Source organism: Saccharibacillus sacchari DSM 19268 (assembly GCF_000585395.1).
In the GTDB taxonomy this organism is placed as follows: Bacteria; Bacillota; Bacilli; order Paenibacillales; family Paenibacillaceae; genus Saccharibacillus; species Saccharibacillus sacchari.
The window spans coordinates 115,343-230,685 of record NZ_KK073875.1; the positions used below are offsets into that span (position 1 = coordinate 115,343).

A 115,343-nucleotide genomic window follows, 5' to 3' on the forward strand; every position below is an offset into this window, starting at 1 on the left:
ACGTTCGGCATTTGTACGTAACCGTCAGCGTTCGCATCCGGGTGAGTCGGATTATAAACCAGCTTGAAAGGCTCCTGATCTTCCTTGATTCCCGTAACTTTGACCCCGCTGGCCGAGCTTTTCCCGCCCATTGCCGCATTTAGCGTCTGCGCGAAAGGAGTTTGGTTATTTTCGGCGAGAACGGCAACTTTCCGGCGGTAAGGTTGAACTTGACCGTCAACGACTTGCGCTCGCGTCGTATCCGCATTCGCGATGTTTGACGAGATAATATCCATGCGCAAGCGCTGCGCGGTAAGCGCGGAAGCACTGACGTCAAATCCGTTACTGATTCTCATAGTTAAGCATTGCCTCCCATCGCGGTGCGCATCATTTTAATTTGATGATTGACTTCTTCAATGTAGGTGTTGTAGCGCAGCTGATTTTCGGCCAGGCTCGTCATCTCGGTATCGACGTCCACGTTATTCTTGTTGTTATTCATGGCAGTGCTGTCGTCGCTGGTAACTTTTGCAGTAGGAATGGAACCGGCCGAACCGATGGCAATATGACGGGAATTGGTAATTCGTCCCTTAATCGAACTTACACCGTTCATCTCCGACTGAAGCAGGCTCTCGAAGGATACTTCGGAACGCTTGAAGTAAGGCGTATCCGCATTGGCGATGTTGTTGGAAATGACTTGCTGTCTCGTATTCGATGCATCGATTGCGCTACGCAGACGATTAAAGCCGGTATCGTTCAAAATATTCATCGATTCCACTCCTTTAGTTAATAAGCCTTGTGCATTTTATAAATTATACAAAATTAAATTCGACTAAACTATTGTTTTTTTGCAGTTCTTCCGAGAATTTGGTCGAAGCCTTTTTGGCTCCGCGAATCGGGAATACACCCATGCCCGCATTCCTTATAATGTCTACTCTAAGTTTCTTCGAGTTGGTCCTATAAAACAATAAGAAAAAAGCCCTATCTTTCCATAGTTGAAAGACAGGGCTTTTTCTTATTTTGATCGCTAGCTTACAAGTATCAATACGATGTGAAAATTGAATAGGCTTTCACGAGGAACTGCTGTAAACGATTCAAGAAGATTCCTCATTTTTCCCAAATGAACAAAAAAGTCGGTGTTACAGAATGTACTGGCTCAGATCTCGATCTTTTGCAATGTCGTCCAGCTTCTCCCGCACATATTCCGGCGTAATCATCATTTGTTCCAAATTCAATTCCGGCGCTTCGAAAGAAAGATCTTCCAAAAGCTTTTCCAAAATCGTATGCAAGCGACGTGCACCGATGTTTTCCGTATTCTGGTTTACGGAAGCCGCGATACTTGCAATCTCATGGATTGCCTCTTTGGAAAATCCGATTTCGATGTTTTCCGTTTTGAGCAGATCCGTATACTGTTTGGTCAACGCGTTCTGCGGCTCAGTCAAAATGGCGATAAAGTCTTCCAGCGTCAAACTTTCCAATTCGACCCGAATCGGGAACCGTCCTTGCAATTCAGGAATCAAATCGGAAGGCTTGGATACGTGAAAAGCTCCTGCTGCCATAAACAGGATGTAATCCGTTTTTACAGGACCGTACTTGGTCACAATTGTGGAACCTTCAACAATAGGAAGGATATCCCGCTGCACGCCTTCCCTGGACACGTCAGGACCGTGTCCGCGACCGCTGCCGGCGACCTTATCGATCTCATCGATGAAAATGATACCGGCCTGCTCGGCACGACGTACGGCCTCCTGATTAACGTCATCCATGTCGATCAGCTTCGAGGCTTCTTCTTGCGTCAGTGCTTTACGAGCTTCGCGAATAGGCAATTTGCGACGTTTCGTACGCTTCGGCATGAAGTTGCCCAACATCTCCTGAATGTTCATGCCCATCTGGTCGTTTCCTTGACCGGCCAGCATATCGAACATATTCGGCATGGCGTCTTCGACGTCGATCTCGATGATATCATCTTCCAGCTTGCCTGACAACAGGTTGAAGCGAACCTGACGTCGACGCTCGCTGAGCGAGCCTTCTTCATAACGCGTTTTTTCCGGCTCTGGCTCCGGCGTAGTCTTCGACTGGCCGCCGAACAGCATTTCAAACGGATTCCGCTGCGCGGAAGAAGATTTCGCGGCCGGCACCAAAATTTCAACGATGCGTTCGTTTGCCATTTCTTCCGCCCGATCCTTAACCTTCTCCGTACGCTCCGCTTTCACCATGCGAATCGATGTTTCGACCAAATCGCGCACCATCGACTCGACATCGCGTCCCACATAACCGACTTCCGTAAACTTGGTGGCCTCGACTTTGATAAAAGGCGCTCCGACAAGCTTTGCCAAACGACGTGCAATCTCCGTTTTACCGACGCCCGTAGGTCCGATCATCAAAATATTTTTCGGAGCTACTTCATCACGTGTTTCTTCGGGCAGCAAGCTACGACGATAACGATTGCGCAGAGCAACGGCAACCGAACGCTTTGCCTTTTTCTGTCCGACGATATACTTGTCCAGTTCCGCTACGATTTCCCGCGGTGTCAGGGCTTCGTTTTTCATGCATGTACCCTCCACTTCTAGGGCGCGCACCCAAACGCATCGACTCTACTCGTTTAAGTACCGCCGTAATTGGCATTAAAGTTCTTCGACGATAATGTTGTCGTTCGTGTACACGCAAATCTCGGCCGCAATCTTCAGTGACGCTTGCGCAATCTCTTTTGCATCCATCTCCGCATGACGCTTCAACGCGCGAGCGGCCGACAATGCAAAGTTGCCGCCCGAACCGATCGCGATAATATCGTCGTCCGGTTCGATGATTTCTCCGTTTCCCGAAATCAACAGCATGCCGTCTTTGTCCATCACGATCATCAAAGCTTCGAGTTTTCGCAGCATTTGATCCGTGCGCCATTCCTTGACCAATTCAACGGCCGCGCGCTGCAAATTCCCCTGATGCTCCTCCAGTTTGGCTTCAAACTTCTCGAACAACGTAATCGCATCACCTACTGAACCCGCGAACCCGGCAAGAATCTGCCCGCGATACAATCTGCGCACTTTCTTGGCATGTTGTTTCATGATGACATTTTGTCCCATCGTAACCTGGCCGTCGCCAGCTATAGCCGCCTTGCCGTTTTTGCGCACCGCGCAAATGGTCGTCGCGTGAAACGAAATCTCCATCGTGATCCTCCTATTCGGGCTGTACAATTAATTGCGAACAGCGTTCAACGAATGTTCTTCCGTGAAGGCCGCCAGCTTATCGAGTGCTCGCATAGCCAAAGCTTCATTTTTTTCTTTTTTGTTGCGGATTTTCTTCTCGGGCTTCGGCAACAGACCAAAGTTTGCGTTCATCGGTTGGAAATGCTCCGGGTCGGCTTCCGTGATATAACGGGCCATGCCTCCGAGCGTCGTTTCTTCCGGGAATACGATCGGTTCGCGTCCCAAAGCTTGATGCGCCGCGTTGATACCGGCAATCAGGCCGGAAGCCGCCGATTCCACATACCCTTCAACGCCGGTCATCTGACCCGCAAAAAATAGGTTCGGACGGGCTTTGCACTGGTAGGTCGGCTCAAGCAACCGCGGCGAATTGATAAATGTATTGCGGTGCATGACGCCGTAGCGAACGATGTCCACATTCTCAAGTCCCGGAATCATTTGGAATACGCGCTTTTGCTCGCCCCACTTCAAGTGCGTTTGGAAGCCGACCAGATTGTACAGCGTTCCGGCTGCGTTATCCTGACGAAGCTGAACGACAGCGAAAGGAATTTTGCCCGTGCGCGGATCAGGCAACCCGACAGGCTTCATCGGTCCGAATAATGCCGTTTGGCGTCCGCGCTGCATCATCACTTCGATCGGCATGCAGCCTTCGAAGTAGATTTCTTTCTCGAATTCTTTAAGTTCCGCTTTTTCGGCCGTGATCAATGCTTCGTAGAAACGATCGAATTCTTCTTCGGTCATCGGGCAGTTCAGGTAAGCCGCTTCGCCTTTATCGTAACGGGAAGCCAGATACACTTTGTCCATATCGATCGAATCTTTTTCGATGATCGGAGCCGCCGCATCATAGAAGTAGAAATACTCTTCGCCCATAAAGCTTTTGATTTGCGCGGAAAGTGCCGGAGAAGTCAAAGGTCCCGTTGCAATGACCGTGATGCCGTCCTCCGGGATCTCCGTCACTTCTTCTTCGCGAACGTCCACCAGCGGATGCTCTTTAAGAGCCTGGGTAATGCCGCCGGAGAAAAGGTCGCGGTCAACGGCCAAAGCGCCGCCTGCCGGGACCGCGCTCGCATCCGCTTTACCGATGACCAGCGAATCCAGTCTGCGCATTTCCTCTTTCAACACGCCTACCGCGCCCGTAAATCCGTTGGCGCGCAGCGAGTTGCTGCATACCAATTCCGCAAAATAAGACGTATGGTGCGCCGGCGTTTTCACTTTGGGACGCATCTCGTAAAGCGTGACCGGAACGCCGCGGCTGGCAATTTGCCAAGCCGCTTCGCTTCCCGCCAACCCTGCGCCGATTACCGTTACCCGCTGCGTGTTCGAACTTTCATTGTTGCTCACTTCATGTTCCCCCTATTGCTTTATCCTTCAGCTGTATCTTCGTTGTCTTCCAACACTTCCGTATGATCGCATGACGTACATTGCAACTTCGTTCCCTGTTTGCTGCGCTTCTCGATCATCAGCGAAGAGCAGACCGGGCAAGGCTTGGCGGACGGGCGGTCCCACGATACAAAATCGCATTCCGGATACTGATCGCAGCCGTAGAAGACGCGTCCTTTTTTGCTGCGGCGTTCGACCACATGCCCTTCCTTGCATTTCGGGCAAGTGACGCCGATATTTTTGACGATCGGACGAGTATTCCGGCAATCCGGGAAGCCCGAACAGGCCAGGAATTTGCCGAAGCGTCCCATTTTATAAACCATAGGCTTGCCGCATTTATCGCAAACCTCGTCCGAAACTTCGTCCTGAATTTCGATTTCTTTCATTTCTTCTTCCGCAAACTCAAGCCGTTTCTCGAAGGTTCCGTAGAACTCCTGAAGCACGCGTACCCACTGCTCGTCGCCTTCTTCCACATGGTCAAGATTTGCTTCCATCTGGGCGGTAAACTCGGCATTCAGAATCTCGGGGAAAAACTCTTCCATTTGCTCGTTGATTAGCTCGCCAAGCTCCGTCGGAACGAACTTTTTCTCTTCAATCGCGACATAGCCGCGTTTTTGAATGGTTTCGAGCGTTGGCGCATACGTACTCGGGCGTCCGATTCCGAGCTCTTCCAGCGTCTTAACCAGTCGGGCTTCCGTATAACGGGGCGGCGGCTGCGTGAAGTGCTGCTTCGGCTCGATCTCTTTGCGTTCGAGATGATCGCCTTTGGCAAGTGCCGGGAGGAACTTGTCTTCTTCCACGCTTCCGTCGTCATTGCCTTCCACATAAACTTTCATAAAACCTTGGAAACGCACTTTCGAGCCGACGGCGCGGAACGTCGCATCGCCTGCGGCAATATCGACCGATAGCGTATCCAGCACGGCAGAAGACATCTGGCTGGCGACAAAGCGTTCCCAAACCAGTTTGTACAAACGGAATTGATCGCGGCTCATGAACGTTTTGACGGATTCCGGATCACGGGCGATCGAAGTCGGACGAACCGCTTCGTGCGCGTCCTGGGCGCCTGCCGATTTTTTCGAATATTGGCGCGGCGTTTCGGGAGCGAATTCTTCGCCGTAGCGTTCACCGATAAAAGCTTTCGCTTCTTCCTGCGCGCTGCCTGCGATCCGCGTGGAATCGGTACGCATATACGTAATCAGACCGACAGTGCCTTCTTTGCCGAGATCGATGCCTTCATAAAGCTGCTGAGCGACCGACATCGTTTTGGCCGCTCTGAAGTTCAGCTTGCGCGCGGCCTCCTGTTGCAGTGAGCTTGTCGTAAACGGAGGGGACGGATGACGCTGGCGTTCTTTCTCTTTCACTTCGCCTACGACAAAATCCTTTCCTTCGAAGGCGGCCAGTACTTCTTTGACATCCTGCTCGCTGTGAAGTTCCTTTTTGGCACCGTTCAACTGATGGAATTTCGCTTCGAAGTCGTTGCCTTTAACCGCAAGGCGAGCCGTAATGCTCCAATACTCTTCCGGAACAAACTCGGAGATTTCGTTTTCCCGATCAATGATGAGCTTAACCGCAACCGATTGTACGCGTCCGGCAGACAATCCTTTTTTGACTTTTTTCCAAAGCAGCGGGCTGATCTTGTAACCGACCAGACGGTCGAGGATACGGCGTGCCTGTTGCGCGTTAACCAGATCCATATTGATCGGACGCGGCGTCTTGAATGCATCCTTCACGGCCTGCTTCGTAATCTCGTTAAATACGACGCGGCAATCCTGAACGTTATCGATGTCGAGCGCATGCGCCAAATGCCATGCAATTGCTTCTCCTTCGCGATCCGGGTCGGCTGCGAGATAGACTTTTTTGACTTTTTTGCTGGCATCCTTAAGTTCTTTCAGGATAGAGCCTTTTCCGCGGATGGTAATGTATTTCGGATTGAATTCGTTTTCCACATCAACACCGATCTGGCTTTTCGGCAGATCCCGAATATGCCCCATTGATGCTTTGACGATAAATTTGCTGCCTAAGTATTTGCCGATCGTTTTAGCCTTTGCAGGCGATTCCACGATGACGAGCGAATCCGCCATAGGTTCGTCCTCCTCTCAAGTTATGCAAGCGCGGCTTTCCGAGCCCCCTGCCCTGAACCGCGCCTATTCTTCAATTGCTTCCATAGAATATAAATAAAGGTAGTAGGTATAAGGATGAGGTCAGCGGACCGGTTCCCCGATCCATGCATATACGGCTCCGGAGAGCGATTTCACCTGACTTTTTATGACTAACGATAGCAGAACGGAATGTAAAAGTCCAAAATCCCAAGATGTTTTCCGTTGAAGCTCATCGATACTCGCATCCCCTTGCTCCAATATAACGTATATCTTCCGCTCCTCTTTTGTCAATTTTTCATGTACCTCTTTTTTTGCGGCTCTTGGCGTAGACGGAACGAACAGATGCGTATACTCCTCCAAAATGTCGTTAGCGTCGGCACAGGGTTTTGCTCCGTTTTTAATCAATTGCAAAGTTCCCAAGCTCTTCGGCGAGGTTACGGGACCCGGCACGGCGAAGACGTCCCGGCCGCAATCGAGCGCATAATCGCCCGTAATCAGCGAACCGCTTTTTTCCGCGGCTTCGACAATCAATACCCCTCTCGACAACCCGGCAATGATCCGGTTGCGCAGCGGGAACAGTCCCGGCGAAGGACGCGTGCCCGGAGGGGATTCGGATACGATCAGCCCTTGCTCCGCAATCTCCCGGTGCAAATGATTATGTTCGGGCGGATAGGCGACATCGACGCCCGCACCCAGCACCGCAATTGTTGCGCCGCCCCGGCGAAGTGCTTCGCGGTGGCTGTAACCGTCGATGCCCCGAGCCATTCCGCTGACGAGGCAAACTCCGTTTTCCGCCAATGCCCCTGCTATCCGTTCGCAAACGACCCGTCCGTAAGCGGTCGGCGATCTTGTCCCGACAATCGCAATACTAAAATCCTTTAGCAATTCCCGACGTCCGATCGTGTAGAGCATCCAGGGCGGCTTGGCGGATTCCTTCATTAAAGTAGGATATGCCTCGTCGAAGTAAGACATCGGTTCGATCCCGCGCTGCCGTAATCGTCCAAGACGTTCACGAGCTTCTTCAAGTCTAATATTCCCCGCTGCTTTCGCCAGCTTGACTTGCGCACCCAGTGCCAACCAGGTCTGCTCAGGAATCCGAAAAAGTTCGTCAAAAGGAATCCCTTTATGCCAAACGATTCTCATCAATGTATGGATACTCTGCCAACCGATTCCTGTCGTCTCATGCAAGGCCATAATCCATAGCGCTTCCGGCGACCATTCGTGTTTCATGACTACTTCACCTCTCCTGCTTCCAGTTACTGCCCGAAAAACGCAAAAAGCAGCCCTTCCTCCCCATGGGGAAAGAAAGGCTGCCTGCCTTGGTTCCGTTCAGTTCTAAATTAAACTTTCACCTTGCCATTGTGCCAGAAAAACGCCAACGAATCAACCGGCTGTAAACGTTTCAAGCACGCCTCGTTCTTCAAGTACGGCTACGAGAGTCGCACCCATTTCGGCCGGAGTCGGAGCGACGCGAATCCCGCACTCCTCCAGCTTGGCGATTTTCTCCGCAGCCGTACCTTTGCCGCCCGAAATGATGGCACCCGCGTGCCCCATCCGTTTCCCCGGAGGAGCCGTAGCACCGCCGATGAAGCCGACGACGGGTTTGGTCATGTTGGCTTTGATCCATTCGGCGGCTTCTTCCTCTGCCGTGCCGCCGATCTCGCCGATCATCACCACCGCTTGCGTGCCTTCGTCTTCATTAAAGAGCTTCAGGATATCGATGAATTCCGAACCCTTAACCGGGTCGCCGCCGATCCCGACCGCCGTAGATTGACCGATGCCGCGCGTGGTCAATTGGTGCACGGCTTCATAAGTAAGCGTTCCGCTGCGAGAAACGACGCCTACTTTGCCCGCTTTATGGATATACCCCGGCATGATGCCGATTTTGCACGCTTCCGGCGTAATGACGCCCGGGCAGTTCGGTCCGATCAGCACCGTCTTTTTGCCTTCGAGATAACGCTTGACCTTGACCATGTCCAGCACCGGAATGCCTTCGGTAATACAGATCACAAGTTCAAGTTCGGCGTCGATCGCTTCCATGATGGAATCCGCGGCAAATGCAGGCGGTACATAGATTACGCTAGCCGTCGCACCTGTTTCTTTAACTGCGTCATTTACAGTGTTGAACACCGGAAGCTTCACGGAGCTGCCGTTTTCAAGCGTGATTTCAACGTTAGTGCCGCCTTTGCCCGGGGTTACGCCGCCAACCATCTGCGTGCCGTATTCCAAAGCGCCCTTGGTATGGAAAAGCCCCGTCTCGCCCGTAATCCCCTGCGTAATGACTTTCGTATTTTTATCCACCAGAATGCTCATGCCAGTCCACATCCTCCGTTTAAAGTCAGTTTGTGAAATCTAGTAGCTTGTCAGCGTTAAAATTCCGACAAGGCACTGCTGCGTTGATTCCGTCGACTATACCAGCTCCACGATTCGTTTCGCGCCATCGGCCATCGAGTCTGCCGACACGATATTAAGTCCCGATTCGTTCAGAATCTTTTTGCCGAGGTCGACGTTCGTGCCTTCGAGACGTACAACGAGTGGTTTTTCCAGCTTGATTTGCTTGGCCGCTTCAACCACACCGTCCGCGATTACATCACAACGCATGATCCCACCGAAGATGTTGATAAAGATCCCTTTGACTTCCGGGTCGGACAAAATGATCTTGAAGGCTTCAGTTACTTTCTCCTTCGTCGCACCGCCCCCTACGTCCAGGAAGTTGGCGGGTTCGCCGCCGTAGTATTTGATGATATCCATCGTTGCCATCGCCAAACCCGCACCGTTGACCATGCAACCGATGTTGCCGTCAAGAGCGATGTAGCTCAGGTCGAATTTGGATGCGGCGATTTCCTTCTCGTCCTCTTCATCGAGGTCGCGAAGCGCCAAAATATCTTTATGACGGAATAACGAGTTCGAATCAAAGTTCAGCTTGGCATCGAGCGCAATGACATCGCCGTCGCCTGTGACGACTAGCGGATTAATCTCCGCGATCGAGCAGTCCTTATCCACGAACGCTTCATACAGGGCCAACATGAACTTAGCAGCTTTGTTGACCAGCTCTTTCGGAATATTAATCGCGTACGCCAGACGACGAGCCTGGAACGGCTGAAGTCCTACGGCCGGGTCGACCACTTCGCGGAAAATCTTTTCGGGCGTTGCGGCCGCAACTTCCTCGATTTCCGTTCCGCCTTCTTCAGAAGCCATCAGCACGACGCTGCCGGTTCCCCGGTCCACAACGACGCCTACATAATATTCCTTCTTGATATCGCAGCCTTCTTCAATCAGAAGCCGCTTGATTTCTTTGCCTTCCGGGCCTGTCTGGTGGGTAACGAGCACTTTGCCGATCAATTCTTCGGCATAAGTACGTACTTCATCCAGGCTTTTGGCCACTTTGACCCCTCCGGCCTTACCGCGTCCGCCCGCGTGGATCTGCGCTTTTACGACGACGATCGGAGTTCCGAGTTCGCGGGCTGCGTCTACGGCTTCCGCCGCGCTGAACGCTACCTTGCCGCGAGGCACGGTTACTCCGTACTGCTGCAAAACTTCTTTGCCTTGATATTCATGGATATTCATTCGTGAATCCTCCTATCAAATTGGCTCGCACCAGGCGGGTTGCCAGGCAGAAAAGTACAACCTCAACCATTATAGCACGACTGGCAAACAAAATTGAAACGCTTTCTTAAAATTCGAACTATTCCGCTTTTTTCGACATTTTTCAAACGGGCGCAAAGCATGCAGGATACAGAGTTCATGTATTTCCGACAAAAAAACCGAAAGCCTCGAAGGCTTTCGGTTTTCGGAAATTTAGGGCGTGTCTTCAAGTATGCGTTGCTTATTTGCCCGAAGAAGAAACGTTCACGTCATGCGCTCGCGCCAGCAAATTTTGGAATCTGCCGAGCAGTTCCACAAATTCCGGCACGTCCATACGCAGATCACGCGCCATGCATTCCGGAATATGCGCGGCCTGATCTTGCAACGCGCGGCCTTTTTTCGTCAGCGAAATAAAAACTTTGCGCTCGTCCTCGGTTGAACGGTTACGTTCCACAAGCCCTGCGGCTTCCAATCTTTTGAGCAGCGGCGTCAGCGTCCCCGAATCCAGGAACAATTCTTCGCCAAGCTCCTTCACCGTCCGTTCATCCTGCTCCCATAATACGATCAACACGAGATACTGCGAGTAGGTCACGCCCAATTGTTCCAAATAGGGCTGGTACATCTTCGTGATCTCGCGCGAGCTGGCATAAATCGAGAAGCACAGCATATTGTCCAACTGAAGCTGCGGATATTCATTGACTTTGCCCATTCTGCGCACTCCTCCCGTTAACTACTGGTTTTTTTCCGAAAATCGCTTACAAACATAATCGCATTAAATTTGATTGTTGTAAATACGTTTGGGTCGAATTCATGAAAAAACTTGCATACGGCATATCTTGACTTTCAAAACGTTGCGCTTAGAATAAAACTATGCGTTATTAAACGATTCGGAAAAAGAGGAAGCACCCTTTTTCGGTCTGGCGGATTGTCCGCTATTTCAGAAAATGAGGTGTGTTTTGTTATGTACGGAAAAAGTTATAGCGCTTGCTTGTACGGCGTCGACGGCGTCATTGTAGAAGTTGAAGTCGATATTACGAACGGGCTGCCGCAGACGACGATCATCGGATTGCCGGACTCCGCGATTCGCGAATCGACGGACCGGGTCAAGGCGGCGCTCAAAAATTGCGGCTTTCGGTTTCCGAGTCGACGCGTCACCATCAATCTGGCTCCTGCGGATTTGCGCAAGGAAGGCTCTTCGCTTGATTTGGCGATTGCGCTCGGCATTTTACTGACGGATGAACAGCTTGCTTTGCCGGCAGGCAGTCGATTGATCGCGGTCGGCGAGCTGTCGCTTGACGGCTCCTTGCGTCCGGTGCCGGGCGTATTGGCTATGGCCGATTGCGCGCGCAGACAAGGGTTCGACGCGATCGTGACTGCTTCTGCCAATGCGGACGAAGCTTCATTGGTAAACGGGTTGACGGTCTATTCGCTGCCTCATTTGCGTATGCTGGTACCGGAATCGCAACGCGAAGAGTTATCTGCCGGAAAAGAAAAACGGTACGAATTTGACGCCGACGGCCTTCGTTACGCGCACATCGCGTCCGAAGAATCAAGTATCTTCCCGGCAACGCATGACGACTATGCCGATGTGCTGGGTCAGGAGCATGCCAAGCGGGCACTGACGATCGCCGCGGCCGGTATGCATAATATCTTGCTTTCGGGACCTCCGGGCACCGGAAAAACGATGTTGATCAAACGCCTGCCCGGTATCATGACCGATCTTTCCGAGAACGAAGCGCTTGAAGCCACCAAAATTCTTAGTGCCGCCGGGCGGCTGAATCATATTAGGCACGGCCTTGTGCGGCGTCGTCCGTTTCGTGCGCCGCATCATACGATTTCTCCCTCGGGACTGGCAGGCGGAGGTTCGATCCCGCGACCCGGCGAGGTGAGTCTGGCCCACAGAGGCATATTATTTCTGGATGAACTGCCGGAATTTTCGCGCGGCGCGCTGGAAGTACTGCGACAGCCGCTTGAAGACCGAACGGTAACGATCAGTCGCGCACGGGCCGCTTTCACTTTTCCCGCACACTTCATGCTGGCCTGCTCCATGAACCCCTGCCCTTGCGGCGGCGGTCTCGATGAGAACGGTCAATCCGCCTGTTCCTGTTCGCCGTCGACGATCCTGCGTTACCGCAGCCGGATTTCAGGTCCGTTGCTCGACCGCATCGATATGCAGGTCGAGGTTCCTCAGCCGCCGCCTAGCGATCTCATCCGTCCAGGCTCCTCTTCCGTCGAACTTCGTGAACGAGTTTTGTTCGCTTCTGAGCGCCAAAAAACGCGCTATCGTTCGTTAAACGTGGAGTGCAACAGTCAATTAAGCGGAGCCTTGCTGCGCAAACATGCGAATCCGGGCCGTGAGGCACAAGTTTTACTCGATACCGCCATTAGCGCATTAGGGCTGAGCATGCGCTCGCGCGATCGCATCTTGAAGCTGGCTCTAACGATTGCCGACTTGGAAGATTCGAATGAAATTCGTACCGAGCATATTGCGGAGGCGCTTCAATATCGGCAGATGGATCGGAGAATGCGGGAATAGACCAATAGAAATAAAAAGGAGTTGTCCTGTGATAAGGACAACTCCTTTTTATGCGGCGATCGGCAATCCGCAGTCTGTCAAAACGCGTCTTCAATATGCTTCAATGATCGAATCTCCAAATCACGCCCCAACATAACCGCAACGGCATCGAAACGAATCGGCCGATCCGAGATTCCAAAGCGATGCAGATAAACTTCAGCGGTTCGTCTGACTTGTTGGATTTTGCGTGCGTCGATCGACTCGGCCGGCATTCCGTAGCCTAGCCCGCTCCGACTCCGCACTTCAACAAACAACAAAATCTCTCCCTGCTCCGCAATCATATCCAGTTCGCCGGAGCGGCAGCTCCAGTTGCGCTCGATAATACGCCAGCCTTGCTGTTGCAAATAGGAAGCCGCCGCTTCTTCGGCCGCTTTACCTTTGTCTTTGCGCGTGGGAGATACGATCTTCTTATGTATAGCCGAGCCGTCCACGGTTGTGGACGGCTTTGTTTTTGACGATTCGCTCATAGTCCTTTTCGCCTCCCGGCTTCGCGATCGCTGCGATATACGAACGAAAGCAACTCGGCGACAAGCCCGTACAACTCGGCAGGGATTTGTTGATCCAGATCCAACTTGGACAACACTTCGACCAAGGCTGCATCTTCTTGAATCGGAACCCCCGCTTCTTGGGCCCGTGCTAGAATGGATTCCGCGATACTGCCGCTGCCTTTTGCCACAACGACCGGAGCGGACATCTGCTCCGGCGCGTATTTGAGTGCGACTGCGCGTTTGCGGGCCGTCTCTTCGGATTTGGTTTCTTTCATATTTTCACGTCCACTCCCCGATACGCAGGCGGAGCATACGATAGCGACGTTCCGGACTCTCCGTTGCTTTCCATGCTGCGCTCAGGCAAAGCATCCGTGCGCAGAGCCAACAACTGGTAACCCGCCGCTTCAAATGCCGAAGCGATTTGAGGTTGCCCCGCTTCCAGCAGAGGCCGTGCCCAGTCTTCGTCATTGCGGAAATTAAGGCTGACTTTACGGTCCGCCACTTGGACGTCGATCAACGTACGCCCTAACGACTTCATATCCAAATCGAACCATAGACGGCAGTTGGACGCGTCAAGCTCTCCTTTGGGTCCTCGACGAGATTCGATCTGTACAGATGCCGTCTGATTACCATCCGGGCCTACGAACGGGAGAAACATCGTGACTTGGGCAAAAGGCGCCGTACGATCGGTGTTCAGCAGCAGCTGTTGTCCCGTCATTTGCTGGACCGCTTGCTGTGCCGCATCCTTTAGGCCAGCAGGCAGCGAATCGGAAGCAGACAACTGCAACAAGAGAGATTTCAGCGTCTCGCGTACTTCTGCGACGGACTGCTGCGCGGCAGGCGTTTGGGCAGCCGCTCGGTTATCCGCAGTCGCGGCACCATCCGTACGCATCGCCTCACCTTGTACCGCGCGCAGCGCCTGATCGGCGGCATTTCGGACAGCAGCGGAGTCTTCGGGGCGAACCTCTGCGTTTGTCGCGGCTGCAGCAGCCGCGGAAGCCGCATTGGCTGCTGCTCCTTGCTGGGTCTGCGCCGCTGAAGTCTGCGCAAGCTGCGCTGCCGTTTGAGCGGCAGCCGGAGACGGAGAAGCAGGTGGTGCAGACTGCGGTAATGGAGTACTGTTTGCTGCCGCTTGCGTCGGTATAGAAGTCGGCGTATTTAACAATGTGGAACGCGCAGTCTGCTGTTCGTGCTCGGCACCCAACATTTTAAGCAGACGCCCCACCCATGGTCCGGCATCCGCCGCGTCTGCCTGCGCAGTGGTTTGACCATTCCGGGCGGCTGCCGCATTTGCGTTCTCCGTGCTGCCTGCAGCAGCCGTGCGCAGTTCGCCGAGCAGCGTCTGTATTTTACGCAGCAAAGCGGCATCCGTTTGCGGCAATTCCGATGCTCCGGCATTCCGACCAGTTGCCTCTGCCTGTGCAGCAGTTGAGCCTTGTCCTTGCAAGGCCTGCTGCGCGGTGTTCCCCGTTGGAGTTTGATTCACGCCTGTGGCAGCGGAAGTCGTGCGCTCCGCCGCTTTAGCTGCACCTGTCGTTTGCGCGGCCTCCGGTGCAGCGGAATCTCCAGCAGCCGAAGTCGCGCCCGCAGCCGCTTGGGTAGCGTTACGAATCTGCGCCGGGTTCCCGTCTTCCGGCGATGTCGCATTCGTCGTCAAGCCCGCAGCCGCAGCAGAAATAGGGTTTGCATTGCCGGTTGCCGCATTACCCGAGACATTTTGCCCGTTAGTCGGCAAAGCCCCGGCAGTTCCGGTAGCGGCCTGTCCCGAAGCGGCTCCCAACTGCGGAGCACTTAATCCGCGACCCGGCAAAGCTGTTCCTTCACCCGCTCCTTCGCCCAACTGCGCCAGTGCCGCGGCAACCTGCTGTCCAAGATTTTGCAATACGGCGGAAGCCGGAGCGCCGAATACGGCCTGCTGCATTCCCGATACGCTCTGAGGCGTAATCGGCAGTCCTCTTTGCTGTAAAATCCCGATCGAACGCACCCATTGCTGAGCATCGACAGAAGCCGGCTTCTGCGCAAGCATATTGCGTACTTCAGCAGCATTTTCCTTGGTCATCGGAATTTCTGCCTGCTGCATCATGCGAACCATCTCGCGGTTTTGCTTATTATCCGGCATTCCCAGTTGTTTCAATGTATCTTCCATCGATTGCGCACCCGCGGCTGCACCCGGAGGGGCCGCAACAGGCTTCATCACGATCGAGCCGTCTTCGGCGGCAGGCTGAACTTCCATAAAAGCCGTTTGTCCGGCCTGCAAAGGCGTCTCCAGCTTCGCATTAACCTTTACGCCCTGGATCTGAACAACCGCCTCCTTGCCGTCTTCCGATACCGATTGGACTACGCCTCTAACCACTTGCCCGGCACGCAGATCCACTTGCTTGGCTTCACCCGGCTTGGCATCTCCGATCATACTTTTAAACAACGAACCGATGTTCATCTCGCTCACCTCTCTAACTGCTGCTTTGTAGTCGGATTTCTCCCTTATGACTGATATATCGGAAAAAACGCCTCTTATAATAAGAAGCGTTTATGCTCGTTTGCAAAAGTCCGATCAGCGCAGCTGCTCATACTCCGCCTTCATTTTAACCAAAAAACTATGACGGTGCAGATCGCTGATCCCCAGCTCCAAAATTTTCTCGCGGTGCACGGCCGTTCCGTAGCCTTTATGTACCGCAATGCCATACCCCGGGTAATCCTGTTCCCATTCGCCTGCGCAAAGCCGATCCCGCGTGACCTTCGCGATGATCGAAGCGGCTCCGATACTCTGGCTGAGCGAGTCCCCTTTGATAATCGCCCGCTGCGGAAGATCCGCTTGAATGCTCTCCGCATCCACCAACAGCGCATCCGGCTGCTGCGTCAAGGCTTCTACAGCCATCTTCATGGCCAAACGAGACGCCTGCTTAATATTGATCTGATCAATGGTCTTCGGGTCGACACGCCCCACGCCAACGGCAACCGCTTCGCGCAAGATGATCTCATAAAGTTCATCCCGCTTTTTCTCCGATAATTTCTTCGAATCATCGATTCCCTCAATTTTAAGCCCGGTAGGCAAAATGACCGCCGCAGCCACGACATCGCCAAACATACAACCGCGACCGACTTCGTCCACCCCTGCAATATGTTCAAAACCTTCCGCCCACAGTTCTTTTTCTAAAAGCAGACGATCGACTTCAATCTTGATCTTTTTGGGCTTACTGGGTGCCTTCGTCGTTTCTTCACTCTTTTTGGCTCTTGGCATAATGTTTTCCTCCGTTCCCGTTATGCAAAAAGGATCGCCGAACTGCTCGGCGATCCAATCCCGCGCTGCCTGCACGGCTCATGTTTCCTGTATCCAATGCTTAGAAAGGCTCTTCCAAAGAGAAGCGGCCCAATTTGCCCGAACGAAGATCGCGCAAGAATAATACCGATGCCTTGGTCAGATCGACCCGGCCGCCGCTCATGATACAGCCGCGTTTACGTCCGATTTCTTCCATAATGTGTACAATTTCGTCCGGATCGTCAAAAACGGTCGGACGTTCGCCAAGCGCGTAACGCTCGGACAAGCGGTCCCAATAATGCTCCGCGCAATACTTGATCGCAAAGAACGTCACTTCCTCCACGTTCAGTACGTCTTCTTTAATCGCTCCGGTCACTGCGAGCTTCATACCCACGTTTTGGTCATCGAACTTCGGCCACAAAATCCCCGGCGTATCGAGAAGTTCCATTTCCTTGCCGATTTTGATCCACTGTTGGCCTTTCGTTACGCCTGGACGATCTCCCGTCTCCGCGATGCTTTTGCCGGCCAGTTTGTTGATCAAGGTCGACTTGCCCACGTTCGGGATACCGACGATCAGTCCACGAATCGCACGAGGATTCATGCCTTTCGCAATCTGACGATCGATCTTTTCCTTGAGCAGCTGTTTCGCATACACCGAGATGTCTTTGACGCCGCGACCTCCGGGCGTATCCGTCTCGATGGCCAAGTGGCCTTCCTCGCGGAAGTATTCGATCCATCTTTTCGTAACTTCGGGATCAGCCAAGTCGGACTTGTTCAACAAAATCAGCCTGGGCTTGTCCTTGAGAATGTCTCCGATCATCGGGTTGCGGCTGGACAGCGGCAAGCGGGCGTCAAGCAATTCGATCGCAAGATCGATCAAACCCAGCTTCGCTTCGATCTGTCTCCGTGCACGAGTCATGTGACCGGGGAACCATTGAATGGTCATAACGGTATTTCACCTCTCCTAACGGCCGGAAAACGGAACGGATTCCGGCACGGTCATGCTAATGATTGACGATATGCATTTCGCTGAACGGCCAGAAGACCAGGTCGGCCCGGCCGGTAATGTCGCTGTAAGGGACGTAACCGATCATTCGGCTGTCTTTGCTATTTGGACGATTGTCGCCCATCACGAATACGTGACCTTCAGGCACGGTGCCGTCAGGGAATGTCGCATTCGGGAAATTCGTATTGTTGTTATACGTCTCGCCGTTGGCGTGCGCCTGATCAAGAACACCCTGGATGTACGGTTCTTCGATCACTTCACCGTTGACCGTAACCTCGTCGCCTTCGACCTTAACGGTATCGCCCGGCAAAGCAATAACACGTTTGATAAACTCTTTGTTATCTTCGGAAGGAACTTTGAATACGATAACCTCGTCTTTTTTCGGAGCACGGATGTCGTACAAAATCTTGTTGACGATGACGCGTTCGCCATCATGGAAATTCGGTTGCATCGAGGAACCATCAACCATATAAGGCGCGAACAGCAGCCAGCGGATGACAAACACCAACACTAATGCAATGGCGATGGCTTTTACCCATTCGAGCGTCTCGCTTTTCACTTTGTTTTTCGGATTGTTAGGCGCTTCTTCCGCTGCAGGGCGGTTTACGTTTTCTTCCATGGATAGCCCTCTCCTTACGCTTGATATCCAAACATCAGCATTTTGCAAAACCGCACATCCGTGCCTTGAAAAGGTACTGGATCCAGCCGGTTTTGAGAAATGCTCATATTTTACGGGGCTAATACGTCCCTTTTTACCTATGAATCGCTTTTGAGAATAAAACGAAAGGAGCTTGTTTCCAAGCTCCCCATTTTTCGTTCGCTTAGACTTCCGCGAGGGAAGATTAACGACGAATTTCTTTAATTCTTGCTGCTTTACCGCGCAGTTCGCGCAGGTAGTACAGTTTCGCACGACGCACTTTACCGTGGCGCACGACTTCGATTTTGTCGAGTTTTGGCGAGTTGATCGGGAACGTTCTTTCAACGCCTACGCCGTAAGAGATCTTACGAACGGTGAAAGTTTCAGCGATACCGCCGCCTTTACGTTTGATGACTACGCCTTCGAACAACTGGATACGCTCGCGAGTTCCCTCGATAACCTTAACGTGCACTTTCAAAGTGTCGCCAGGACGGAAGCTCGGGATATCTTTGCGAAGTTGTTCTTGAGTCAGAGCTTGAATCAGATTCATAATTTGTTTCCTCCTTCCACTCATGCGTTCGTACGTCTTCTTCGGAAAATAATTCCGCCTCATCATTCGCAGAGGACCGCAAGATTACACAACGGATTGATTTTATCATGAAGTCATGTAAAAAGGCAATACGTTATCTAAAAATAAATCAAAAGAAAAAGTCTTACCATTTCGAAGAACCCGAAGAGCGGCCTCCGCCCCCTCCTTTGCCCCACGAAGAAGACCCGCCGGACCGTCCCCCGCCGCCCCAGCTGGAGCCGCCGGATGAACGTCCTCCTCCGGGACGGCTTCCGCCGCCAGGCCCGCCGAATCCGCCTCCGAAGCCTCCGCCTCCGCGGTTGTTATTGTTGGCCCGTTGAACGGCACGCCGATAATCGCGCTCCATCTCTTCAAGCACCTGACGCCCGAAAGCGGCTTGCGCCAGTGCATCTTCGAAGCGTCCTGCCGCAATCAGACGGCGTGCTTCGGTTTCGAACCCGCCGTAACGGCCTGCATAAGAATTCGTGCGCAGGTAACGTCGATACGTCTGCTCACGCCCCGTAAAGTCGCCGCTTAGCTGCTCCAACTGCCGCATTGCCTGATCGCGGCGTTCCTGCAAATCCCGTATATGCTGCGCAAAATCGGAAGCATTCCGTTCGTACGCCGCCAGCAGCGGTTCTGCGCGAAGCAAATCGATCGGCTCGCTTTTCAACGCTCCGGCCACAGTCTCTCCTTCGCTTTCTGCCGCTTGAAGCGCCCGGTCGTACTCCGGCATATGCACGCCCATGGCCCGGTAAGTCGATCCGGCTTGACGGAAAATGCTGCGAGCCCCTTCGAAACGCTGCTGCGAAGCGCGCTGCTGCGCATCCAGCTCGTCCGCATATCCCAAAGCTTCGCGCATCCGTTCGCGCGACCGGGCTGCCAGCTCGTCCACGCGATCGCTTTTTTCCCGGGCGGCTTTGTAATACTGCACTTGCGGATTGAGAGCCGAACGAATCTCCGGCAGCAAACGGCGAATTTCCTCTTCCGCCCGATCGATTTCCTCGCGACGTCCCCGCTGGGTGCCTAAATGAGACTCGGCGTAACGACCTCTCAACTCATTTAACTCCTGCTCGTAACGAGGCGCAAACCCTTCGATTTCACGCAGCAGGCTTTGCGCGTCCTCGAGCGACTCGGCCGACGTGCTTCGACTCTCCAAACGACGTTTCACGATGTCCTTTGCCTCCGCAATATGGGAAGCGATTCGTTCGGCCGATTGCTTGGCTGCCGGAACATCTCCTGCCTGAATCAACTCGTTCAAGCGCTGCGTCTCCGCTCCCGCTTCGCTAAGAACGCGGAATGGATCTTCCTCGGTCAGCAGTAGCCCTTCACGCTCCGTGACGGGGCGCAGCTCCCGTTCCGTCTGAACGATCTTTCCGGGCCATTGCGCGGCCTCCGAAGCCAAACTGCTCAGCGATTCCACATAGCCCGAGATTTCATTGAGACGCGACAACGACTGTTCAGCCGGCGCAGATGCCTGCATCACATCGAATTCATCCAAACTGTCTGCTTTCGCGAGCAGCGCCGCCGCCTCATCCAGTTCCCTTTGCAGAGTCGTCAAGGGATACCCGGTATCCGCCTTCAGTTTTTCCAGCGCTTCCCGCGTTTCCCGCTCCACTTCTTTGCCTTCCTTGACTCTGCGGCGAACTTCAGCGAAGCTGGCGGATACTTGCTCGAAGCGTTCGTTCAAAGCCGTCACCCGATTTTCCCAACCCTGAACCTCGCCGGTTAACGTATCCAGTTCTTTTCTTTGGGCGCGCGAGGCAAAGGTTCCCGGACGGAATGCGGCAAGGCGCGTAGACAGCGACTCCGCGCTCTGATGCAGCTCTACCGCTTCGCGGCTGATTCCCTCCGCTTCTTTTAACGTCTCTCCCTGAACAAAGCCCATTTCTACTTCGCGGAAAAGTTCGGATACCATAATGCCGTCCACCACGGCAGATGTCGCCTTCTGCCGATCGCGAAGCTCTCCTGCACGCTTTTTCACCTTGGAGCCCGACTGGAACATGCTGAACAGCACGTAAGCACCGATGCCAAGCACGGCGAGCGCCAGAATCGCATACAGCCAAGTCCCTCCGGCCAACAGTCCCCCCGGACCGCCGGAGCCCGAGGAAGCGCCTCCCGCACCGTTGACGTACTCGCCGACGGCCAAAGCGCCCGCTGCCGGTCCGTCGTCTTGCGCCGCGGGAACGAACGCACGGTCGATAATACGTTGAGCGTTGCCCAAAGCGGAATTTTTCAACTCTAAATAAACCAAGTTCGGGTCCGTCACGATCAAGAGCAGCAGCTCATTCGACCCCAATCCCCAGGCATCGTAGGTCTGTGCGGACAAACGCGCTGCTTCACTCTCGCTCATCCCGCTCTCCGTCAGCACGTAGACCGTATATTTTCCGCCGGACAGCTCGTTTTCCAATTGCCTGATCTGACTGTCCGTAAACAACCCTGCTTCATCCGTGACGATGCCGCTTCGCTGCGGGCTTGAAGCGGATACCGACAAGATCGGCGTCAACATCAACAATAAGACCGCCAATACGGGCAGTACCTTTCTCCAATCGATTCTGCGCATCCTTTAATCCTCCTGTTTCCTTAACCTAATGTCATTTAATCATCCAGCTCCATCTACTTTCCAGTTTACCATCTTCGGCCAAAAAACGATAAGAACATCTGCAATCTCTATCTTCTTGCACGATTCGATGCTTGGTGAAGCGATGATTCCAAAGCAAATACCCCTACGATGATCCGTCTTTTTGGACGATTCCGTAGGGGGTATATTCATTTATCTTCATCTAGAACTTTTAAAAGTAGGCGATCTGCTACTCGTGCAGAGCTGACTCTTCCCGCTTCAATTCTTCGAGCCACTTCAACTCTTGTTTGGTCAGCGTTATTCGCTCCAGAAGCTCCGGACGGCGCTGAAGCGTACGGCGAAGCGACTCCCTTCTACGCCAAGCTTCGATGTTCGCATGATGGCCCGACAACAGAATATCCGGCACTTTCATCCCCCGAAACTCCGTTGGACGGGTATAGTGAGGATACTCCAGCAGTCCTGTACTGAACGAATCCGTCACGGCGCTATTTTCATTGCCCAACACGCCCGGAAGCAAACGAACGGTACTGTCGATCATCACCATGGCAGGCAGCTCGCCGCCGGTCAATACATAATCGCCGATCGAGATCTCGTCGGTTACCAGACCGTCGCGAATCCGTTCATCATAACCTTCATAATGTCCGCAGATGAAGATCAGATGGTCCTCTTTGGCAAACTCCTCCGCTTTTTTCTGCGTGAACGTCTCGCCTTGCGGACACAGCAAAACGATGCGCGGACGCGAAAGTGATTCGTTTGCAGGAAGTTCGGCCGCGACAATCCCGCCTTCGATCTCGCGTTTGCGCAGCAGGTCCTCTACAGCGGCAAAAATCGGTTCCGGCTTGAGCACCATGCCTCCCCCTCCGCCGTACGGCGTATCGTCAACCTGCCCGTGTTTGCTGGTCGAGTACTGACGAAAGTTTACGGCAGACAACTCCACGATGCCTTTATCCCTTGCTTTTCCCAAAATACTCGTACCGAATACGCCATCGAACATTTCCGGAAATAAAGTGAGCACATCAATCCGCATCCGTGCACTCATTAGTCCAGCAGTCCTTCCATAACCTCGATACGTACTTTTTTCTCTGCAACATTTACTTCTTTCACAACCGATTCGATAAACGGAATCAGCAGCTCCTTGCCGCCTTTACGCTTCACGACCCAGACATCGTTGGCACCCGGCGTCAGGATATCGGTAATGATTCCTAGTTCTTCGCCTTCTTCGCTTAGTACGGTGCAACCGATGATTTCGTGGAAGTAGTAAGCGTTATCCTCTGCTGCTACGGCTTCTTCTTTCGGCACCTTAATTTCCCAGCCTTTATACTTCTCGACCTGATTGATGTTGTCGTAGCCTTCCAGCTTCACGATATAAACGGTCTTTTGCTCGCGCGCGGAAACGACTTTGACTTTCAAAGCTTTGCCGTCCTCCGGCGAGATCAGCAGCAATTCTTTCCCTTGCGCAAAACGAAGCTCGGGAAAATCGGTAAACGGAAAAACTTTCAGCTCGCCGCGTACTCCATGGGTGTTTGCTACTTTACCTACACTTAGGAAATCCTGTTGAGTATTTGAATTTGTCATTTGTATTCGATCCTTTCGATTCTAGTAACTTGTCAGCGCTAAAGGTGCTATTTCTTCATCTATAGATATACGATAACAGTCTTGATAATGTACGAAAAGGGGCTAGGAAGATAACCTCCTAACCCCTTTTCGTATATCTTTAAGACCGGAAAGCCAAGCTTTCCCTTTTAAGACTGGATATCCACGGTAACCCGCTTGTCCAGTTTGACTGCTGCCGACGTTACGACCGTACGCAGCGCCTTGGCGATACGTCCCTGCTTTCCGATGATCTTACCGATATCATCCGGATGCACAGAGAGCTCGTAAACTACCAAGGACTCTTTCTCTATCGTACGGACCTTAACGTCTTCCGGGTGATCGACCAGAGCTTTTGCGATAACCGCTACTAACTGTTCCATGTCAACCCCTCCGAGTCACTGTCTTATTTTTGCAGTTTGGATTCATGGAATTTCTTCATGATTCCGGCTTTGCTCAGCAGGTTGCGAACAGTATCGGACGCTTGCGCGCCTGTTTGCAGCCAAGCCAAAGCTTTTTCTTCGTTAATGCTCACTACTTGCGGTTCAGCGACCGGATTGTAGTAACCAATTTCTTCGATGAAGCGTCCATCACGCGGGGAACGGGAGTCCGATACCACGATACGATAGAAAGGTGCTTTATGCGCACCCATGCGCTTAAGACGAATACGAGTTGCCAAGAAAATCACCTCCTTCAAGAAATAAACGGCTTCGAAAAACCGCGGCGGCTGTTCAGCCTATATAATGCTCCTTTTCCGTTTAACGGAACGGGAACCTCATGCCTTTGCTCATTTTTTGCATTTGCTTCATCGCTTTGTTTTTGCCGCCCTTCGGATCCATCATGCCCGAAAGCTGCTTCATCATCTTTTTCATCTCGTCGAACTGCTTGATCAAACGGTTGACTTCGGCCAGCGACGTACCGCTGCCTGTCGCGATCCGCTTGCGACGACTGTAATTGATGATGTCCGGCGACTGCTTCTCCGCACTCGTCATGGAATGCACGATTGCTTCGATTCGACCGACCTGTTTGTCATCGACCTTCAGGTCACTCTTTTGCTTCATTTTGTTCATGCCCGGGATCATATCCATGATCTGATCAAGCGGTCCAAGTTGCTTGACCTGCTCCATCTGCTCCAGAAAATCGTCGAAAGTGAATTCCGCGTTGCGCATTTTGCGCTCCATTTCCTTCGCCTTCTTCTCGTCGATGCCGGACTGCGCTTTCTCGATCAGCGACAGCATGTCACCCATGCCGAGAATCCGCGAAGCCATGCGTTCCGGGTGGAACGGCTCCAGCGCGTCCAATTTCTCGCCAAGTGAGATAAACTTGATCGGACAGCCTGTTACCGCCTTGACGGATAACGCAGCACCGCCGCGAGTATCGCCGTCAAGCTTGGTCAGCACCACGCCGGTCAACGACAACTGCTCGTTGAAGCTCGCCGCAACGTTTACCGCGTCCTGACCTGTCATCGCATCGACGACCAGCAGCACTTCATCCGGCTTGGTTTCCGTATGAATCTGCTTCAATTCTTCCATCAACTGTTCGTCGATGTGCAGTCGGCCGGCGGTGTCGATGATCACGTAATCGTGACCCTTATCCTTGGCTTCTTGCAAGCCTTGGCGGGCAATCTCTACCGGACTCACTTGATCGCCAAGCGAGAAGACCGGCACGCTCAGTTGCTCGCCAAGCACTTGAAGCTGCTTGATCGCCGCCGGACGATAAATATCGCCTGCGACGAGCAACGGACGGCTTCCTTGCTTTTGAAGCATTTTCGCCAACTTGCCGGTTGTAGTTGTTTTACCCGCACCTTGCAAGCCCGCCATCATAATCACGGTCGGCGGCCGATTGTTTTTATTGAGCTTCGACTGCGTACCGCCCATCAGCTCCGTTAATTCTTTATTTACGATGTCGATGATCACCATGCCCGGCGTGAAGCTCTCCGTCACTTCTTTTCCAAGTGCCTTTTCCTTCACCTTAGCGATGAAGTCTTTGACAACTTTAAAGTTGACGTCGGCTTCCAACAGGGCCAGTCGCACTTCGCGCATCGCGTCGTTAACGTCGTCCTCGGAAATCTTTCCTTTACCGCGAAGCTTGCCGAAGACGTTCTGCAATCTCGTTGTTAATCCTTCGAATGCCATATGTTCACCCCGCTTCCGTATCTATTCTCTCTATTATATACCGAAAGCCGATCCATTATCGAATTCGTAAAACGGCGTAACCGCTACTCCAGAGCCTGAAGCTTTTGCGCAATAATTTCGAGTTGGCTTCGCACTTGCTCCGGCAACTTTTCGTCATTAGCCAAGGTCCCCAGTTCGCGAATCTCCTGCATGCGACGATCATGTCGCTGCAACAGTTCGAGCTTCGCTTCATAATTCTCCAGCGTCTGCTCGGCACGCTTGATATGTTCATACACCGCCTGGCGGCTGATTTCGAATTCCGCGGCAATCTCGCCCAGCGAGAAATCATCGTGGAAGTAATACTTGAGGAAAGTTTGCTGTTTCTCTGTCAGCAACTGCTCGTAAAAAGCGAACAGCAGGTTGATTCGATTCGTCTTCTCCAGACGATTTTCTTGACTCATCCGGAACACTCCTCTCGTCAAGGGAAAACACTTTACACACCAATCAACGTTCCCTATCATACCGAAAAGAAAAGAAGATGTCAAGCGCTTTTGCTTAACATCTTCTTTCATGAATCAAAATTTGTTTTCCTCCTGATCCAGCCTGTTATTTCACGGTAATAATGACTCGTTGGTAGTGCTTCAGATTATGCGTTCCATCGTCCGTGACCTCTGCAATTATGTGAATAGTATCCCCGGATTTAGCATCGGTCGGAACACGGAACTTAACCGTATCGGTATCCGCGCCGCGCATCCCGATCGTATTGCGATGTTCACCCTCCGCTTTCTCGCGATGCAAGCCAAGCTGCAAGTCGCCGGCCATCTCTTTGACCGCTTCTAACGGCTCGACCGGAGAATCGTTGTACGTATCGGCTTCATGGTAACGCCACCACCGATAAGTCAATTTGTCGCCATCCGGATCGCTGCCGACGGCATGCAGAATCAGGTATTGGCCCGGAGAAGCACTAATATCCAGTCCTTCTTTGACGCTCAGTACGGGATTATGGTTCGCCTGCGAATAATCCGTTGCGACCGCCCAATCCGCTCTTGCCGCAAAATCGCTCTGAATATCGTCAAACCAGCGCATCAACGTAAACTCGGCTTCATAACGTTGCGTGTATACATCATAGTCAAGCACATTGTTGCGATACAGCTGGTCGCCCGCTTTACCGAAACGCCCTCCCCAACCTCCGTAGCTCGGATCTTCCATGCTGCGCAGTCCGTTATCGATCAGATAGAAGAAAGATGGCGAATCGCCTTCGGAAATGAAATCATATCGATCGTACTGAGGGTTTGCAGCCAGATATTCCTCGCTCCCGCGCTGTTCTTCCGCCAACTCGCCGTCGATCATTTTCCCATCGCCCATCAGCGCGTACAGCTCAAGCAGCGGGCCGTGGTCTTTTTGGATATTTTCGAGATTCCACATGCCGTGAAGTTTGTCGTTCACCGCTTCAGTATGATACTTCCAAGCGTAAGCGAAGTGCCAGAAGTTAAATTGATCGTTGACGATGCGAATATTCGGCCAACTCTTGGCAATATAGTCGTTATAACTGTCATCCTGATCCAAAATGATGTAGAGGACGAGTTTGTCGTTGATTTTCTTTTGGATGTCTGCCCATTCCGCCGTGCCTTTGTATTGTTCTTCAATAGACTTCAGTGCACGTGCCGTAGTATTCGTACCGCCCCATGTCTGTACATACAGGTCGCGCGAATCATTGTCCAGGAAAAGTTCTTTCAGGAATTCGGAACCTTCCGTAACCTGTTCCATCTCGCCTTTGTCCGTGATATTGCCGATTTTGGTTACGCTGCGCACATACTCCGGCGTCGGATATCCGTTCGCCTGCTTGATCAGATTCGGATACGCCTGCTCGTAAGCATTGATCATATCCGTCAGCCATTTTGTTCCCGTCCAGCGGTAAGGCTCAATGTTTTTGGCCGGATCGCCTGAATAATGATAGACCGAGCTGGTTAGTACAATCCCCGCCAAGTCCATCTCGTTCGAATATAAAAGAAAACGCAGCATGGAGTTCATATCATCCACTTCGCCGTCGTTTGTGATGACCGTTCTGGCTTGACTTTGTTTCAATTGAGTTTGCTGCTGCGGCGTGAGCGTCTTTAGCCCCGCCGAAGTTACTCCTGCATCTGCCGCAAATGCTTGCACGCAGCCACCGGCTACCAGCATTGCACTCAGATTCAACGCTAACAATGTTTTTACCCATTTCCCTCTGTTCATTACGTCAGCACCCTCTCTGATTGATCTTTCGACCGCTCGGAATCGCATTTTCTCGTAAGGGCCCTTTACGAAAAAAACCTGATTACCGCCGCATCCCCCAAAAGGGCACGCGGTAGCAATCAGGTTTTGCCTGCACGACCAGTCACAATCCTAATACTCAGCATAGCGCAGAGACGGATATTTGTAAACGGTAACAATTCTAAGGCGTGCACACGGTGGATGTTTGTGCGTGGGGCTGCGGGGGAATTCGTTTCGGTCGCGTGTTGTTTTTGAGAAATTTTATTATAGGTTATAAGGTGATTTCTCAAAACAAAGGCGAGCGCTTCACAGCATATGCTCCCGAAGTGCCTTTTCTTCGAAAAGCCTGTACTACACGAACTCCCCCTCCGCCCAGCCACCATTTGCAAATGGGAGGAAGGTAAAAAAAAGAAGCCGGGGAATTGTCCCGGCTTCTGAACTTGCAAAGAAGTCTAGCGTAACTGGAAGAAAGAAGGCGGAGAGAGAAATTCAGTGAAGGAATGGAATGTTCGCCTTTGAAATCGGGAAAATACAAATAAAATTTTCAATCCATTTTCCCGATTTCAACACGCGACCTGAAGCATTTCGAAGAAATGCACTTCGGAAGCCTATGCTGGCAATTTCTCTCGCAGTCTTCTGTCTTCCCGCGTACACGTAACTTTTTAGAGAATTAAGCTTCAAGGCAGCAAATACATCAGGATGCAGAAGAAATGAAGGATGCTGCCTGCAAGGACGAACAGATGCCAGACGGCGTGATGGTGAGGGAAACCTCGCCAGACGTAGAAGATCGTTCCTACGGTGTACATGAGGCCGCCCGCGACGAGCAGGTGGATGCCTTCGGCCGGGATGGCTTGAGTCAGCGCGCCCCACGCGAGTACGATCAGCCAGCCCATCAGGATATAGAATAGAGTCGACATGAACAGAAACTTTTTGACGAAAAAGGCTTTGAACGCGACGCCTCCGATTGCGATCGCCCAGACGATTCCGAACAAGGTCCAGCCGAGCGGTCCGCGGATCGCCGTCAGCATGAACGGCGTGTACGTGCCTGCAATATACAAATAAATCGAGGAATGGTCCATGAACTCGAAGAAATCTTTCACTTTGCCTTCCCTGAAGCTGTGCACCAACGTTGAACTCATATATAGAAGAAGCATCGTTACGCCGTACACGGTGAAGCTGACGACATGCCAGGCATTTCCTTTCAAGCTGGCAAAAACGATCAGCAGCACAAGTGCAGCAACGCTCAGTGCGGCTCCGATTCCGTGCGTGACCGCGTTGGCAACCTCTTCCCGACGGGAATACGTATGCGTGTTAGCCATATGGCCATCCCTCTCTTTCTTCATTCAGATCTGTTTTCCAATTGTTTCTGCAAAACCTGTCCGTTTTCACAACAATTGATTTCATTATAAACGTTCGGACGGCGCTTTACCAATTACAAACGTCATCTTTTCAGGAGGAATTTCGGACATTTTTTTGTTTACATAAAAAAAACAGGCAAACTGCGCGATCGGAATAAAGCTCCGCCGTCAGGTCGCCTGTCTTGCTGCATAGGCCGCGTTCGAAATCAGGTTCGCGCGGCCCGTATCAGGATTATCTTTTTTTATTGCTCGGACGAATCAGATTCGCCTTCTTCGCCCTCAATCAGTTCCTCCTCGATCAGACCAGCGAACAAGGCATGTACGAACTGCTCCGAATCGAATTCTTGCAGGTCTTCCATTTTCTCGCCCAAACCGACCAGTTTAACGGGAATGTTCAGCTCTTGGCGGATCGCCACGACGATACCGCCTTTAGCCGTACCGTCGAGCTTGGTCAGCACGAGGCCGGTTACGCCGCTTTTCTCGCCGAATAGTTTGGCTTGGCTGAGCGCGTTCTGTCCGGTCGTCGCATCCAGCACCATCAATACTTCGTGCGGCGCGCCCGGAATTTCACGCTGGATAACCCGGAAGATTTTGTTCAGCTCGTCCATCAGATTACTCTTATTTTGCAGACGGCCTGCCGTATCGCAGATCAGGATATCCGCATTGCGCTGCTTGGCAGCCTGTACCGCATCGTACATCACGGCTGCCGGGTCGGAACCCGGGCTTTGCTTGATGACTTCGACGCCTGTCCGCGTGCCCCATACTTCGAGCTGCTCAATCGCGCCCGCACGGAACGTATCGCCTGCGGCAAGCAGTACCTTTTTGCCTTCGCTTTTAAACTTGTGCGCCAACTTGCCGATCGTTGTCGTCTTGCCTACGCCGTTGACGCCAACGAACAAGATAACCGTCGGTCCTTCCTGGCTCATATTAAGCGAGTTGTCCTGTTCGCCGCGCAGCAATTCAACCAGCTTCTCGGACAGAACCGGACGCAGTTCGCTGGCATCGCTCAAGCGGCGCTTTTTCACTTCCGCACGCAGTTCGTCGATCAATCCCATTACGGTATTGACGCCGACGTCCGCACCGATCAGAATCTCTTCCAACTCTTCGTAAAACTCTTCGTCGATCTTGCGTCTGCGAACCATAAGGTTGGATACGTGCTCGACGAAGCCTTTGCGCGTTTTTTCCAGACCGTCTTTAAACTGCTTGGTCACCGCGTCCGTTTTGCCTGCGATGCTTTCTTTTAATTTACGAAAAAAACTCATGCTTCCCGTCCTCCAATCGTATATGAAACGTCAGGCAATCCCGACTTCCTCATCTTCCAAACGCACGGATACCAGTTTGGATACGCCGCCTTCTTCCATGGTCACGCCATACAGGACGTCGGCTTCTTCCATCGTGCCTTTGCGGTGCGTTACAACGATAAACTGTGTCTGCTCTGCAAATTCCCGCAAATATTGGGCGAAGCGCACCACGTTGGCCTCATCCAGCGCCGCTTCCACTTCGTCGAGCACGCAGAACGGAACAGGCTTCACGTGCAGAATCGCGAACAACAAAGCCATTGCCGTCAATGCGCGTTCGCCGCCGGAGAGCAGTTGCAGATTTTGCAGCTTTTTACCCGGAGGCTGGGCCACGATATCGATTCCGGTCTCCAGCAGGTTTTCCGGATCGATCAGTACCAGATCTGCGCGTCCGCCGCCGAACAGCTTGGAAAAGACCGTGCCAAACTGTCTGCGAATCGCATCAAACGTCGTTTTGAAGCGCTTGGACATCTCCTCGTCCATCTCGCGGATGACCAGATACAGCTTGGCCTTCGCTTCCATCAGATCATTTTTCTGCTCGTCCAGGAAGGTGTAACGCTCGCTGACGCGATCGTATTCTTCGATGGCGCCCAGATTCACTTCGCCGAGCAAGGTAATCTTGCGTTTGATTTCGCGAACATCAAGACGCGCCGATTCCGGATCTTCCGGCAACTCGTAACGCTGCCTCGCCAATTCGTAGCCGATTCCATATTCCTCGGTGAGCTTTTGCAGCGTATTCTCCAACTCCACGTCCAGACGGGTCGCCTGGATTTCGGTATGCCGGATATTTTCCTCGGCCGCCTTCAACTCGCTGCGCTGCTTGTGCGTCTCGCCTTCGCGTTCTTCCAGCTTGCGCTGGCGTTCCGCACGTTCGCCTCGCTTTTCCTCGAGACGTTCCTGCGTCACGCTTTTCAGGTCCTTGGCTTCTTGAAGTTCGCGCACGTGATTTTCCGCGTCCTTCCGGTTCGCCGCCAATTCCGCTTCCGCTCCGCGCAGCATCTTCCGTCGGTCGGCTAGTTGGTTGGACACCGTTCCCGTTTCTTCACCCAGACGACTTAAGCGCTCTTCAAGCGAAGCCGTCTCCTGAACAAGACGGCTTTCGCGCACGCGAAGTTCAGTCAGATGGTCCTGAAGCTCCTCTTTGGCGGATTCGCTTGCTTTGCGCGCAAATTCGGCTGCTCCGATAGCTTGTCTTGTCGCGGCTTCTTCCGCTTCCAGCTCTTTAAGCTTTTCTTCCGCTTTTTTCCGACTTTCTCCGGCACTTTCCAGCTCTTCGTGATAACCCGAGCGTTCTTCGCCGTGCAGCGCGAATTGCTCGTTGACATGACGCAGGCCGTGTTCCGTCTGTTTCAATTCGCCGTCCAGCTGCTGTTGCTGCGCACGCAAGGAATCGCCGCGCTCGCGAAGCTCCGTCAAACGCTGCTCGCTGGCAACGGCCAGTTCGCCATTTTCACGTTCTTCGCGCGAAAGACGCGCAATCTCGCGTTCGCTTTCCTTGATCTCTCGCTCCAACTGTTCCAAAGCGCGCTTGCGCCCCAGCAAACTGCCGCCGCGTCGATTCTGGCTGCCGCCGGTCATCGAACCGCCGGCATTGACCACGTCGCCCTCCAGCGTCACCACGCGGTAGCGATAGTTCAAACGCGAAGCGATACCGTTCGCATCTTCCAACGTTTCGGCAACGACCAGGCCGCCGAGCAGGCTCCCTACGATATCGGCATAACGCGCGTCGGCTTCCACCAGTTCGGCGCCGATCCCGACAAAGCCTTGCGCACCGGATGCGGCACGTTTGTCGCTCTCGGACATATGCCGAGGCCGAATCACGTCCAAGGGCAGGAAGGTCGCGCGACCGAGCTGCCGCTGTTTCAGATAGCCGATCGCCTTGCGCGATACGGCTTCATTTTCCATGACAACATGTTGAAGCGAAGCACCCAGCGCCGTTTCGATCGCCGTCTCTACCTTTTGCGGCACCGTGATTAATTCCGCGACCGCGCCGTGCACGCCTTCGAGTTGGTGATTTCTTGATGCCTTCAATACTTCTTTGACGCCGACCATAAAGCCTTCGAAGTCTTCCTGCATTTCTTGCATCGTATCGCGTCTGGAAACGAGCGCTTCGCGCTTTTGTTCCCACTTCCGGGCCGAAGCCGAGCTGTCGGACGCCGTTTTTTGCAGCGTATGCAGCTTCTCGCTTTCTTCGATATACGAGCGGCGCAGTGCAGTAATATCCTCGGAAGCCTGATCCAATGCAGCTTTACGCTCCGCATGCTCCTGTTCAAGGCGTTTCTTCTCGGCTTCCCAACGTCCGGATTCTTCGTCCACGCGGTTCATTCGCCGCATGACGCCTTCCTTTTGCTGATCGGCATATCGGATTTCGTTGCGAGTCTGCGCCATTTTGTTCATCAGCTCAAGCAGTTCGCCTTTTAGCGTCTCTTCTTGTTCATGGCTGATGCCTTCCGTCACCCCCGTCAACTTGGCTTGTTCAGCCGACAGTTCGGTCTGCAAATGGGTCAGTTCCAATCGCGCCGCATCCAGCTTGTTTTGGACAAACAAGCTTTCCTGCTTGCGCTGATCGAAACGTTCGCCTTCATTCTCGATCGCTTCTTTCAACTGCTCGCGCGATTGCTCCAGATTGCGGCGGCGCTCTTCCAGCAGTTGAGCGTAGCCCTCCGACTTTTCGGACAGTTCGCTGTAACGAAGCAGACGTCCCTGAAGCTCTTCGATTTCATTCTCTACCGCCCGAAGGGCCTGACGGTCGCTTTCAAGCGTCCGATCATGCTCGTCTACAATAGCGGCTAGCCGTTCACGCTGCCGTTCAAGCGCCGCCAGCTTTTCCGACGCAGCTGTCCAAGCCTCGTGAATCTCGCCGATTTGGTACACGAACAAAGAAATTTCCTTGTCTTTCAGTTCTTCCTTCAATTCCTTATAACGACGCGCTTTCTCGGCTTGCGCTTTCAGCGGGCCGATCTGATCTTCCAGCTCCGTGACCAGATCATGAATACGCAGCAAATTCTGCTCCGTATCGGCCAGCTTGCGGTTCGCTTCCTTTTTACGCGATTTATATTTAACGATGCCTGACGCTTCTTCGAAAATACCGCGGCGATCTTCCGAACGGGTACTCAGAATTTCCTCGATCCGACCTTGCCCGATGATCGAGTAGGCCTCTTTACCGATGCCCGTATCCATGAATAACTCCGTGATATCCTTCAAACGGCAAGGCTGACGGTTGATCAGATACTCGCTGTCTCCGCTGCGATGAACGCGTCTGGTAACCGTTACTTCGGAAAAATCCAGCGCCAACACGTGGTCCGTATTATCGAGCGTCAGCGACACTTCGCCATAGTTGACGGCTTTGCGCGCATCGCTTCCGGCAAAAATGATATCTTCCATCTTTCCGCCGCGCAGGCTTTTCGCGCTTTGTTCACCCAATACCCAGCGAATACCGTCAGAGATATTACTCTTCCCGCTTCCGTTAGGGCCGACGACCGCGGTGATGCCGCGGACGAATTCCATTTCGGTTTTGTCGGCGAAAGATTTGAATCCGGCGAGTTCGATCCTTTTCAGATACATGACCGGCGCTCACCTCCCTTTCTAGTGTTGATGCTTAGCTGGCTATAATTTTGATGCTTGGCTGGCTTGCTTACTTGCTTCGATTAGATGTAAGTTTATGCCTGTCTGAATCGCACTTGAAACATGTGCGTTTCAGACAGGCATAAACCATGATTTAGGCGAAGCAAGCTTCTACAACGCAAAAGAGCAAAAAGCGGCATAGGCTGATTCGGACGATTCCGACATAAAGCTTGCGGCCGCTCTTTGCTCTTCACTTGTATGGCATGCTCTACAGTTTAAGCGTCTCCAGCGCCGCGGCCGCAGCTTGCTGCTCGGCTTCCTTCTTGGAACGTCCCGTTCCGCGGCCCAGGCTGCGTTCGCCCATATAGACTTCGGACACGAATTCCCGTTCATGCGCCGGACCGCGTTCTTCCACGATCCGATATTCCAGCACGCCGAGATTATGGTGTTGGGTCAATTCCTGAAGTTCGGTCTTAAAGTCGCTCATTTGCAGTTTGCCGTCCCAGGCAACCTGCGGGAATACATAACGGTCCAGAAACCCCCGAACCGCTTCAAGCCCCTGGTCGAGATACAATGCCCCCACGAACGATTCAAATACGTCCGCAAGCAACGCAGGACGACTGCGTCCGCCTGTCAGCTCCTCGCCTTTGCCAAGCAATACGTAAGCACCGAAATTCAGCACCTCCGCGAACTTGACCAGCGAAGGCTCACACACGATAGCGGCGCGCAGCTTGGTCAACTCCCCTTCGGGACGGCCAGGGAAACGATTGTAGAGAAATTCCGACACCGTCAGCTCTAGTACCGCGTCGCCCAAAAATTCGAGCCGCTCATTATCATGATGCTGACTGAACCGGTGTTCGTTGACATACGACGCATGCGTAAAAGCTTGTTTAAGCAGAGGCTTATCCGCAAACTGGATTCCTAGTTTGTGCTGCAGTTGTTTCAGATCTCCGCTCAACGTTCCGGCTCCTTACGCTTCGAATTTTTTAAGAATGACGGAAGCGTTATGTCCGCCGAATCCGAACGAGTTGGACATCACTACGTTCAAGTTCGCTTTGCGAGCCACGTTAGGTACGTAGTCGAGGTCGCACGCTTCATCCTGATTGTCGATATTGATTGTCGGTGCCATGATCTGGTGTTCCAGAGAAAGGGCACAAATTACGGCTTCCACCCCGCCGGCTGCGCCGAGCAAGTGCCCGGTCATGGATTTGGTAGAACTGACGGCAACTTTGCTTGCATGTTCGCCGAGCGCTTTTTTGACCGCAGTCGTTTCCGACTTGTCGCCCGCCGGAGTCGATGTGCCGTGAGCGTTGATGTAATCCAGATCTTCCGGTTGAAGACTCGCGCTTTTCAAAGCCATGGTCATGCAGCGAGCAGCGCCGTCCGGATCGGGATCGGTCATATGGTGCGCATCCGCGCTAAGGCCGTAACCGACTACCTCCGCATAGATATGCGCGCCGCGAGCTTGGGCATGTTCCAGCGATTCCAATACGAATACGCCGGCGCCTTCGCCCATTACGAATCCGTCGCGATCCTTGTCGAACGGACGGCTTGCCTGGGTCGGATCGTCATTGCGCGTGGACATCGCCCGCATTGCGCAGAATCCGGCCAGTCCCGTCGGACGAATCGTCGCTTCCGCGCCGCCGCAGATCATCGCATCGGCATCGCCGCGCGCGATCAGCTTGAACGAATCGCCGATCGAGTGCGTACCCGTGGCGCAAGCGGTCACAACCGATGTGTTCGGGCCTTTGGCACCCAGTTTGATCGATACGTCGCCGGAGCCCATGTTCGCGATCATCATCGGGATAAAGAACGGGCTGACCCGCTTCGGTCCCTTTTGCATCAAGATCGTGAACTGGTCTTCCCAAGTGCCCAGGCCGCCGATACCCGAACCGACGATGACGCCAATTCGTTCCGCTTCGATCGAATCGCCGATCTTCAATCCGCTGTCTTGCAGGGCTTGCGTAGAGGCTGCGTAAGCGAACTGCACATAGCGGTCCATCTTGCGCGCTTCCTTGCGTTCTACATAGTCTTCGGGATTGAAGTCGTGAATCTCCGCGGCAATCTGCGTCGGATACTCGCTGACGTCGAAGCTCTCGATTTTCGAGATCCCCGATTTGCCTGCGAGCAAACTGTTCCAAAACGTTTCCACGTCCTTGCCGAGGGAAGTCACGACTCCCATACCGGTAACGACTACTCTATGTTGCTGCTCCATATGGGCCACCTCTATATTTGCGAGTTCCCATTTAAAGGGAAGTCTTATTATTGTTCCATAATGTAGGAGAAGTCCCGAGCCGGCTTCGTAAAAGCACGGTGCGGGACCCTTAAACGTCCTTAGGTATGCGATTGTATGTAGCTTACAACGTCACCTACGGTCGTGATTTTCTCTGCGTCTTCGTCAGAGATCTCCAAGTCGAACTCGTCTTCGAGCTCCATTACCAATTCGACCACGTCGAGCGAGTCCGCTCCGAGATCTTCCTTGAAAGAAGCTGTAGGCGTAACTTCCGCTTCGTCGGCACCCAGGCGGTCCACGACGATGCGAGTTACGCGCTCCATCACATCAGACATCCGATTCACCTCCTCTTCAAATGGTATTATACGAGAAGCTCCGCCAAAATGCCACTGTTTACGGATCGGGTTTGCAAACAAACGTTTGTAACCCGATTTCCATCCAGTAGCTCGACCAAATTAAACGTAGGGTTGCGTCCGGCTGAAGCGTACCTAAAGCGTGCACGTTTCAAACGAACACAAACCTCTGATTAAGATTGGTCAAGTTACTAGGGTTTACATATACATGCCGCCGTCGACATGCAGGACTTGTCCTGTCATGTACGAAGCGTCGGGCGAAACAAGGAAAGCAACGGCCGTCGCGACTTCCTCCGGACGGCCGAGACGATTCAGCGGAATTCCCGCGAGCAGTCCCGTCTTGATTTCTTCGGATAAAACATCCGTCATGTCGGTATCGATAAAGCCCGGCGCCACGCAGTTCACGGTGATGCCGCGGCTGCTGAACTCTCTAGCGCAGGACTTGGTCATGCCGATTACGCCCGCTTTTGCCGCCGTATAATTGACTTGACCGGCATTGCCGATCGCGCCGACGACCGAAGAAATATTGACAATCTTGCCGGAGCGCTGCTTCATCATCGGCCGCGTTACCGCCTTGATGCAGTTGAACACGCCTTTGAGATTCGTCTCGATCACATCGTCGAATTCTTCTTCCTTCATGCGCATCACCAGATTATCGCGAGTGATTCCCGCATTATTAATCAGGATATCCACGCTTCCGAACTCGGCGGCTACCGATTTGACCAGTTCTTCTGCCTCTGCGCTTTTGCCTACGTTCGCTTTGAACGCCGCGGCTTTTACGCCGAGTGCTTCCAGCTCGCGCACCACTTCCAGCGCGGAAGCTTCGTTGCCTGCATAATTGACCGCCACGTTCGCCCCGCGACGCCCCAGTTCGAGCGCAATGGCCCGACCGATTCCGCGCGAAGCGCCTGTAACCAATGCATTTTGTCCTTTGATCGGCTGTTCCATATTCAATGCTAACCTCCCGTTTGGTCGTTGTCGCGCCGCTTAAGCCAGCGCTTCGGCCAAGCTATCCGCAGCTTCCAAGCTGTTCACGCTGAACACCTGTACGGATTTGTCGATTTTCTTGATCAGTCCCGCCAATACGCTGCCCGGTCCGATCTCGACGAAAGTATCCACGCCTTCGCCGATCAACCATTGTACGCTATCTTCCCACAGAACAGGAGAATAAACCTGGCTGATCAACGACTCGCGTACCGCTTCTGCTCCGCTAACCGGACGCGCGGTAACATTCGCGACAACCGGAATGCGCCCTTCGCCCAAGGTCACATCCGCCAGCTTCTCTCCAAGCTTTTCTGCCGCTTCCTTCATCAAGGACGAATGGAAAGGACCGCTGACTTCCAAAGCGATCGCGCGCTTGGCGCCGATTTCTTTGACGCGGGCGCTGAGCGCTTCCACGCCTTCTGCCGAACCCGACACCACAATCTGCCCCGGGCAGTTGAGGTTCGCGGGTTCAACAACCGTGCCTGCCGCCGAAATCTCGGCACAAAGCTCTGCGAGCTTGCCGCGATCCGCGCCGAGAACGGCCGCCATTGCGCCTTGTCCGCCCGGAACGGCAGCTTCCATGAATAGGCCGCGCGCACGCACAATAGTTACCGCATCTTCGAAAGAAAGCACGCCGGCCGCTGCCAGGGCGCTGTATTCGCCCAAGCTGTGCCCCGCCGCATAGTCGGCTTCGATTCCCTTGGCCTGAACAGCTTGCAGCAAGGCAAGACTTGCCGTCAACAACGCAGGCTGCGTGTTGGCGGTTTGCTTCAGATCGTCAACCGGTCCATCGAAGACCAGTTTGGTCAAACCGAAGCCGAGTGTGCGGTCCGCCGTATCGAACAGCGTTTTGGCATCCGGAAGCGCATCGTAGGCGTCGCGGGCCATTCCCACGCTCTGCGCGCCCTGTCCGGGGAAAACAAATGCTATTTTGCCCATCGTGAATATTCCTCGTTTCTGTTGGAGTCGCATACGGTTCTCCGGGAATCCCGAATTGCCGCATGCCGATCAAGTTCTTTTACCCCATTACCAGATCAATGCCGCTCCGCCCCAAGTCAGTCCGCCGCCGAAACCGACCATCACCACGCGGTCGCCTTCTTTGATGCGTCCTTGTTCGTAAGCCTCGACCAGCGCCAGCGGAATGGAAGCCGCCGACGTATTCGCATATTTATCGACGTTGATCATGACCCGATCTTCGGACAGGTTCAGACGCTGCATCGCCGATTGAATAATGCGAATGTTGGCTTGGTGCGGAATGAACAGATCGATATCGTCTTTGGTCATTTCCGCTTTGCGAAGCACTTCTTCCGTTGCCGTGCCCATCACGCGCACGGCAAACTTGAATACGTCGCGGCCGTTCATGTAAATAAAGTGCTGCTTGGCATCGACCGTCTCCGCGGAAGCAGGCAGGCGCGAACCTCCGGCAGGCAGTTTGAGCTGATCGCCCCCTGCGCCTTCCGCGCCCAGATCGAACGATTGGAAACCGCGACCTTGAGGAACTTCGCCCAGCACGACTGCACCGGCTCCGTCGCCGAAAAGGACGCAAGTGTTGCGGTCCGTATAGTCGGTAATACGAGACAACGTATCCGCGCCGATGACCAGCGCGTTATTGTACATGCCGTTTTGGATGAATCCGGTTGCCGCGGCCAGGCTGTATACAAAGCCCGAGCATGCCGCGCTCAGATCGAACGCCGCCGCTTTTTTAGCGCCTAACTTATCTTGTAAAATGCAGGCTGTCGAAGGGAACGAAGTATCCGGCGTGATCGTAGCTACAATGATCAAGTCCAGCTCTTCAGGCTTGATGCCCGCCGAAGCCAGCGCTTTGATCGAAGCTTCGTAAGCCAAGTCCGATGTCGCCTGTTCCGGCGCCGCGATATGGCGCTCGCGAATTCCGGTACGGCTGACGATCCATTCGTCGTTCGTTTCGACCATTTTTTCAAGCTCTGCATTATCCAAAATCCGCTCCGGCACGTACTTGCCCGCTCCGATCACGCCGACCGGCCGTAAGTTCTTCATTAATCCGTCACTCGCTTCCCGCTGATTTGCTCGTTTTCTTGTTCGTATGCCGCGTCTTGTTCATCTGTCTGTTTTTGCTCGCGCACCATGATTTGCATACTGCTGGAAATACTTGAAACCAGTTGGCTTTCCAATGCGATCTTGGCTTGACGCACAGCGTTTTTGATGGCTTCGGCGTCAGAAGACCCATGCGCCTTGATGACCAACCCGTTCAGGCCGAGCAAGGGCGCGCCGCCATGCTCTTTATAATCCATCTTCGATCTGAGGCCGCGAAGCTGAGGCATGACAAGCGCCGCGCCGATCTTGGCTTTGAATGAAGAAGTTAACTCCTGTTTCAATAATTTGAATACGGCTCCTGCCGTGCCTTCGAGTGCTTTGAGCAGGATATTTCCCGCAAAACCGTCACACACAAGCACGTCGCAAACCCCATCCAAAATGTCACGAGCTTCAACGTTGCCCACAAAGTTGACAGGCAGTTCGGAAATAAGCGGGAATGCGGCTTTCGTCAGCTCATTGCCTTTTCCCGGTTCCGTTCCCACGTTGAGCAAGCCTACACGAGGATTGGTGATGCCGTGTACTTTTTCGCGGTATAGGCTCCCCATCAGCGCATATTGCGCCAAATGTTCCGGCTTGGCATCCATGTTGGCTCCAAGATCAAGTGCCAATGTACCTTGCCCGCTTTCGTCAAGCGTCGGGATCATCGGTGCCAGCGCCGGGCGCTCCACGCCGTTCATTCGTCCGACGACGAGAAGTCCCGTTGTCATCAGGGCGCCGGTGTTGCCTGCCGAGATCATGGCGTCGGCTTCGCCTTCCTTGACCATGCGTCCCGCCACGACCATCGAAGCATCTTTTTTGCGGCGAACGGCCCGAACCGGTTCATCGTCGCCGGAGATGACTTCTCCCGCATGAACGATTTGCAGATTGGGCTTGCCCTCGCCGATCAGCGGCGCAAGCTTCGCTTCATCGCCGACCAGCTTGATCGTGATATCGCTCCACTCGGCCGCCGCTTGCAATGCACCGGCAGCCGCGCTATCCGGTGCATGGTCGCCGCCCATCGCGTCTATTGCAATAATCATTTCCGCGTCCTCCTTTTGACCGTATTACCGGTTCTTGTCGTCGGACCGGTAGATGATGAAGTTCCCCTGAAACACCATTTCTTCGCCGACATAAGACAGCACTTCGACCTTGGCTCTTCCCGCCTTGCCCGGACTGCTTCGAACATAGGCTTTGGCTATGCACTTCTCGCCGAGATGAATCGGCCTTACGAAGCGCAAGTCCGCAGATGCCGTCAGTGCGATCTCGTCGTTAATCACCGCAACGGCAAGCGAGTTGGCCTGGGCAAAAATATGGTGTCCGCGCGCAATCTGCGTGCGGCTGAATACATGCTCGTCGCGAATTTCAAAGATCGAAATCCCGCTTCGATCAAGCTGAAGATCAATGATGTCGCCGATGACTTCTTCCGCAGCCAGCGACCGTACTTGATCGTAAGACCGTTCCGCCATCAGCTTCATTCGCTCGCGAAGCTCGGGAATCCCAAGCTCCATCCGGTCGAGGCGAATCGTTTGGATGCTGACTTTAAGGCGGCGTGTCAGTTCCCGGTCAGTCACGAACGGATTCTCGTCGATCAACTCGACAAGTCTCTGTTGACGCTGACGCTTTGGTAAACGTTCGATGCCGGTCTCCTCCTTTGCCGGACGCCCGGGGCGTCCCAGATCCGCAAAGCGCCTAATGATAATATGAGTAGCTTGACCAAATTAAATGCAAGGTTACGCCCGTCCGAGATTTCGTACCTAAAGCTTGTACGAAGTCTTCAACGGAATCACAGTTTCATCCGAACGTAAACCTATGATTGAGAGTGGTCGAGCTACTTATACCTTGTCAACGTTAGAAGTAAGGTTATGTTTGGATTAAAAGTTGACAAGGTATTTAGTCCGATTATATGCGCCCGTTACCGGGCCGCTTCCCCTTTGAATCAGAGCTTCGCGAAGGCCGCGCAATCTTGTGCGCTTCTTATGTAGGTCCGCCGCAAAGACTTTTAGAACCTGGTACTAACCGCTAGTATAAATCATTCCGCCGAAAAAGGAAAGAGGGAACGAAAGCCGAAGCGTTCGTCCCCTCTTTTTCCGAGGTAAAAAGCAATAAAAAAAGCCCCGCCGAATGGCGAGGCTTTCTCAAGATCGGCAAGCGATCATCGTTCGAGAATTATTGGGAAATAACTTCTCTGGACTTGTAAGTTCCGCAAACTTTGCATACGTGGTGAGCCAGTTTGAGCTCTCCGCATTGTTCGCACTTCACCATGCCCGGCACCGCCAGCTTGAAATGCGTACGACGTTTGTCGCGGCGCGTTTTGGACGTTCTCCGTTGAGGTACTGCCATGTTTAACACCTCCTTATTCAAGTCAACCGGCCCGAAGGCCGGGTGCTGCTGCCCGATCACTTACGAGCTTACTTAAAGAAATCTTTGAGCCCGGCAAGCCGGGGGTCGATTACCGTATTGTCGCAGCCGCAGGCCGTCTCGTTCAGATTACTTCCGCACGTCTGGCAGAGTCCTTTGCAGTCCTCTTTGCACAGCGGCGCGCTAGGCATGCCCAGCGTCAAGTATTCTTCCAGATAAGGCGACAGCTCGATCACGTCGTCGTCCGCGAGGATCATGTCCTCGTCGTCTTCAAGGTCCGCTTCGTCTTCTTCACGCTGCTTGAATCGTTCTTCGAACGGAATATCCAATTCGATACGAGCAGTCTCCAGACAACGTGAGCAAACCATATCCAAATGTCCCGTAAGCGTTCCGCTCACGCCTACCGTTCCGTCGAGCGACGGCGAAGCCGTCAGTTCGACCAAAACAGGAGAAGCGGAAATCACGTCCGTACGACCTTCGATCGTTCGTTCAATCGGCACATTGCCGCTCAACTGAACCGGTTCGCCGTTTTGAATCGTTCTGCGCAAGTGCAGACGCATATTCATCACTCCAAACAAACAAAGTTATTATATCGACTTAACTTCTGTTTTGTCAACAGTCAGTCAAGTATTTTTCATTTACGCCCTTTTCGGCGCGCGGCGCGGCTTGAAGAGTCATTTCACCCTTTCGCCGAAGCTTTTGCGCGTGTAAGCTAGGAGAAGCGCATGCTGATTGCGGCTTTCCACTTAGCTCGCATCAACGGACAAACTGTGTCACCCGAAACCACAATGTTTAGCACTTTCGTTCGCAGCGTAAAAAAATATTCCGGGAAGTCCCGGACGAAGGTTTATTCTACCACATAAATTCCATCTTGTTAAGAGAAAAGAGTTGATCTTTCTATGAAAACGGTCGGATTGATCGTAGAATACAATCCGTTCCATAACGGACACCGGCTGCATTTGCAGCGATCGCTTCAAACGGCAGGCGCAGAAGCTTCGATCGCCGTGATGAGCGGTCCTTTTACCCAGCGCGGCGAACCGGCGCTGCTCTCCAAGCGCGCCCGCACGGAGATGGCTTTGGCGGCAGGCGTCGACCTGGTGATCGAGTTGCCGGTTCTTTACGCGCTTCAGCCCGCGGAGTGGTTCGCTTTCGGCGCCGTATCGCTGCTGGACGCCACGGGCGTCGCGGACAGCATCTGCTTCGGCAGCGAGAGCGGCGAAGTCGCGCCGCTCGAAGAGCTTGCTGCGCGCATGCAGGGCGGCGAGTCGCCCGTCATGCAAGCGGCGCTGAAGCAGGCCCTGGCCGAGGGCCTGAGCTTTCCGGCCGCCTACGCGAAGGCGGCCTCGGAGCAGGGAGGCGGCGGATCGCAAGCCGCCTCCCTGCTGGGCAATCCGAACGATACGCTCGGATTGCATTACGTGCTGGCGCTGCGCCGCCTTGCCAGCACCATGGCGCCGCTCGCCGTGCGGCGCGAGCAGGCCGGCTATCACGATGCCGGCTTGCCCGCCGGCGGGCAGATCGCCAGCGCTACCGCCGTGCGCGCAGCGCTCGCGCGCGGAACCGGCGGCCTGGACGAAGCCGCCCCGTACCTCCCTGCGGGATCGCTGCGCGTGCTGCGCCGCGAAGCGGAGGCCGGCCGCATCCTGACGGCCGGCTGGGAGGCGCTGGCGCAGCCTCTGCTGGCTGCGCTCATCACGCGCGCGCCGGAAGAGCTCGCCCTCGTCCCCGAAGTGTCCGAGGGCCTGGAACACCGCATCGCCGCCGCGCTGCCGCGCCTGCCCGTGCCGGGCGTGGAGGCGCTGCTCGCCGCGATCAAGACCAAGCGCTACACGCGCACCCGTCTTCAGCGGCTGCTGGCGCACGCGCTGCTGAACCACGGCGGTCCCTTGTTCGGCCGCGACAGCCTCGCCCAGGGCCCGCAGTACATCCGCGTGCTCGGCTTCTCGCCGAAAGGCCGCGCCCTGCTCAAAACCATGAAAAAAACGGCCAAGCTTCCGATCGTCGTGCGGGCCGCGGATTTCGATCATCCGCAGCTTCAGCTCGATATTCGGGCTTCTGCCGTTCATGCTTCGGCTTTTCCTTCTCCGCAGATCAAAGAGATGTATGCCGATTATTACGCGCCGCCGATCATTTTGGGCGATTCGGACAGCGACGAGCCGCCAAAAGGCGACTTGAAATGATCGACTGTGCGCTCCGCGCCGGATCAGACCGTCGTTTTTAACCCGGTCCATGCGCCAGCCCCCACTCAACCTGCATGCGTCAGACCCGATCGGGCAAGCTTGATCAAGAGGCGATCACCTATAACGGATCGAAATGACGCTTAGCGACCCGAATAGGGGGATTGGGATTTTTAAAGGATCGAGACAACGCTTAGCGGTAAAGAAAGCCGATTTTTGTGCAGATTCGTCCGCTTTGCAGATCTAAGCGTCCGCACGATCCGTTACGAATCGAAAGTTGCGAAAATGAGCGTTCTAACGGACATGCGATCCTTTAGCGTAGGGTGTGTCTTCAAACCTCGATGGCAGCAGATTTTGCGTACACGCCTTAGAAACCCGGTAGCTTGACCGCTTAAGATGTTAGGTTACGCCCCCCCGAAAACCTTAAATTGAATGCGGTCAAGCTACTAAACAAAACGATTCGCGGAGCAGCGTTTGAGGCTGCGAATCGTCGGCTTGCTTCGAATGCAAATCCAAATTGGATTCGACCGAAGTACGGGTACCCTGACCAATAATGCGGACAATAAACGCATGCCCGCCTTTATTCTTCATATTCAACTTCTAACGTTTATCCGGCAGCGTTTGAATATCATTCAACGCGTCTTCCAACGTTTTCACAGGGACGAGCCGCATCTGGCCGCCGGTCTCGTCCAGTTTCTTTTTCGCCGCGTCATAATTGCCTTCCGGCACGAAAAAGACCTCTGCGCCTTTTCGCTCTGCCGCTACGATCTTATGCTGGACGCCGCCGATCTCTCCCACGGTGCCGTCTGATTTGATCGTGCCCGTACCCGCGATCCGGTAGCCCCGCGTCAAATCTCCCGGCGTCAGCTGATTGTAAATCTCCAACGTAAACATCAAGCCCGCCGACGGCCCGCCTACCCGGGTCTGCGTGAACTCCACTTCGTCGGCCGGATTATCCGGGTCGATGCGCAGCACTTCCCCCGTCGACACGCCGAACCCCGAACGGGTCGTCCCGTCGCCGTTCGGAATATCCACAAGCTTCACGCGCTGTTCAACCGTCTTACCGCCGCGTTCCAGCGATACGTCGACGGCATCGCCGGCGGAACGGCCTTCCAGCAGCTTGCGCAGATCCTCCAGCGTAGCGACGGCTTGACCGTCGACTTCCGTAATCTTATCCCCCGCCACGAATTCTTTCTGCTGCGGGTCTTGATCGGGCACAGTGGTGATAAACACGTATTCCGTCTCCACGTCGAAAGCAACGCCCGCTTCCCGGTACGCTGCCGCAATCGCCGAAGATTGGGAAGAATTCATATAATATTGTTGCGTAATGCGGTATTCGTCGTCGTCCTGATCTTTGTTGCGTTCGCCGATATCCGCATTGTCGTCGAATAACGACATTCCGAGCAAAGCCAGGTTCGCATAGGTCACGGATACGGTCGTCATCATGAACGTTCCCAGTTCGTCCGTGTCAGCACCCGCTACGCGAACCATAGGCTTGACATCGTCCGCGCTGCCGGGTCGTTCGATCGTATACGACGTCGGCATGTAGACCACGACATAGACCAGCAAGGCAAGACACAGCAAATAAGCCAGAGTCCGAATCCGCGGCAGTCTGGAACGCAGCATAACGGTCGTTCATCTCCTTTACGTGAAGGCGGTCATTCCCCGTGCAATTTGGCTTTCAGGGCCGCGCGAACCTCAGGCGTAACCAATTCGCTCACATCGCCGTCGAATTGGGCGATTTCCTTGACCACGCTGGAACTGAGATACGAATAGATCGGATTGGTCATCATGAAAATGGTCTCCACGTTCTCGTTCAGCTTCCGGTTCGTAGTCGCAATCTGAAGCTCGTATTCGAAGTCCGTTACCGAACGCACGCCGCGTACCACGACCTGCGCCTTTTTCTGATCCACGTAGTTGACGAGCAAATCGCGGAATACGTCCACTTCGACATTCGGCAGATCCGCCGTCGCCTGACGCAGCAGCTCCGCCCGTTCTTCGACGCTGAATAACGGCTTTTTGCTCAAATTGTTGAGGACCGCCACAATCAGTCGGTCATACTGTTTGGCTGCCCGGTGGATAATGTCCATATGCCCGAGCGTCACCGGATCAAAGCTGCCCGGATAGACCGCGATGCGTTCGATTTTCTTCTCTTGTTCCATCAGGCTTCCGAATCCTCCTCTGCGGAATCTTCCTGCTCCTCCGCATCATTTTGCGGTTCCCAATCATAGATGGAAACGGCCGTTTCTCCATATACGGCTTTGCGTCTCAAGCTGAACGAACCGAAGGCTTCCGGATATTCATACGACGATTCGTACTCCAACACGATCACTGCCCCCGGCTGAAGCAGACCGGATTCCTCCATCCGAAGCAGGAGTTCATCGCCGTTTTTCATCCGGTAAGGCGGATCAAGGAACACCAGGTCGAACGCGGTATCCCGTTTGGCCAACACTTTTAGCGCACGCTCCGCGTCGTTTCGATAGACCTCGGACTGTTTTTCGAATCCGGTTGCTTTCAAGTTCGCGCGTACCACTTCGATGCTTTTTGCGTCTGCGTCAACGAAAATCGCTCGTTCCGCTCCCCGGCTCAGCGACTCGATCGCCAACCCTCCGGTTCCCGCGAACAAATCAAGCGCAACTCCTCCATCGAAAAAGGGACCGATCATGCTGAAAATGGCTTCTTTGACTTTATCCGTGGTCGGACGCGTTCCATTGCCCGGTACGGCTTTAAGCGGTCTTCCTTTGGCTTCTCCCGCTACAACTCTCACTCGTTAAATCCTCCCGTTTCAGAAGCAGTCTTCAACATTCGTCGTTTCGATGTTTAAAGGCTTCTCCTACTCATGCTTTGCCTAAGTATCGGCTTGTCTTATCGTAACACAACGAGGCGGCGAGGAAAACGATACGAATAGGCTGTGAAAGCCTATCAACAAGACCCAAAAAAAGCTGCACAGCCTCCCGCAGGAGCCGTACAGCCTTCTTTTTCGCTCATTCTTGGTTCGATTGCGGTCTGAACACATGCATCGGTTGACCCTGCGCTCCCGGGCGGCACACGAACAAAGCGCCGGTCAGCGGCAGCTTGGCCCGATCTTCGTCCGAGACTCCGTCGGCAGCCGTCGTGATATAAAGCTCCCTGTAATCCGTTCCGCCGAAAGCGCAGCTTGTCACGTTCTGAGCCGGAAGCATGATCTCTTCGAGCTTCAAGCCCGCTACGGGGTCCCACTTGCTGACGCGGCTGCCGCCGTAATGAGCGATCCACAGGTTGCCGTCGGCATCCACCGTCATGCCGTCCGGCCAACCTTCTTCATGTTCAAACGAGACGACCGTGCGCTCCGCTCCGAGCGTTCCCGCGTCCACATCGAATTCGAAGGCTTGTACTTTTCTTGTGCCTGTATCGATATAGTACATGACCGTGCCATCCGGGCTCCAGCCCAATCCATTGGACGTCGAGACATCGCCGAAAATATGCCGGACGGACAAATCCCTGTCCAAACAATAGAATCCGCCCTGCTTATCCTTGCCGACCAAGCTCATCGTGCCCGCCCAGAAACGCCCGGCAGCGTCGCATTTTCCGTCGTTGAAGCGATTGTCTTCCCGATTTTCGGGATCATGGATCGGCGTCGTTTCGCGCGTATCCAGATCATAGTAGGCAAAGCCGCTCTCCAGCGCCAGCACAACCTTGCGATCGGAAAAGCCGACTGCGGCTCCCGCGCGTTCCGGCAGCTCGTAGACCTCTTCGCGCCCGTCGCCCGGATAATAAAAACGCAGCTGTTTTCCTTCGATATCCACCCACATCAAAGCTTGTTTGTCTTCCAGCCAACACGGCCCTTCGCCGAGCGTTGCGCGATAATCGGATGCCGGTTGTAGCTGGATGTCCTTCAATTCATGCATAAGAATGCCCCTTCCTTGCCGGAAATTTGGTTTGCGTTCGACGTCGTTATTTTCGTTCCCATTCAAAATCCAGCGCATGCAGCAGCGCGCGCGCCAATACCATGCTGCCCGCCGTGTTCGGATGCACATGATCCCACCCGTTCGACAACGAAGATTGGATCACATGATGTCCCATCCGATCAAATGCGGCTTGGGTATCGACCAACTCCGCGCCGTAATCGCCGGCCAGACGCTTGATCACGGCCCCGTACCGATCCATCATTGAACGCATGGGATCTTCCTGCCCGGTCATGTAGTACGGCGTCATCAGGATCAAGCCTTTGAGTCCGGGTTGCACGGCATCGAGCAGTTCCCGCAGCGTCGCCTCGTACTCTTCCAGCGTAATGAAAGAATGCACCGCTTCCGGCGTATCGAACTGCCGCCAGACGTCGTTGATTCCGATCATGATCGACAGCCAATCCGGCTTCAGATCAAGTACGTCCGTTTGCCAACGGCTTTTCAAGTCACGTACGGTATTACCCCCAACGCCCGTATTTAGCACAAGCGTGTTCAATTCCGGGTAACCGGTACGCAGCAGCGCGTCCACTAATGCGGCGTAACCGTTTCCGAGGCCGTTTCCGTAACCAACTGGATAAGCGCGTCCTGCATCAGTGACCGAATCTCCGATCAGCAGCAGTTTGTCATGGGTATTCAATTTCATCAAAAAGTTCATCTCCTGATTCGCGAACTTCGCGTGTAATGAAACAGGAATTCGCGGTTCACTCTGTCTATTCCTGTTGCTTTGTATGTTTTATTGAAGAATTTTCCGCTACAGCACTCAATGCAGCAGTCGAAACTGTTCAGGTGTTACGCCTTCCTGTTTACGGAATGTAGCGACAAAGTGGCTGGCATCGCGAAAGCCGACCAGACCCGATACTTCTTTGACCGTCATGCGCGGATGCAGCGTCATCATTTCCTTCGCTTTGCGCAGACGCAGCAGAATCAGGTACGCATAAGCGGTCATGCCGAAGGCCTGCTTGAACAACGTATTGAGATGGCGCGGCGTGATATCGGCCCGATGCGCCATGTCTTCGAGTCCAATGTCCGCGTCCGCGTAATAGCGATCCAGAAATTCCAGCACGGGCGTTAAACGACGGACGGAATTCGAGAGCGAAGGAAGGCGATTGACCCGGCCGTCTTTTTTTAGCAAAGTCAAAAATCGATAAACCTCCACGGAGACGCTAAGACCCGAAATGTCGCGTTCATTGCTCATTCGATTCAGCAGCCCGGGCACAAAGCCTCCTAGTTCGGCCGCTTCGTCCCAACCATAATACGAAGAGACGGGCAAACCCAATGTCCCGAGAATGCCTCCCGCCTGCGCTCCGCCGAATGTCATATAGTACGTCTGCCATTTCCCCTCCAACGGTCGGTACTCGTGCGCTTCGCCCGGAAGCAGCAGAATGCCCGATCCGCCTTCCATCACGTACTTCGCTCCGCCCATCGTAAATTCGCCTTTGCCGCCTACCGTTTGCAGCCAGTGATAACAGTTGTAACCGTTCGGCCGAACAAATGCCTCTTGATCCGGATTGTAGCCGACGCTCTCCATGTACAGGGGCAACGGTTGGTCTTTGAACTCCGTAAAATATCGTCTGTGCGCGCTATGCATCGCCGTATCCCCTTCAGAATCGAATATTTCTTTTTTCTTATACACTAATCCCTTTTTATTATATTTTATAATATTAAAGGTTAGATTAATATAGACTTATTCTTATATGTTGAGGTGATTTTTAATGATTAGCAACAAACTTCCCAAAATCTTTTACGGCGGCGACTACAATCCGGAACAGTGGGATCAGGAGACGCACCAAGAAGACCTTCGCATGTTCAAACTGGCCGGCATCGACATTGCTACGGTAAACGTATTTGCTTGGGCTTTGAATCAACCGAATGAGACCACCTACAATTTCGAATGGTTGGACGAACTGATCGACAGCTTGCACGCAAACGGTACTTACGTCTGCCTCGCGACCAGCACGGCAGCTCACCCCGCATGGATGGCTAAACGTTACCCGGATATTCTGCGCACCGATGCGGACGGACGCAAACGCAAATTCGGAGGCCGTCACAACTCTTGCCCGAACAGCCCCACTTACCGCAAGTTTTCGAAAGCGATTGCAGGGAAATTGGCCGAGCGTTACAAAGACCATCCGGCGGTATTGGTCTGGCACGTATCCAATGAATACGGCGGCGACTGTTATTGCGAAAACTGCGAAAAGGCTTTCCGTGTCTGGCTGCGCGAACGTTACGTCACGATCGAGCAATTGAACCGGGCTTGGAACACGAACTTCTGGGGCCACACGTTCTATGATTGGGATGAAATCGTCGTGCCGAACAATTTAAGCGAGCATTGGGGCGACAATAATTCGACGTTTCAGGGCATCTCGCTCGACTACTCCCGTTTCAATTCCGACAGCATGCTGGAATGCTACAAACTGGAGCACGCCGAGATCAAAAAGCATGTCCCGGATTCGGTCGTTACGACCAATCTGATGGGCTTCTTCAAACAATTGGATTACTTCAAATGGGCGAAGGAAATGGATATCGTATCGTGGGACAATTATCCGGGCCTGCAAACGCCGGTCAGTTATACCGCTATGGCCCATGATCTGATGCGCGGCCTCAAAGACGGCGATCCGTTCATGCTGATGGAGCAGACGCCGAGCCAACAAAACTGGCAGCCGTACAACTCACTGAAGCGTCCGGGCGTTATGCGCTTGTGGAGCTACCAGGCAGTCGCGCACGGCGCGGATACGGTCATGTTCTTCCAGCTTCGCCGTTCCGTCGGTGCTTGCGAGAAATACCACGGTGCCGTGATCGAACACGTCGGCCACGAAAACACCCGCGTTTTCCGCGAAGTATCGGAGCTCGGCCGCGAGCTTGGCGAACTGGGCGAGCGTCTGCTCGACTCTCGTCTTCCTTCGCGCGTGGGTATCCTGTTCGATTGGGAAAATTGGTGGGCCGTCGAAAAATCCAGCGGGCCGACCGTTGCACTGAACTATGTAGACCAGATCCACAAATACTACAAATCGTTCTATGACCGCAACGTTCAAGCGGATATCGTCAGCGTCGATTCCGACTTCTCCAACTACGATATCATCGTGGCGCCTGTCCTTTACATGGTGAAGCCGGGACTTACAGATAAGCTGGAAAGTTTCGTTCAAGACGGCGGCACGTTCCTGACCACGTTCTTCAGCGGAATCGTGGACGAATCCGACCTGGTTAAAACGGGCGGGTATCCGGGCGAGCTGCGCAAGCTGCTGGGCATCTGGGTGGAAGAAATCGACGCCCTGTTCCCGGATATGCGCAACAAGATCGTGCTAAACGGCGAAATCGGCAATCTTAAAGGCGAATACGAATGCGGCATGCTGTGCGATCTGTTGCATACGGAAGGCGCCGAAACGCTGGCCGAATACGGTGACGATTTCTACAAAGGCATGCCGGTGTTGACTCGCAATTCGTTCGGCAAAGGCCAAGCCTACTATGTCGCTTCCGATCCGGAACAATCTTTCTTGAACGGCCTGCTGGAGCAGTTGTGCGAAGATAAAGGCATCCAACCGCTGCTGAACACGCCGCAGGGAGTCGAAGTGACCAAACGCGTAAAAGACGGCGAAGAATTTTTGTTCGTCATGAACCACAACGCCGAAGCGTCGACTTATGAACTGGGCGGCAATTACGTCAATCTGCTCAGCGGCGACTCCTTAAAGGGATCGACCGAGATTGCGGGACGCGACGTGCAGATTTTAAGTCCCGCGAAGTAAGCCATGAAATAGAATAAACAATATGTATTGAAATCGACACAGCCCGCGTACCTATAATAGGCACGCGGGCTGTTTTTTTTACATTATCGATTCTCGTAGAGCCACCAAAGCGGAGGTCCGGAAACCGAGAAAACGATCGCAATAACGATAATTAACACAACAAACAAGATTAAGCCCAAGATAAACTCCACGGCGAAAGACTTCCAGGCCGAAAATCCATGGGCTTCCCCGATCGCATGCAACGAAACGATGAATAACCACATTCCTAATGCAAACTCGATCACCGTGATTGCCGAGAACACGAACGAAAACAGCGAATTGGCGTCCAAATTAGGTGTATCCGAAGCGAACAACTCCGAGCAGGCAATCAACAGCTTCGGAATCAATAAAGCCCCGATCATTAAGTTTGCCCGACCGGAAATCTGACCGATCACGACTCGCATGTCGTCCGCCGTTCCTTCTCCGCCGAACCAGCCGCCTACCCATTTTAAAAATTAGGCTCCCAAATAATAACCGAGCAGTCCCCCGATCGATCCGACCACCAGCGCCCTGATGATTAAACCCGGCATTGACAGATCGTCTCCCCAATTGTCACCCGAAGCGGTACTTAAGCCGCCTAACGCACCGGAGAGAACGGCCAGCAGCAGCGCGTTTTTCCAAGGATCATCCGAGTTCAAAAACCACCTCGTCACCTGCCTAGGGTGCAGCCATAATTCCAACCAGGGCGAACGCCCGTCGCGCGCGTTCGGATAATCCGGCTTCGCGCTTTTTTCTTCCATGATTACGTTCTCCTTTCTTCATCGCCTGAATATGCGTTCCAGGTTATCCGGTTCAAAGCCCGAACGCGCCGAATGCCGCGCCGAACATTAAAGCGACGACCAAGATGACAATGAAGGCCAAGAAGAACACGCAGACGCCCAAAATCACGAACATCAGCAATGCTTTCCATGCGGAAAAACGATGGGCTTCTCCCGCAGCGTGCAACACCGCTACGAACGACCAAATGCCGAATCCGGATTCCAGCAGGACGAATAGTAGATAGAGCAAGGTACGCAGCATGCTTGCATCCAGATTCGGCGTTGAATACGTAAAGTTTTCCATGCCGGCGATCAGCAGTTCGGGAATCCAAAACAGCCCCACCATAATGGCCAGCATACCGCTGATCCGGCCGCTTACGATCCGCATGTCCTGCGTCGACCCTACTCCGCCGAGCCAGCCGCCCACCAGTTTCATCAACCAAGCCCCGATATAGTAAGTCGCCAAGCCGCCGATCACGCCGCCCAACAATACCGAGACGGCTAAACCGCTGGCCGTCATCGTATCGCCCGAATTCCGGGTAGACGCCGTATTCAAAGCATTGAACACGCCGGCGATCAAAGCCAGCAGCAGAGCGCCGCGGAGAGGGTCGGACGACCGCATGAAATCGCGCGTCACCTGTCTCGGATGAATCCATACGCGCAGCCAAGGCGACAACCCGCCTAGCGACCGATCTTCTTCCGGCTGGCCGCCGCGTTGTTCTTGCCGCGAACCGTCATACGAATCATCCGGCTGGCGACCGTAAAGATCCTCTTCGTTCGACTCCTCGTAATAAGATCCCTGACCGTAAGCACTTTGCGCGCCCGGCTGCGAATTTCGGTTTTGCGATTCATCGCGCCCGAACAACCCGCCTTCTTTTTGTCCGGCACTGTTTCGGCTTCCTTCGTTTCCGTCATTGCCACGTCTTCCGTCCATCTTCCAACCCCACCGTTTCTTTGTCTAATCGGGTACTGGTCACCCGTTTTGCGCGGTTTTCCGCGATGTTCGAAATCATGCGTGACCTTCGCCTCCAAAGCATGAACGATTCGTTCGAAGCAAAAGTTACGCTTAAAGAGAAAATCTTGTCAATTCAGCTTGTAGACCCTCGCTTCGTAAGGACGCCATTCATTCCGATCCGCATCGCTTTCGCCGTAATTTCCGATCACAAGCGTCGCTTCTCGGCTTCCAAGGTTACCCGGCCATTCGAACACGCTCGGCTCTGTCGAGAAATTCAGCACGGTCAGCCAGGTTTCATCGCCCAATGTACGCGTATACGCATAGATTGTTTCATGATCCGGCAGCAGCAGTTCGTAATCGCCGTAAGTCAAGATGGGATGCTTTTTCCGCAGCGCGATCAGCTCTTTATAGTAATGGAACACCGACTCGGGATCTCCCAGCTGCCGCGCGGCATTAATCGTTTTGTAATTCGGGTTCACTCCGATCCACGGCTTGCCTGTCGTAAATCCGGCATGCTCGCTATCGTCCCACTGTACAGGAGTCCGGGCGTTATCGCGTCCCCTCGTCTGGATCGCCGCCATAACCGTCCCCGGATCGGCTCCGCCGTGCGTGACCCGTTCGTTGTACATGTTGAGGCTTTCGATGTCTTTGTACTCGTCGATCATCGGGAACTTCACGTTGGTCATGCCCAGCTCTTCGCCCTGATACACGTACGGCGTGCCTTTCAGCGTATGCAGCAGCGTCGCGAGCAGCTTGGCCGACTGAACGCGATACTCGCCGTCATTACCGAATCTTGACACCATGCGCGGCTGATCGTGGTTGTTGAGGTACAAGCTGTTCCAGCCTTTTTCCGCCAAGCCGATCTGCCATTTGTGCATGACGGCTTTGAGTTGGGGCAGCTTCCACGGCACGATATCCCATTTCCCGCCCGGCCCGCCGTCCAGACGCATATGCTCGAATTGGAAAATCATCTGAAGTTCCTTGCGTTCTTCGGCCGTGTACTTTTTCGCTTCTTCCACCGTAACGCCCGGCATCTCGCCGACCGTGATGATGTCGTACTTCGATAGCACTTCGGCATTCATTTCCTGTAAAAACTCGTGGATGCGCGGCCCGTCGACGTAATACATGCTGCCGTCCGCGATCGGGGCCGTTCCGTTCGAAGGCAGTCCGTCCACTTTGGAGATCAGATTAATGACGTCCATGCGGAATCCGTCCACGCCTTTGTCGAGCCAGAACTTCATCATTTTGTAGACGGCATGCCGTACTTTTTCATTTTCCCAATTCAGGTCCGGCTGCTTTTTCGAAAACAAATGCAGATAGTATTGGCCGCGCTCCTCGCTGTATTCCCATACCGGACCGCTGAAGAACGATTCCCAATTGTTCGGCAGGCCTCCATCCGGAGCCGCGTCGCGCCAGACGTAATAGTCGCCGTACTCGCCGTCCGGATTATTTTTCGATTCGATAAACCAGGGATGCTCGTCCGAGGTATGGTTGACGACCAAATCCATCATCAGCTTGATTCCGCGTTCGTGCAGGCCTTTCAACAGCTCTTCCCAATCCGACATCGTCCCGAATTCGTCCATGATGTCCTCGTAGTCGCTGATATCGTAGCCGTTATCGTCGTTGGGAGATTTGTACACGGGCGACAGCCAAATGACGTCCACGCCGAGTTCTTTCAAATAATCCAGCTTCAAAATAATGCCCCGCAGATCACCCACGCCGTCTCCGTCGCTGTCCATGAAGCTGCGCGGATAGATCTGGTACACGACCGCTTCTTTCCAAAATTCCCGGTTCACGTTAGCTTCCGTTCCTGTTCCCATATTCATTCCTCCCTGCTAGTAGTGGTTGTACGATGGCTGCCACGTCGGCGAGCAAGCCCTTTCTCCCCCCATTTACCCAGAAAGCGACAGGTTGAGCAATCGAGCCCTGAAATTCGATTTTGGATGGTTCGAAAAAAGTAAAGTTTATTTTACGTAAAGCCCCCTTTACAAATTAAAAATTGTGAAGTATACTTTACGTAAAGTCAGCTTTACAAGAAAAAAGGAGGTGCGACGTGCAAACGCGAATCCGCGAGAAACGTACCGAGAGCGACATGACGCAGGAAGAATTGTCGGAACGACTGAATGTCTCCAGACAAACGATCATTTCGCTGGAAAAAGGAAAGTATAAACCGTCGTTGATTTTGGCCCATAAGCTTTCGCAAATCTTTAACTGCTCGATCGAGGAATTATTCATTTTTGAAGGAGATGAGAATATTGAATGAACTGATGATGCAAATGGCGGTACCCATGAATCTCGGAGGAATGATCGGACTATTCGGAGGATTGCTGCTGGGGATGCTGGGTTGGGGCTTCGGTCGCTACATGCAGCGTAAAAATCGCGGTCTGGATGAGCGCGCGGAAACGATTACGGCGCGCGCCAAAGCATTTTCTTGGAATCTGCTCATTCCTGCAATTATGTTGAGCTGGGTGCTTGTCACGCTGTTCGAAGGAATCGGATTGTCGTTCTTCGTCATGATGGCCCTGTTCGTGATCAGTCAGATTGCTTACATTGCCGCGGCCGTTTACCAGAACGGACGAAATTAATCGATGACCCGAATCCCCCATGTTCCGCAAGCGAACATATTCAAGCGCCGTTTCTTCCGGATCGAGCAATCCGATCGGGAAGAAACGGCGCTTTTTATATTCATCTGCATAAGCGCGAATTTTAGGAACGAAACGGCAATTCCAAAAGAAAGCGTTATCGTGATACAATAAAGCGTTGAAATTATTCTGCACGGAATCGAGGTCGAGCCTTTTGAATATAGATCCAACTGCTCGAAATATCGGCGTTTTTGCTCATATCGATGCCGGAAAAACAACGACAACCGAATACATGCTATACCTCAGCGGAAGTATCCGATCTCTCGGAAGCGTCGATGAAGGCACTACATCCACCGATTCGTTGGACGTGGAACGCGAACGGGGCATTTCGGTGAAAGCCGCTTCCGCTTCTTTGAATTGGAAAGGTCATAAGATAAATCTGGTCGATACGCCGGGACACGCCGACTTTCTGGCCGAGGTCGAACGTTCGCTCGGCGTGATGGACGGAGCGGTATTGATCGTCTCCGCCGCCGAAGGCGTTCAGGCGCAGACCGAAGTGCTGTGGCAGGCGTTGAAATTGATGCGCATTCCGACCGTAATCTATATCAACAAACTCGACCGGATCGGGGCCTCGTTCGAACGTACCCTGAATGATATTCGTCGTCTGTTGTCTCCTTCCGCCCTGCCCATGCAGATGCCGCTGCATGCAGAGGACGAGTCCTTTTACGCGATTCGGGAGTTGTGGAAAACGGATGCCGGATCGGACGGTCGCCCGGCGAAGGAGCCGTACGACGCTTTTGAAAATAAGGAAAAAGAACAGTTTCGCGGCGCGGCGACCGAAATCATCGCCGAGTTCGACGACGAGCTGATGCTTCGTTATATCGAAGGCGATATTCCGGACGAAGACGAGCTGACGCTGCTGCTCGTCAAGCATTCCGCTGCCGCTCAAATCTTCCCGGTCTGCTGCGGCTGCTCGCAAAAAGGAATCGGCATCACGGAGCTGCTGGACGCGATGCTGGCCTTTTTGCCTGCACCGCCGCCCAAGACGGAGCTGGCAGGCATCGTGTTCAAAATCGAACGCGAACGTTCCATGGGCCGCGCGGCTTGGGTGCGTCTGTACGGAGGCAATCTGCGCAACCGCGACATCGTCCGGCTGAACGGTCATGAAGAAGAGCATAAAATCACGCAAATTCGAGTGCTGGACGGCCTCAAACGCATCGATGCGGGCGAGATCGGGGAAGGCGATATCGCGGCCGTCTACGGCCTGCCGGATGCTGCGATCGGAGATATCATCGGCGATCCCGTGCTTGTGCCGAAAACACCGGAAATGGCTGTTCCGCTGCTGACCGCACGCGTGCTGCCGGATAGCGAGGCCGATTATGCACGCACAGCCGAAGCCCTTCGGGAACTGACCGACGAAGATCCCCTGCTCGATCTCGCCTGGCTGCCGGAACTGCGCGAACTGCATGTCCGCATGATGGGCGCGATTCAGCTCGAAGTCTTATCCAGCATGCTGAAATCCCGCTTTGACCTGAACGTCGGCTTCGGCCCTCCGGCGGTCATTTATAAAGAGACTCCGGCAAAAGCCTGCGAAGGGCGCGTTGCCTATCTTATGCCGAAGCCCTGCTGGGCGATTCTGCATTTCACGATCGAACCCGGCGAACGCGGCAGCGGCTTGGTCTACCGCTCGCAAGCGCGCGCCGACGATATCTTGCCTGCTTATCAAAACGAAGTGGAGCGCCGCGTGCCCGAAGCTTTAAAGCAAGGGCTGCACGGTTGGGAAGTCACCGACCTGATCGTCACCCTGACCTACGGCCAACACCATGTCTGGCATACCCACCCGCTCGACTTCGTGATCGCCACGCCGATGGGCATCATGAACGGCTTGGCTTCAGGCGGTACCAAGCTGCTCGAACCGATCTTGCGCTTTCGAATCTCCGTTCCCGAAGAACACGCGGGCCGCGTACTCAGCGATCTCTCTCGCATGAGAGCCGAATTCACCTCCCCTTCAATAGAAGGCGAACGCTTTATCGTCGAGGGCACCGTCCCCGCTTCGACTTCCATGGACTATTCGGCCGCGCTGCGCTCGTTCAGCGCCGGGAAAGGCGTAATGACCGCTTCTTTTGAGGGATATCGGGAAGCGCCCGAAGGCACGGAAGCGTCGAGAACCCGGAACGGAATCAACCCGCTTGATGAGGCGAAGTACATTTTGAGCGCGCGAAGCGCACTGTGAAACATGCGTTGCGCAAAGCGCACGCCGGCTCTTGATGTGGCGAACTTCGATTCGCCGGGAAGAGCGGGCGCTGCGGGAGAAATTCGTTCCGGTCGCGTGTTGAACTTGGGAAGTCGGATTGAATTTTTTTAAGGTGACTTCCCAAGTTCAAAGGCGAACACTTCGTTCCTTCACTGAATTTCTCCCTCCGCTTGGCGCTTCACGCTGCACATTTTTTTATAATAAAATAATAAAGAAGAAGCGTTTCCCTATACAGAGGGAAACGCTTCTTCTTTATGTTTTCTCTTCCCTAGTTATTGAGGGAAGAGAATGTTACTTGCATGCGCCGAGCCCAGCGGAGGAGTTGCAGGAGCCGAAGAAGCGAAGCGCTCGCCTTTGAAATTGGATTCCCGCAACGCTTTTATCCAATCAGAGGGAATCCAATTGAAACAGCGATCGCAGGCCCTGCAACTCCGCAGCGCCTTCGCCTTCGAAGTTACTTTTCAAAATCCTACTCCTTGCTGCCGCCCGCTCTTTCGGTGTCCCTCAAGAACGGCCACCAGTTGGCTTTGCCGAAAGTCTTCACCATAACCGGAACGAAGAACGGAAGCATGAACAGCGCATAAATCACCAGTCCCGCCAAAACGACGGTTGCGATTTGCATCATCGAGAGAACGCCTGACGGAATCATCGAAGCGAATGTTCCGCTCAGGATCAGGACAGCCGACAAGATGACGGTGCCCATGCTGCGCATCGCTTGCACGATTGCTTCTCTCGGATCGAGATCGCGGTTTTCGTTGAAGCGATCCATCAGGAAGATGCTGTAATCGACGCCGAGCGCGATCAGCATGACGAAGCCGAAGAACGGCGTCGTCCAGGTGATGCCGGAGTATCCCAGCAAGTGCACGAAGATCGCTTCCGTTACCCCGATCGCGGCGTAATACGTCACGAACAGCGAAAGCATCAGGTAGAGCGGCATAATAATGGAACGAAGCAGCAAGATCAAGATGATCAGAATGCCGCCCATCATCAGATACACGGTTCGGTTATAGTCCGCATTGGATACGGTTTGCAGATCGGCGAAGGTGCTGGTTACGCCGCTGATCGCCACGTCGGCTTGTTCCAGCGCCGTGTCTTTCGTCCCGCGATCCACGGCCGCACGGATATTTTCCATGTTTGCCAACGCTTCGGCGCTATACGGGTTATCCGACAACACGACATCAAGCGTCATGATTTTGCGGTCTTTGGACATGTAGGTATCGAACACCTGTTGGAAGTCCTCATTCTCAAGAGCTTCCTGCGGCATGAACCAACCGCCAAGCTCCGAGTCTGAATTTTCCTGAAGCTGAGTCAAGTAATCCTGAGCCGATCCCAGACCGTCTCCGACTTGCTTCAGACCGTCCACGCTCTGATCAAGCCCGTCCGTTAATTGCGTTAACTGGCCGGACAGATCCCGGAAACCTTGACCGATCTGTTCTTGACCGTCTTGCAGTTGGTCCAGACCATCAGTCAGTTCAGGAACCTGACCCACGATTTGACCTTGACCGTCTGCCGCTTGATTCAAGCCGCTTTGCAACTGTTCAATGCCCGCAATCAACTGATCGAAGCCTCCGGTCAACTGATTCTGACCGTCGAGCGCCTGAGCATAACCTTGGTTGGCTTGTCCTACTCCTCCGGCAACTTGCGAGACCTGTCCTTGAATCTGGCCGAACGCTCCAGCCAATGCAGCCGTGCCTTGACCGGTCTGCGTCACCGTTCCGCGAATCGTCAGATAATCTTGATCCTGAAGCAGTTCCGGGAATTTTTGTTCCAAGCTGCCGAAGCTGCCTTGAACGCTTGCGAGCGCGCCGGAAACGGCGTTCAACTGATCCCCGATCTGGGACATGCCGCCGTCCAGCGCCGTCAAGCCCGTGCCGACCTGCTGATACCCTGCCAACAGCTGTGCGTGCGCGTCGGCAAGCTGCTGCGCGCTGGCTTTCATTTGAGCCAGGCCGGCTTGAAGATCGCCCGCGCCCGTCGCGCCGGAACGAATGCCGTCCTCGATCTGCGTCAGGCCGTCTCCGAGCTGCGTCACGCCGGCTTTCAGGTCTTCGGTTCCGCTGACGAGTTGATCCGCGCCGGAAGCCGCTTCTTCGATCTGCGGCGCGTTATCGCTCATTTGCTTGCTGGCGTCAGCCAGACCGTCTTGAATTTTGGTCAGACCGTCATTGGCTTCTCCGAGGCCGTCTTTCAATGTGCCGGCTTGATCCGCCACGCTGAAGTCGTCCAGCGCTTCGCCTGTCGGACGGCTGGCACTGCGCACGCTGTCCACGCCGTTAACTTTCAGAACCTCGCGACTGATGCGTTCGGCAATTGCCACGTACTCCGCATTGTCCATGGCCTGATCGTTTTGGATCACGATCTTGGCCGGCATCGCCTGTCCGGCGCCGAAGCTGTCCGCAATAATATTGAAGCCTTGAACGGATTCGTAGTTCCCCGGAATCTCCTCAAGACTGTTGAACGACAGCTTGCCGCTCGAAGTAAGCAGGAACGGCAGCGATACGGCAAGCACGATCAGCATAGCCGCCCACGGGCGTTTGATCGAAAACTTGCCGGCCCAGCCCCAGAGGCGATTCTCGCTATGTCCCATCGCTTTTCGCGAAGGCCAGAACATTTTTTGTCCCAAAACAGCCATAAAGAACGGCACGATGGTCACCATGGCCAGCAGCATGATCGCGATACCGACTGCTACCGCCACCGCCGAACGATAAAGCATAAATTGCGACAACCCGATAGCCGCAAAACCTACCAGTACGGCAATACCCGATACGATTACCGTGCGTCCGGCTGTTCGGTACGTTTCGATGATCGCATCCCATTTGTTGTCCGTGTGTCCCATCTCTTCCTTGAACCGACTGATCAACAGAATACAATAGTCCGTTCCGATCCCGAACATGACCGCAACCATGAAGATCTGCGTAAAGTTCGATAAAGGGAAGTCGAATCGGTCAACCAGGAACGATACGATGCTCTGCGAGACGATATAACTGAGTCCCACTGTAAGCAGCGGCACGAAAGGCGCTACCACCGAGCGGAACACCAATACCAGAATCAACAGAATGAAGACGACCGTAATATACTCCGACTTCTTCAGCCCTTCTTCCGAGCTGCGAACCGTGTCTTCGTTAATCAAAGACTGGCCGGTCAGATAATGCCCGACTTCATACGGAGCCAGCGTCGCATCCAGACCGCTTTGGACCTCTGCCGCTTCGCCTTCCGCGACTTCGGCAGTAAGCGAGACGAGAATCGTCTGTCCGTTTTCCGAAATCATCTGATCTTCCAGCTCCGGCTGGTCGAACGGACTCAAGATCGCGGTAACATGCAGATTTTCTTTGTCTTTTTCAATCGCGTCCACCGCTTGCTTGGCCTGTTCCTTCTCCTTGGCGGTCAACCCGTCGGGATTATGGAAAACGAGCGCTATCGTCGTTCCTTCCGCTCCCCCCTCTTGGGCCGCCAATTCCGACAGAATCGCCGAAGCCTCAGTGGACGTATAGCCTTCCGGAACAGCGATACCGCCTTTTTCCCGGACCAAATCCGACATGGACGGCGCAGTCACAAATAGTCCGACCGCCGCAACAAGCCAGATGACCAAGACGATCCATCTAGCTTTCAGTATGGTTCTCATTCTTTCTCTCTGCCTCCATCTTCGATGACCAGCTCGGCCAGCTTTTCAAATGCCGCCATGACCATCGAAATTTCTTTTTCTTCAAAATGGCTCAAATAACTGCCGACCGATTCCGAAATTCGCCGCTCCACCTGCTCGGCGATTTGCTGCCCGCGATCCGTGAGCGATAAATACACGGTTCGTCGATCTTCCTCGCTGCGCGTTCGTTCGATCAGTCCGCGATCCACCAATCGCGTGACGATCGCCGTAATCGAGCTTTTGACTACTTTGAACGTATCGGCCAGTTCAGACGATGTTCGCGGCCCGAACTGCATGATGTGCTGAAGCAAATAATACTGATCGTTCGTCAAATCTACCGGCATTTGTCTGCGCACGACCGAACCCATCTCCCGTTCGATCGCCATCCACGAACCGAGGAACTGATTAATCAGCTTTTTCGTATCTTCATGCGGAAGCTCTTCGCTTTTGCGAGCCCGTTCGTCCACTGCATTCCCTCCTATCTTAATTTGGTTCTCCAATCGAATTGTTCGATAATGAAACTATTCAATAATGAAACTATAAAACGTTTAGATTTCTCTGTCAACTTGCTAAAAATTCCGATGTCTTTCATCTATATCAAATATTAAAAAAAGGGCGACAAAAAAGCCCTTTCCCCGATAGGAAAAGGACTTAAGATGCCGAAAAAACCTGACGTAGCTGGAAACGAGAAGACGGAGAGAGAAATTCAGTGAAAGTGAAGACTTTCGAAGAAAGTCACTTCGGGAGCATATGCTTAGCGTTCGCCTTTGAAATCGAGAAAAACCCAATCAAAGTTTAAATCCATTTTCTCGATTTCAACACGCGACTGGAACGAATTTCTCTCGGAGTCTTCTCGTTTCCCGCTCTTACGTTATTTTCGAGAGCACCTGTGTCCCTTTCCTGATCCGGAAAGGACTTTTATCAGACCCGCTTCACCAACCGCGCAATCGAACGATCCGCTTCGCGCAGTACGATATCGCGATCGAGCGTGCGCATTAACCGATTTTCCATCACGACTTTACCGTCAATGATAACCGTATCGACATTGCCGCGCGTAGCCGAGTAGACAATGCGGGAATAAACATCGACCTCATTCGAAGGGAACGTGTGGAAGTCATACAGATCAAGCAGCACCAAATCGGCCTTTTTCCCCACTTCCAAACTGCCGATCTCCTTTTCCATGCCCAATACTTCTGCACCGCCCATTGTCGCCATCCGCAGCACGGTTCGGGCATCCATGGCGGTCGGCCCGTGGATCGGTTTTTGGATTAAGGCTGCCAATCGCATCTCCTGGAACATATCGAGATTATTGTTGCACGGCGCGCCGTCCGCTCCCAACCCTACCGGAACATGCCGACTAAGCATGTCCGGCACTTCAGCGATGCCGGAAGCCAGTTTCAGATTCGAACCCGGACAATGCGTCATCTTGACGCCGCGCTCGCGGATGATTTCTTTTTCCTGCTCGTCCAGCCAGACGCAATGCGCCAGAATCAAATTCGGCTTCGCGAGTCCCAGATGATCGAGGTAGACGATATTCCTCATGCCCCGCTCATTTTCCACGACTTCAATTTCGCCGCGATTCTCGGAAGCATGCGTATGTACCCGAACCCGATAATGCTCGGACAAGTCACGAACGCCGATCAACAAATCCTCCGTACAGGACACCACGAATCTCGGGCAAAACGCATACTGAAGGCGATTCCCGTCGTAGCCGTTCCATTTCTCCAAAATTCGAACGCTCTCCTCCAGAGATTGTGCCGTATCCTCCTGAAGCGCCTTCGGAACCTCGCTGCCGTGATCCATCATTACCTTGCCGGATACGGCGCGAATGCCGGTCTCCGCCATGGCGCGAAATGCGGAATCCGTATGATGCACGGTCTCCATGTCGAGCAGCGTCGTGGTTCCGCTGGAGATCAATTCGCCGATGCCCAGCATCGCCGAATAGTAGACCGACTCCTCGTCATGCGCCGCTTCAAGCGGCCATATCCGCTGTTGGAGCCAGTCGAGCAGCTCCAGGTCGTCGGCCCTGCCGCGGAACAACGTTTGGCATAAATGGACATGGGTCTGGATGAAGCCCGGTAACAGTACCTTCCCGCGCGCATCGATCACCCGGTCCGCCTGCACCTCGGACAAATCCGTTCCGATTCGGGCGATTACATTGTTTTCAATCAGCAAATCCCCCGTCAGCACGTCCTGAGCTTCGTTCATCGTTACCAGTTGAGCCCCTTGAATCAGCAGCGTTCCCATACGTCAGACCCTCCCGGCATTTTCGATTTTGATCTAACGCGTCCGATTTATTCTTCTTCGTCGGCTTCGTAAACGCATCGGAAACGTTCCAGCCCGGACGGACTTTCGCCGAGTCCCGTCACGGAAAATCCGACGCTGCGGTAAAAGTCGACCGCTTCCTCGTCCGTTTCGGCGATCACGCGTTCGGGACGTTCTTGAACCATCAGATCAAGCAGCATTCCCCGTCCGTAACCGAGTCCCCGGCTGCCCGGATCGACCGCGATATGCGTGACGGTGATTTCTTTGTCGCCGCTGGGTGTAAAGCCTACGACGCCGAGCATTTCTCCTTGTTCGATATAAGCCAGAAGTTCCGCTTCCGCGTTTTGTTCGTAAAAAGCAATCGCCCGTTCCACCTGTTCGGGATCGGGAAAAACAGCCAATTCAAGCAAGGCCGCGACTCTGGGATCGCGCACCTGTTCCGTAATGGATTGCAGCATAAAAATCCTCCTAAAAAGTATGATCAATCGTTGCGGCGGACCCGCTTTCCGTCCTTGAAGACGAAACAACCGGTCCGCCCGTTTTCAGGCAAACCGGTGCAATTCGGCGCAAGCCGCTTCGTAAGCTCCATTCAGTACCGGCAGCATGTCCTTCGCCTGCTCCGCCCGACCTGCCTTCAGCCTCTGTTCGATCTGCTCCAGCAGTTCCGAAAAATAATGGACGCCCAGGCTCAGGCTGCCCGACTTCAGGCTATGCGCGGTTCTCATCGCTTGTTCGAGATTGCCCGAAAGCACCGCCTCTTCCAACTGCAGCAGCTTCGCCGGCGTTTCTTCTTCGTATACTTCCAGCAGCGAACGGAAAATTTCGGGATCGTTTCCTTCATCCAGTTCGATCAACTCGCGAACCACGTCGGGATCGAGCGCTTGCCGCGAGTTTTTCGGCATCCATTTTTGAAGCACGGCTTTCAACGTCTCCACATTGATCGGTTTGGACAAGAAATCGTTCATGCCTGCCGCAAAACAAGCTGCCCGTTCGCTTTCGGTCGCTTCGCCCGTCAGCGCGACGATCGGCACGGCTCTGCGCATCTCGTCGCGTTCGAACTCGCGGATCGCGCGCGCCGCCTCCGTCCCGTCCATCACGGGCATTTGCTTGTCCATGAAAACCAATCCGTAAGAACCGCTGCGGAAAGCAGCGACCGCCGCTTCTCCGTTTTCCGCGACATCCACCGATTCCAAGCCCAGCTTTTTAAGCTGCATGCGGATCACGCGGCCGTTGACGGCATTGTCTTCCGCGACCAATATGTTCATGTTCGCCGCGATCGGCACCTGATCGGATACGGCATACAGAACGGTTCCCGATTCTTTCGGTTCGTCCGCCTCGGGAAGATGAAGCTCGAACCAAAAAGTCGAACCTGTATCTTCCCGGCTGAACACCCCGATTTCGCCTTTCATCGACTTGACCAGCGATTTGCAGATCATCAGGCCGAGCCCGGTTCCTTCTTTGGCTTTGCCCGCTTGAGTCTGCGCATACGGTTTGAACAGCGTATCGATATTCGCTTGCGAAATGCCGATGCCGCTATCGCGTACTTCGAAACGGACCTTGCCGCGGTATCCCGGCAGCGGGTACACCGCGACTTGAATGGTTCCGCTTTCCGTGAACGTGTTCGCGTTATTGATCAGATTGATCAAAATTTGGCGAATGCGCGTAGGATCGCCGCTCAGCATACCGGCGATCGACGGATCGAATTCGGCTTTGATCGTATTTCGTTTGGACTCGGCTTTCGGCTGCAGCAGCTGCACGACATGCTCGACGACCAGGCGAAGATCGAACGGCTTCTCTTCGATCGTCAACGCGCCAGCGTCGCTTTTGGACAAATCGAGCAGATCGTTGACCATGCCGAGCAGCTCGGAAGCGGATTCTTCGATCAAGTCCGTCCACCCGCGCTGCTCGGCGGCAAGCGGACTTTCGCGCAGCAGCTCGGTCATGCCGAGTATTCCGTTCATCGGCGTACGGAATTCATGGCTGATCATCGCCAAAAACCGGCTTTTCGAATCGTTGGCCCGCTGCGCTTCGCGAACGGCTTTTTCCAATTCGCCGTTGCTTTTGGCCAACTGGCGCTGAAGGGTCACCAATTCGTTATTCATGGACGAAAATTCGTTCAGAATTTTCTCTTCTTTCATTTGACCGCGCACGATCCGGTCGTTGAGTTTTTCGATGATCGCGTGCAAACGTTGAATTTCATTCTTGTCCTCAACTTCCAAGCTCATGCCCTCCTTCCGAAGCAGCCTCCTGCAGGTTCGCTTCGCGCTCCGCGCCCCGAGCGCGAGCGGCCAGCAGGCGGTCGGCTTCCGCAAGCGCCTTTTCCGCATCGGGAGCGTAACCATCCGCGCCGATTCTTTTCCATAACGAAGGATCGACGTTGAACGGAAGGCCGCCGACCAGAATCATCGATTTGGCCGATCGTTCGTCGGCGCGCAAAGCGCCGATCAGTTTCTTCATAATATGCACGTGGAAAGTCATGGTCGCCGACAGCGCCACGATATCGGCGCCGCGATGCAGCACTTCGTCGAGAAGTTGGTCTTCATCGGTATTGGCGCCGAGATAATGCGTATCCCAGCCTTCCATTTCGAAAACGTCCGTCAGCATGCGAAGTCCGATTTCGTGCAGTTCCCCGCCGACGCAGGCCGAGACGAGCACGCCTCCGCGAGACGGACGTTCGTCGCCGATCCAACGCTGATAAAGCCGCGACATGGCGCTTTGCGTGATCGCGGTGCAGTAATGCTCGTCCGCCACGCTGATCTGCTGCGTTTGCCAAAGCAGTCCGACTTCGTATTGCGAAACTTGAAAAACGTATTGATAAACGTCCCGGACGCTCTCGCCGCGTTCGATCAACCGATCGATTAACGCATAAGCTTCGAGCCGATCGCTCCGCAGCAGCGCGTCGAGATACGTTCTTACTTCGCGTCCGAGACGATGTTTCTCGACAATGAACGAAGGCGTCTCGGCAGGCTCCGACGTGCGCAAAATACCCATCTCCAGAATCCTGACCGTTCGATCCGTCCATTCGTCGCGACGAGCCTCGCGGATGCAGCGAAGCACGATTTCAAGCTTGAGCCGGATATCCGCATCGGTAAGACCGTAACCGGATAACAGCTGCTTCAGCCATCCGATGTAATGAACGAACAACGACGGACTGTCCATTCGGACGCTTTCCGCCAAATAATGCAGCGTATACACGGTGTCCCGCCGCGATTTTTCGAAACCGGGCTTTCCGTAACGTTCGAAAAGATCCGGCTGAATGTCGTAATGTTCCTTCGTGACTCGCGCCGCCAGTCCATCGATATCCGCCAACAACAGTTGTTCTTCGCGAATCGTCATACCGACCACCCGCTTCGCGAAAGCGAAAATCGCGGCCGGCCTATCCTGATCAAGGTACTCATGAACGCACCCCTCCCCGGTTTTTTTCGCCGATGACCCCTTACCGCCTTGGGTCCATCTTCCCACACCAGGCAGGGATACGCAACTTGACATCGGAAAAATCAGCGTTCGGACGAGCCGTGCAACTCTTCCCATTCTTCGCGCAGCACGCCCATACGGATCGAATCGTACAACTCTCCGCGCACGATTCGGCATCGACGCATCCGGCCTTCGATTCGCATCCCGATCCGGGCAGCCGCACGCATCATCCGCTCATTGCCCGACCAGGTCGTGATCCCCACTCTCGGCACATCCAGACTTGCGAACAAGTAACCGACGTACAAGCGCAGCGCTTCCGTTCCGCACCCTCGGCTCCATGTATCCGAGCGGTACAGCACGATGCCGGATTCCAGCCAGTTGGACGGTTTATGTTCCCAGTACGAAGTTACCACGCCAAGCATAACGCCTTCCTTCGTTTCGATCAAAAGGCGAGGTTCCCAATGGAGTTTCGCTTCTTTCATTTTCTCGTATCCTTGCGCGAACTCTTCGAACGTCTCCTGCTTTTCCTCGTCTTTGTAATACGGCGCATCCCAATCCGTCCATGCCCGATCTTCGCTCCCGTACTCCAGATCGTAAAGCTCACGGTAATCGTCCGGCGTCACGCTTCGCAGCGTGACGCGGTCTCCTTCCAGAATGGTCGCCGCTGCCGAATGATCGGCCGAAAGGTCCGCAAAAAAAGGACCCGCTGTTTTTTTCTCCATTATATAAGTTCCCCGTTCCTGTTCAAATGGGTTCGGCTATGCGCCGTTTGCCTATTCGGTCGGAATCCGAACGGAACCTTTGGCTTATTTCGTTATCGTATCGATGCTTCCGTTCTCGCGGCCTACGATGACCGTGTGCGCCATATCGACGAACAACCCGTTTTCCACGACGCCGGGAATAGCATTCAAGCTCGCATGCAGCGCAGCAGGGTCAGTAATCGACACACCATGGCAGTCCGCTATGTAGTTCCCGTTATCGGTCACGTACAAGTCACCGTTGTCCAGCCGCAGCTCGGGATTCAGATGGAGCGCTTTCAGGTTATCCAAAGTCCACTCATGCGCAAAAGGCACGATTTCTACCGGCAGCGGGAAGGCTCCCAACGTCTCCACCAACTTGTCTTCGCCCACGATGACGAACATTTTATCGCTGCGCGCCGCCACGATCTTCTCGCGAAGCAGTGCACCGCCGCCGCCCTTGATCAGCTGCAGATTGCCGTCCACTTCGTCCGCGCCGTCGATCGTAATGTCGATTCGCCCCACTTCCGCAAAAGGCACGATCGGGATTCCCAAGCCCAGTGCCTGCTCTTCCGAACGCTTTGAGGTGGCTACCGCGCGAATCGTCAACCCTTCCCGCACGCGCTGTCCCAACTTTTCGATCGCAAAATAAGCCGTCGATCCCGTTCCGAGTCCGACCGTCATTCCTTCTTCTATTGACTCTACAGCCCGTTCAGCGGCCAGCTTCTTCGTATTCATCCCGATCACTCCGTTCCGTTCGACAATTTTTCAAAAAAAGCTTTTAGCGTTGGCATGGTACTCATTCATTTTAGGCAAATGTTTTTCTTAAAACAATCTTTTTTATTGTGATCCAAATGCTTGTTGGCTCCGTTATACAGATAGTTGCAATTTTTGTCGAAAATAATCGTTTATTGAAATAAATTTTCTCTTTTTGACAAAATTGCTCTTCAAACAAATTGAGTGGCATCCGATAATAAATTTAGCGAATAAAGTCGAATAATGTCATAAAAAGGTAGGGGATTCTAGGTGTTTCGACAAATTAAAGGTAAAAAACTTATTTTTTCCACTATTTCCGTCATTTGCTTGCTTTCTGCCTTCGCCGCTTTTCAACTTTCTAACCGTATCGAAAATGTCGAAAATGTCATTGCACCAAAGCCGGTTTTCGACATTTTCGTCAAATATTCCGATCAAGACGGCGAACGTCTCGCTTTGAACGTCACGCACGACCTCAAATATCATATCTACTGGAATACCAACATGATGTCCCTGCGCACGAACGAAGCCGGTCTCGCAAAGCTTCGCGCCAGCGATTCGATCCAATCGATCGAGCTGAGCCAAAACTACAAAGGCATCGCTCAAAGCCTTGCCTCCCTGTCGGACGACGCCGCTCCCGCTTCTTCGGCTGCATCTTCCGCTTCCAAGATCAAACAAGGCGCATGGGGCTACGACGCGATCGATGCTTCCGAAGCGCAAACTGCCGGCTATACGGGCAAAGGCGTTCGGATTGCCATTCTGGATACCGGCATTTCCGATAAATCCGGATTGCAGATCAGCGGCGGAACCTCGACCGTAGAAGGCGTAACTTCCTACAACGACGACAATGGACACGGCACTGTCGTCGCCGGCATCATCGGAGCCAAGAGCAAAGCTTACAAAGGTATTGCTCCCGATGCTTCCCTGTACGCGATCAAGGTGATGGACAAAGACGGCAACGGCTCCACCCAATCGCTAGCCGAAGGATTAGACTGGGCGATTCGTCAACATATGGATGTCATCAATCTTTCGCTCTCGTTCCCGCAACAGTCGAATGCCGTTCAGGAATTGCTTAAAAAAGCCGCGGATCAAGGCATTACCGTTATCGTAGCGGCAGGCAATGCAGGCACTTCCGACGGTACGGGCGATACGCTGGCTTTCCCGGCAAAATCTCCGGAAACAATTACGGTTGCAGCCGTCGACTCCGGCTTGAAGCGCGCCGATTTCTCCGGCACGGGTTCCGAAGTCGAATTATCGGCTCCCGGCGTAGGCATTGTCAGCACAAGCGTATCCGGCAAGTACAAAATCAGCGACGGAACATCGATGGCTGCGCCTTTTGTCAGCGGCATGGTAGCGGTCATGAAGCAAGCTTATCCGAACCTAAGCGCGGAGCAACTCCGCGCGGCTCTGCAAAACAGCGCGGTTGACCTGGGCGCAAGCGGCCGCGACAATCTGTACGGCTACGGAATGGTTTCATTCGATCGCCTGCTTGGCAAAAACTCGGTTCTCGCGGATCGTCCGGAGTCTTCGACACCAACGGTACGTGACGCGTCTACTCAAACCATCGCCGCTTCCGACAACTCGATCACTCCAAAAAGCCAAACCAACACGTCAAACCCGCCATCCGCGGAAAACGGCACATTCCGCTAAAAGCCGGGTGCGCGGCTCAACCCTACCGGACGCGCATCCAACCTTTTATTCATATCAAGCAGCAGGCTATAGATAGGAAAAGGACTTCATTCCCTAGTTCATAGAGAATGAAGTCCTTTTTGTCGAAAGGTCGGTTACTCCCAGCCCGAACGATCCCGAAGCGCAGTAATTTGCGCAGTATGATGCTGGCCATGCCATGCATAATGCGAAGTCTGCGTATCGAGGCGGCTCCATTCCCGGGATTCCGGATGATAGAACGTTCTCGCCCATTGCTCGGCCGCCAGCGATTCCAACAGGAATGTCCAGCGAGCATGCAGACCGCGAAGGATCAGCAAGGAAGCGCCGACCGCCATGCCCGAAGCATCCGGCTGCTTGGCCCAATCTCCTTCGGCGTAAGGCTTGATCGTAGGGCCTTCTTCGGTCAAAGCCAGCTTAAGCCGGATATAAGCATTCATATGGCTGTCCGCCAAATGATGCACGACCTGTCTTACCGTCCATCCGCCATCGCGATACGGGGTGTCCAACTGTTCCTCGTTCAACCCTTCTATCGCTTCTTCCAGTCGATCAGGCAGACGGCGGATATGTTCGATCCATTCCTCCCGCTGCTGCGGATTCGATTCCGAGGCATCTGCGGAACGCCCGATCGGATAACGCAAAGGCTCCAATTCGGCTTCGTCATGAATAGGTTCCGTCATCGATTCATCCTCCTTAGATCATTTTCTTCGGATCAACGTACCGGTCGAATTCTTCTTCCGTCAACAACCCCGTCGCCAAAGCCGCTTCTTTTAGCGAAGTGCCTTCGGCGTGGGCTTTTTTGGCGATCTTCGCCGCGTTTTCGTACCCGATATGCGGGTTCAACGAAGTCACGAGCATGAGCGAGTTTTTCAGGTTATGCTCGATTTTGTCCAGATTGGCTTCGATGCCGATCGCGCATTTGTCATTGAACGCAATGATCGAATCGGCCAACAGATTAACCGATTGCAGGAAATTATAGATCAGGACCGGCTTGAACACGTTCAGCTCGAAGTTGCCTTGACTTGCCGCAAAGCCGATTGTCGTATCATTGCCGAATACTTGGGCCACGACCATCGTGATCGCTTCCGGCTGGGTCGGATTGACTTTGCCCGGCATGATCGAGCTGCCCGGTTCGTTTTCCGGGATCTTGATCTCGCCCAGACCGCTGCGCGGGCCGCTTGCGAGCCAGCGCACGTCGTTGGCGATCTTCATTAGATCCGCTGCCAGACCTTTGATCGCGCCGTGCGTGTAGACGGTCTCGTCGTGGCTGGTCAGCGCATGGAATTTATTTTTGGCCGACGTGAATTTGGCTTGGGTAAACTGAGAGATATACGCAGCCGCGCGATCGCCGAACTCCGGATGCGCGTTGATGCCCGTACCGACGGCAGTGCCGCCGATCGCCAGTTCCTTCATATGCTGCACGCTTTCCTTGATCATGTTGCCGCTTTTCTCCAGCATCGCGGACCAACCGCTGATCTCTTGGCCCAACGTCAGCGGAGTCGCGTCCATCAAGTGCGTACGGCCGATTTTGATGACGTCTTTGAACGCTTCGACTTTTTCGTCGAGGGTTGCTTTCAACACCGCGATGGCCGGCAGCAGCTTGTCCTCGACCGCGATCACGCCGGCTACATGCAGCGCAGTCGGGAACGTATCGTTCGAACTTTGCGACATGTTGACGTCGTCGTTCGGATGCAGACGCTCGTCCGTGCCGCCTTTGCCTTCAAGCATCTGGTTGCCGCGATACGCGATGACTTCGTTGACGTTCATGTTGGATTGCGTGCCGCTGCCCGTTTGCCAGACCACCAGCGGGAAATGTTCGTCCAATAATCCTTCGAGGATTTCGTCGGCCGCACGCGCAATCGCGCCTGCTTTATGTTCCGAAAGTTTGCCGAGATCATGGTTGGCGAGCGCCGCCGATTTTTTCAGAATCGCAAAAGCGCGAATGACTTCGGAAGGCATCTTCTCCTGGCCGATCGGAAAGTTCTCTTTGCTGCGCTGCGTTTGGGCACCCCACATTTTGTCCGCAGGTACCTTCATTTCTCCAAGCGTGTCTTTTTCAATCCGATAATCCAAAATCCGTCTCCTCCTTTATCGCTATCCCAAAATAATTGCGCTGCCTGGATACAAGTCACTGTAACATTTGATACAGACAACACATTCTTCTCACTCTGATTGTAATTGTAGCGTTTTCAACAGTCAAAAAGAAGGCTTTCCGCTCAACATTTTTATCATAAAAAATAGAAGGTTGCCGGAAATGCGATTGGAACGTTATAATCGGCTGCATCATCTGATAGAAAAGGAGCACCGCCAATGATGCCATTTGAGCAAATAACAGATCGTTTGGAGCGGGCGCGCCTGTTGGAGCAATTGACGATCGAAGCCTGGCCTCCGACTGTGTTGGAATCGCTGGCTGGCTGGAAGCTTCGCGCAGCGAACGGCGTGAGTCGCCGCGCGAATAGCGTATGGGCCGTCGGACCTTTCCCCGGCGTTGAAAAAGATTGGTTGGCACAAGCCGAAGCTTTTGCTGCGCGTCACGGAATCGATCCCTGCTTCTATGTTAGCGAGACATCGCCGACGGGACTGGACGAACAACTCTCACTTGCCGGGTATACGCTAAGCGAGCTTTGTTATCTTATGGCCGGTTCGGCGGCGCTTGCGCTGGAACGGATTGCTGCACGTCCGGCTGTTGAGCAATCCGGCGAAATTACAATCAGCTTGCCGCGATCGAATCAGACGCCGGAGAATGAAGAGTGGTTGCAACAATTCATGACTCTGAAAAACGTTCCTGCCGAACGCAGCGCGATTTATGCTTCGATCTTCGATGGCATCCAAGCCGACAAGTGTTTTGCCAGCCTGCGGATCGGCGGAGAAGTCGCGGCATTGGGAACGGTCGTGTCGCAAGGCAACTTCGGTTATATCAGCAACCTGACGGTCGCCCCGAATTACCGCCGACGCGGACTGGCTGCGCGCATGACGGCGGAGTTGGCACGTTGGGCGGTCGAACGCGGAGCTGCCGAGCTGTATTTGCAGGTGCTGCAAAACAATGCTGCCGCTGTTGCATTGTATCAAGCGCTAGGATTCGAAGTTGTCGCGCGGCATCACTATCGGGTGCTTCGAGTTTGAAGGCGCATTGATCATCAGAAGCAGAAAAAAAGACGAAGCATCCACGGATGCTCCGTCTTTTCATTTTTTACACTTTGCTTGCCGTTTCCGTCTCGCTTCCAGCCAACGCCAATAAATCGGTCAGCTTCGCAATCTCGTAAGTCGGTACGATGCCGCTCGTATTCTCCAGTCCTCCCGGATTGTACCAGCAGGTATCGATGCCGTAGTCATGCCCGCCCCGAATATCCGAAGACAGCGAATCGCCGACGATCAGCACCTGCGATTTGTCTTCGCATCCGATTTTGCGCATCGCGTAATCGAAAATTTCCGGTGCCGGTTTGGCCGAGCCTACATCGTCGGAAACGATAATATGCTCAAAACGGTCTTTCAGCTCCGAACCGGCAATACGCGAGAACTGCACGTCGCCGATCCCGTTGGTGATGATCGATAGATGCAGCTTCGACTTCAGCGCATCGCAGACCGCAAGAGCATCGGGCGTCAGGAATGATCCGGCCGCAAAATGACGCAAATAGGTCGCTCCGAATGCTTCAGGGTCGCTTTCAATAGCCAATTGCGTGAATAATCGGCGGAAACGTTCGCTGCGAAGCTGGGTTTGCGTCACTTTGTTTTGTTCATAATCGAGCCAAAGCGCCCGGTTAATGGTCGTATAACTATTGAAGCACAGATCGAAATCCAAGCCGAAGCCCGACTCCGTTAACGATGCGGTAAAAGCTTCACGCTCGCAGCGTTGGAAGTCGAGCAAAGTATCGTCCGCATCGAACAAAATATATTGATAATTTTTCATGTTGTTGTTTCCCCTTCTTCCTTCAACCCTTCCGGCGATTCAGGCAGACACCAATTGATCTCCGACAATCCTTTTTCGCGTAAAAAGGCATTGGTTCGAGAAAACGGGCGGCTGCCGAAAAATCCACGATCCGCCGAACGCGGACTCGGATGCGCCGATTTGAGGATCAGATGGCGCGTGCCGTCAATAAACGAACCTTTTTCCTGCGCGCTGCGTCCCCACAAAATGAACACGACCGGCGTTTCACATTCATTAATCGCCGCGATCGCCGCATCCGTGAACGCTTCCCAGCCCATTCCCTGATGCGAAGCGGCCGCGCCCCTTCGCACGGTCAGCACATTGTTGAGCAGCAACACGCCCTGCTTGGCCCAATGCTCCAGAAATCCGTGACGCACCGGCTGGCATCCCAAATCGTCCTGAAGCTCGCGATAAATATTGTCCAATGAAGGCGGAACCTGGATGCCCGGCTGTACCGAGAAGCTTAATCCATGTGCCTGATTCGGCCCGTGGTACGGATCTTGTCCCAAAATGACGACACGCGTATCCGCGAAAGAAGTCAGATGGAAGGCGCTGAATATCCGATACATATCCGGGTAGACGGTACGCGAACGATACTCGTCAGCCAGCTTGCGCCGCAGTTCCAAATAATAAGGTTTCTGCATTTCAGGGTGCAGAATATCTGCCCAGTCATTTTCAAAAATCGGTTTCATTGCTCGAAAAATCCTTTCCGGGAAAGATTTTGCCCACTTTAAAACCGTCTCATACCCCTTCTTTATTGTCAAAGACTTTTGCCCTAAAATCAAATAACCCAAAATCAAAACAAAAAGCTTCTCTACCCTGATCCTTTGACCGCGTTCGATTGCTATACGGTCAAGATACTCAGGCATAAAGAAGCTTCGAATATTCAAATTTGAGTTAAGCCGAAACCAGCACCGCGCGGTTCCCGAAAGGATCAAGCGCGGACTGGCCTTCCGGCGTATCCGCAACTTCGATTCCGGCGTTGCGAAGCGCCGCAACGGCCTGATCGCGTTCGCTTACGTTCGGGTATACGATCGTAAAGTATTTCAAACCGACGGCATTGGCGGGAGCAGCCGGAGCGCCTACGCCGGCCCAGGTATTCAAGCCCATATGATGGTGATAGCCGCCTGCCGATACGAACAAAGCCGCATTGCCGAAGTGCAGCACCACGTCAAAACCGAGTCCGTCTACATAAAACTTGCGCGCATCCGGCAAATTGCCGACATGCAGATGGACGTGGCCGATGATTGTGCCCGAAGGCAGACCGTTCCATGCGCCCGCAAGTTTCAGCAGCGATTCCACATCAACCGGATCGGTCGCCATGACATACTCGCCTTTGGCGTCCTTCTGCCACTCCGAACGCGGACGGTCTGCATAAATTTCAATGCCGTTGCCGTCCGGGTCATTTAGATAAAAGGCTTCGCTGACGAGGTGATCTCCCTGTCCGATACTCATGCCGGTTTCGGCCAAATGACGCAATGTTGTACCCAGCGCCGTGCGGTTAGGCAGCAGAATCGCGAAATGGTACAGACCCGTTACCGATTGAGGCCGCATGATCTGTGCTTGCGGTACTTCTTCGATTCCGAGCAGCACCTCATTGCCGTCCACGCCGAATTCTGCTGTTTTTTCCGTCTGAGCCAACAGTTTGAGTCCGATCACTTCACTGTAAAAACGTACAGAACGCTCGATTTGACTCACTTTCAGTTGAACCCGTCCCATATGGGCTTCCGGATGAATACGATAGTTACTCATGTAATTAGCCTCCATTTTGTTCACCTATATCATTATTTGTTTTTCTTGAGTAATATTTTATACTCTCATCATAATACACAAGGTTACAAAAGTAAAGTATGTGACTTAAAGAAAATTAAATACTTTTACATAAAAAGAAGCTTCCGAATACTAACGCCAAACGCGCAGTTTCAGAAGCTTCTCGATATAAGATTACGCCAATCCTGCTTGCCGAGCCAAAAACTCCATCGCCAAACGATTTTGCCCGTCCGATACCCAATGACCGTCGAACGGATACACCCGCATTTCCTTTTCCGACATGATTCGGTTATAAGCGGCGTAGACCGTTTCCGGCATGCAGCAAGGATCTTTAAGGCCGCAAGATACCATGATCGGAATCTGGATGCGCGGCGCCAAATTCAAATTATCGAAATAACTGAGCGTTTTCAACACCGTATCCAAATGTTCGGGATGTCGACTTACAAACTCTGCCGCTTCAGATAATGAGCTGTTCGAATTCAGAATGCCGAAGTCCATATGGCACATATTGGGGATGTGGGCCACCGCCGCTTTGGGTACGTCGCTCAGCGCCGGCACGATCATGGCAAGACCGCCTCCCTGACTGCCGCCGATGACGAAAATCCGCTCGGCGTCGGTTTCCGGTTGCTCGGCCGCCCACTCCGCCGCGCGAATCGCATCCACCGTGATCGCCCGATAATAAGCCGTCTCCCGCTGCAAAATGCCCGGCGTGACCCAGCCCCGGATCGCGCCGTAAGACTGCGCCTGCCGATTGCCCGTATCTCCGCCCTGCCCGCGAACGTCCACCGACAGCACGGCGAAACCCATCAGAATATAATGCGCGAAATGCTCCGGCATTCCTTTGCTGCCCGTATAACCGTGATAATGCACGATACACGGAAACTTCGTTCCTTGCTCGGCTTTCGGCGTCAAATACCAGGCATGCAGCGGCGTATCGTCTGCGCCTTCGTAGGTGGTCATGTAGACGTCCATGCCGCTCATCGGAGTCTGGACGGGTTCTCTTTTCCCGTTCAACGGTTTCTCTGCATATTCGGCTAACGTGTTACTCCAAAATTCTTCGAGATCACTTTCCGCCGTCTGGGACGGGTTGTAGCGCTCCAGATCCTGAATTCGCGCTTTAATCGCATGAGTCATTGTAATTCGGGTTCTCCTTTTGCCGATTTACCGATCTTTTTTCTCTAAAAGCTGCCGGTAAAGTCGTTCGTTTTCTTCATCGTAGCAGACGAAAGCCACCTCTTCCAGAAACGTTTCGCCGGACTCGGCAGAATGCGCTTGAATGACTTCTTTTACAGCCGTCACAGCAATTTCCGCCGCTTCTTTTTTCGGATACCCGTAGATGCCCGTCGAGATGTTCGGAAAAGAAACGCGCCGTGCCGAGACGTCTACGGCTGCTTGAATCGAGTTCGCGTAGCAGCGCTTCAGCAGCTCCGCCTCGCCTTTGTTCCCGTTTTGATACACAGGTCCTACGGTGTGCACGACGAATTTCGCGGGCAGCTTGCCTGCCGTCGTCACGACCGCCTCCCCCGTATCGCAGCCGCCTTGGCGATCGCGGATCTTGCGGCACTCTTCCAATATTGCAGGCCCGCCCGCGCGGTGAATCGCTCCGTCGACCCCTCCTCCGCCGAGCAACGACGAGTTGGCCGCGTTGACGATCGCATCGGTGGCGTATTCGGTGATGTCGCCGCGGATTACTTTGATCGTGACCTCGTTAATTTTCGTTTGCATCAGTCGATTCTCTCCTTTATTAAGCTCCGGTTGATCATGCACGCTCAAATTTCTCGAACTTCGTCCCCATAAAGGTCAACATACCCGAATCGCCTTCAGCCGTAACGCCGTAATGCTCGCCTTCTACCTGGAATTCCTTGCGCTCGCCGTTCTCCAATTCAAACGCAAGGTGGTAAACCGTCCGAACCCTCGATTCTCCGCCGCCCCTCATTTCTTCGCGCTTGCCGAATACGCGTGCGGGCACGGTCAAAATACCTGCCGCTTCATTACTGCGTTTTTCCTTGGCTGACTTGATTATTACAGAGCCGATGCCGAATACAAACGTTAAAGTAATCAAGCCCATAATCAAAATAAACGGAATCACGAACCAAAGCGGCGCCCCGTCAAAAAAGCCGCTGATGCGTTCCATGATTCCGGGTTCATGCGAAGTCGTCTCATATACAATGTTTCCGTTAACATCTTGTCTGAATTCTCCATCCGGCCAACCCATTCCGATCATCCTTTCTGTCTTTGCGATCCTTTTATAAGAACGCTCTACTTGCCCATATCGTTTGTTTTAAAAAAAGCACCCTGCGGCAGCGTACCGGAATTTCCGGCCATCGTCTGTCGAGGGTGCTTATGCATGAGGCGTCAAATGGATTTAGCTTGCTTTTGCTGCTTCGATCGCGGCTTCCACGTTTTCGAGCGTCGGATTTTCGACCTTTGTTCCATTTACGAAAATGGAAGGCGTACCCGTGATTTTGCTATCGTCCCCGGCTTTGACGTCCGCATCGACCGCTGCCTGGTACGTTTTATTTTTCAGATCATTCGTGAATTTCTCGATATCGGCATCCGGCACGTTTTCTTTGACCAGGTTGACGATGTAGTCTTCGGTAATCCAGCTCTCGCGAACCTTGCTTGTGTCCTGATTCGCATAGACAGCTTTGTTGTATGCCCAGAAGTATTCCGGATTTTGTTCGTACAACGCTTGTGCGCCCAGCGCCAGCAGCATGGAATCGTCTGCGAGGAACGGATAATCCGCGAATTGGAACGAAGCTTCATTGGTATCGAGATACTTCGTTTGCAGTTCCGGCAGTACGGTCTCCGTCCAGATTTTGCAATCCGGGCACTTGTAATCGCCGAATTCGACGATTTGCACGTTCGAATCCGGGTTGCCGAGCGTCGGTTGATTGGAAGCGTCATAGCTGGTCAAGATCACGGGTTCCGCGGAAGAAGTCGTTTGGTTTTCTCCTACCTTCGTCAGCACGAAGATCAGTACCGCCAACACGACGATCAAGCCAACAAAGCCCAATGCGATGATGCCCAAGTTGCTCTTTTTACGCTTCGAACCCGACGTCCACTGGGAAGCGGCCGTATTTTGATTTTGCGGTCTCGGCGTGCCTTGCGGTCTTGCGGCTCCCCCCGTGTTTTTCTTCGCACCCTGCGGCTTGCCGTTTTTCGGCGCCGGCTTTTTGTTTTTACTCATCCCTTTTCCCCTTATCCTCAAGTTTGTCCGTTTCTTACGTAACGACAGAGTGCCGCCAGCGTACAGAGTCGACTATTTGTAATTATATCGAGTTTTAAGGGTTCGATTCAAGCTTCCAAGCATAGTTCCGAGAAAATTGTGTCAAAATCGTTTGAAAAGGTGAAAGTAATAGATGCGGGGTTTTTCGCGGAAACAACACGAAAACTTCCTAATTTTTTTCGAGGAGGAATCGACGTGAAATTTTTCTTGGATACCGGCAATCTGGATGAAATCAAACGGATCGTGCGTTTGGGCTTGGTGGACGGAGTGACGACGAACCCTTCGCTGATTGCGAAAGAAGGGCGCCAATTTCAGGATGTAATCAAGGAAATCACGGCGATCGTTCCCGGTCCTGTCAGCGCCGAGGTCGTATCGCTGAAGGGCGACGAAATGATCGCGGAAGCGCTGGAAATCGCGCAATGGGCACCGAACGTCGTCATTAAGCTCCCGATGACGGAAGAAGGCCTGTATGCATGCAGCCAGCTCAGCAAAAAAGGCATCCGGACCAACGTGACGCTGATCTTCTCCGCGGCGCAAGGACTCATGGCAGCCAAAGCGGGCGCGACCTATATCAGCCCCTTCATCGGACGCCTCGACGACATCGGCGTGGACGGCATGGAGCTGATCTCGGATCTTCGCACCATTCTCGACACGTACGATCTCAAATCCGAAATCATCGCAGCCAGCATCCGCCATATCGGCCATGTCCAGCAAGCCGCGTTGGCAGGCGCGCATATCGCGACCATTCCGGGTTCGATCCTGCCGAAGCTGTGGGCGCATCCGCTGACGGACAAAGGCATCGACCAATTCCTCAAAGACTGGGAAAGCGTCCCTAAAGCCGCCGACTCCGTCAAAGAAAAAGCCGATACGAAAGCCTGATTTTCGCACGGCCGGCTTGTTTCCTTATAACAAAAGCCCGCTCTTCCCGAGCGGGCTTTTTGACATTCCGTCAGGCACGAATCCGTTCGGAAAGTTCGGCGTTCTCCGGCGCTTCGACGCGCACCGGCTTCCTCGGCTGCCCTTTCCGGGACAGATACGTCCAGACGCGCAGCGCTTTCTCGACCGGGCCGTTGCGGAATTTGTTCAAGTACAACGGGCTGAGCCACAGCTGCGCCGCATATACGGCCAGCACGATCAGCGTTCCGACCGCGACTCCGGCGCGTCCGAACAATCCCAATCCGTACCCGTAGAAGATCGTGGTGCATATGACGCTTTGCATCAGATAATTCGTGAGCGACAAGCGTCCGACCGCCTCGAATCGCTTCAAAATCGCGAAGCGGCGGCGGCTTGCGTAAAGCAGCGCAAACGCGTAAATGTAACCCAGCGCCAGCAGCGATCCGCCCAGCGTATCACCGATCCCGACCCCCGGCAGTCCGCTTGCGCCGAACTGCGGCGCGAGTACGGAGAACGATTTGGTGAGCAAGCCGACCGAAACGAAAACGGCGGCTCGGCGCGCGTACGTCCGCCGCATGGCGACGGGGTCGTCGAACGTACCGACCTTCGCCGCCCTCATCCCCAGCAGGAACATGGGCGCGATCATCAGCGGCGCGAGCAGGACGGCGAACGCCATGATCCATGTCTCGCCCATTCCGAACGGATCGGCGTTATTGCGGAAATCCTTGATTTCCTCATAGGTTCCGCTCCCGTACACGTCGCGGCTTTGCATGACGTACGTTCGCGTATGCTCCGAGTCCCCGAACTCCGTCATGTCGGCATCGGAAGGAAAAGCACCCAGAATGCCCATGATTCCCAGCAGCAGCGTCGCCCAGACAAGCAGCGTTTTCGGTTTGCGGTTCAGGAACAGCAGAAGGAAAAATCCGGTCGCCCCGTAAAAAGTCAAAATATCCCCTTCCCACAAAAATAGCGAGTGCAGCAAACCAAAAACAAACAATAGCAAAAAGCGGCGTGCCAGATGGCATTTCGGCCGAAGTTCGCGCGATTTCAGACTGTCGGACAACTTCACCATGCCGAATCCGAACATGAAGGCGAAAATCGGCATGAAGCTTCCGACGACCGCGATGAACAGGAACGAATGGAACGCGAGATCCGCTCCCGCGATCCCGAACAACTCAGGCATGGTTTCCCCGAACAGGCCGTATTGGAAAATCAGCATGTTCGCCACGATGATTCCGGACAGGCTGAATCCTCTCAAACCGTCAATCAAATGAATCCTTTTACTTTTCGTCAACTCCATCACCTCTGCACTAAGCTTAACGTCCCGCGTTGAATAGACGCTAAAGCGTATCTTAACGTTTGCTTAACGCGGCGAAAAAAGATCCCCGTTGCTTTAACGCGGGTTAAGATTTGTCTGGTACACTGAAAAAACCGGGTCGAACCCAATCGATCCGGATGATCGTCAGGAGGAATACGTTTATGCACCAGCCAGCCAAAATTTTGATCGTGGACGACGAAAAAGCTATCGTGCAGATGATCGAGATGGTCCTGCGCAAAGAAGGCTTCGAACATATCCATACCGCGGGCACGGCCGCCGAAGGCATGCGGCTGCTCGGCGAATACGGCGCGGACGTCATTTTGCTCGACGTCATGCTGCCGGATCGGACCGGCTTCGAGCTGGGACCGCAGATTCGCGCAATGTCGGATGCCCATCTGATTTATTTGACCGCCCGCACGACCGATCTGGACCGCCTCACCGGCTTCGCCGTCGGCGGCGACGATTACGTGATCAAACCTTTCAATCCGCTCGAGATCGCGGCGCGGATCAAAGCCAGGCTGCGACGGGGAAACGCCGAACCGTCTTCTTCCGCTCCGGCCGCAGCGCCCGCCGATTCCAGGCAGCGCTACGATTTTGGCGGCTTCGTGCTGGACGAACGGGCCGGAGAGCTGCGCGTCGGCGGCGATCCCGTTCCTTGCCCCGCACAGGCCTATCAGCTGCTGCTGTTTTTGTGCCGAAATCCGAATATCGTTTTTTCCAAATCGCAGCTGTACGAATCGGTCTGGGGTTTCGACGGAGCGAGCGACGACAATACGGTCATGGTCCATATTCGCAAAATCCGCGAGCGGATCGAAGCCGATCCGGGTGCGCCCAAGCATCTGCTGACCGTTCGCGGGCTCGGTTATAAGCTGGTCAAAGGTCAGGCTTCGCCATGAAAAAAAACATGAACCTCAAAGCCGGGCGGATCGCCCGAAGGCTCGGGCTGCATTTTACGCTGCAATTTTTCGCGATCTGGATTTCGGTGCTGGTTACCGTATTCGTATCCATGTTCGTCCTGCTTTATTTCATGGGCAAAGATCAACTGCAAAGCGATTCGCCTTCCAAAATCCTGGATTCGCTGTCGTTGGAGACGATGGTGGACGGGGGAGGCGCGCAGTTGTCCGCGTTATGGGACAAGCAGCTGGAGAATATGGGCTATTGGCTTCAGATCGTGAACGAAGACGGCAAAACGATCTATGCGGCGAACGTGCCGGACGACGTGCCCGACCGCTATTCGGCCATCCAATTGCTTCGAATCGCTGATTCGCTAAGGCTGGGCGATTACCAAGTCGCCACGCTTTACGAAGAATTCGACGGCTACAACAGCTTGTACATGCTCGGCCGCAAAGATGTCGAAGGCGAACAACTGAAGCAATGGTTCGACCTTTATTCCCGAAACGGGCGGATCGGGGATAAAGCTTCTTCGGCGCTCCTGGACGCCGAAGCCAAAGGTTCGGGCGCGTCCCTTCGCGTGCTGGACCCGGACGGCCAGGTCATCCAAAGCGTCGGGCTTCGCGGCGATACGGAAGGCTACGGGGGTCTTGATCTCGTCAAGCATCGTTACGACGCGGCCTTCAGGATTTCGTCGTACGACGATCCGGCTACGGGATACACCTGGCTGCTGGAGTCGCCCCGTTCCGGTATTGCTTCGCCCGAACAGCCGATGCTGCGCACGATTCTGACCGTCTCCGCGATCGTCGGCGGCGCGATTCTGCTGCTGGCGCTCGCCCTTGCCGCCTGGCACGGTTATCGCTACGGCGGACCGCTCCTGCTATTCATGCGCGGCTTCGAGCGCATGGGCCGCGGCGAATACGACCGGGTGTTCACGGAAAAAGAGCAGCGCAAAATTTTCCGCAAAAACGGACGCTTCCGCACCCGCTACAAACTGTACAGCGAAGTAATCGCCGGCTTCTCCGACATGGCGGCCCGCCTGGAGCAAGCGCGCAGCGAACGCCTGAAGCTGGAACGTTCGCGCGAGGAATGGATGGCCGGCATCTCGCATGACTTGCGCACGCCCCTGTCGGCCGTCCAAGGGTACGGACATCTGCTCGAAAGCGGCCAATTCCGCTGGAGCGAGGCCGAACTGCGCGATATGGGCACGACCGTTCGCGAAAAAAGCGATTACATGCTTGAGCTGCTTCAGGATTTTTCGCTAACCTTTGAATTGAAAAACCATACGCCCGGCGAAAATTTGGAGCCGCTCGAACTGAACGAGTTCGTGCGCCGGGCGGTACTGCGTTACGTGAACGACGCCACGCTCACGGACGTCGCGTTCGATTTCGAAGAAAGCCGCGGCCGGATCGCGATCATGGCGAACGCCAAATGGTTTCAGCGGCTGCTCGACAACCTGATCTCCAACGCGGTCAAGCATAACGGGCCGGGCACGACCGTATTGATCGGCGTGACGTCCGAGAACGGAAACGCGCTCGTGAACGTGCGCGACGACGGCGTCGGCATGGACGAACACACGAAATCCCGTTTGTTCGACCGTTACTTCCGCGGAACGAACACTGAAGAAAGCATAGACGGATCGGGACTGGGCATGAGCATCGCCTACGCGATCGTCGCCGCGCACCGGGGTACGATCAATGTCGAGGCGGAGCCCGGAGCAGGCACGTCGATCACGCTGAGTTTTCCCGAGACCGACGACGCGTTTCCTCAGGCTTCGACCTCAACCGAAACGCTGAACCGGTAACGGCGCGACGCCCGACGAACCGAAACGCAGCCTGCGAAAAGTTCCTTTTCGCGCAAGGGCTTTTCCGTTTTTTCCGAATCTGCTTCGTTTGGTTGATCGTACATTTGACACCGCTTTCCGAAGTTCGTATACTTGCGTGAGCAAGCACCAAAGCCAGAATAAGCAGGTCGAACCGCGGGCGCGGAATTCGGCCGCGCAAGAGGGGGATTAGCCTTGTATCAGCCGCAAGATTCGATCGGTTTTCAACTGGGCGTCATTTATCGAAAAGTCAGCAACCGTCTCGCCGCCAACCTTAAAGATTACGACCTGACGCCCGAGCAATGGTCCGTCATGTGCTGCATCTGCTTCAAGGAAGGCATGAACCAAAAAGAAATCGCCGAGCGCACGGTCAAAGATCAGCCGACCGTGACCCGCATTCTCAATGTCCTGCATCGCAAAGGACTGATCATGCGCAGCAGCGACCGGGCGGACCGACGCGCTTACCTGATCTATCCGACCGAAAAAGGCCGTCAGGTCACCGAAGAGACGTCCGTGATCGAGCGGCACCACAACGCCGCCATGATCGAAGATTTTTCGCCGGAACAACTGGAACTGCTGGCGGAAGCTTTCCGCAAAATCGAACGCAATGCCGAGCGGTACGGCGACGGCCCCGCAATCGAGACCTGAATATCGCTAATCCGGACAGCCGCGAAAGGCTCTGCGCTGCCAAGCGTTTCGGCAAGTCTGCGCGGTTCGAACATTCTCCAAAAAAACCTCCTTTTCGTACGGCAAGCCGCGAAAAGGAGGTTTTTTTAGCATGCGAATCGCCATGCGCGCAAGTTCTCGGAGAAAAGTTATCGTGCCTTGGCTTTGGCATCTTTCCGCGCTTTAAGCTTGGCTTCCAACTCGCGCGCACGCAGGATCTCCGCCTCCATATCGTCAAGCTTCCCTGCGGGTCGATACACCGTAGATCCATGGCAGACCTCGATTCGTTCCGGATCAAGTTCCCGCACGATAGCGAAAGCGCTGCGCATTGCCAATTCCGGGTCCGGCGTAAAGCGGGGCTGAATCAACTTGCCGCGCTTGCCGTTAAACAAATCCCCTGCCAGCAGCACGTTCTCCCCTTGATGAAAATACACGACATGTCCCGGAGAATGTCCGGGCGTCCAATACGGTGTCAGCGACCCGTGAGCGGCCAGCTCCTTGCTTTTCCCTTGAACAAACGGAAGAGGCTGTAAAATCCCTTTTTCCACATGAACATGAGCTTTATCTTTGCCCGGATAAGCCTTTTCTCCTTCGGCATAAGGAATCTCTGTCGCGTGCATATAGACCGGCACATCATGGACTCGCAAAATATTTTGAAGTCCGCCGACATGGTCGGAATGTCCGTGCGTCAGCAGAATTTGCTTCAGCGGGCCTGCATCCATTCTTTCAATAGCTTTCAAAATCCCCTTGGTCATAAAGGACATCCCCGTATCGACCAGCGTAACTCCGTCTTGTTCCGCCACGATCCATACTTGGATCGGAAGCCCTACCCAGACGCCTACGCTTCGGATCGATTCCGTAATCGACTTAACCCCCATGCTCAATCGCTCCGTTCTGTTGATTATAAATAAGCCGCCCCTTGACCATAAGGGGCGGCTCCAAAGCTGTCAAGCTGACGCTTGGATCAGGAACGAAGCGGAACCAGAGTCAGTTCGCTTAAACGGATCGGCCCATGCAGCGTGATATGCAGCAGTGCCGGAGTCTCGGAGTGAGCCACTTGCTTAAGAAGCTGGGTGTCCAGCGTATGCCAAGCTTTGACTCTGGAAGCGGCTACTTCTTCGCTCCCAAGCAACTCCCCCTCTGATCCATGGAGGCGCAACTCGATACGCCCTACCGACTCTCCGCTTCGTACCCGCAACTTCCAACCCGAAATTCCCTGCGACACATCAACATTTCGGAAAATCAACTCGCCCGGTATATCAGCGTGAACGGGAGCCGCCGCTGTTGCTCCGCGTTCGCCTTCATCCAGCAGCACCTGCTCGTAATCGTCAAAGTTTTCGCCGCGAGTTGTCTGGTATAGATCGCGCGGCGGAACAAGTTCTCCGACGACGGTCACAGCCGTTTGCGTACGAATATCCGATGACGATGAACCGATCAGCAGCGTATAGACGCCGGATTCGACGCAGAACCGGTCTCGGGACACATCCCAGAATGCCAGCTCTTCCACGGGCAACTCGAAAGCGACCGTCACGTTTTGTCCCGCCGGAACCCGGATACGTTCAAACCCTTTGAGCTGCTTCAATGGACGTTTGACCGAAGAAGCTTCAGCCCGAACATACAATTGCGGAACTTCTTCGCTGTCGACGCTGCCCGTATTCGTCAGTTCGAACGTCACGCGAATCGTATCTTCAGCCGCTACAGCCTCTTGTTCAAGAATCGGCGTTCCATACTCGAAGCTGCTGTAAGTCAATCCATGTCCGAACGGATACAGCACGTCGCCTTCGAAATATTGGTAAGTCTGACCTCTTTTGATGATATCGTAGTCGATCATAGGCGCCAGATCCTGTTCAGACTGATACCAGGTCATGCTCAGACGGCCAGACGGAGCAACCTCTCCGAACAAGATATCGGCCAGTGCCGAGCCCATCTCTTGCCCGCCGTGCGCGTTATACAGAATAGCGGGAACCAGGTCCGCAATTTCGCCAAGAACGAACGGATAACTGCCGACAATCACGACAACCGTATTGGGATTGGCTGCATGCACGGCGCGAATTAAGGCTTCCTGACTCGGCGGCAACGACAGCGAAGGACGGTCAATCTCTTCCTTGCCGTTAATATACGGGCTGTTGCCTACGCAGACGATCGCGACATCGCTCAGACGCGCCGCTTCGGCCGCTTGGGCGATTCCGTCTTGTATAGTCTCCAGTCGCAGCGGGGCAGCGGCATCTTCGCCCTCCGTGATCAAAGCTCGAAGCGTACGATCGTTTTCTCCGGCTAAAAGAGTTTCCGATTCTATAGGTGTATCCGTAGCGGATACTCCCTTCGATGAACTCCAACCGATCGGGGCTCCATTCCGCTGACGCAGCGTGATCTCGCCGTCCAAGCCTTCTTCAAGATCGAACAGTTCTTTGACGAACCATCCTCCGATATGTTCGGCCGAAGCTCCGATTGGCTGATCATCCTGCGCGCTGACAAATCGACCGTTGGCATGAGCGCGGAGCCTATGCTGCCCCCAGCCCCAGCGGTTCAATTCAAGCAAAGAAACATCGGATGAAGCATCGGATTCTTCGGATTGCACACTGAGAACACCTGTCTCATCACTGCGTACTCGAAGCACTTTCCCGTCATTGGCGTCAACCAAGCGCACCGTATCGCTGCCTTCCACATATCGAACGACTCCCGTCTGCTCTGCTGCATGGTTACTCGTCAGTCCGGCGGCTGTCTGCTCGCGCAGCGCCATCCAGCGGGCCGGCTCATCCACGGCTGCAATCGCATCATTTGCTTCCTGTACGGTTGCTGCTTCCCGGGAACGTCGAGAGAGTTCACCAGCCGAATCGTGCTCGTTCACTTCTCCACTCAGCTTCGTTACGATACCGTCCAAAATCGATACGCGATACGGCAACGTGCCGCTATACCAGTCCGCCCAGACCGCATCTGCGGTCGGTCCCACAACGGCCACACTCTTCGTCTCCGCACGGCGCAACGGCAGAATGCCGTCGTTCTTCAGCAGCACAACCGATTGCTCTGCCGCACGCTTGGCAAGTTCGGCATGTTCCGCAGCGCACAATACGGATTCCGGAATCTGCGCATACGGATTGTTTTCTTGCGGGTCGAATTGCCCCAACCGGAAGCGCACACGGAAAATATTGACCAGTGCACGATCCACGTCCGCTTCGACGATCAGGCGCCGTTCCAGCGCTTCGCGTGCCGCGGGAATCACCAGTTCCACGTCGTCGGTGAGACAGTCGACGCCCGCAAGCAACGCCCCTGCTACCGATTCGGCATGCGATTCATGATACTTGTGGAAATTGACCGTCTGCGACAAATCACCGCCGTCGCAGACGATAAAGCCATCCATTTTCCATTCGTCTTTGACGAACTTTTGCACATAAGGGCTTTCGATCGCCGGTGTCCCGTTAATCGAGTTGTAGGCGGTCATCATCGATAACGCGCCGCCTTCTTCGAACGGGATACGGAACGCTTCCAAGTAATACTCCCGCATATTGCGCGGCGTTACGCTGGACGAACCGTCCAGACGTCCCACTTCGTTATTGTTGGCGAAGAAGTGCTTCAGCGTCGCCACCATTTTCAAATAAAATTCATGCTCGCCCTGCATCCCTCGCGCCAGATTAGCCGTGAGTTTACCCGTCAAATGCGGATCTTCCCCGTAAGCTTCTTCCGTGCGCCCCCACAGCGGGTTCTTCTCCATATCGACCGTGGGCGCCCACAGTGTCAACCCATGCTTCTCCGGCGCGCTATGATGATAAGCCCGCGCTTCGTCTCCAATGACCGAACCGATCTCGCGCAGCAGCTCCTTGTTCCACGTGGACGATAAGCTCATCGGCTGCGGGAATACGGTAGCGACGCCTTTCCATGCCACGCCGTGCGCAGCCTCGCCTCCGACATTATAAGCAGGGATGCCCAGACGTTCTACCGCTACTTGACGCGTCGGAAGCAACGACAATTTCTCTTCAAGCGTCAGTCGGGCAACCAAGTCGCGAATCCGATCCTCCGGCGGCTGTTCGATATCCAAAAACAATTCCGTCATTTTCGTTCCTCCTTATGAATAAAGCGCTCTCATATTTCTGACCCGAAAACATGCCCGATCCTGCAAACGTTGCTGCCGAATGCAAATTTTCTTCCATACGCAAGCAGGGGTAAAGCTTCTCCCGTCAGGAAGAAACTCTACCCCTTATCCGTGTTCTTTTACAGCTTAACGGTTGCGCTGCCGCCTGTGAGCGTCAGCACGATTCCTTGCTCGCCCGCTTCTTGCGAAGCGCCTTCCGCGCCTGCCGCCGACGTGATGCCGCGCAGTACGATTTTCACGTTTTGACCGCCGGACACGTTGACTTTGATCTCGCCGCCGCTGCGTACAGCGGAAGCTTCGACCACTTGCTTCGCATCCAGACCGATCACGTTCGCCGAAGCCGTTTGTCCGTCTTCAAGCTCGAACAGGTGCAGCGTTACGCCTTCCGCGTAATCGTAATCCGGTTTGTCGTCTTGAGCGCCGACCGCAAGCAGCGTGTTCGCTCTTACGAAGACCGGCAGGCTCATGAAGTCGTAGTTTTCGCTGTACCAGCGTCCGCCTTCTTTCACTTGGCCGTCCAGCAGACCTGTCCACTTGCCGGCTGGCAGGTAGTACGTCACGTCGCCTTGCTCGTTGAAGATCGGAGCGACGAGGATCGAATCGCCGAACATATATTGCAGATCCAATGGTGCGCATGTCGGATCTTCCGGGAACTCCAGGAACATCGGACGCATCATCGGAATGCCGCGTTCCGCCGATTCCGCAGCCTGGTTGAACAGGTACGGCATGAGCGAGTTTTTGAGCTTGGTAAACTTGCGCAGTACGTCCACCGCTTCTTCGTCGAACAGCCAAGGCACGCGGTACGAGTCGCTGCCGTGCAGACGGCTGTGCGAAGACAGCAGGCCGAATTGCACCCAACGCTTGTAAACGTCAGCCGGAGCCGTTTGCTCGAAACCGGAGATATCGTGCGACCAGAAGCTGAAGCCGGATACGCCGAGCGACAAGCCGCCGCGCAAGCTTTCCGCCATCGACTCGTAAGTCGACGAGCAGTCGCCGCCCCAGTGAACCGGGAATTGTTGACCGCCGACCGTTGCCGAACGGGCGAACAGCGCCGCTTCATTTTTGCCGAGTTTGTTTTCCAGCACTTCGAAGACCGCTTTGTTGTATTGGAACGTGTAATAGTTGTGCATTTTCACCGGATCGGAACCGTCGAAGTAGACCACGTCTTCCACCGGGATTCTTTCGCCGAAGTCCGTCTTGAAGCAGTCTACGCCTTGGTCGACCAGCTCTTCAAGCTTGCTTTGGTACCATTTCACCGCAGCCGGGTTCGTGAAGTCGACGATGCCCATGCCCGCTTGCCACATATCCCACTGCCAGACGCTTCCGTCTTTGCGTTTGAGCAGGTAGCCGTTTTCCATGCCTTCTTCGAACAGCACGGATTTTTCCGCGATGTAAGGGTTGATCCAGACGCAGATTTTCAGGCCTTTGTCTTTCAGGCGCTTGAGCAGGCCCGCAGGATCAGGGAAGACGTCTTTATCCCATTCGAAGTCGGTCCACTGGTATTCTTTCATCCAGAAGCAGTCGAAGTGGAATACGGACAGCGGCAGATCGCGTTCGCTCATGCCGTCGACGAAGTGGTTAACCGTTTCTTCGTCGTAGTTCGTCGTGAACGAAGTCGTCAGCCACAGGCCGAATGTCCATGCCGGCGGAAGCGCTGGCTTGCCTGTGAGCTTGGTGAAGTTGTCGAGCACGTCTTTCGGAGTCTCGCCGCCGATGATGAAGTATTCCAGCGTTTCGCCTTCGACGCTGAATTGTACTTTCGACACGTTTTCCGAAGCGACTTCGAACGATACTTTTTCCGGGTGGTTCACGAATACGCCGTACCCTTTATTGGAAAGGTAGAACGGGATGTTTTTGTACGACTGCTCGCTGCTCGTGCCGCCGTCTTCGTTCCAGATATCGACCGTTTGGCCGTTTTTCACGAACGGAGTGAAGCGCTCGCCCAAGCCGTATACGTATTCGCCGATGCCCAGATCCAGCTGCTCGCGGAAGTACGTTTTGCCTTGCGCTTTGTTCTCGATATGCGCCGCGCGGCGGAACGCGCTGCCGGTCAGGCGGCGAGTGCCGTAGTGGAACTCGGACGCGAAGCCGGTGTTGCGGTCGATGCTGACTTTCAGCTCGCCGCTTTGCAGCGCCAGCAGATCGTCGTTATTGGTAATCTGCACGTTCGTTTCCGAGCCGTACAGTTCGAATTCCGGAGTTTGTTTCACGCCGCCGGCGTGACGGTTCAAGCGGACGCGAATCACGTTCGGCATCGGCGAGCTGTATGTCGCTTTCAGCAGCGTCGCGTTCAGCGTATCGCCCCGTTTTTCTACTTTTTTCGTTGCCGCGTATACCGTGAAGGAATCGTCCTTCTGTACAACGTCGCGAATATCAACCGGGTTTTGCAGATTGTATCCGTCGCGGACCATCCAATATCCATCAGTAAATTTCATTCGTAATAAGCCCCCTTGGCAGTTGTCGAATGCCTTCGGCGTCTTGTTCGATCGCCGTGACTACGTTTATAATGATATTGATCTTTAAACGAAATTTCTTCCGTTATTTTGATATAAATTATCAATATTTTGACCACAACCTTAAAAATCGCTCATTTATCGACCACTATTTGGAAACGATTTCATATTTGACGCCAAAAAGAAGGAGAAGCCTCTCATGAACCGTGCTTTATTGAAGGAAGAACGCATCCACGGCAACCCTATGTATCCGGTCAGCTCTTACGTGATGGAAGACCTCGATTACACCACCATTATGGACTCCCACTGGCACGAAGAAATGGAATTCACGATCGTTACGCGCGGCACCGTCAGCTTTCAGATCGGCACCGAATATCACGAAGTACGGACGGGCCAAGCCATGTTCGTTCACGGCGGCGAGCTGCATGCGGGCAGACGGATCGGCGATGAACCTTGCGCATTCTCGGCTGTCGTCTTCGACGGAGAATTTTTATCCAGCCGGGGTTACGACCATCTTCAGGAACAATTTATCGAACCTTTGCTGCAAAAAAAGGTCCGTCCTCCTTCCCATATCACCGGAGAGGAACCGTGGGAGCGCGAAATTTTGAATTTGATCGCCGCGATCATCGAAGACAACGAACGCTCCGTTCCCGCTTACCAATTAACGACCAAAGCCCGACTGTATCAGGTTTTCGCGCTGCTGCAAGGTCATATGCGGGAAAATGTTCCGACCGCAACCGGCGGCGATCTGGAAAAAATCGAACGTTTAAAAAAGGTACTCGGCTATATGCACAAACATTACGCCTCCCCGATCAAGCTTGTCGATTTGGCGGAACTACTGGGCATGAGCGAGGGGTACTTCTGCCGTTTTTTCAAAAGCATGGTCCATAAAACGCCTGTCGACTACCTCAACCGCTATCGCACGCAGCAAGCCTGCCGACTGCTCGAAACCAGCGGTCATAAAATCGTCGAGATCGCGATGGAGGTCGGATTCGACAATTTGAGTTATTTTATTTCCGTATTCAAACTGCATCAAGGATGCACGCCTTCGCAGTATCGCAAACGACTGGAAAGCGCCGCCTCTTCCGCTTCCGGATTCGTGCCGCACTTTTGAACATTTCCGCTGCAAAAACCGCCTCTCAATGCCGGGACATATGCCGCTTGCGATACTGCAACGGACTCATTCCGTAATAGTGCACGAACTGCCGGGTAAAATAATCAGGCGAATTGAAGCCGACGCTGAACGCGATCTCCGTAATCGGGCGCGGCGTATAACGCAGCAGTTTCTCCGCCTGCTTCAAGCGAAATCCGTTCAAAATAGCGATGATCGAATCTCCGACTTGTTCTTTGAACAAATGCGATAACCGGGAAGGCGACAGATGCACGAGGCGGGCCAAATCTTCAATCGCGAAGTTTTCCGAAAACTCATGCGCAAGAAGATCCAATACGATCTTGATCCGGGGGTCGAGGGTTCGCCGCTCCGCACGCAGACCGGCCAGCAGCAAAATAATCTCTTCCAACGCGTTCAGCATCAACTCTTCCCGAAAGTCTCCCGCCGCATCGAACCGGTAAGCGAGGATGCGGCGAAACGCTTTTTCCACGGCTTCCCGGCTGCGCGAATCCTCGATCCGTACCTGATCGATCGCTCCGTTACCGGAATCCGACGGCAGCCAATCCAACCAGGACGGCCGCGGCGTATAATGAGCCCAGATTTTTTCCCATACTTCGCCTTCGTTCGTAAAATAATAGTGCAGCGTACCCGGAGGAATCAGCGTTACCGTACCCGTCGAACAATGCAGCGCGCCCTCTTCCTCGGTTTGTACCGTTCCTTTGCCGGATAGCGTGTACATGATCAACCAGTCTTTGGTTCCTTCCGGACGGTAACAGACGTAATCGTCGGACACCCGGTAATGATCCGCGACCAGCACGCCCGGCAAATGCGTATAGGACCCGTCTGTCGGCACAACCCGGATATCCGCTTTTTTCAAGGCTTACTCTCTCCTTTCCCGATGCTACAACGACGAACTGTATGCCAAAATAGCTTGATGCAAAAAAGAAGCAAACTTCCCTTTTTCTCCTCCGAACGTATCGAAATAGGCCTGGAATCGATTGTCGCCCCGATAATTTTCCGCGATATGTATCAAAAGCTGCGGCGTAATCTCCGTATAGGCTGCAAGCTCGTCCGCCCATTCCTTGATCTTGAGTTGGATGTCCGGCGATTCGGGAGCATTTCGCATGAGGACAAAAAGTTCGGCAAACACGCCGTTCATCCGCTGTTCGACTTGTTGCAGCTGCATCTCGCGTTCACCCGGCGGTCGCTGCTCCAATTGCTGCATGCGCTGCTTATAAACGGCATAGGCTTGCGTATCTCCGTAAACCAGTTCCGCTTCGCGATCGTATTGCTCATGCAGCGGAAGACCCGGCATTTCCGGCGACCGGGGTCCGAAAATCGTTCCGGCTTCCAAATACCGGTCGAAGTCATGCAAGATACCTTCCAACCGACGCTTTTTATCTATGAGTTGTTCACGATGCTTGTGCAGGGCTTGTCGGCGTTCCGGCTCGGGAAGCTCCAATACGACCGCTATATCTTCAAGACGCAAGCCCGTTTCTTTTAAAAAAAGAATGATCTGGAGCCGCTCCAAATTGGCACGATCGTATAAGCGGTATCCATTCTCCTTCACCTTCGCAGGCTTTAGCAGACCGATTCGGTCGTAATGATGCAGCGTTCGCGCGGTCGTGCCCGTGATGTTCACAACCTCATGTACCGTCAACAACGCTTTCGGCATGCCAATAGTCCTCCGTGACCTTCAAAATTTCGTCTGCGCTTTTTAAAGTGGCCTGTTCGATACTTTCTCCGGTTTTGCGCAAATAATGCCGAATCAGATGATAGCCGCAGGCATAACCGGCTCCGTAAGGCAGACCGGCAGGGCTCATGCCTTGCAAAGCCGCGATCTCGTCCCCATAGAGACGCGGAGCGATATTGTGCCAACCCTGAAGGTTCAACGCAGGCTTCAGCATTGGTTTGATTACGCGATTCAGCGTCTGGGTATCCGTCTTGGACACCCAAGGTCCCAGCCATTTTTCACCGCAGCGCGAGACGGCAAAATTCTCGGCCAACCCTTCGCTTACGATCAGTTCGGCAAGCGTCACATTCATATCCCACTTGATAAATTGATACCGCACATTATGATTGCATTCATGCGCGAGAGCGGCCGTGATTCGCGGCAGCGTATAAGCGTTCGGCGTCAGCACCGTCAGGATATACCCCGGAATGCCGCCGTCTCCCGAATATCCTTGGTTGATTCGGAGCAGCTCGCTGTCCGGATTGCCGAGCAGAACCGTAAACACAACTTTCTGCACCGGAAGCGCTATTCCCTGCTGCCCGAAAGAAGAAAAGCTGTCGCTCACGACCTTTTCGCACGCTGCCCAAAATGCATCGGACGAAATCTCGTTCACCTGCGCCAGCGCCGATTCGTCGATCTCATTCGCAGGCAAATACATCAGATCGTTCAGCGTCAGTACGTCGAAGCCGCCGGGCGAGTCAGCGCGGAACGGAATTTGTTGAATCTCCCATTTGCCTTGAAACGGAGCCAGCATTTGTTCGCGGTAAGCTTCTCTTTTTTCCTCCTGCGGCAGTTGCATGATTCGGCGGTAAACCTTGTCGGAACGCAGCGTCGTAATCTTCATCGTGATCTCTCCTTTTTATCGTTTCGGAAATCATGTTAAAGGATGACGCAGCGTCAGAGTCAACATCAGACAGATCCATAACAGAGCGGTATGCAAAAAAAGGCTGTCCGGAAGTTTCCCGAACAACCTTTTAAAGCGATCCAATCCTTGCGATTTATTTTACTTATTCCATTCACAGATTCAACGAACTTCATATAACTCCGAATCCACACCCGTCACAAACGGACTAACTTCTCCTACCGCATACATGTGCAGCACGTGCATGGCCCGCGTACACGCAGTATAGAACAACTTCCGCTCGGATTCGCGCGAATACCGTTCTGCCGAAGCATTATGCAGCAGCACCGCGTCAAATTCGATTCCTTTTGCCAAGTAAGCCGGAACGATAACCGTCCCTTTTTCGAATGCCGGCGTGTTTTTCGTAATCAACCGCGTATTCAACCGATCTTTCAGCCGCTGATGCAGCTCGTTGCATTCGCTTTGCGTTTTGCAGATAATTGCCGTGTAATCAAGACCCTGCTCGCGCAGTTGTTCGATATCGGAAGCGATCGTCTCCTCCATCTCCGCAATGGAATCTTCGGCAAACCGGCGCAGCACCGGCTTTTCTCCGCTGCGGGTAAAGGCCAAAATATCTTCGCCTTCCGGCAGCATCGCTTTGGTGAATTCGGTAATCTCGCGCGTCGAACGATAGCTCCGCGTTAAACGCAACACGACACTTTCTTCGCGGCCGTACAGATTCAGGAGCGGATCGTAGTCGTCCAGCGCCGAATCGTGACCGTAGATCGCCTGATTCAGATCGCCGAGCGCCGTCATGCGGGCACGAGGAAACAGACGTTTGAGGAATTCGAGCTGGAACGGCGTGTAATCCTGCACTTCGTCGACGATGACGTGACGAATCGCCGTATTGGTGATAAAACCTTGCAGCAACTCCCGAAGCAGCAGCAGCGGCGTGGCGTCTTCGAACATCAGCTCCGACTTGGCGATCCGATCCTGCGTCTGGCGGGAAACTTCATGCCACATCGCCGGAAGCGGACGTCCGCCCGACAGCTTCATAAACAGGGTCTCATCTTTGTACAGACGGCGGTACATGCCCTTCACGTCGACGAAGCGTTGACGTTTGATCCATTTGCGAACCGGCTTCAGCCAATCGTTGACGATCATGCGCGCCGCTGCTTCGCGTTGTTGGTCGAAATCGTCGAAGGTGTCGGCAGCCCCTTTTTGCTTGCGGCGCATCAGGTTATACGCCCGATGCAGCGCGCTGGAGTCGAGCAGTTGAATCTGATCGTCCACCCACTCTTCGTCGCGCTGGCTTTTGCCGTATTCGCTGACTTCTTTGATCAACCACTTGCTCATCTGTTCGATCCGGCTCGGAATTTTGACGGTATGATCGAATTCATAGAACCGGCGGCGCATGTCTTCGGCAGACACGATCTCATGACCCTGGAAACGTATCGGGCGGAACATCATGTCCCGTTCCGACAAGTATTCACGGTAAGCCCGGATCACGTCCAGGTAATCCAGTGAGGATTTATAACGAATACCTGCTAACCGGGCTTCATACTCCCCGTCTTCCGCCACATCCCCGCGCAGCAAATATTCCAATTGGTCGAACGCGTCTTCCAAATCGAACTCGCGGCCGATCCGGCGCTCGAGATAAGATTGGAATGTCGTTTGCAGCATATTTTCCTCGCCAAGCTCCGGCAGTACGGTGGAGACATAGCTGTTGAACAGCGAGTTGGGCGAGAAAAGGACCAACTGATCGGCGCTGAGCGTATCCCGGTAACGGTACAGCAGATACGCCACGCGCTGAAGCGCCGCCGACGTTTTGCCGCTGCCTGCCGCACCCTGCACGACCAACAGCCGGCTTTGCTCGTTGCGAATGATCGCATTTTGCTCGCGCTGAATCGTGGATACGATGCTTTTCATTCTGTCATCCGCGCTTTGGCTCAGCACCTCTTGCAGCAGTTCGTCTCCGATTGTCATCCCCGTATCGAACATCACGCGGATTTTAGCATCTCGAATGACGTACTGCCGCTTCAATTCCATCTCGCCTTCGACGCTGCCGCCCGGCGTGCGATACGATATCGCGCCTGGCGATCCGTCGTAATACAGGCTGGAGATCGGCGCGCGCCAGTCGTAAATCAGGAAGTCTTGCTCGTTGTCGTCCAGCAGTGATGCAATGCCCAAATAGATCGGCTCGGCAGCGACTTCATCGGATTCGCGGAAGTCGATCCGGCCGAAATACGGCGAATGCTGCAACCTGCGCAGCTTACCCAGTTGGGAAAAAGCACGCTTGTGTCCAAACTCTCGCTCCGCCAATACCTGAGATTGCTGACGCATACTGGTCGAGGTTTCTCCCAAATCATCCGGCTCGGCAAAGTTCATCGTGACCTCGTCCCAGAATTCTTTGCGCAAACCGACGACGTCGCCGCGCATCTCGCCTACTTGGGCTTCCAGACCGCGAATACGACGTCCGATCTTGGTTGTTACGTCATCGACGCGCTCTTGCTCCCGTTTCCACTCAAGATCCGTAATTTCCATAACTTCGTCCCCCTTTTGACGATTGACCTTCCATATAAAAAAATTATAATTTATGGATAAAATGTTAATTATAAGTATTTTTTATCATGAACAGAATTTTATTGTACGCTTGAGCGCCGACGAAATCAACCGTTCGGAGACGGGATTTGCATAGGGAAAGGGAAGGAGCGCCGGACAACCGGTATTCCTTCCCTTTCTTCTATTTACCCTTCATTCTTTTCCATAAACGGCATCTGGCCGGTTTACGACTTGCCTTTGCTCCAGTTCTTAGGATTCAGCCAGTGCGTCCACGGCTTCGGCGCATTGCGTTTGCTGTCCCCGTAATGTTCGACCAATCGGTTAAGGCGCTCCAACTGATAGCCGTAGGCTTGGATTTCGGCAGCCACGATCGACAATCGCATCGTGCTGCCTTCCTGCTGCTGCATGTATTCTTTCATGGCCTGCGAGAAGCGTTCATTTTCTTCTTCGAGGTTTTGCCAAGGCAGATCGTCCGGCTTCAGCTTGCCCTCGAACTTCAGTAATACATGCTCGTGATACTTGATCATGTACTCCAACTGGTCGTCGAACAACTTGTCGAGCAGCAACGTTCTTGCCGTAGGAAAATAATGCTCCTCGACCGCCTCTACGACCTCTGTTCCTTTGCGCAGCGTATGCAGCATCTGCTTGTAGACGACGAGATGGCGGCTTTCCGTATAGGAAGGACGTCTGCGCTTATGTTGATCCTCTTCAAGCAGGTTATACTTTTCCGTCAACGACTGGATGGAACCTTCCAAAGCTTTTTGTTCGTCGCGGAATACATTTTCCTTAATCTCGTCCGAGACAGCCGTGCGCATCAGCAGGGAAAGCTGGCTAAACGTCGATTGGATCTGACCGATAAACTGCTCGCGCGGCTTCGGTGGCAGAACAACCACGTTAATGAAGAAAGCCGAAAAAATCCCGATGACGCTGATCAGGAAGCGATTGAGCGCAAAACCCAAATCTCCCGACGCTTCCATAACGGAGATGACGGTTACGAGCGTCAGTCCGATCGTGTCGGCACGCTTCATTTTTAAACAGATCATGATGACGACAATACAAGTTAATCCAACCGCGATCGGTTCGCTGGACAACAAGCGTCCCGCCGTAACCGCAATAACGGCCCCCAACGTATTGGTCAATAATTGATCGAGAAAATACGTCCATGATTTGTAAATGGTCGGCTGCATGGCAAAAATAGCCGCAATCGCAGCGATGACGGGCGGCGTCAGGCTGAGCAGCGTCGTCAGATATAGAGCCAGGGTTACCGCAATCCCCGTTTTCAGCATGCGTGCGCCGAAATTCACGCCGATTCCTCCTTTGTTCATAGGGGTCGATTCCCCCATATTACCCGTTATCGGAGCAGTGCTACACATTAGGGCGTATAAGCAAACCTGATCCGAACGATCGCTTGATTTCTTAGTATAACCGCTCCCTCCCCGTCGACGCAAAGGCCCGATAAAAATCCGAACAAAAAAGGGGACCGCAGCGCTCGTTAGCGCCTGCGGTCCTAGATATATATTTCTAAGGGGGTTGTAGTTATAGAATAAACACGAAAGCTTAAAACAAGCTGAAAATCAGATTTCAGTTGTGTTACAATAAGTTGCCATGTATTGTCATGAACGAACAAACGAAGGAGAAATCAACGTTTTGGAACAAAAAACTTCCATTTACGAAACGATAGAGTTATGTCTGCTGGCCGGAAAAGTCATGCTTCAAAGCGGCGCCGAAACCTACCGGGTCGAAGACACGATGGTTCGGATCGCCACGGCTTTCGGATTGAGCGAAAGCCACAGCTACGTAACGCCGACCGTGATCATGTTTTCGACCAGCGGCGAACAGCCGGCCAAGCTGATCCGCATCGAAGAACGCACGACCGACCTGAATAAAATCGCCGAAGTGAACGCCATCTCCCGCCAAATCGCATCCGGAGAATTGTCTGCGCGCGATGCAAAGACCTTGCTGCTCAAAGCCGAGTCGGCACCGTTCGGTTATAAGCTTCCCGTTCAGATCCTTGCCGCCGCGCTGACCAGCGCTTGCTTCCTGATCATGTTCGGCGGCACTTGGCCGGACTTCCCTGCCGCTTTTATAGCAGGAGGTGCCGGACTCGCCGCTTCAGTCTGGCTGCATCGCATCGTGCAAGTCAAGTTTTTTGCCGAATTCTCGGCCGCTTTGCTTGTGGGACTGCTGGCCTTGCTGTTCATCTGGGGCGGGTTCGGGTACGAATTCGACCGGATCGCGGTCGGTTCGGTCATGCCGCTCGTGCCGGGTCTGCTTATCACCAACGCTATTCGCGATCTGATGGCCGGCCACCTCGTCTCCGGCATTTCCAAAGGAGCCGATGCCTGCTTGACCGCTTTCGCCATAGGCGCGGGAATAGCCGTTGCTTTGATCTTTTTCCATTAGGAGGATAAACGTTGATGTGGGCTCATTTTCTGACCAGTTTTTTTGCCGCCGCCGCATTCGTGATCCTTTTCAATGCACCGAAAAAATCGCTGTTTCATTGCGGCCTCGTCGGGATGCTCGGCTGGGTGCTTTATGTATTCATACGCGGCGAGATCGGCGAAGCGCCCGCGACGCTGGCAGCTTCGCTGCTCGTCGGCATCTTGTGCCAGTTATTTGCGAAAATCTACCGGACGCCGGTGATCATCTTCAGCGTCGCGGGCATCATCCCGCTCGTTCCCGGCGGAATGGCTTACAACGCGATGCGACGCTTTGTCGAGAATCGGTATGACGAAGCGCTACAGATCGGCGCTCAGACGCTGATGATCGCGGGCGCGATCGCGGCAGGCCTTGTGCTTTCGGAAGTATTGAACCAGATGATGCGCCGTCGGCCGAAAACCGTCTAACCTCGCTCGAGCGCATCGGGAATCGAAACGCGGCGAACAATCCGTCACGAAGCACATCCGACGACGAAACGAAAAAGCCTATCCGCATAGCAGTCGCGGATAGGCTTTTTTGCGGGCTCTCGGCTCGATTTCGATCACGGAAGCCTGCCTCCGATTCATGCATGTTTACCTTTGTCCGGCTCCCGCGTAGGGAAGCACGCGGACCGGCGTCGTTTTGAATCCCGGCATTTTGCAGTTCGGGTCCAGTCCGGGCAGCGTCGCGCGGTTGACGTTCTGGATGCCTCCCCAATGCATGGGAGCGAATACCGTATCTTCGCGGATCTTGTCGGTCACCCGGCCGCGCGCATAGAACGCTCCGGCTTCAGATACGACTTGTACCCAGTCTCCGTCGCGGATTTTGATTTTTTTAGCGGCGGCGGGATGCAATTCCAGGAAGTTCGCGACTTCCCGTGCTTCCAGCGTCGGACTTCGATGCGTCTGCACGCCCGTCAAATAATGCGCCAACACCCGACCGTTCGTCAGCAGCAGCGGATAATCGGCGGATACGGCTTTGGCATCGGCTTCTTCTTGCGCCGGGGACGAAAAAACCGCCAGGCCGTCTTCGTGGCCGAACGTCTTTTCGAACATCAATCCGCTGCCCGACTCCTGTCCCCCGCACGGCCAATATATGCCTTCTTCCCGGCGAAGACGCGCGTAGGTGATTCCGGAATAGTCGGCTCGCCCGCCGCGGCTGGCAGCCCGCAGCTCGTCGAAAATCGATTCGGCCGAATCGAAAGAAAACAGGTCGCCGCTGCCCAACCGAGCTGCCGCGTCGCACAGAATCGCCCAATCGTGCCGGCATTCCCCCGGAGCCGGACGCGCCGCTTCGCGCAGCAGAACGCGACCTTCCAGGTTCGTCAGCGTGCCTTCGTTCTCCATGTACGAAGTGACCGGAAGCACGACGTCGGCCAGCATCGCGGTTTCCGACAGGAACATGTCCGCCACGATCAGCCCGTTCAGCTTTTCCAGCGCTTCTTCGACCAACGAAACATTGGGATTGGAAACGATCGGATTCGAACCCATCACGAACAACGCGCGAATTTCGTTCCGATGGATTTTTTCCATCATCTCGTACGCGGATACTCCCGCTCTCGGAATGCGGTCCGGGTCCACTTTCCAGACGGAAGCGACATATGCCCGATCGGCTTCGTTTTCGATCGAACGGTATCCGGGCAATTGATCGGCTTTTTGTCCGTGTTCGCGGCCTCCTTGACCGTTGCCTTGCCCCGTGATTGCGCCGTATCCGCAGCCTTCCCGCCCGATCTTGCCGGTAGCGAGGACCAGGTTCAGGAATTCGCGAACCGCCAAGTGGCCGTCCGTCTGCTGTTCGACGCCTCTAGCCGTCATGATCATGCCGGTACGGGCGCTTCCGTACAAGATCGCCGCCCGGCGGATCGTTGATTCGTTGACGCCGCAAATCTTTGCCGTTTCGGATAACGGCCTCTGCCGAAGCGCGCGTTGTTTCAATTCGTCGAACCCCCGCGTTCTTGCGGCGATAAAAGCTTCGTCGATCAAGCCTTCTTCGATCAATACGTTCAGCATGCCGGACGCGAGCGCGGCGTCCGTGCCGGGACGGATCGCAAGATGCAGATCCGAAGCGGCCGCCGTCGCGGTGGCGCGGGGATCGATCACAATGATGCAAGCTCCGTTTTCGCGTGCCCTGTTGAAGTAAGGCATCAGCGTGGGCTGGCATTCCGCCACGTTCGTCCCGGCCAACACGATGCATTCCGCGCGCGGAATATCCGACAGCCGAAACGTCAGTCCGCGATCAACGCCGAACGTCTTGCTGCCTGCGGAAGCCGCGGCGGACATGCAAAACCTGCCGTTGTAGTCGATATATTTCGTCCCGAGCGCAAGCCGGGCGAATTTGCCGAGCAAATATGCCGATTCGTTGGAAAGCGACCCTCCGCCGTAAACGCCGACGGAGTCCGGCCCGTACGCCTCGGAAGAGGAAGCCAGCAACCCCGTCGCCGCCGTTAGCGCCTCTTCCCAAGTCGCGCGGACTAATTCCCCGTGCCGCCGGATCATCGGGTGCAACAGCCTTTCCCGACTCAGCGCATGTTGATGCGCGTTCTGGCCTTTGACGCAGAGCCGGCCTTCGGAAGCGGCGTTGTTTTCTCCCCTCGCACTGATTTCGGGGCGTTCATTCTTTTCTTCCAGGCGTTCCAGCCTGATCTTGCATTGCACGCTGCAAAACGGACACTGCGTGCTCTCCGAGAAAAACGGGACATCGAGGGATAGACTGCCGAGCAAAGTGCCTGACATGGTAACTCCTCCTGTTCGATCATTCGATTTTTTTCATGGGCTCAATTTATGACGGACACGGACTGCGTTTGCCTTTCGAAGCGATCTGCGAGCTGATCGCGAAGCCCGCGGTCGGATAACGCCTCCCGCACAGACCGCAGACCCGTTCGGGCAAACCATTCCCAGAGCGCTTCGCCGTAGTAGGCGTCTTCGCGGTATAACTGAAGCAGCGCTTCGCCGAAAGCCGCGGCTTCTTCCGCGTTATGCGCGATGCCGATCAATTCCCCTTGGCGGACCGGATGCTCCGCATGCCCGCCGGCGTATAGCTCCCATCCCGCCGGACAGCGCTTCAGTCCGATATCTCGGACCAGGACGCCCGCAGGATATCCGGGCCCGTCCGATACGGCCGCTTCGACCGAAGCAGGCAGCGTGGCGGCTTTCCAGCGCGCGCTCCACCTGCTGCCGATGCTCAGAGCTTCGCTCGGCGGCATCGATCGACCGTCCGGCCCCGCCGTATGCACGGCAGCTTCGGCCCTCGCATGATTACGGATTACGCTGTACGGTTCAGCTTCATTCTTCGACAGCCCGCCGCTTGCGTAATACAACACGGCCGGTCGGCAAATTTCGCAGCCTTCCGCCCATTTTTTCTCCGGCACCAGTCTCAATTCGCTCAATTCGGCGGAAGCTTCCGAAGGCAGAGCACGCAGCGCTTCTCGCGCAGCGGCTTTAAGCCCCGCTTGGCCGAACGGCATGCAATCGCACAATGCCTCTTCGATCGGTTTTTTCTCTTTTGCCTCACTCTTCGCAGACAAGACGCCGCCCGATTTGGCATACTCGACGAGCGCGGCGACCATCGGTCGGCAGCCTCCGCAGGAACCGGAAGCGCCCGTAGCCTGCTTGACGCCGTCGGCGGTAGAGGCTCCTCCGTCTGTCACCGCCATCAGAATCGCCGCTTTGGTTACGTCGTTGCAGGCGCATACCTTATCTTCGTCGGGCAGCGCGGCTGCGGCTTCCTGCGCGCCGCTTCGACCCTGTTCGCCGGAAGCGGAAGACAGCGCCGCGACAAAGGCTTCATTCCGGATCAACTTCAGCAGCGCGCCGGATTCGGAGGTGTCTCCGTACAGAATCGCGCCGGCAATCCTGCCTTCTCTCATCGTCACTTTCCGGTAAACGCCGCGGATTCCGTCTTCGCTCCGCTGCGCGACGTCGACGGCTTCTTCGCGGATATCGCCCGCGGAAAACACATCCACGCCGGAAACTTTGAGTTGCGCGTATACCGTCGAGCCTTTGTACGGCTCCGACGGCTTATCGCACAATTTTCGCGCCAATACTTTGGCTTGCTCGTAGAGCGGGGATACCAAACCGTATGCGATTCCCCGGTGTTCGGCGCATTCGCCGATCGCATAGACGCCCGGAACGTTCGTCCGTAGATCATCGTCGACCACGATCCCGCGGTTGACGACAATCCCGCTGGCCGAAGCCAGCGCGGTATTCGGCTTAATCCCTACCGCCAGCACGACCAGATCGGCCTTCGTCCGGCTTCCGTCGGCAAACAGCAGACCTTTCGCGCGTCCTACGCCGGTAATGCTTTCGGTAACGGCATTCAGGCGAAAAGCCATGCCCTGCCTTTCCAATTCCCGCCGCAGCATTCCCGCCGACGTGTAATCCAACTGGCGGTTCATCAAAAAAGAAGCGTTGTGGATGACTTCCGCTTCCATGCCGAGATTAAGCAGTCCTCGGGCCGCCTCCAACCCGAGCAGGCCGCCTCCGATGACCGCGGCTTTGCGTCCCGTCTCCGAAGCCCGGATCATGGCCGAGCAGTCTTCGAGATTGCGGAACGAAATGACGCCTTTTTTCTCGACGCCCGGTATCGGCGGAACAAAAGCGGAAGATCCGGTCGCGATGATCAAACGATCCCACGGAATTCTAAGCCCCGATGCCGTCTCGACCTCTTTGCGTTCGCCCGCATGAATACGCGTCGCGCGTTCTCCGGTATATAAAGCGATGCCATGTTCGCGGTACCATTCGTACGGATTGAGCACGATCTCGTCCAGAGAAGCGCTGCCCTGAAGAACTTTGGACAGCAGGATACGGTTGTAATTGGGATGGCGTTCTTCCCCGATTACCGCAATCTCGTACCGCTCGGCGTCCAATTTCAATACTTCTTCCAAACAGCGGATGCCTGCCATGCCGTTGCCGACTACGACCAGCCTGAGTTTTTGCTTAAGCATGCTTCATCCCTCTCTTATCCATGCAGATTCGTCTTTTCTGATCAATGCGGACATAAAAAGCCTACTTTCTTTCGCGCGGAAAGAAGAGTAGGCTACGCTGCCGATGCGATGCGGTACACCGTTGTACCGAATAACTATTCACAGATTAGGCGATCCAACTATAGAAGTCAATATATATGTAATTTAAAATAACATGAAATGAAAACTATTTATCAAAAAACGACTTATTCAATTAAATTCACTCTAATTTTAATTATTTTCTGTAAGTTATATTGACATTGTTTATTTTAATTTTTATACTTTGCTTATTCCGAGGCCGCACAACGATGTACGGTCTTCATCCGGCAACGAGGCCGCGATTCGTCCTTTTCTTGACTAAGGGCGAATTGCGGCCTTTTTCGGATTTCATGGCGCACTCGACGTTCACGGCAGAACTTATTCGCAAGGAGATGAGAGAAGATGGAGACAGAGAAGAAAAGCTTTTGGAAAAGCGGGCATACCCCGACGTTGTTCAGCGCCTTTTTGTATTTCGACATGAGTTTTATGGTATGGGTCATGCTCGGCCCGTTGGCCGTGGTAATCGCGGCGGACTACCCGATGGACCCGATGCAAAAAGCCCAGCTCGTGGCGCTTCCGATCCTCGGCGGTTCCATTTTGCGCTTGGTGCTCGGCGCGCTGACCGATTACATAGGTCCGAAATTGACCGCGCAAATCGGCATGCTTCTGACTCTGGTTCCTTTGATTATCGGCTGGCAGTTCGTGCAATCGCTCGACCAACTGTATGTCGTCGCGATCCTTCTCGGCGTGGCCGGCGCTTCATTTGCAGCCGCGCTTCCCTTGGCCGGGCAATGGTATCCCAAGGAACATCAAGGCTTGGCAATGGGCATCGCCGGAGCCGGCAATAGCGGAACCGTATTGGCCACCTTGTTCGCCAACCGGATCGCCCAGCATTTCGGCAGTTGGGAAGTCGTATTCGGCCTTGCTATTATTCCGATCTCCGTCGTGTTCGTCTTATTCACCTTGTTCGCCCGCAACAGCCCCCACCGTCCCGCTCCGAAAAAACTATCCCAATACGCGTCGGTATTGCGCCAGGGAGACGCTTGGGCATTCTGCTTGTTTTACGCCGTCACGTTCGGAGGGTTTATCGGTCTTGCCAACTATCTGACCATTTTCTTCAATGCCCAGTACGGGCTGTCGGCAGTACGGGCAGCCGATTTCACGACGTTATGCGTCATCGCGGGCAGCTTTTTCCGGCCGCTTGGCGGGTTCCTCTCCGATCGCTTAGGCGGAATCAAAATGCTGACCTTCTTGTACGGCGGAGCCGGCGTCATGTTCGCGCTGATCGCGACCATGCCTCCTCTGGCCATGGTGATCGTCATTCTTTTCGTCGGCATGATGTGTCTGGGTGCGGGCAACGGAGCGGTATTCCAGCTCGTTCCCCAACGCTTCGGCAACGAACTCGGCTTGATGACCGGAATTGTCGGAGCGGCCGGCGGCTTGGGCGGATATGCCCTGCCGATGCTGCTCGGCAAGCTGTATCAGGTGACCGGAAGTTATACGCCGGGTTTTATCGGCCTCAGCGTCATCGTGCTGATCGCGCTCGGACTGCTGACGGTCATGCAAATGAAATGGCGCACGACTTGGGCTTCCGCCGCTCCGATCGCCCCGCTCCCGGGAAGATTGGAATCCTGAAGCGATTCTGCGAAAACCGAAAAAGCCTTTCCCGAATTTTCTTCGGGAAAGGCCTTTTTTTGTTCATCGAAAGAACGAGCCTGCTCGCGGTTTGCTTCGCCGAACCAAACGCCGGTCGGCAAACTCAAGCTTCCTCTCTCGCAATCATCCCGATCAATCCCGGCAGCCAGTCGTCCAGCTTGCGGAAAACGAACCCCGCATGCTCGGCTTTCGACGTATCCATCGCCCAATCGTCCGGGATGCCGAACGGCGAAGCCTCGCTGTCCGGACCTTCCGATAGCACAATGACCGCTCCGCCCGCTTCCTGATCGATCGTCGCTAACAGCTTGCGCAGTTTCGGCTTGCCTGCCGATGCCGCGTTGAAAGGTCCGGTTACGCCGCTCTCTCCTAGCCATTTCAAGAAATCGGCCGCTTCTTCTTCATGAATGAAGCAGATCCGCGCTTCTGTATTCGGCATCACGAACGAGACGCCGTTTTTGATCCGATCCACGTGAAAATGCAGCCGCTTCGTATAATCGTTCGGTCCCAGCACAATAGGGAACCGCGCCGCAGACGCCGGGAAAGGCGCTTCGCGGAAAAACACCGCTTCGGCTTGCGCTTTGCCTTCCCCGTAAGAAACTTGGCCCACCGGGCTTGGCGGCACTTCCAGCGCTGCGGTGTCCAACAAGCCCTCGTGCATATCGGCCGAACCGGTTCCGTACACCGACAAGCTGGACGTGAGTACATAATGACCGACTTTGCCCTCGAAGACGCGAATCGCGGCACGCGCTTCATCGGCCGTGTAACAGATATTGTCGTACACGACGTCAAAACGGCGATCTTCCGTCGCGGCGGCCAAAGCTGCCTCGTCGGTACGGTCCACCTTGATTCGCTCCACCCGATCTCCGAAAGGATCTTCCGTGTTTCCTCGAGTCGCGATCGTTACCGCATGTCCGGCTTCAAGCAGCTTGTCCACCAGAACCTTGCCGAAAAAACGCGTGCCTCCCAATACCAACACATTCTGCGTCACGATGTAAGCCCTCCCCCTTCGCCTGCAAAAGTCGTATTGCCGCGTATTCGATCTCTTCTGCGGCTGCTACGTCATTCAGCATAACGCAATCTTCAAGCGAATAAAACCCCCAGGGCGCGTCTAGCGCGTTACGCTCTTTTCCCCGTCGAGAATTCCGTGCACTTCCGCAAGCGTCGGCAGCCCTTCCCAGTCTCCTTTAAATTGAGTCGCCATCGAACCCAGCAGATTGGCCCGTCGCAGTGCTTCGTGCAAAGCTGCTTCGCCCAGACCGTCCGCGATTTTTTCCCGATGATCGAGCAATACGGACAACAATCCCGAAGCAAAAGCATCTCCCGCCCCGACGGTATCGATCAAGCGATCCACCGCGAACGGTTCAGCTCGTACCGACGCTTTTTCCGTAAAACCGATCGAACCTTCCGCACCCAGTTTCATCGCCACAAGCTTCGGCCCCATATTCAGGAATGCTTCGCCGTAGGCTTCGATCTCAAGCTTACCGAGCAAGAATTCCGCTTCTTCGTCGCCCGGCATAAAAATATCGCATAGCGGAATCAGCGACAGCAGCGTTTCTCTCGCCGTCTCTTCGCTCCACAGCTTGCGCCGCAAATTCGGATCGAACGAGACGGTCAAGCCTTTTTTCCGCGCCATCTCCATCAGCTTCCGCGTCGCGGCCGCCGTATGGTCGCCGAGCGCGGGCGTAATGCCCGTCACGTGCAGATGGCCGGCGCCTTCAAGCCATGCTTCATCGACCATCTCCGGCGACAGCCGGCTTGCAGCCGAGCCTTTGCGGTAATAATAAACGGCCGGATCGCCGTAACGCTTGAAGTCTTTGAAATAAACGGCGGTCGGCGCCTCGTGATCGCGAACGGCATGCGACACGTCCACGCCTTGGCCGGACAGCGTCGTCAGCACCAAATCGCCGAACGGATCACTGCCGAGCCGACCGACCCAACGCGTTTTTTTGCCCAGTCTCGACAGCCCGATCGCCACATTGGACTCTGCGCCTGCCAGCGATTTGGTGAATAAAGGTTCGTATTGCAAAGCCCCCTGGTTATACGATTGAAACAAAATCATGCTTTCCCCGAGCGTAACCATGTCTACCCGATTATCCTGCATCTTTGTTTGTCTCCTCCCGGTATCCACCGCCGCCTTCGACCTTCCGCTACAGCGTATACCTGCCTTTTTTGTATGCGTTATCATCAAGCTTCTTCCAGTTTACGCGCTAACTCCCCTGCGAACAAGCTTATTCCGTCACACGCTGGCTGTCGCTTTCCGCAGGCTGTTATAATGAAAGAACGTTTAAAGAAAAGAGGGTTATTATGGCATTCGGCATTAACAGACAAGAACTCTCCCGCTGGAAAGCATCCGTCGAGCGCGGCGAGATCGCCTATCTGACGCATTTCTGGCTCGATCCCCGTTTTCCCGGCATTACCTCGGTGACCAAAGTCGGCTGCTCCGATCTGGACCGTCTGGCCTGCTGGTGTCTGGACAACGGGCTCAGCCCCAACCATATTCATCGCCGTGACCGTTATCCGCATTTCGATCTCATCGGCTCCAAACAAGCTGAAATCTTGCGGCGCGAAGGTCTGCTCGATCAGCTGCACCGATTCGTGGAACGCAAAAACCATAACCAATAAGCTTGATAGGCAGGAGATATTGGACGCCGCCCACTCCCTTCGATACAGTAAAAGACATGAATCGGCTCAGGGCGTGCGTTACACGCGGCCGATATGTCAAGAAGGATAGGTGGGTGTCCGGTATGTCGTCTTCTTTCGCGTCTATTCTTGTTCAAGTGTTCGTTCCGCTCGCCTTCCCTGTCGTCGCGGGTATCCTGCTCAAGCGCATCAAAGGCCTCGATACGAAGCCGTTGTCCGTCGTCGCGCTCTATCTGCTCAGTCCGTCGATCATTTTCACTACGCTGCTTGACGCGCAGGTATCGGCGGAAGATATCGGAATCACGGTATCGTTCAGCTTCATCAATCTGCTGACCATGTGGGGCGTTTCCGTTCTGCTCGGACGTTTGTTGAAGCTTGGAGATTCGGAAAAGTCGGGACTTACGCTGGTCGCTTCGTTCACCAACTGCGTTAACTATGGTCTCCCACTCGTACTGCTGGCTTTCGGACAGGCGGGACTGCACAAAGCAGCCGTTTATATCGTGCTTCAGATCATCATCGTGAATACGATCGGCGTCTTTTTCGCGGCAAGATCCCATTTCTCCGTCAAAAAAGCAGGGTTGGCCGTGTTGAAATTGCCTGCCTTGTACGTTGCGGCGCTTGCCGGACTGCTGCGTCTGAGCGGAACGACGCTGCCGGAATCGTTCGCAACAGGCGTGGATCTGCTGGCAGCCGCGTATTCTCCGGTCGTGCTGGTCATCCTGGGCGCGCAAATGGCAAGCCGCGCAAGCGGCGAGTGGGAACCTCGGCTGCAAAAAGCTTTCCAGGCGGGACTCGCCCTGCGCCTGGCTATCGCTCCGCTGCTCAGCTGGCTCACCTTAACCCTGCTCGGGGCGGATCGGCTGCTGCTAGGCGTGCTGCTGGTGCTGGCCTCGATGCCTACGGCGGTGAACGCGGTTATTCTGGCCGAACAATTCAATGCGTCGCCCAAATTCGTCTCGCGCTGCATTTTATGGACAACGGTCGCTTCATTCGTCGTGCTGCCCGTACTTATCTTGTTCGCCGGTACGAATGCGTGAATGTGCGGCTCAAAAACAGTAAAGCCCGGAACGTGCAGAGGACATTGCTCTCCGCACGTTCCGGGCTTTTTACTCATAAGGTCGCTTACTCACACTGTGCGATCCCCGTCTCCAACATCTCCATCGCGGCCAGCGTTTCTTCATCCTTGATCCTTTTATCCGCTCCTTGCTTGATTGCCGCATACAGATCGTCGTAGATCCGGGCATAATCCCCTTTCTCCGATATGATCTTCTCTTCGCGATACATGCCTTCTTCATCGATATAGGTCAATGTTCCGTAATGTTCAGGCGTATCCAGACCGAAGTCGGCATTCCCCTGAGGCAAGTAAAACAGCTTCAGATGTTCTTCCTGGCGGTCTTTGGTTTGTTTGACGAACACTCCTTTTTGCCCATATACGACAAAGCTCGGACGCTCCTTCAGACGAAAAAAGCTCGATTTGACCGATACTTTCAACGCTCCGTAATACAAATCCAGATCGAAGTAATCGTTCATTCGCCCGCTGCCCAGCAGTTGGCGCACATCGTAGTGCACGCGTTCCGGCTTCCCGAACTGGGAAAGAATCTGGTCGAGCGTATGGATAGCGTGTCCGTACAGATAGCTGTTATACTTGGAAAATTGACGGGCGGCCAGCGGAATTTCCGGACGGTAGTAGTCGTAGTGAGCTTCCACCTCGATCAATTCGCCCAGCTTCCCGGATTCGATGACTTTTTGCGTAGTCAGGAAATCCGAGTCATAGCGGCGATTCTGATAACATTGGGCGATCAAGCCGCGTTCCTTCGCATAATCGAAAATAGCTTTTGCTTCCGCTACGGTTTTCATGAATGGCTTTTCGACCAATACATGCTTGCCGTGATCCAGTGCCGCCTTCGCGAATTCATAATGCGAATCCAGATGCGTGCAGACGACGATCAGATCAATCTCCGCGTCATTCAACAGTTGCGCCAGATCATCCGTATACTGGACACCCGGCACCGCATCCCATTCTGATTTATTCAGATTGCGAGCATAGATCGTTTTGACGTTGATCGTATCCCGATTGAACGAAAAAGGCAGATGGTAGCGGTTTGTGCTTTTTCCGTTGCCGACATAGCCGATCGTGAGCATAAAAATTCCTCCTAAGCGCTTTTGCGTTCATTATAAAACAAAGCAACAAAGCGGTAAGCGATTCCGGGCAAAACGGGATAAATGAACAGAGTTCCAGGCTCTACGCCTTTTTTTCTGCACAAAATGTTCATTCCCCTATTCAAAAAAATAATGAGGTTGAGCACATTGAAAATACTGTTGCAATTATCGGACACGGAAAACTTTACGACGAACGAAAAAAGTATTGCCCGTTATATCCTGCTTCATCGGGAGCGCATGTTGAACTTGAGCATGCGCGAGCTGGCCCAAGAAACCTACACGTCGCATTCTACCGTTAATCGACTCACGCGCAAGCTGGGACTCAGCGGATTCCGCGCTTTCATGTTGGGACTGGCAGCGGAATTCCAACAGGAAAACGGAACGGCTGGACCGATCGATCCCAATTACCCGTTCGGCCTGGACGAGTCGCCTGCACAAATTGCCCGGCACCTGATCGCTAATCATATCCCGTTTCTCACGATTACCTCGGCTGCCTCCAGCCCGCTGGCACAGTTGAGTCCTATCGTGATCCGCGTTCCCGGAGACGAAAAGAAGCATGCGAAGATCGGCCCTTTTGCCTCACAAATCGCCTTCGAATATGTATTGAACGTTCTGTACTCTTGTATCTACAAGCTTGCGTACGCAAAAAATCGGGACTCTGCAATCGAACGGCTTCAGCAAGCTTATATTCGCGAAGCGATAAGCGACGAATAGAACAGGAACACGCAAAACATCCTTCGAATAAAAATCGGATTGTCGATTTTTATTCGAAGGATGTTCGTTGTTCAAGTCAGCAGGTGATGCGGATCTTCGGGCGAAAAAGGAAGTTCCACGCGGAACGTGCTGCCTTCGCCTTGCCGGCTTTCCGCAAAAATGGTGCCTCCCATCAGCTGCACGAGTTCTTCGCAAATTTTCAGTCCGAGTCCGCTGCCGCCGTATACGCGGGCATGCGAAGCGTCGGTCTGGCTGAATGCTTTGAATAACTTGTCCATATGTTCTTCCGGAATGCCGATCCCCGTATCGCGTACCGAAAATCGCATTGGGGTCAAACCGCTGCTTCGGTCAGCAGGCATTTCTTCCGCGATCAGCGTGATGCTGCCGCTTTGCGTGAACTTGAGCGCGTTGCCGATCAAATTATCCAGCACTTGGCGCAGTCGATGCGGATCGCCGTAAAGACGCTGGCTATGCAGGCTTTGCGTATCCAAAATCAAATTTAATCCTTTTTCTTCCGCCCGCAAACGATGCGTTTTGACAATCGAATCGAGCACATGCTTCGGATTGAACTCAATGTGCTCAAGCCTGATTCGACCATCGGCGGCTCCGGCAAAATCAAGAGCGTCATTCGCCATGTTCAGCAGCGTATCTCCGCTTCCTTTTGCAATCTCCAAATATTCGCGTACGTCTTCGGGCAGGCTTTCGTCCATCAACACGACATCGATCATGCCCAGCATGCCGTTCATGTTGTTGCGCATTTCATGGTTGAGCTTACCCATGAATTCCATCAGCGCGCGACTTTGCGAATGCGCGGAACGCGCCGCATGGGTCGCCTCTTCTTCAAGCAGCTTCCGGTCGGTCACATCGTATTGCAAGCCGACGAACAGCACGCACCTTCCTTCCGCATCGAAGATCGGATCAATATTCAGTTCGTTCCAAAACGTACTGCCGTCACGCCGGTAATTCAAGATCTCGGTTCGGACCGGCATGCATTTCGACAACGCTTCGCGAATCTCGCGAGCCGTCTCGCTGCGCGTATCGGCGCCTTGCAAAAAACGGCAGTTGCGCCCGATGACCTCTTCGCGCGAATAACCTGTAAGCTGCAAAAAATACTCATTGACGAAAATCAGCGGCTGCTTCGGGTCCGTAGCGTCCGTAATCGTGACCGAAGAGCGAAGCTCCCCGATGATATGCGGCCAATCCGGTTTCGAAGCTGGCAAATCATTCATCTTTCGGTTCCCCCTTAGCTGATTTCCTCAATAAATCAATCCTATTCGACCCCATCTCAATCAGCGTACCATATTTGGCTTGTCGGTTGCCAGAACTTGTCTTAACGAATCTACGCAATCCCGGCTATGTTCCATATCAGAATTCCATAAAAAAACGGTTTTTCCGCATGACGGAAAAACCGTTAAATTCGAAGATTTCAAAGATTCCTTAGATATAGTAAGGACGCACGCAAACCGGCTTCGAGACCGAAACCGAGTTGCCGGTCGAAGTCAGGCGTCCCGTTGCTTTGTCCACCTTGAACACAACGATGTTATTGGCATCGCGGTTAGCCACGAGCGCGTGGTCGCCGCTTGGAGTCAGCGCGAAGTGACGCGGATGACCGCCTTCCGTCGACACATGCTCGACCAGCGTCAACTTCTCGGAAGTTTCATCGAATGCGTAGACTACGATGCTGTCATGACCGCGGTTGCCGCCGTATACAAAGCGCCCATCAGCGGAAACCGTGATTTCGGAGCAGCCGTTCTCGCCCGTATAGTCGGAAGGAAGCGTCGGCACGACTTCGATTTCGCTGAGCGACCCCGTTGCCGCATCATAACGATACGAAGCAATAGTCGAGTTGAGTTCGTTGATCACGAATGCGAACTTACCGCTTGCGTGGAAAGCCAGGTGGCGCGGACCCGCACCTTTGGCAGCATGCGTATCGCCCTGAGGAATCAGCTTGCCTGCTTCACGATCCAGCGAGTACGTACGAATCAAGTCCAGGCCCAGATCCTGCACCAACAGGAACTTCTCGTCAGGGCTGAAGAATACGGAGTGTACGCGAGGCGTCGCTCCGTCAACGGATTGATGCTCGGCTACGTCAAGCAGTTCGCCAACGTGGCCGTCGGCTTTCAGCGAAACCAGCCCGGCCATTCCGCCATGGTAGCTCGACACGATCAGGAAGCGATTTTCCGAATCCCGCTGCACGTGGCAGGTCGTGTTCGGAGTCGTAATCGTACGGTTGAAGCGGGTCAACGTCCCCTCTTCGCTGAACTGGATCATCATGACTTCGCCGGCTTTTCCGCTTTCCGTCTCGGTCTCTCCGATCGCGTAGATATGTCGGTTTTCGACATCCACATTCAGAAACGTCGGATTTTTCAGATCGGACGTCTGGTCCAGCAAGCTGAGCTTTCCTTCTTTTTCGTCAAACTCGTACGTGTATACGCCGCTCGTGTTCGCCTCGGCATAAGAACCGACGAAAACGAGCATTTTTTGAACTTGTGTCATGTCTATTCCTCCTGATTCTCATTGCCGTAATCCGCAGAAAAGAAACGCCGCAAGCCGCGTTTTCCGCGAATACGGCTTTGTCTCCCGGCGCCTGCCGATGGCTCGGCTAACCGAGCGATATAGACCAATTATACCGTAAGCCGACGCAAATCCCAAGCAAAAGAGGCCGGATAGGCTGATTATGCCTGATCCGACCGTTTAATGCTCCGATCCGCTCTACAGCAACAAGCCTCAACGCCGAACTTTTTCAGCGTCTGACGGCTGGGATTGCTCGCTCGCTTTTTGGACCGGTGTAGTGACGGGAATCGTCGTTTCCTCTGCCGGCATAAAGAATTTAAAGAAGCGCAAAGTCTTTTCATAATCCGCTTCGTCCCGATAGATTCCGGTCAGACGTCCTAATTCCAGCGCAAAATCCACATAACCGTGAGATTTAGCAGTTACCAAACTTCCGTCGGTCACGACCGGTTGGTCGATTCGATTTCCTGCCAGCGCATTTTCTACCGGCTCGGGTGACGTGAAGCGTCGGTCTCT

General features: G+C 54.0%; 101 protein-coding genes (2 of these 101 running past the window's edge). 19 read left to right on the forward strand and 82 right to left on the reverse strand.

Annotation, left to right across the window (positions count from 1 at the left end):
• The 10 genes from flgC to SACSAC_RS00560 all read right to left on the reverse strand — a co-directional run.
• Window positions 1-335: the 5' portion of a flagellar basal body rod protein FlgC gene (gene flgC / locus SACSAC_RS00515; protein ID WP_037282389.1), read on the reverse strand. It extends 118 nt beyond the left edge of the window; only the first 335 of its 453 coding nucleotides appear in the window; its start codon is at window positions 333-335; its stop codon lies beyond the left edge, outside the window.
• 2 nt (window positions 336-337) lie between these two features.
• On the reverse strand, window positions 338-745 hold the full coding sequence (flgB, locus tag SACSAC_RS00520; protein ID WP_037282391.1) for a flagellar basal body rod protein FlgB: 408 nt from the start codon (window positions 743-745) through the stop codon (window positions 338-340).
• A gap of 370 nt (window positions 746-1,115) precedes the next feature.
• On the reverse strand, window positions 1,116-2,525 hold the full coding sequence (gene hslU / locus SACSAC_RS00525) for an ATP-dependent protease ATPase subunit HslU (protein WP_037282394.1): 1,410 nt from the start codon (window positions 2,523-2,525) through the stop codon (window positions 1,116-1,118).
• 75 nt (window positions 2,526-2,600) lie between these two features.
• Window positions 2,601-3,140, reverse strand: coding sequence for an ATP-dependent protease subunit HslV (gene hslV / locus SACSAC_RS00530; protein ID WP_037282397.1), 540 nt, complete (start codon window positions 3,138-3,140; stop codon window positions 2,601-2,603).
• Between the two features lie 27 nt (window positions 3,141-3,167).
• Window positions 3,168-4,517 carry an FADH(2)-oxidizing methylenetetrahydrofolate--tRNA-(uracil(54)-C(5))-methyltransferase TrmFO gene (trmFO, locus tag SACSAC_RS00535; protein ID WP_037282399.1) on the reverse strand — a complete coding sequence of 450 codons (1,350 nt, stop codon included), beginning with the start codon at window positions 4,515-4,517 and terminating at the stop codon, window positions 3,168-3,170.
• A 20-nt stretch (window positions 4,518-4,537) separates the two neighbouring features.
• Window positions 4,538-6,637: a type I DNA topoisomerase gene (gene topA / locus SACSAC_RS00540; protein WP_037282401.1), complete on the reverse strand. Its 2,100-nt coding sequence runs from the start codon at window positions 6,635-6,637 to the stop codon at window positions 4,538-4,540.
• Between the two features lie 120 nt (window positions 6,638-6,757).
• Window positions 6,758-7,885, reverse strand: a complete 1,128-nt coding sequence (gene dprA / locus SACSAC_RS00545) for a DNA-processing protein DprA (RefSeq protein WP_037282403.1) — start codon at window positions 7,883-7,885, stop codon at window positions 6,758-6,760.
• A gap of 153 nt (window positions 7,886-8,038) precedes the next feature.
• Window positions 8,039-8,968 (reverse strand): succinate--CoA ligase subunit alpha, encoded by a 930-nt coding sequence (gene sucD / locus SACSAC_RS00550; protein ID WP_037282405.1) that lies wholly within the window; start codon window positions 8,966-8,968, stop codon window positions 8,039-8,041.
• 96 nt (window positions 8,969-9,064) lie between these two features.
• Window positions 9,065-10,222, reverse strand: a complete 1,158-nt coding sequence (gene sucC, locus SACSAC_RS00555) for an ADP-forming succinate--CoA ligase subunit beta (protein WP_037282407.1) — start codon at window positions 10,220-10,222, stop codon at window positions 9,065-9,067.
• Window positions 10,223-10,481: 259 nt separating this feature from the next.
• Window positions 10,482-10,949, reverse strand: coding sequence for a MarR family winged helix-turn-helix transcriptional regulator (locus SACSAC_RS00560; RefSeq protein WP_037282409.1), 468 nt, complete (start codon window positions 10,947-10,949; stop codon window positions 10,482-10,484).
• Window positions 10,950-11,201: 252 nt separating this feature from the next.
• Between SACSAC_RS00560 and SACSAC_RS00565 the strand changes: the two genes are divergently transcribed.
• Window positions 11,202-12,776 (forward strand): YifB family Mg chelatase-like AAA ATPase, encoded by a 1,575-nt coding sequence (locus SACSAC_RS00565; protein WP_037282412.1) that lies wholly within the window; start codon window positions 11,202-11,204, stop codon window positions 12,774-12,776.
• A gap of 77 nt (window positions 12,777-12,853) precedes the next feature.
• Here SACSAC_RS00565 and SACSAC_RS00570 read toward each other — a convergent pair whose 3' ends face one another.
• The 28 genes from SACSAC_RS00570 to SACSAC_RS00705 all read right to left on the reverse strand — a co-directional run bounded on the left by SACSAC_RS00570 (window position 12,854) and on the right by SACSAC_RS00705 (window position 42,065).
• Window positions 12,854-13,282, reverse strand: a complete 429-nt coding sequence (locus SACSAC_RS00570) for a YraN family protein (protein ID WP_084777847.1) — start codon at window positions 13,280-13,282, stop codon at window positions 12,854-12,856.
• Window positions 13,279-13,578, reverse strand: coding sequence for an EscU/YscU/HrcU family type III secretion system export apparatus switch protein (locus SACSAC_RS00575; RefSeq protein WP_037282414.1), 300 nt, complete (start codon window positions 13,576-13,578; stop codon window positions 13,279-13,281). The genes SACSAC_RS00570 and SACSAC_RS00575 overlap by 4 nt, the downstream gene beginning before the upstream one ends.
• The gene (locus tag SACSAC_RS00580; RefSeq protein ID WP_037282417.1) at window positions 13,575-15,740 is read right to left on the reverse strand and encodes a flagellar hook-length control protein FliK; all 2,166 of its coding nucleotides are present in this window, start codon (window positions 15,738-15,740) and stop codon (window positions 13,575-13,577) included. Before SACSAC_RS00580 ends, SACSAC_RS00575 begins: the two co-directional genes overlap by 4 nt.
• 114 nt (window positions 15,741-15,854) lie before the next feature.
• Entirely contained in the window at window positions 15,855-16,541 is a 687-nt protein-coding gene (locus SACSAC_RS00585) for a ribonuclease HII (protein WP_084778378.1), read from the reverse strand.
• A gap of 100 nt (window positions 16,542-16,641) precedes the next feature.
• Complete coding sequence (ylqF, locus tag SACSAC_RS00590) at window positions 16,642-17,505, reverse strand: ribosome biogenesis GTPase YlqF (protein ID WP_037282419.1); 864 nt, start codon at window positions 17,503-17,505, stop codon at window positions 16,642-16,644.
• A 58-nt stretch (window positions 17,506-17,563) separates the two neighbouring features.
• Window positions 17,564-18,184 (reverse strand): signal peptidase I, encoded by a 621-nt coding sequence (gene lepB, locus SACSAC_RS00595; protein ID WP_037282422.1) that lies wholly within the window; start codon window positions 18,182-18,184, stop codon window positions 17,564-17,566.
• Window positions 18,185-18,407: 223 nt separating this feature from the next.
• The gene (rplS, locus tag SACSAC_RS00600) at window positions 18,408-18,752 is read right to left on the reverse strand and encodes a 50S ribosomal protein L19 (protein ID WP_037282428.1); all 345 of its coding nucleotides are present in this window, start codon (window positions 18,750-18,752) and stop codon (window positions 18,408-18,410) included.
• Between the two features lie 163 nt (window positions 18,753-18,915).
• On the reverse strand, window positions 18,916-21,333 hold the full coding sequence (locus SACSAC_RS00605) for a TPM domain-containing protein (protein ID WP_037282430.1): 2,418 nt from the start codon (window positions 21,331-21,333) through the stop codon (window positions 18,916-18,918).
• 247 nt (window positions 21,334-21,580) lie between these two features.
• Window positions 21,581-22,378: a tRNA (guanosine(37)-N1)-methyltransferase TrmD gene (gene trmD / locus SACSAC_RS00610; protein ID WP_037291678.1), complete on the reverse strand. Its 798-nt coding sequence runs from the start codon at window positions 22,376-22,378 to the stop codon at window positions 21,581-21,583.
• Window positions 22,379-22,389: 11 nt separating this feature from the next.
• Window positions 22,390-22,926, reverse strand: a complete 537-nt coding sequence (gene rimM / locus SACSAC_RS00615) for a ribosome maturation factor RimM (protein ID WP_037282432.1) — start codon at window positions 22,924-22,926, stop codon at window positions 22,390-22,392.
• Between the two features lie 167 nt (window positions 22,927-23,093).
• Complete coding sequence (locus SACSAC_RS00620) at window positions 23,094-23,324, reverse strand: KH domain-containing protein (protein ID WP_037282434.1); 231 nt, start codon at window positions 23,322-23,324, stop codon at window positions 23,094-23,096.
• 23 nt (window positions 23,325-23,347) lie between these two features.
• Entirely contained in the window at window positions 23,348-23,620 is a 273-nt protein-coding gene (gene rpsP / locus SACSAC_RS00625; protein ID WP_037282436.1) for a 30S ribosomal protein S16, read from the reverse strand.
• 79 nt (window positions 23,621-23,699) lie between these two features.
• Window positions 23,700-25,076, reverse strand: a complete 1,377-nt coding sequence (gene ffh / locus SACSAC_RS00630) for a signal recognition particle protein (RefSeq protein ID WP_037282438.1) — start codon at window positions 25,074-25,076, stop codon at window positions 23,700-23,702.
• Window positions 25,077-25,159: 83 nt separating this feature from the next.
• Complete coding sequence (gene ylxM / locus SACSAC_RS00635; protein ID WP_037282442.1) at window positions 25,160-25,516, reverse strand: YlxM family DNA-binding protein; 357 nt, start codon at window positions 25,514-25,516, stop codon at window positions 25,160-25,162.
• A gap of 145 nt (window positions 25,517-25,661) precedes the next feature.
• Window positions 25,662-27,287: a DUF1593 domain-containing protein gene (locus SACSAC_RS00640; protein ID WP_037282445.1), complete on the reverse strand. Its 1,626-nt coding sequence runs from the start codon at window positions 27,285-27,287 to the stop codon at window positions 25,662-25,664.
• Between the two features lie 695 nt (window positions 27,288-27,982).
• Complete coding sequence (gene trhA, locus SACSAC_RS00645) at window positions 27,983-28,624, reverse strand: PAQR family membrane homeostasis protein TrhA (protein ID WP_037282448.1); 642 nt, start codon at window positions 28,622-28,624, stop codon at window positions 27,983-27,985.
• A gap of 281 nt (window positions 28,625-28,905) precedes the next feature.
• Window positions 28,906-29,925: a signal recognition particle-docking protein FtsY gene (gene ftsY / locus SACSAC_RS00650; protein ID WP_037282451.1), complete on the reverse strand. Its 1,020-nt coding sequence runs from the start codon at window positions 29,923-29,925 to the stop codon at window positions 28,906-28,908.
• Between the two features lie 30 nt (window positions 29,926-29,955).
• Window positions 29,956-33,525 carry a chromosome segregation protein SMC gene (smc, locus tag SACSAC_RS00655; protein WP_037282452.1) on the reverse strand — a complete coding sequence of 1,190 codons (3,570 nt, stop codon included), beginning with the start codon at window positions 33,523-33,525 and terminating at the stop codon, window positions 29,956-29,958.
• A 268-nt stretch (window positions 33,526-33,793) separates the two neighbouring features.
• A complete protein-coding gene (gene rnc / locus SACSAC_RS00660) occupies window positions 33,794-34,483 on the reverse strand; it encodes a ribonuclease III (protein ID WP_037282454.1) in 690 nt (229 codons plus the stop codon).
• A gap of 12 nt (window positions 34,484-34,495) precedes the next feature.
• Window positions 34,496-35,740 carry a beta-ketoacyl-ACP synthase II gene (gene fabF, locus SACSAC_RS00665; RefSeq protein ID WP_037282456.1) on the reverse strand — a complete coding sequence of 415 codons (1,245 nt, stop codon included), beginning with the start codon at window positions 35,738-35,740 and terminating at the stop codon, window positions 34,496-34,498.
• A 119-nt stretch (window positions 35,741-35,859) separates the two neighbouring features.
• Window positions 35,860-36,093, reverse strand: coding sequence for an acyl carrier protein (gene acpP, locus SACSAC_RS00670; RefSeq protein WP_037282458.1), 234 nt, complete (start codon window positions 36,091-36,093; stop codon window positions 35,860-35,862).
• Window positions 36,094-36,309: 216 nt separating this feature from the next.
• Window positions 36,310-37,059 (reverse strand): 3-oxoacyl-[acyl-carrier-protein] reductase, encoded by a 750-nt coding sequence (gene fabG / locus SACSAC_RS00675; RefSeq protein WP_037282460.1) that lies wholly within the window; start codon window positions 37,057-37,059, stop codon window positions 36,310-36,312.
• Window positions 37,060-37,098: 39 nt separating this feature from the next.
• Window positions 37,099-38,034 (reverse strand): ACP S-malonyltransferase, encoded by a 936-nt coding sequence (fabD, locus tag SACSAC_RS00680; RefSeq protein ID WP_037282462.1) that lies wholly within the window; start codon window positions 38,032-38,034, stop codon window positions 37,099-37,101.
• Window positions 38,035-38,121: 87 nt separating this feature from the next.
• The gene (locus SACSAC_RS00685) at window positions 38,122-39,111 is read right to left on the reverse strand and encodes a beta-ketoacyl-ACP synthase III (protein ID WP_037282465.1); all 990 of its coding nucleotides are present in this window, start codon (window positions 39,109-39,111) and stop codon (window positions 38,122-38,124) included.
• Window positions 39,111-40,187 (reverse strand): phosphate acyltransferase PlsX, encoded by a 1,077-nt coding sequence (plsX, locus tag SACSAC_RS00690; RefSeq protein ID WP_245608563.1) that lies wholly within the window; start codon window positions 40,185-40,187, stop codon window positions 39,111-39,113. The genes SACSAC_RS00685 and plsX overlap by 1 nt, the downstream gene beginning before the upstream one ends.
• 24 nt (window positions 40,188-40,211) lie before the next feature.
• Window positions 40,212-40,784, reverse strand: coding sequence for a transcription factor FapR (gene fapR / locus SACSAC_RS00695; protein WP_037282468.1), 573 nt, complete (start codon window positions 40,782-40,784; stop codon window positions 40,212-40,214).
• A 529-nt stretch (window positions 40,785-41,313) separates the two neighbouring features.
• Window positions 41,314-41,487, reverse strand: coding sequence for a 50S ribosomal protein L32 (gene rpmF, locus SACSAC_RS00700; RefSeq protein ID WP_018975076.1), 174 nt, complete (start codon window positions 41,485-41,487; stop codon window positions 41,314-41,316).
• Window positions 41,488-41,555: 68 nt separating this feature from the next.
• Window positions 41,556-42,065, reverse strand: coding sequence for a YceD family protein (locus tag SACSAC_RS00705; protein WP_037282473.1), 510 nt, complete (start codon window positions 42,063-42,065; stop codon window positions 41,556-41,558).
• Between the two features lie 339 nt (window positions 42,066-42,404).
• Here SACSAC_RS00705 and SACSAC_RS00710 point away from each other — a divergent pair, with 339 nt between their 5' ends.
• On the forward strand, window positions 42,405-43,685 hold the full coding sequence (locus SACSAC_RS00710) for a nucleotidyltransferase (RefSeq protein ID WP_051506754.1): 1,281 nt from the start codon (window positions 42,405-42,407) through the stop codon (window positions 43,683-43,685).
• A gap of 597 nt (window positions 43,686-44,282) precedes the next feature.
• Here the strand turns inward: SACSAC_RS00710 and SACSAC_RS00715 are convergent.
• The 6 genes from SACSAC_RS00715 to SACSAC_RS00740 all read right to left on the reverse strand — a co-directional run bounded on the left by SACSAC_RS00715 (window position 44,283) and on the right by SACSAC_RS00740 (window position 49,214).
• Window positions 44,283-45,308 carry a SepM family pheromone-processing serine protease gene (locus SACSAC_RS00715; protein ID WP_037282476.1) on the reverse strand — a complete coding sequence of 342 codons (1,026 nt, stop codon included), beginning with the start codon at window positions 45,306-45,308 and terminating at the stop codon, window positions 44,283-44,285.
• 32 nt (window positions 45,309-45,340) lie between these two features.
• The gene (coaD, locus tag SACSAC_RS00720; RefSeq protein ID WP_037282478.1) at window positions 45,341-45,844 is read right to left on the reverse strand and encodes a pantetheine-phosphate adenylyltransferase; all 504 of its coding nucleotides are present in this window, start codon (window positions 45,842-45,844) and stop codon (window positions 45,341-45,343) included.
• Window positions 45,844-46,449 carry a 16S rRNA (guanine(966)-N(2))-methyltransferase RsmD gene (rsmD, locus tag SACSAC_RS00725; protein WP_037282480.1) on the reverse strand — a complete coding sequence of 202 codons (606 nt, stop codon included), beginning with the start codon at window positions 46,447-46,449 and terminating at the stop codon, window positions 45,844-45,846. Before rsmD ends, coaD begins: the two co-directional genes overlap by 1 nt.
• A gap of 217 nt (window positions 46,450-46,666) precedes the next feature.
• On the reverse strand, window positions 46,667-47,569 hold the full coding sequence (locus tag SACSAC_RS00730; RefSeq protein ID WP_051506755.1) for an SMP-30/gluconolactonase/LRE family protein: 903 nt from the start codon (window positions 47,567-47,569) through the stop codon (window positions 46,667-46,669).
• Between the two features lie 46 nt (window positions 47,570-47,615).
• Window positions 47,616-48,269 (reverse strand): SGNH/GDSL hydrolase family protein, encoded by a 654-nt coding sequence (locus tag SACSAC_RS00735; RefSeq protein ID WP_037282482.1) that lies wholly within the window; start codon window positions 48,267-48,269, stop codon window positions 47,616-47,618.
• 117 nt (window positions 48,270-48,386) lie between these two features.
• Window positions 48,387-49,214 (reverse strand): AraC family transcriptional regulator, encoded by an 828-nt coding sequence (locus tag SACSAC_RS00740; protein ID WP_037282484.1) that lies wholly within the window; start codon window positions 49,212-49,214, stop codon window positions 48,387-48,389.
• Window positions 49,215-49,338: 124 nt separating this feature from the next.
• On the opposite strand from SACSAC_RS00740, the gene SACSAC_RS00745 reads away from it, so the two are divergent.
• A complete protein-coding gene (locus SACSAC_RS00745) occupies window positions 49,339-51,366 on the forward strand; it encodes a beta-galactosidase (RefSeq protein ID WP_037282486.1) in 2,028 nt (675 codons plus the stop codon).
• A gap of 83 nt (window positions 51,367-51,449) precedes the next feature.
• On the opposite strand, the gene SACSAC_RS00750 is transcribed toward SACSAC_RS00745, so the two are convergent.
• The 4 genes from SACSAC_RS00750 to SACSAC_RS00765 all read right to left on the reverse strand — a co-directional run bounded on the left by SACSAC_RS00750 (window position 51,450) and on the right by SACSAC_RS00765 (window position 54,914).
• The gene (locus SACSAC_RS00750; protein WP_037282488.1) at window positions 51,450-51,809 is read right to left on the reverse strand and encodes a hypothetical protein; all 360 of its coding nucleotides are present in this window, start codon (window positions 51,807-51,809) and stop codon (window positions 51,450-51,452) included.
• A gap of 51 nt (window positions 51,810-51,860) precedes the next feature.
• On the reverse strand, window positions 51,861-52,145 hold the full coding sequence (locus SACSAC_RS00755; RefSeq protein WP_037282490.1) for a hypothetical protein: 285 nt from the start codon (window positions 52,143-52,145) through the stop codon (window positions 51,861-51,863).
• 52 nt (window positions 52,146-52,197) lie between these two features.
• On the reverse strand, window positions 52,198-53,097 hold the full coding sequence (locus SACSAC_RS00760; protein ID WP_037282492.1) for a Yip1 family protein: 900 nt from the start codon (window positions 53,095-53,097) through the stop codon (window positions 52,198-52,200).
• 149 nt (window positions 53,098-53,246) lie between these two features.
• Window positions 53,247-54,914, reverse strand: coding sequence for a glycoside hydrolase family 13 protein (locus SACSAC_RS00765; RefSeq protein ID WP_037291688.1), 1,668 nt, complete (start codon window positions 54,912-54,914; stop codon window positions 53,247-53,249).
• A gap of 257 nt (window positions 54,915-55,171) precedes the next feature.
• Between SACSAC_RS00765 and SACSAC_RS00770 the strand changes: the two genes are divergently transcribed.
• The 3 genes from SACSAC_RS00770 to SACSAC_RS00780 all read left to right on the forward strand — a co-directional run bounded on the left by SACSAC_RS00770 (window position 55,172) and on the right by SACSAC_RS00780 (window position 57,933).
• Window positions 55,172-55,381 carry a helix-turn-helix transcriptional regulator gene (locus tag SACSAC_RS00770; RefSeq protein ID WP_037282494.1) on the forward strand — a complete coding sequence of 70 codons (210 nt, stop codon included), beginning with the start codon at window positions 55,172-55,174 and terminating at the stop codon, window positions 55,379-55,381.
• Window positions 55,374-55,703: a hypothetical protein gene (locus tag SACSAC_RS00775; RefSeq protein ID WP_051506756.1), complete on the forward strand. Its 330-nt coding sequence runs from the start codon at window positions 55,374-55,376 to the stop codon at window positions 55,701-55,703. Before SACSAC_RS00770 ends, SACSAC_RS00775 begins: the two co-directional genes overlap by 8 nt.
• Window positions 55,704-55,914: 211 nt before the next feature.
• The gene (locus tag SACSAC_RS00780; protein WP_037282496.1) at window positions 55,915-57,933 is read left to right on the forward strand and encodes a GTP-binding protein; all 2,019 of its coding nucleotides are present in this window, start codon (window positions 55,915-55,917) and stop codon (window positions 57,931-57,933) included.
• Between the two features lie 490 nt (window positions 57,934-58,423).
• Here the strand turns inward: SACSAC_RS00780 and SACSAC_RS00785 are convergent, their stop codons facing one another.
• The 8 genes from SACSAC_RS00785 to rpiA form a co-directional block, all read right to left on the reverse strand.
• Window positions 58,424-61,576 carry an MMPL family transporter gene (locus tag SACSAC_RS00785; protein ID WP_037282499.1) on the reverse strand — a complete coding sequence of 1,051 codons (3,153 nt, stop codon included), beginning with the start codon at window positions 61,574-61,576 and terminating at the stop codon, window positions 58,424-58,426.
• Window positions 61,573-62,061 (reverse strand): MarR family winged helix-turn-helix transcriptional regulator, encoded by a 489-nt coding sequence (locus tag SACSAC_RS00790; RefSeq protein WP_084777849.1) that lies wholly within the window; start codon window positions 62,059-62,061, stop codon window positions 61,573-61,575. Before SACSAC_RS00790 ends, SACSAC_RS00785 begins: the two co-directional genes overlap by 4 nt.
• A gap of 454 nt (window positions 62,062-62,515) precedes the next feature.
• Window positions 62,516-63,841 (reverse strand): 5'-deoxyadenosine deaminase, encoded by a 1,326-nt coding sequence (locus SACSAC_RS00795; RefSeq protein ID WP_037282500.1) that lies wholly within the window; start codon window positions 63,839-63,841, stop codon window positions 62,516-62,518.
• A gap of 47 nt (window positions 63,842-63,888) precedes the next feature.
• Window positions 63,889-64,317, reverse strand: a complete 429-nt coding sequence (locus tag SACSAC_RS00800) for a GNAT family N-acetyltransferase (RefSeq protein ID WP_037282503.1) — start codon at window positions 64,315-64,317, stop codon at window positions 63,889-63,891.
• Window positions 64,318-64,401: 84 nt separating this feature from the next.
• Entirely contained in the window at window positions 64,402-66,078 is a 1,677-nt protein-coding gene (locus SACSAC_RS00805) for an ATP-binding protein (protein ID WP_051506757.1), read from the reverse strand.
• Window positions 66,068-67,195 (reverse strand): cobalamin B12-binding domain-containing protein, encoded by a 1,128-nt coding sequence (locus SACSAC_RS00810; RefSeq protein ID WP_084777851.1) that lies wholly within the window; start codon window positions 67,193-67,195, stop codon window positions 66,068-66,070. The genes SACSAC_RS00805 and SACSAC_RS00810 overlap by 11 nt, the downstream gene beginning before the upstream one ends.
• A 161-nt stretch (window positions 67,196-67,356) precedes the next feature.
• The gene (locus SACSAC_RS00815; protein WP_084777852.1) at window positions 67,357-67,995 is read right to left on the reverse strand and encodes a GNAT family N-acetyltransferase; all 639 of its coding nucleotides are present in this window, start codon (window positions 67,993-67,995) and stop codon (window positions 67,357-67,359) included.
• An 84-nt stretch (window positions 67,996-68,079) separates the two neighbouring features.
• The gene (gene rpiA, locus SACSAC_RS00820; protein WP_037282509.1) at window positions 68,080-68,748 is read right to left on the reverse strand and encodes a ribose-5-phosphate isomerase RpiA; all 669 of its coding nucleotides are present in this window, start codon (window positions 68,746-68,748) and stop codon (window positions 68,080-68,082) included.
• Window positions 68,749-69,036: 288 nt separating this feature from the next.
• Here rpiA and SACSAC_RS26645 point away from each other — a divergent pair, with 288 nt between their 5' ends.
• Complete coding sequence (locus SACSAC_RS26645; protein WP_051506758.1) at window positions 69,037-70,413, forward strand: S8 family peptidase; 1,377 nt, start codon at window positions 69,037-69,039, stop codon at window positions 70,411-70,413.
• A gap of 134 nt (window positions 70,414-70,547) precedes the next feature.
• On the opposite strand, the gene SACSAC_RS00830 is transcribed toward SACSAC_RS26645, so the two are convergent.
• Both SACSAC_RS00830 and fumC read right to left on the reverse strand, forming a co-directional pair.
• Window positions 70,548-71,108, reverse strand: a complete 561-nt coding sequence (locus SACSAC_RS00830) for a YfiT family bacillithiol transferase (protein ID WP_084777853.1) — start codon at window positions 71,106-71,108, stop codon at window positions 70,548-70,550.
• A 13-nt stretch (window positions 71,109-71,121) separates the two neighbouring features.
• On the reverse strand, window positions 71,122-72,501 hold the full coding sequence (fumC, locus tag SACSAC_RS00835) for a class II fumarate hydratase (RefSeq protein WP_037282511.1): 1,380 nt from the start codon (window positions 72,499-72,501) through the stop codon (window positions 71,122-71,124).
• Window positions 72,502-72,738: 237 nt separating this feature from the next.
• On the opposite strand from fumC, the gene SACSAC_RS00840 reads away from it, so the two are divergent.
• Entirely contained in the window at window positions 72,739-73,551 is an 813-nt protein-coding gene (locus tag SACSAC_RS00840; RefSeq protein ID WP_037282514.1) for a GNAT family N-acetyltransferase, read from the forward strand.
• A 67-nt stretch (window positions 73,552-73,618) separates the two neighbouring features.
• On the opposite strand, the gene SACSAC_RS00845 is transcribed toward SACSAC_RS00840, so the two are convergent.
• The 7 genes from SACSAC_RS00845 to SACSAC_RS26650 form a co-directional block, all read right to left on the reverse strand.
• The gene (locus tag SACSAC_RS00845; RefSeq protein ID WP_037282516.1) at window positions 73,619-74,335 is read right to left on the reverse strand and encodes a YjjG family noncanonical pyrimidine nucleotidase; all 717 of its coding nucleotides are present in this window, start codon (window positions 74,333-74,335) and stop codon (window positions 73,619-73,621) included.
• Window positions 74,332-75,045: a uracil-DNA glycosylase gene (locus SACSAC_RS00850; protein ID WP_037282518.1), complete on the reverse strand. Its 714-nt coding sequence runs from the start codon at window positions 75,043-75,045 to the stop codon at window positions 74,332-74,334. Before SACSAC_RS00850 ends, SACSAC_RS00845 begins: the two co-directional genes overlap by 4 nt.
• A 205-nt stretch (window positions 75,046-75,250) precedes the next feature.
• Window positions 75,251-76,105, reverse strand: coding sequence for a VOC family protein (locus tag SACSAC_RS00855; protein WP_037282521.1), 855 nt, complete (start codon window positions 76,103-76,105; stop codon window positions 75,251-75,253).
• A 192-nt stretch (window positions 76,106-76,297) separates the two neighbouring features.
• On the reverse strand, window positions 76,298-77,257 hold the full coding sequence (locus SACSAC_RS00860; RefSeq protein ID WP_037282523.1) for an acetylxylan esterase: 960 nt from the start codon (window positions 77,255-77,257) through the stop codon (window positions 76,298-76,300).
• A 27-nt stretch (window positions 77,258-77,284) separates the two neighbouring features.
• The gene (locus tag SACSAC_RS00865) at window positions 77,285-77,848 is read right to left on the reverse strand and encodes an O-acetyl-ADP-ribose deacetylase (RefSeq protein WP_037282525.1); all 564 of its coding nucleotides are present in this window, start codon (window positions 77,846-77,848) and stop codon (window positions 77,285-77,287) included.
• Between the two features lie 34 nt (window positions 77,849-77,882).
• Entirely contained in the window at window positions 77,883-78,338 is a 456-nt protein-coding gene (locus SACSAC_RS00870) for a DUF2500 domain-containing protein (RefSeq protein WP_051506759.1), read from the reverse strand.
• 150 nt (window positions 78,339-78,488) lie between these two features.
• A complete protein-coding gene (locus SACSAC_RS26650; RefSeq protein ID WP_051506760.1) occupies window positions 78,489-79,313 on the reverse strand; it encodes a DsbA family protein in 825 nt (274 codons plus the stop codon).
• Window positions 79,314-79,547: 234 nt separating this feature from the next.
• On the opposite strand from SACSAC_RS26650, the gene fsa reads away from it, so the two are divergent.
• Entirely contained in the window at window positions 79,548-80,231 is a 684-nt protein-coding gene (gene fsa / locus SACSAC_RS00880) for a fructose-6-phosphate aldolase (protein WP_037282527.1), read from the forward strand.
• A 70-nt stretch (window positions 80,232-80,301) separates the two neighbouring features.
• Here fsa and SACSAC_RS00885 read toward each other — a convergent pair whose 3' ends face one another.
• Window positions 80,302-81,546, reverse strand: coding sequence for a DUF418 domain-containing protein (locus SACSAC_RS00885; RefSeq protein WP_037282529.1), 1,245 nt, complete (start codon window positions 81,544-81,546; stop codon window positions 80,302-80,304).
• A gap of 179 nt (window positions 81,547-81,725) precedes the next feature.
• Between SACSAC_RS00885 and SACSAC_RS00890 the strand changes: the two genes are divergently transcribed.
• From SACSAC_RS00890 to SACSAC_RS00900, 3 genes are all read left to right on the forward strand, one after another.
• Window positions 81,726-82,460 (forward strand): response regulator transcription factor, encoded by a 735-nt coding sequence (locus tag SACSAC_RS00890; RefSeq protein ID WP_037282532.1) that lies wholly within the window; start codon window positions 81,726-81,728, stop codon window positions 82,458-82,460.
• The gene (locus SACSAC_RS00895; protein ID WP_051506761.1) at window positions 82,457-84,259 is read left to right on the forward strand and encodes a sensor histidine kinase; all 1,803 of its coding nucleotides are present in this window, start codon (window positions 82,457-82,459) and stop codon (window positions 84,257-84,259) included. The genes SACSAC_RS00890 and SACSAC_RS00895 overlap by 4 nt, the downstream gene beginning before the upstream one ends.
• Before the next feature lie 213 nt (window positions 84,260-84,472).
• Window positions 84,473-84,925 (forward strand): MarR family winged helix-turn-helix transcriptional regulator, encoded by a 453-nt coding sequence (locus tag SACSAC_RS00900; protein ID WP_037282534.1) that lies wholly within the window; start codon window positions 84,473-84,475, stop codon window positions 84,923-84,925.
• A gap of 167 nt (window positions 84,926-85,092) precedes the next feature.
• On the opposite strand, the gene SACSAC_RS00905 is transcribed toward SACSAC_RS00900, so the two are convergent.
• The 3 genes from SACSAC_RS00905 to yicI form a co-directional block, all read right to left on the reverse strand.
• Window positions 85,093-85,821, reverse strand: a complete 729-nt coding sequence (locus SACSAC_RS00905) for an MBL fold metallo-hydrolase (protein ID WP_037282536.1) — start codon at window positions 85,819-85,821, stop codon at window positions 85,093-85,095.
• An 86-nt stretch (window positions 85,822-85,907) separates the two neighbouring features.
• Window positions 85,908-88,991: a glycoside hydrolase family 3 C-terminal domain-containing protein gene (locus SACSAC_RS00910; RefSeq protein ID WP_037282538.1), complete on the reverse strand. Its 3,084-nt coding sequence runs from the start codon at window positions 88,989-88,991 to the stop codon at window positions 85,908-85,910.
• A gap of 158 nt (window positions 88,992-89,149) precedes the next feature.
• Window positions 89,150-91,465 carry an alpha-xylosidase gene (gene yicI / locus SACSAC_RS00915; RefSeq protein WP_037282540.1) on the reverse strand — a complete coding sequence of 772 codons (2,316 nt, stop codon included), beginning with the start codon at window positions 91,463-91,465 and terminating at the stop codon, window positions 89,150-89,152.
• Window positions 91,466-91,682: 217 nt separating this feature from the next.
• Here yicI and SACSAC_RS00920 point away from each other — a divergent pair, with 217 nt between their 5' ends.
• Window positions 91,683-92,597, forward strand: coding sequence for a helix-turn-helix transcriptional regulator (locus SACSAC_RS00920; RefSeq protein WP_037282542.1), 915 nt, complete (start codon window positions 91,683-91,685; stop codon window positions 92,595-92,597).
• 25 nt (window positions 92,598-92,622) lie between these two features.
• On the opposite strand, the gene SACSAC_RS00925 is transcribed toward SACSAC_RS00920, so the two are convergent.
• From SACSAC_RS00925 to SACSAC_RS00945, 5 genes are all read right to left on the reverse strand, one after another.
• On the reverse strand, window positions 92,623-93,471 hold the full coding sequence (locus SACSAC_RS00925; RefSeq protein ID WP_051506762.1) for a helix-turn-helix domain-containing protein: 849 nt from the start codon (window positions 93,469-93,471) through the stop codon (window positions 92,623-92,625).
• Between the two features lie 24 nt (window positions 93,472-93,495).
• A complete protein-coding gene (locus SACSAC_RS00930) occupies window positions 93,496-94,269 on the reverse strand; it encodes a MerR family transcriptional regulator (RefSeq protein ID WP_037282544.1) in 774 nt (257 codons plus the stop codon).
• The gene (locus tag SACSAC_RS00935) at window positions 94,241-95,170 is read right to left on the reverse strand and encodes a DUF2268 domain-containing putative Zn-dependent protease (protein WP_037282546.1); all 930 of its coding nucleotides are present in this window, start codon (window positions 95,168-95,170) and stop codon (window positions 94,241-94,243) included. The genes SACSAC_RS00930 and SACSAC_RS00935 overlap by 29 nt, the downstream gene beginning before the upstream one ends.
• Window positions 95,171-95,350: 180 nt before the next feature.
• The gene (gene helD / locus SACSAC_RS00940) at window positions 95,351-97,711 is read right to left on the reverse strand and encodes an RNA polymerase recycling motor HelD (protein ID WP_037282548.1); all 2,361 of its coding nucleotides are present in this window, start codon (window positions 97,709-97,711) and stop codon (window positions 95,351-95,353) included.
• A gap of 242 nt (window positions 97,712-97,953) precedes the next feature.
• Window positions 97,954-99,033 (reverse strand): FUSC family protein, encoded by a 1,080-nt coding sequence (locus tag SACSAC_RS00945; RefSeq protein WP_051507438.1) that lies wholly within the window; start codon window positions 99,031-99,033, stop codon window positions 97,954-97,956.
• Between the two features lie 403 nt (window positions 99,034-99,436).
• Between SACSAC_RS00945 and SACSAC_RS00950 the strand changes: the two genes are divergently transcribed.
• Complete coding sequence (locus SACSAC_RS00950) at window positions 99,437-100,132, forward strand: threonine/serine exporter family protein (protein WP_245608710.1); 696 nt, start codon at window positions 99,437-99,439, stop codon at window positions 100,130-100,132.
• Window positions 100,133-100,146: 14 nt separating this feature from the next.
• Window positions 100,147-100,575: a threonine/serine exporter family protein gene (locus SACSAC_RS00955; RefSeq protein WP_037282553.1), complete on the forward strand. Its 429-nt coding sequence runs from the start codon at window positions 100,147-100,149 to the stop codon at window positions 100,573-100,575.
• A gap of 165 nt (window positions 100,576-100,740) precedes the next feature.
• Here SACSAC_RS00955 and SACSAC_RS00960 read toward each other — a convergent pair whose 3' ends face one another.
• Window positions 100,741-102,879 (reverse strand): molybdopterin oxidoreductase family protein, encoded by a 2,139-nt coding sequence (locus SACSAC_RS00960; protein ID WP_037282556.1) that lies wholly within the window; start codon window positions 102,877-102,879, stop codon window positions 100,741-100,743.
• Window positions 102,880-102,920: 41 nt separating this feature from the next.
• Window positions 102,921-105,089 (reverse strand): FAD-dependent oxidoreductase, encoded by a 2,169-nt coding sequence (locus tag SACSAC_RS00965; protein ID WP_037282559.1) that lies wholly within the window; start codon window positions 105,087-105,089, stop codon window positions 102,921-102,923.
• Between the two features lie 459 nt (window positions 105,090-105,548).
• Between SACSAC_RS00965 and SACSAC_RS00970 the strand changes: the two genes are divergently transcribed.
• The gene (locus SACSAC_RS00970) at window positions 105,549-106,781 is read left to right on the forward strand and encodes a nitrate/nitrite transporter (RefSeq protein WP_037282562.1); all 1,233 of its coding nucleotides are present in this window, start codon (window positions 105,549-105,551) and stop codon (window positions 106,779-106,781) included.
• 124 nt (window positions 106,782-106,905) lie between these two features.
• On the opposite strand, the gene SACSAC_RS00975 is transcribed toward SACSAC_RS00970, so the two are convergent.
• Both SACSAC_RS00975 and SACSAC_RS00980 read right to left on the reverse strand, forming a co-directional pair.
• Window positions 106,906-107,790 carry an NAD-dependent epimerase/dehydratase family protein gene (locus SACSAC_RS00975; protein WP_037282565.1) on the reverse strand — a complete coding sequence of 295 codons (885 nt, stop codon included), beginning with the start codon at window positions 107,788-107,790 and terminating at the stop codon, window positions 106,906-106,908.
• 120 nt (window positions 107,791-107,910) lie between these two features.
• The gene (locus SACSAC_RS00980; RefSeq protein ID WP_037282568.1) at window positions 107,911-108,903 is read right to left on the reverse strand and encodes a sugar kinase; all 993 of its coding nucleotides are present in this window, start codon (window positions 108,901-108,903) and stop codon (window positions 107,911-107,913) included.
• Window positions 108,904-109,106: 203 nt separating this feature from the next.
• On the opposite strand from SACSAC_RS00980, the gene SACSAC_RS00985 reads away from it, so the two are divergent.
• Together SACSAC_RS00985 and SACSAC_RS00990 are read left to right on the forward strand one after the other, a co-directional pair.
• Window positions 109,107-109,424, forward strand: coding sequence for a hypothetical protein (locus SACSAC_RS00985; protein WP_037282570.1), 318 nt, complete (start codon window positions 109,107-109,109; stop codon window positions 109,422-109,424).
• 122 nt (window positions 109,425-109,546) lie between these two features.
• Window positions 109,547-110,479 (forward strand): AEC family transporter, encoded by a 933-nt coding sequence (locus tag SACSAC_RS00990; protein WP_037282572.1) that lies wholly within the window; start codon window positions 109,547-109,549, stop codon window positions 110,477-110,479.
• Window positions 110,480-110,564: 85 nt separating this feature from the next.
• On the opposite strand, the gene SACSAC_RS00995 is transcribed toward SACSAC_RS00990, so the two are convergent.
• Entirely contained in the window at window positions 110,565-111,584 is a 1,020-nt protein-coding gene (locus SACSAC_RS00995) for a Gfo/Idh/MocA family oxidoreductase (RefSeq protein WP_037282575.1), read from the reverse strand.
• Between the two features lie 165 nt (window positions 111,585-111,749).
• On the opposite strand from SACSAC_RS00995, the gene SACSAC_RS01000 reads away from it, so the two are divergent.
• Entirely contained in the window at window positions 111,750-112,316 is a 567-nt protein-coding gene (locus tag SACSAC_RS01000; protein ID WP_051506763.1) for a MurR/RpiR family transcriptional regulator, read from the forward strand.
• Window positions 112,317-112,387: 71 nt separating this feature from the next.
• Here SACSAC_RS01000 and SACSAC_RS01005 read toward each other — a convergent pair whose 3' ends face one another.
• The 3 genes from SACSAC_RS01005 to SACSAC_RS01015 form a co-directional block, all read right to left on the reverse strand.
• Window positions 112,388-113,545 (reverse strand): ATP-binding protein, encoded by a 1,158-nt coding sequence (locus tag SACSAC_RS01005; RefSeq protein ID WP_051506764.1) that lies wholly within the window; start codon window positions 113,543-113,545, stop codon window positions 112,388-112,390.
• Between the two features lie 208 nt (window positions 113,546-113,753).
• Window positions 113,754-114,812 (reverse strand): lactonase family protein, encoded by a 1,059-nt coding sequence (locus tag SACSAC_RS01010; RefSeq protein ID WP_037282577.1) that lies wholly within the window; start codon window positions 114,810-114,812, stop codon window positions 113,754-113,756.
• 231 nt (window positions 114,813-115,043) lie between these two features.
• Window positions 115,044-115,343: the 3' end of a DJ-1/PfpI family protein gene (locus SACSAC_RS01015; RefSeq protein WP_051506765.1), read on the reverse strand. Its footprint extends 330 nt past the window's final position; the window shows 300 of its 630 coding nt (coding positions 331-630); its start codon lies off the right edge, out of view; its stop codon occupies window positions 115,044-115,046.

Bases quoted from the DNA above. Each gene is read 5' to 3' on its own strand.
- flgB (WP_037282391.1), bottom strand. From the start codon at position 745: ATGAATATTTTGAACGATACCGGCTTTAATCGTCTGCGTAGCGCAATC.
- hslU (WP_037282394.1), bottom strand. From the start codon at position 2,525: ATGAAAAACGAAGCCCTGACACCGCGGGAAATCGTAGCGGAACTGGAC.
- hslV (WP_037282397.1), bottom strand. From the start codon at position 3,140: ATGGAGATTTCGTTTCACGCGACGACCATTTGCGCGGTGCGCAAAAAC.
- topA (WP_037282401.1), bottom strand. From the start codon at position 6,637: ATGGCGGATTCGCTCGTCATCGTGGAATCGCCTGCAAAGGCTAAAACG.
- dprA (WP_037282403.1), bottom strand. From the start codon at position 7,885: ATGAAACACGAATGGTCGCCGGAAGCGCTATGGATTATGGCCTTGCAT.
- sucD (WP_037282405.1), bottom strand. From the start codon at position 8,968: ATGAGCATTCTGGTGGATAAAAATACGAAAGTCATTACGCAGGGGATT.
- sucC (WP_037282407.1), bottom strand. From the start codon at position 10,222: ATGAATATCCATGAATATCAAGGCAAAGAAGTTTTGCAGCAGTACGGA.
- SACSAC_RS00560 (WP_037282409.1), bottom strand. From the start codon at position 10,949: ATGGGCAAAGTCAATGAATATCCGCAGCTTCAGTTGGACAATATGCTG.
- SACSAC_RS00565 (WP_037282412.1), top strand. From the start codon at position 11,202: ATGTACGGAAAAAGTTATAGCGCTTGCTTGTACGGCGTCGACGGCGTC.
- SACSAC_RS00570 (WP_084777847.1), bottom strand. From the start codon at position 13,282: ATGAGCGAATCGTCAAAAACAAAGCCGTCCACAACCGTGGACGGCTCG.
- SACSAC_RS00575 (WP_037282414.1), bottom strand. From the start codon at position 13,578: ATGAAAGAAACCAAATCCGAAGAGACGGCCCGCAAACGCGCAGTCGCA.
- SACSAC_RS00580 (WP_037282417.1), bottom strand. From the start codon at position 15,740: ATGAACATCGGTTCGTTGTTTAAAAGTATGATCGGAGATGCCAAGCCG.
- SACSAC_RS00585 (WP_084778378.1), bottom strand. From the start codon at position 16,541: ATGCCAAGAGCCAAAAAGAGTGAAGAAACGACGAAGGCACCCAGTAAG.
- ylqF (WP_037282419.1), bottom strand. From the start codon at position 17,505: ATGACCATTCAATGGTTCCCCGGTCACATGACTCGTGCACGGAGACAG.
- lepB (WP_037282422.1), bottom strand. From the start codon at position 18,184: ATGGAAGAAAACGTAAACCGCCCTGCAGCGGAAGAAGCGCCTAACAAT.
- rplS (WP_037282428.1), bottom strand. From the start codon at position 18,752: ATGAATCTGATTCAAGCTCTGACTCAAGAACAACTTCGCAAAGATATC.
- SACSAC_RS00605 (WP_037282430.1), bottom strand. From the start codon at position 21,333: ATGCGCAGAATCGATTGGAGAAAGGTACTGCCCGTATTGGCGGTCTTA.
- trmD (WP_037291678.1), bottom strand. From the start codon at position 22,378: ATGCGGATTGATGTGCTCACTTTATTTCCGGAAATGTTCGATGGCGTA.
- rimM (WP_037282432.1), bottom strand. From the start codon at position 22,926: ATGACAAATTCAAATACTCAACAGGATTTCCTAAGTGTAGGTAAAGTA.
- SACSAC_RS00620 (WP_037282434.1), bottom strand. From the start codon at position 23,324: ATGGAACAGTTAGTAGCGGTTATCGCAAAAGCTCTGGTCGATCACCCG.
- ffh (WP_037282438.1), bottom strand. From the start codon at position 25,076: ATGGCATTCGAAGGATTAACAACGAGATTGCAGAACGTCTTCGGCAAG.
- ylxM (WP_037282442.1), bottom strand. From the start codon at position 25,516: ATGAGTCAAGAAAATCGTCTGGAGAAGACGAATCGAATCAACCTGCTG.
- SACSAC_RS00640 (WP_037282445.1), bottom strand. From the start codon at position 27,287: ATGAACAGAGGGAAATGGGTAAAAACATTGTTAGCGTTGAATCTGAGT.
- trhA (WP_037282448.1), bottom strand. From the start codon at position 28,624: ATGGCTAACACGCATACGTATTCCCGTCGGGAAGAGGTTGCCAACGCG.
- ftsY (WP_037282451.1), bottom strand. From the start codon at position 29,925: ATGAGTTTTTTTCGTAAATTAAAAGAAAGCATCGCAGGCAAAACGGAC.
- smc (WP_037282452.1), bottom strand. From the start codon at position 33,525: ATGTATCTGAAAAGGATCGAACTCGCCGGATTCAAATCTTTCGCCGAC.
- fabF (WP_037282456.1), bottom strand. From the start codon at position 35,740: ATGGAGCAGCAACATAGAGTAGTCGTTACCGGTATGGGAGTCGTGACT.
- acpP (WP_037282458.1), bottom strand. From the start codon at position 36,093: ATGTCTGATGTGATGGAGCGCGTAACTCGCATCGTCGTGGACCGCCTG.
- fabG (WP_037282460.1), bottom strand. From the start codon at position 37,059: ATGGAACAGCCGATCAAAGGACAAAATGCATTGGTTACAGGCGCTTCG.
- fabD (WP_037282462.1), bottom strand. From the start codon at position 38,034: ATGGGCAAAATAGCATTTGTTTTCCCCGGACAGGGCGCGCAGAGCGTG.
- SACSAC_RS00685 (WP_037282465.1), bottom strand. From the start codon at position 39,111: ATGAAGAACTTACGGCCGGTCGGCGTGATCGGAGCGGGCAAGTACGTG.
- plsX (WP_245608563.1), bottom strand. From the start codon at position 40,187: ATGATTATTGCAATAGACGCGATGGGCGGCGACCATGCACCGGATAGC.
- rpmF (WP_018975076.1), bottom strand. From the start codon at position 41,487: ATGGCAGTACCTCAACGGAGAACGTCCAAAACGCGCCGCGACAAACGT.
- SACSAC_RS00705 (WP_037282473.1), bottom strand. From the start codon at position 42,065: ATGCGTCTGCACTTGCGCAGAACGATTCAAAACGGCGAACCGGTTCAG.
- SACSAC_RS00710 (WP_051506754.1), top strand. From the start codon at position 42,405: ATGAAAACGGTCGGATTGATCGTAGAATACAATCCGTTCCATAACGGA.
- SACSAC_RS00715 (WP_037282476.1), bottom strand. From the start codon at position 45,308: ATGCTGCGTTCCAGACTGCCGCGGATTCGGACTCTGGCTTATTTGCTG.
- coaD (WP_037282478.1), bottom strand. From the start codon at position 45,844: ATGGAACAAGAGAAGAAAATCGAACGCATCGCGGTCTATCCGGGCAGC.
- SACSAC_RS00730 (WP_051506755.1), bottom strand. From the start codon at position 47,569: ATGCATGAATTGAAGGACATCCAGCTACAACCGGCATCCGATTATCGC.
- SACSAC_RS00735 (WP_037282482.1), bottom strand. From the start codon at position 48,269: ATGAAATTGAATACCCATGACAAACTGCTGCTGATCGGAGATTCGGTC.
- SACSAC_RS00740 (WP_037282484.1), bottom strand. From the start codon at position 49,214: ATGCATAGCGCGCACAGACGATATTTTACGGAGTTCAAAGACCAACCG.
- SACSAC_RS00745 (WP_037282486.1), top strand. From the start codon at position 49,339: ATGATTAGCAACAAACTTCCCAAAATCTTTTACGGCGGCGACTACAAT.
- SACSAC_RS00750 (WP_037282488.1), bottom strand. From the start codon at position 51,809: ATGCGAGTCGTGATCGGTCAGATTTCCGGTCGGGCAAACTTAATGATC.
- SACSAC_RS00755 (WP_037282490.1), bottom strand. From the start codon at position 52,145: ATGGAAGAAAAAAGCGCGAAGCCGGATTATCCGAACGCGCGCGACGGG.
- SACSAC_RS00760 (WP_037282492.1), bottom strand. From the start codon at position 53,097: ATGGACGGAAGACGTGGCAATGACGGAAACGAAGGAAGCCGAAACAGT.
- SACSAC_RS00785 (WP_037282499.1), bottom strand. From the start codon at position 61,576: ATGAGAACCATACTGAAAGCTAGATGGATCGTCTTGGTCATCTGGCTT.
- SACSAC_RS00795 (WP_037282500.1), bottom strand. From the start codon at position 63,841: ATGGGAACGCTGCTGATTCAAGGGGCTCAACTGGTAACGATGAACGAA.
- SACSAC_RS00800 (WP_037282503.1), bottom strand. From the start codon at position 64,317: ATGCTGCAATCCATTACGGAACAGGTGCGCGATCCCAGAGTCGCGGCC.
- SACSAC_RS00810 (WP_084777851.1), bottom strand. From the start codon at position 67,195: ATGACGATTCGCGAAGAACAACTGTTGTTGGCGGATATCGATGGACTG.
- SACSAC_RS00815 (WP_084777852.1), bottom strand. From the start codon at position 67,995: ATGGAGAAAAAAACAGCGGGTCCTTTTTTTGCGGACCTTTCGGCCGAT.
- rpiA (WP_037282509.1), bottom strand. From the start codon at position 68,748: ATGAATACGAAGAAGCTGGCCGCTGAACGGGCTGTAGAGTCAATAGAA.
- SACSAC_RS00830 (WP_084777853.1), bottom strand. From the start codon at position 71,108: ATGACGGAACCTATTCATGACGAAGCCGAATTGGAGCCTTTGCGTTAT.
- SACSAC_RS00840 (WP_037282514.1), top strand. From the start codon at position 72,739: ATGATGCCATTTGAGCAAATAACAGATCGTTTGGAGCGGGCGCGCCTG.
- SACSAC_RS00845 (WP_037282516.1), bottom strand. From the start codon at position 74,335: ATGAAAAATTATCAATATATTTTGTTCGATGCGGACGATACTTTGCTC.
- SACSAC_RS00850 (WP_037282518.1), bottom strand. From the start codon at position 75,045: ATGAAACCGATTTTTGAAAATGACTGGGCAGATATTCTGCACCCTGAA.
- SACSAC_RS00855 (WP_037282521.1), bottom strand. From the start codon at position 76,105: ATGAGTAACTATCGTATTCATCCGGAAGCCCATATGGGACGGGTTCAA.
- SACSAC_RS00860 (WP_037282523.1), bottom strand. From the start codon at position 77,257: ATGACTCATGCGATTAAAGCGCGAATTCAGGATCTGGAGCGCTACAAC.
- SACSAC_RS00865 (WP_037282525.1), bottom strand. From the start codon at position 77,848: ATGCAAACGAAAATTAACGAGGTCACGATCAAAGTAATCCGCGGCGAC.
- SACSAC_RS00870 (WP_051506759.1), bottom strand. From the start codon at position 78,338: ATGGGTTGGCCGGATGGAGAATTCAGACAAGATGTTAACGGAAACATT.
- SACSAC_RS26650 (WP_051506760.1), bottom strand. From the start codon at position 79,313: ATGAGTAAAAACAAAAAGCCGGCGCCGAAAAACGGCAAGCCGCAGGGT.
- SACSAC_RS00885 (WP_037282529.1), bottom strand. From the start codon at position 81,546: ATGGAGTTGACGAAAAGTAAAAGGATTCATTTGATTGACGGTTTGAGA.
- SACSAC_RS00890 (WP_037282532.1), top strand. From the start codon at position 81,726: ATGCACCAGCCAGCCAAAATTTTGATCGTGGACGACGAAAAAGCTATC.
- SACSAC_RS00895 (WP_051506761.1), top strand. From the start codon at position 82,457: ATGAAAAAAAACATGAACCTCAAAGCCGGGCGGATCGCCCGAAGGCTC.
- SACSAC_RS00905 (WP_037282536.1), bottom strand. From the start codon at position 85,821: ATGGGGGTTAAGTCGATTACGGAATCGATCCGAAGCGTAGGCGTCTGG.
- SACSAC_RS00910 (WP_037282538.1), bottom strand. From the start codon at position 88,991: ATGACGGAATTGTTTTTGGATATCGAACAGCCGCCGGAGGATCGGATT.
- yicI (WP_037282540.1), bottom strand. From the start codon at position 91,465: ATGAAATTTACTGATGGATATTGGATGGTCCGCGACGGATACAATCTG.
- SACSAC_RS00920 (WP_037282542.1), top strand. From the start codon at position 91,683: ATGAACCGTGCTTTATTGAAGGAAGAACGCATCCACGGCAACCCTATG.
- SACSAC_RS00930 (WP_037282544.1), bottom strand. From the start codon at position 94,269: ATGCCGAAAGCGTTGTTGACGGTACATGAGGTTGTGAACATCACGGGC.
- SACSAC_RS00935 (WP_037282546.1), bottom strand. From the start codon at position 95,170: ATGAAGATTACGACGCTGCGTTCCGACAAGGTTTACCGCCGAATCATG.
- helD (WP_037282548.1), bottom strand. From the start codon at position 97,711: ATGGAAATTACGGATCTTGAGTGGAAACGGGAGCAAGAGCGCGTCGAT.
- SACSAC_RS00950 (WP_245608710.1), top strand. From the start codon at position 99,437: ATGCTTCAAAGCGGCGCCGAAACCTACCGGGTCGAAGACACGATGGTT.
- SACSAC_RS00955 (WP_037282553.1), top strand. From the start codon at position 100,147: ATGTGGGCTCATTTTCTGACCAGTTTTTTTGCCGCCGCCGCATTCGTG.
- SACSAC_RS00960 (WP_037282556.1), bottom strand. From the start codon at position 102,879: ATGTCAGGCACTTTGCTCGGCAGTCTATCCCTCGATGTCCCGTTTTTC.
- SACSAC_RS00965 (WP_037282559.1), bottom strand. From the start codon at position 105,089: ATGCTTAAGCAAAAACTCAGGCTGGTCGTAGTCGGCAACGGCATGGCA.
- SACSAC_RS00970 (WP_037282562.1), top strand. From the start codon at position 105,549: ATGGAGACAGAGAAGAAAAGCTTTTGGAAAAGCGGGCATACCCCGACG.
- SACSAC_RS00980 (WP_037282568.1), bottom strand. From the start codon at position 108,903: ATGCAGGATAATCGGGTAGACATGGTTACGCTCGGGGAAAGCATGATT.
- SACSAC_RS00985 (WP_037282570.1), top strand. From the start codon at position 109,107: ATGGCATTCGGCATTAACAGACAAGAACTCTCCCGCTGGAAAGCATCC.
- SACSAC_RS00990 (WP_037282572.1), top strand. From the start codon at position 109,547: ATGTCGTCTTCTTTCGCGTCTATTCTTGTTCAAGTGTTCGTTCCGCTC.
- SACSAC_RS00995 (WP_037282575.1), bottom strand. From the start codon at position 111,584: ATGCTCACGATCGGCTATGTCGGCAACGGAAAAAGCACAAACCGCTAC.
- SACSAC_RS01005 (WP_051506764.1), bottom strand. From the start codon at position 113,545: ATGAATGATTTGCCAGCTTCGAAACCGGATTGGCCGCATATCATCGGG.
- SACSAC_RS01010 (WP_037282577.1), bottom strand. From the start codon at position 114,812: ATGACACAAGTTCAAAAAATGCTCGTTTTCGTCGGTTCTTATGCCGAG.